At 36.7% G+C, this 82,146-nt stretch carries 80 protein-coding genes; 33 read left to right on the plus strand and 47 right to left on the minus strand.

Annotated elements, in window-relative coordinates; all coding sequences use genetic code 11:
• The 3 genes from KEM10_RS19115 to KEM10_RS19125 form a co-directional block, all read left to right on the plus strand.
• Positions 1-339: hypothetical protein (locus tag KEM10_RS19115; protein ID WP_212218177.1), on the plus strand; the 339-nt coding region annotated here is incomplete at its 5' end.
• 144 nt (positions 340-483) lie between these two features.
• The gene (locus tag KEM10_RS19120; RefSeq protein WP_212218180.1) at positions 484-672 is read left to right on the plus strand and encodes a hypothetical protein; all 189 of its coding nucleotides are present in this window, start codon (positions 484-486) and stop codon (positions 670-672) included.
• A gap of 101 nt (positions 673-773) precedes the next feature.
• Positions 774-953: a hypothetical protein gene (locus KEM10_RS19125; RefSeq protein ID WP_212218183.1), complete on the plus strand. Its 180-nt coding sequence runs from the start codon at positions 774-776 to the stop codon at positions 951-953.
• A gap of 13 nt (positions 954-966) precedes the next feature.
• Here the strand turns inward: KEM10_RS19125 and KEM10_RS19130 are convergent, their stop codons facing one another.
• The 16 genes from KEM10_RS19130 to KEM10_RS19205 form a co-directional block, all read right to left on the minus strand.
• Positions 967-1,320 (minus strand): hypothetical protein, encoded by a 354-nt coding sequence (locus KEM10_RS19130; protein ID WP_212218186.1) that lies wholly within the window; start codon positions 1,318-1,320, stop codon positions 967-969.
• Between the two features lie 38 nt (positions 1,321-1,358).
• A complete protein-coding gene (locus tag KEM10_RS19135) occupies positions 1,359-1,847 on the minus strand; it encodes a hypothetical protein (RefSeq protein WP_212218189.1) in 489 nt (162 codons plus the stop codon).
• Positions 1,848-1,929: 82 nt separating this feature from the next.
• Positions 1,930-2,520, minus strand: coding sequence for an AAA family ATPase (locus KEM10_RS19140; RefSeq protein ID WP_212218192.1), 591 nt, complete (start codon positions 2,518-2,520; stop codon positions 1,930-1,932).
• A gap of 35 nt (positions 2,521-2,555) precedes the next feature.
• On the minus strand, positions 2,556-2,765 hold the full coding sequence (locus KEM10_RS19145; RefSeq protein ID WP_212218195.1) for a hypothetical protein: 210 nt from the start codon (positions 2,763-2,765) through the stop codon (positions 2,556-2,558).
• 6 nt (positions 2,766-2,771) lie between these two features.
• Entirely contained in the window at positions 2,772-3,014 is a 243-nt protein-coding gene (locus KEM10_RS19150; protein WP_212218198.1) for a hypothetical protein, read from the minus strand.
• Positions 3,015-3,016: 2 nt separating this feature from the next.
• Positions 3,017-3,235 (minus strand): hypothetical protein, encoded by a 219-nt coding sequence (locus KEM10_RS19155; RefSeq protein WP_212218201.1) that lies wholly within the window; start codon positions 3,233-3,235, stop codon positions 3,017-3,019.
• Between the two features lie 4 nt (positions 3,236-3,239).
• Positions 3,240-3,740: a hypothetical protein gene (locus KEM10_RS19160; RefSeq protein WP_212218204.1), complete on the minus strand. Its 501-nt coding sequence runs from the start codon at positions 3,738-3,740 to the stop codon at positions 3,240-3,242.
• Positions 3,733-3,894 (minus strand): hypothetical protein, encoded by a 162-nt coding sequence (locus KEM10_RS19165; protein ID WP_212218207.1) that lies wholly within the window; start codon positions 3,892-3,894, stop codon positions 3,733-3,735. Before KEM10_RS19165 ends, KEM10_RS19160 begins: the two co-directional genes overlap by 8 nt.
• Before the next feature lie 15 nt (positions 3,895-3,909).
• Positions 3,910-4,383 (minus strand): hypothetical protein, encoded by a 474-nt coding sequence (locus KEM10_RS19170; RefSeq protein ID WP_212218210.1) that lies wholly within the window; start codon positions 4,381-4,383, stop codon positions 3,910-3,912.
• A gap of 74 nt (positions 4,384-4,457) precedes the next feature.
• Entirely contained in the window at positions 4,458-4,637 is a 180-nt protein-coding gene (locus KEM10_RS19175; RefSeq protein WP_212218213.1) for a hypothetical protein, read from the minus strand.
• A gap of 83 nt (positions 4,638-4,720) precedes the next feature.
• On the minus strand, positions 4,721-5,377 hold the full coding sequence (locus KEM10_RS19180; RefSeq protein ID WP_212218216.1) for a DUF3164 family protein: 657 nt from the start codon (positions 5,375-5,377) through the stop codon (positions 4,721-4,723).
• A 207-nt stretch (positions 5,378-5,584) separates the two neighbouring features.
• On the minus strand, positions 5,585-5,788 hold the full coding sequence (locus KEM10_RS19185; protein WP_212218219.1) for a hypothetical protein: 204 nt from the start codon (positions 5,786-5,788) through the stop codon (positions 5,585-5,587).
• The gene (locus KEM10_RS19190; protein WP_212218222.1) at positions 5,785-6,720 is read right to left on the minus strand and encodes an ATP-binding protein; all 936 of its coding nucleotides are present in this window, start codon (positions 6,718-6,720) and stop codon (positions 5,785-5,787) included. The genes KEM10_RS19185 and KEM10_RS19190 overlap by 4 nt, the downstream gene beginning before the upstream one ends.
• Positions 6,721-6,829: 109 nt before the next feature.
• On the minus strand, positions 6,830-7,093 hold the full coding sequence (locus KEM10_RS19195) for a hypothetical protein (RefSeq protein WP_212218225.1): 264 nt from the start codon (positions 7,091-7,093) through the stop codon (positions 6,830-6,832).
• A 33-nt stretch (positions 7,094-7,126) separates the two neighbouring features.
• Positions 7,127-9,181 carry an integrase catalytic domain-containing protein gene (locus tag KEM10_RS19200; protein WP_212218228.1) on the minus strand — a complete coding sequence of 685 codons (2,055 nt, stop codon included), beginning with the start codon at positions 9,179-9,181 and terminating at the stop codon, positions 7,127-7,129.
• A gap of 16 nt (positions 9,182-9,197) precedes the next feature.
• Positions 9,198-9,419 (minus strand): hypothetical protein, encoded by a 222-nt coding sequence (locus KEM10_RS19205; RefSeq protein ID WP_212218231.1) that lies wholly within the window; start codon positions 9,417-9,419, stop codon positions 9,198-9,200.
• A 55-nt stretch (positions 9,420-9,474) separates the two neighbouring features.
• Here KEM10_RS19205 and KEM10_RS19210 point away from each other — a divergent pair, with 55 nt between their 5' ends.
• On the plus strand, positions 9,475-10,200 hold the full coding sequence (locus KEM10_RS19210) for a S24 family peptidase (RefSeq protein ID WP_212218234.1): 726 nt from the start codon (positions 9,475-9,477) through the stop codon (positions 10,198-10,200).
• A 100-nt stretch (positions 10,201-10,300) separates the two neighbouring features.
• Here KEM10_RS19210 and KEM10_RS19215 read toward each other — a convergent pair whose 3' ends face one another.
• The 8 genes from KEM10_RS19215 to KEM10_RS19250 form a co-directional block, all read right to left on the minus strand.
• On the minus strand, positions 10,301-11,056 hold the full coding sequence (locus tag KEM10_RS19215) for an MFS transporter (protein ID WP_212218237.1): 756 nt from the start codon (positions 11,054-11,056) through the stop codon (positions 10,301-10,303).
• A 148-nt stretch (positions 11,057-11,204) separates the two neighbouring features.
• Positions 11,205-11,876 carry a hypothetical protein gene (locus KEM10_RS19220; protein ID WP_212218240.1) on the minus strand — a complete coding sequence of 224 codons (672 nt, stop codon included), beginning with the start codon at positions 11,874-11,876 and terminating at the stop codon, positions 11,205-11,207.
• Positions 11,877-12,052: 176 nt separating this feature from the next.
• Entirely contained in the window at positions 12,053-12,658 is a 606-nt protein-coding gene (locus KEM10_RS19225; RefSeq protein ID WP_212218243.1) for an FMN-dependent NADH-azoreductase, read from the minus strand.
• Between the two features lie 194 nt (positions 12,659-12,852).
• Positions 12,853-13,428, minus strand: a complete 576-nt coding sequence (locus KEM10_RS19230) for a Crp/Fnr family transcriptional regulator (protein ID WP_212218246.1) — start codon at positions 13,426-13,428, stop codon at positions 12,853-12,855.
• A 406-nt stretch (positions 13,429-13,834) separates the two neighbouring features.
• The gene (locus KEM10_RS19235) at positions 13,835-16,846 is read right to left on the minus strand and encodes a glycoside hydrolase family 2 protein (protein WP_212218250.1); all 3,012 of its coding nucleotides are present in this window, start codon (positions 16,844-16,846) and stop codon (positions 13,835-13,837) included.
• Between the two features lie 38 nt (positions 16,847-16,884).
• Positions 16,885-21,417 carry a rhamnogalacturonan lyase family protein gene (locus KEM10_RS19240; protein WP_212218253.1) on the minus strand — a complete coding sequence of 1,511 codons (4,533 nt, stop codon included), beginning with the start codon at positions 21,415-21,417 and terminating at the stop codon, positions 16,885-16,887.
• 166 nt (positions 21,418-21,583) lie between these two features.
• Positions 21,584-25,321 carry a hybrid sensor histidine kinase/response regulator transcription factor gene (locus KEM10_RS19245; protein ID WP_212218256.1) on the minus strand — a complete coding sequence of 1,246 codons (3,738 nt, stop codon included), beginning with the start codon at positions 25,319-25,321 and terminating at the stop codon, positions 21,584-21,586.
• A gap of 77 nt (positions 25,322-25,398) precedes the next feature.
• Complete coding sequence (locus KEM10_RS19250) at positions 25,399-26,148, minus strand: SDR family oxidoreductase (protein WP_212218259.1); 750 nt, start codon at positions 26,146-26,148, stop codon at positions 25,399-25,401.
• 118 nt (positions 26,149-26,266) lie between these two features.
• Between KEM10_RS19250 and KEM10_RS19255 the strand changes: the two genes are divergently transcribed.
• The 3 genes from KEM10_RS19255 to KEM10_RS19265 all read left to right on the plus strand — a co-directional run bounded on the left by KEM10_RS19255 (position 26,267) and on the right by KEM10_RS19265 (position 28,326).
• On the plus strand, positions 26,267-27,505 hold the full coding sequence (locus KEM10_RS19255; RefSeq protein ID WP_212218262.1) for a serine hydrolase domain-containing protein: 1,239 nt from the start codon (positions 26,267-26,269) through the stop codon (positions 27,503-27,505).
• Positions 27,506-27,543: 38 nt separating this feature from the next.
• Complete coding sequence (locus KEM10_RS19260) at positions 27,544-27,978, plus strand: hypothetical protein (protein ID WP_212218265.1); 435 nt, start codon at positions 27,544-27,546, stop codon at positions 27,976-27,978.
• Between the two features lie 159 nt (positions 27,979-28,137).
• Complete coding sequence (locus KEM10_RS19265) at positions 28,138-28,326, plus strand: cold-shock protein (RefSeq protein ID WP_212218268.1); 189 nt, start codon at positions 28,138-28,140, stop codon at positions 28,324-28,326.
• Between the two features lie 85 nt (positions 28,327-28,411).
• Here the strand turns inward: KEM10_RS19265 and tsaA are convergent, their stop codons facing one another.
• The 5 genes from tsaA to KEM10_RS19290 all read right to left on the minus strand — a co-directional run bounded on the left by tsaA (position 28,412) and on the right by KEM10_RS19290 (position 34,258).
• Entirely contained in the window at positions 28,412-28,903 is a 492-nt protein-coding gene (gene tsaA / locus KEM10_RS19270; protein ID WP_212218271.1) for a tRNA (N6-threonylcarbamoyladenosine(37)-N6)-methyltransferase TrmO, read from the minus strand.
• Positions 28,904-29,079: 176 nt separating this feature from the next.
• On the minus strand, positions 29,080-29,736 hold the full coding sequence (locus tag KEM10_RS19275; RefSeq protein WP_212218274.1) for an NAD(P)H-binding protein: 657 nt from the start codon (positions 29,734-29,736) through the stop codon (positions 29,080-29,082).
• Position 29,737: 1 nt separating this feature from the next.
• Entirely contained in the window at positions 29,738-31,162 is a 1,425-nt protein-coding gene (locus tag KEM10_RS19280; RefSeq protein ID WP_212218277.1) for a TolC family protein, read from the minus strand.
• 9 nt (positions 31,163-31,171) lie between these two features.
• Positions 31,172-32,533: an HlyD family secretion protein gene (locus KEM10_RS19285; RefSeq protein ID WP_212218280.1), complete on the minus strand. Its 1,362-nt coding sequence runs from the start codon at positions 32,531-32,533 to the stop codon at positions 31,172-31,174.
• Positions 32,534-32,536: 3 nt separating this feature from the next.
• Positions 32,537-34,258, minus strand: coding sequence for a peptidase domain-containing ABC transporter (locus tag KEM10_RS19290; RefSeq protein ID WP_212218283.1), 1,722 nt, complete (start codon positions 34,256-34,258; stop codon positions 32,537-32,539).
• Positions 34,259-34,712: 454 nt separating this feature from the next.
• Here KEM10_RS19290 and KEM10_RS19295 point away from each other — a divergent pair, with 454 nt between their 5' ends.
• The 4 genes from KEM10_RS19295 to KEM10_RS19310 all read left to right on the plus strand — a co-directional run bounded on the left by KEM10_RS19295 (position 34,713) and on the right by KEM10_RS19310 (position 42,318).
• Positions 34,713-35,087: an HYC_CC_PP family protein gene (locus tag KEM10_RS19295; protein ID WP_212218287.1), complete on the plus strand. Its 375-nt coding sequence runs from the start codon at positions 34,713-34,715 to the stop codon at positions 35,085-35,087.
• Positions 35,088-35,241: 154 nt separating this feature from the next.
• Entirely contained in the window at positions 35,242-39,129 is a 3,888-nt protein-coding gene (locus KEM10_RS19300; protein ID WP_212218290.1) for an efflux RND transporter permease subunit, read from the plus strand.
• Positions 39,116-40,375, plus strand: a complete 1,260-nt coding sequence (locus KEM10_RS19305) for a TolC family protein (protein ID WP_212218293.1) — start codon at positions 39,116-39,118, stop codon at positions 40,373-40,375. Before KEM10_RS19300 ends, KEM10_RS19305 begins: the two co-directional genes overlap by 14 nt.
• 89 nt (positions 40,376-40,464) lie before the next feature.
• Positions 40,465-42,318, plus strand: coding sequence for an efflux RND transporter periplasmic adaptor subunit (locus KEM10_RS19310; protein ID WP_212218295.1), 1,854 nt, complete (start codon positions 40,465-40,467; stop codon positions 42,316-42,318).
• 7 nt (positions 42,319-42,325) lie between these two features.
• On the opposite strand, the gene KEM10_RS19315 is transcribed toward KEM10_RS19310, so the two are convergent.
• From KEM10_RS19315 to KEM10_RS19335, 5 genes are all read right to left on the minus strand, one after another.
• Positions 42,326-42,667: a DUF2023 family protein gene (locus tag KEM10_RS19315; protein ID WP_212218298.1), complete on the minus strand. Its 342-nt coding sequence runs from the start codon at positions 42,665-42,667 to the stop codon at positions 42,326-42,328.
• 178 nt (positions 42,668-42,845) lie between these two features.
• Complete coding sequence (locus KEM10_RS19320; protein ID WP_212218301.1) at positions 42,846-43,349, minus strand: flavodoxin; 504 nt, start codon at positions 43,347-43,349, stop codon at positions 42,846-42,848.
• Positions 43,350-43,552: 203 nt separating this feature from the next.
• On the minus strand, positions 43,553-43,903 hold the full coding sequence (locus tag KEM10_RS19325; protein ID WP_212218304.1) for a DUF6686 family protein: 351 nt from the start codon (positions 43,901-43,903) through the stop codon (positions 43,553-43,555).
• A gap of 72 nt (positions 43,904-43,975) precedes the next feature.
• Positions 43,976-44,782 carry a hypothetical protein gene (locus KEM10_RS19330; protein ID WP_212218307.1) on the minus strand — a complete coding sequence of 269 codons (807 nt, stop codon included), beginning with the start codon at positions 44,780-44,782 and terminating at the stop codon, positions 43,976-43,978.
• Positions 44,783-44,819: 37 nt separating this feature from the next.
• Positions 44,820-45,239 carry a hypothetical protein gene (locus KEM10_RS19335; RefSeq protein WP_212218310.1) on the minus strand — a complete coding sequence of 140 codons (420 nt, stop codon included), beginning with the start codon at positions 45,237-45,239 and terminating at the stop codon, positions 44,820-44,822.
• A 339-nt stretch (positions 45,240-45,578) separates the two neighbouring features.
• Here KEM10_RS19335 and KEM10_RS19340 point away from each other — a divergent pair, with 339 nt between their 5' ends.
• Both KEM10_RS19340 and KEM10_RS19345 read left to right on the plus strand, forming a co-directional pair.
• Positions 45,579-45,959, plus strand: coding sequence for a DUF1987 domain-containing protein (locus KEM10_RS19340; RefSeq protein WP_212218313.1), 381 nt, complete (start codon positions 45,579-45,581; stop codon positions 45,957-45,959).
• Positions 45,960-46,120: 161 nt separating this feature from the next.
• Complete coding sequence (locus KEM10_RS19345) at positions 46,121-47,734, plus strand: dipeptidase (RefSeq protein ID WP_212218316.1); 1,614 nt, start codon at positions 46,121-46,123, stop codon at positions 47,732-47,734.
• Positions 47,735-47,802: 68 nt separating this feature from the next.
• On the opposite strand, the gene KEM10_RS19350 is transcribed toward KEM10_RS19345, so the two are convergent.
• Complete coding sequence (locus tag KEM10_RS19350) at positions 47,803-48,186, minus strand: HU family DNA-binding protein (RefSeq protein ID WP_212218320.1); 384 nt, start codon at positions 48,184-48,186, stop codon at positions 47,803-47,805.
• A gap of 386 nt (positions 48,187-48,572) precedes the next feature.
• Here KEM10_RS19350 and KEM10_RS19355 point away from each other — a divergent pair, with 386 nt between their 5' ends.
• On the plus strand, positions 48,573-49,136 hold the full coding sequence (locus KEM10_RS19355; RefSeq protein WP_212218323.1) for a hypothetical protein: 564 nt from the start codon (positions 48,573-48,575) through the stop codon (positions 49,134-49,136).
• Positions 49,137-49,379: 243 nt separating this feature from the next.
• On the opposite strand, the gene KEM10_RS19360 is transcribed toward KEM10_RS19355, so the two are convergent.
• A complete protein-coding gene (locus KEM10_RS19360) occupies positions 49,380-50,600 on the minus strand; it encodes a cation:proton antiporter domain-containing protein (protein ID WP_212218326.1) in 1,221 nt (406 codons plus the stop codon).
• 245 nt (positions 50,601-50,845) lie between these two features.
• Here KEM10_RS19360 and ligA point away from each other — a divergent pair, with 245 nt between their 5' ends.
• Genes ligA through KEM10_RS19385 form a run of 5 tightly spaced genes read left to right on the plus strand, consistent with a single transcriptional unit; the run spans position 50,846 to position 56,414 of the window.
• A complete protein-coding gene (ligA, locus tag KEM10_RS19365) occupies positions 50,846-52,861 on the plus strand; it encodes an NAD-dependent DNA ligase LigA (RefSeq protein WP_244826042.1) in 2,016 nt (671 codons plus the stop codon).
• 22 nt (positions 52,862-52,883) lie between these two features.
• Positions 52,884-53,444, plus strand: a complete 561-nt coding sequence (locus KEM10_RS19370) for a DUF6913 domain-containing protein (RefSeq protein ID WP_212218329.1) — start codon at positions 52,884-52,886, stop codon at positions 53,442-53,444.
• Positions 53,438-54,322 carry a 4-hydroxy-tetrahydrodipicolinate synthase gene (dapA, locus tag KEM10_RS19375; protein WP_212218332.1) on the plus strand — a complete coding sequence of 295 codons (885 nt, stop codon included), beginning with the start codon at positions 53,438-53,440 and terminating at the stop codon, positions 54,320-54,322. The genes KEM10_RS19370 and dapA overlap by 7 nt, the downstream gene beginning before the upstream one ends.
• Before the next feature lie 49 nt (positions 54,323-54,371).
• Positions 54,372-54,965 carry a penicillin-binding protein activator LpoB gene (locus KEM10_RS19380; protein ID WP_212218335.1) on the plus strand — a complete coding sequence of 198 codons (594 nt, stop codon included), beginning with the start codon at positions 54,372-54,374 and terminating at the stop codon, positions 54,963-54,965.
• A gap of 57 nt (positions 54,966-55,022) precedes the next feature.
• On the plus strand, positions 55,023-56,414 hold the full coding sequence (locus tag KEM10_RS19385; RefSeq protein WP_212218338.1) for a COG3014 family protein: 1,392 nt from the start codon (positions 55,023-55,025) through the stop codon (positions 56,412-56,414).
• A gap of 301 nt (positions 56,415-56,715) precedes the next feature.
• On the opposite strand, the gene KEM10_RS19390 is transcribed toward KEM10_RS19385, so the two are convergent.
• The 8 genes from KEM10_RS19390 to KEM10_RS19425 form a co-directional block, all read right to left on the minus strand.
• The gene (locus tag KEM10_RS19390) at positions 56,716-57,243 is read right to left on the minus strand and encodes a C40 family peptidase (RefSeq protein WP_212218341.1); all 528 of its coding nucleotides are present in this window, start codon (positions 57,241-57,243) and stop codon (positions 56,716-56,718) included.
• A gap of 3 nt (positions 57,244-57,246) precedes the next feature.
• Positions 57,247-58,356, minus strand: a complete 1,110-nt coding sequence (locus tag KEM10_RS19395; RefSeq protein ID WP_212218344.1) for an ABC transporter permease — start codon at positions 58,354-58,356, stop codon at positions 57,247-57,249.
• Positions 58,357-58,361: 5 nt separating this feature from the next.
• The gene (locus KEM10_RS19400) at positions 58,362-59,453 is read right to left on the minus strand and encodes an ABC transporter permease (RefSeq protein WP_212218347.1); all 1,092 of its coding nucleotides are present in this window, start codon (positions 59,451-59,453) and stop codon (positions 58,362-58,364) included.
• A gap of 133 nt (positions 59,454-59,586) precedes the next feature.
• The gene (locus tag KEM10_RS19405; protein WP_212218350.1) at positions 59,587-60,312 is read right to left on the minus strand and encodes an ABC transporter ATP-binding protein; all 726 of its coding nucleotides are present in this window, start codon (positions 60,310-60,312) and stop codon (positions 59,587-59,589) included.
• A gap of 1 nt (position 60,313) precedes the next feature.
• A complete protein-coding gene (locus tag KEM10_RS19410) occupies positions 60,314-61,222 on the minus strand; it encodes an ABC transporter ATP-binding protein (RefSeq protein ID WP_212218352.1) in 909 nt (302 codons plus the stop codon).
• Positions 61,223-61,224: 2 nt separating this feature from the next.
• Positions 61,225-62,106, minus strand: coding sequence for an HlyD family secretion protein (locus KEM10_RS19415; RefSeq protein WP_212218355.1), 882 nt, complete (start codon positions 62,104-62,106; stop codon positions 61,225-61,227).
• 1 nt (position 62,107) lies between these two features.
• Positions 62,108-63,373, minus strand: a complete 1,266-nt coding sequence (locus tag KEM10_RS19420; protein ID WP_212218359.1) for a TolC family protein — start codon at positions 63,371-63,373, stop codon at positions 62,108-62,110.
• Positions 63,374-63,377: 4 nt separating this feature from the next.
• Complete coding sequence (locus tag KEM10_RS19425; RefSeq protein ID WP_212218362.1) at positions 63,378-64,001, minus strand: TetR/AcrR family transcriptional regulator; 624 nt, start codon at positions 63,999-64,001, stop codon at positions 63,378-63,380.
• A 199-nt stretch (positions 64,002-64,200) separates the two neighbouring features.
• Here KEM10_RS19425 and KEM10_RS19430 point away from each other — a divergent pair, with 199 nt between their 5' ends.
• Genes KEM10_RS19430 through KEM10_RS19470 form a run of 9 tightly spaced genes read left to right on the plus strand, consistent with a single transcriptional unit; the run spans position 64,201 to position 74,971 of the window.
• Positions 64,201-65,796 (plus strand): carboxyl transferase domain-containing protein, encoded by a 1,596-nt coding sequence (locus KEM10_RS19430; RefSeq protein WP_212218365.1) that lies wholly within the window; start codon positions 64,201-64,203, stop codon positions 65,794-65,796.
• The gene (locus tag KEM10_RS19435) at positions 65,771-66,586 is read left to right on the plus strand and encodes an enoyl-CoA hydratase/isomerase family protein (RefSeq protein ID WP_244826046.1); all 816 of its coding nucleotides are present in this window, start codon (positions 65,771-65,773) and stop codon (positions 66,584-66,586) included. Before KEM10_RS19430 ends, KEM10_RS19435 begins: the two co-directional genes overlap by 26 nt.
• 2 nt (positions 66,587-66,588) lie before the next feature.
• Positions 66,589-68,535: an acetyl/propionyl/methylcrotonyl-CoA carboxylase subunit alpha gene (locus KEM10_RS19440; RefSeq protein ID WP_212218371.1), complete on the plus strand. Its 1,947-nt coding sequence runs from the start codon at positions 66,589-66,591 to the stop codon at positions 68,533-68,535.
• Between the two features lies 1 nt (position 68,536).
• The gene (locus tag KEM10_RS19445; protein WP_212218374.1) at positions 68,537-69,685 is read left to right on the plus strand and encodes an acyl-CoA dehydrogenase family protein; all 1,149 of its coding nucleotides are present in this window, start codon (positions 68,537-68,539) and stop codon (positions 69,683-69,685) included.
• Positions 69,686-69,722: 37 nt separating this feature from the next.
• Complete coding sequence (locus KEM10_RS19450) at positions 69,723-70,718, plus strand: beta/alpha barrel domain-containing protein (RefSeq protein WP_212218377.1); 996 nt, start codon at positions 69,723-69,725, stop codon at positions 70,716-70,718.
• Position 70,719: 1 nt separating this feature from the next.
• Positions 70,720-72,036: a hydroxymethylglutaryl-CoA reductase gene (locus KEM10_RS19455; RefSeq protein ID WP_212218380.1), complete on the plus strand. Its 1,317-nt coding sequence runs from the start codon at positions 70,720-70,722 to the stop codon at positions 72,034-72,036.
• The gene (locus KEM10_RS19460; protein WP_212218385.1) at positions 72,033-72,959 is read left to right on the plus strand and encodes a GYDIA family GHMP kinase; all 927 of its coding nucleotides are present in this window, start codon (positions 72,033-72,035) and stop codon (positions 72,957-72,959) included. Before KEM10_RS19455 ends, KEM10_RS19460 begins: the two co-directional genes overlap by 4 nt.
• 3 nt (positions 72,960-72,962) lie before the next feature.
• Positions 72,963-73,985, plus strand: coding sequence for a diphosphomevalonate decarboxylase (mvaD, locus tag KEM10_RS19465; RefSeq protein ID WP_212218388.1), 1,023 nt, complete (start codon positions 72,963-72,965; stop codon positions 73,983-73,985).
• A 5-nt stretch (positions 73,986-73,990) separates the two neighbouring features.
• Positions 73,991-74,971, plus strand: coding sequence for a mevalonate kinase family protein (locus KEM10_RS19470; protein ID WP_212218391.1), 981 nt, complete (start codon positions 73,991-73,993; stop codon positions 74,969-74,971).
• A gap of 180 nt (positions 74,972-75,151) precedes the next feature.
• On the opposite strand, the gene KEM10_RS19475 is transcribed toward KEM10_RS19470, so the two are convergent.
• Both KEM10_RS19475 and KEM10_RS19480 read right to left on the minus strand, forming a co-directional pair.
• On the minus strand, positions 75,152-75,502 hold the full coding sequence (locus KEM10_RS19475; protein WP_212218394.1) for a P-II family nitrogen regulator: 351 nt from the start codon (positions 75,500-75,502) through the stop codon (positions 75,152-75,154).
• Positions 75,503-75,524: 22 nt separating this feature from the next.
• Complete coding sequence (locus KEM10_RS19480) at positions 75,525-76,853, minus strand: ammonium transporter (protein ID WP_244826044.1); 1,329 nt, start codon at positions 76,851-76,853, stop codon at positions 75,525-75,527.
• Between the two features lie 386 nt (positions 76,854-77,239).
• Here KEM10_RS19480 and KEM10_RS19485 point away from each other — a divergent pair, with 386 nt between their 5' ends.
• The 5 genes from KEM10_RS19485 to KEM10_RS19505 are packed head-to-tail and all read left to right on the plus strand — an operon-like array spanning position 77,240 to position 80,633.
• Positions 77,240-77,767 carry an RNA polymerase sigma factor gene (locus KEM10_RS19485; RefSeq protein ID WP_212218397.1) on the plus strand — a complete coding sequence of 176 codons (528 nt, stop codon included), beginning with the start codon at positions 77,240-77,242 and terminating at the stop codon, positions 77,765-77,767.
• Positions 77,768-77,772: 5 nt separating this feature from the next.
• On the plus strand, positions 77,773-78,306 hold the full coding sequence (locus tag KEM10_RS19490; RefSeq protein WP_212218400.1) for a hypothetical protein: 534 nt from the start codon (positions 77,773-77,775) through the stop codon (positions 78,304-78,306).
• Positions 78,296-79,384, plus strand: a complete 1,089-nt coding sequence (locus KEM10_RS19495; protein WP_212218403.1) for a hypothetical protein — start codon at positions 78,296-78,298, stop codon at positions 79,382-79,384. The genes KEM10_RS19490 and KEM10_RS19495 overlap by 11 nt, the downstream gene beginning before the upstream one ends.
• 15 nt (positions 79,385-79,399) lie before the next feature.
• The gene (locus KEM10_RS19500) at positions 79,400-79,900 is read left to right on the plus strand and encodes a hypothetical protein (RefSeq protein ID WP_212218406.1); all 501 of its coding nucleotides are present in this window, start codon (positions 79,400-79,402) and stop codon (positions 79,898-79,900) included.
• A 40-nt stretch (positions 79,901-79,940) separates the two neighbouring features.
• Complete coding sequence (locus tag KEM10_RS19505) at positions 79,941-80,633, plus strand: hypothetical protein (protein ID WP_212218409.1); 693 nt, start codon at positions 79,941-79,943, stop codon at positions 80,631-80,633.
• Between the two features lie 58 nt (positions 80,634-80,691).
• Here KEM10_RS19505 and KEM10_RS19510 read toward each other — a convergent pair whose 3' ends face one another.
• Entirely contained in the window at positions 80,692-81,657 is a 966-nt protein-coding gene (locus tag KEM10_RS19510; RefSeq protein ID WP_212218412.1) for a methyl-accepting chemotaxis protein, read from the minus strand.
• Positions 81,658-82,146: the final 489 nt, after the last annotated feature.

An 82,146-nucleotide genomic window follows, 5' to 3' on the forward strand; every position in this document is an offset into this window, starting at 1 on the left:
GGTGTGGTATTCTTTGTGGATCCACCTTACTTAAGTACTGAGGTAGGTACCTATCAAAACTACTGGCGATTGTCTGATTATTTAGATGTATTGAACGTTTTAAAGGATAACTCATACATCTATTTTACGTCTGATAAATCATCCATCATTGAGCTATGCGATTGGCTTGAAAAGAACCTGGAAGCAAACAACCCATTTGCCGGATCCATTCAATACGATATGCCAGTAAAAGTAAACCACAATGCAGGATATACTGATATCATGCTTTATAAGCCGAAATATGTGAGTAGTGTGAGCAGAAATATTTATAGTTCAGAATATAATTCAATAACGGTTTGATATTTGAAATATTGTCAGTTTACTGACAAGTGTTTTTTAGCAATTGCTATTTTTCTTATATAAGCAAAATGACATTAAGACATAAATAGTTACATGGCTCATGTTTTGTGTAATCACTTTCAGACATTATTAAAATTGTATAAAATGAAAAAGATTCTTGTTTCTTATTTAGTAAATGGTATGCATAATAATTCTATGAAGTTTGATTTTTTAACATCAAAGCATACAAATAATGATGAAGTTAGATCTGAAGCAAAAAAGCGAGCGGCTTTAAGGGAAAACAAACCTCTTGAATGTATAACACTAAACCCTTTTCAAAGTATTAATCTGTAAGATATACTAACAGCTTGTTGATAACTATTTATAGCTTTATTGTGGACTTTAATTTTTGAGCTTAGTATTTTGATGATATTACAAATTTAAACTATTGATTTATGAATAAAAGAATGAAAAACCACACTGCAACCTTCAAGGAAGGTGGGAAAGTGAAAAAAATGGAATTTAGTACAGATAATCCTGATTCTAGTAAATCTGCACTAAAAAGAGATGCAAAGAGCGAGTATAGAAGAAGAGGTGGAGACTTAAGTGAAATTGAAGACTTGGATGTCGATTAATAAAAGAAGCAGCTTAATCAGCTGCTTCTTCTAGTATAAAATCAAGTTTATAATTCCTACCAACTTTAACATCAAGCTCAGGAGGTAGTTGAATTTTCATCTCAAAGTCTCCTAATTTGAAGCTATACAAATCATCTTTACATGATTCACAAATAAATGAAGAACGCTCAACATATTTAAGATTAATATTACGGTTCAACATACTCATTTCAATAGGTGTTAGTTCAAATACTAGAATATCATCTTCTTTAGTAATTCCTTTATGAGGTATGAATTCTGAATACTCATCAGACTCAGCGGGAATAGTTATGTCATTTAATTTAATCAGAAGCTGATCCCAATCATTTTTATTTTCTGAAGTAGTCATTTAAATACTGTTTAAATTATAATACTTTAAGTGTAAAATTAATTGTTTCTAGCTAATACCGTCTTTAACTTCCATATACCTTTATCCTCTGAAAGTTTAAATATAATGTCATCTATTTTATGTGAAGCTTTACCTCTTAAGGTTATTTCTTCTGCATTAGATTCAGGGTTAATATATTTCAACCAAAATGGATATAGATCTAAAAAGCGCCCAGCAACTCCATAAAAAGTATATTGAGGTTCACCTTTCTTTTCTAATGCTGTATTAGCCCCAATCATTTTTATATTGAAAAATACATTTATCTTATCAAGACTATCTTTAACGTTTTTATAACTAATGATGTAATAATTTATATTGTCATCAGATATACCCTCTTTATTATACTCATAAATACGCTTTGCATTTAAAGCAATACTATCAGAGATAGTTCTAATATCTGACTTTTCAGAAGTTATAAACTTGAAATTTGTTTGTGTATAAGCAAATGAACAAATGCTTAACAATGCAATTAAAATTACTGCTCTCATTATTTTAATATTATGGTTTATACAAATTTAAAAAGCCTATCGGATTATCCAATAGGCTTTATCTATGAGGATGTGCCAGTAGTCAAAAAAGACTCCCTTGTACTTTTGGTTGGTTCAGAACCTGCATACGATCGGCTTTACCATAGCGACCATGAGCATAGGCATAGCCTTCTTTTACTTCTACCAGTACGTCAACTTCATGCTCCCATTTAACAATGGATACACCCATTTGCATAACCAAATGCCAGGATAACTTACGACGTTTGTAACGTTGGCGCATGGCTTCAAACTTGTCGTAATCCATTTTAATGTGTTGTACGCTGTCGATGATTACAAAGCGATAGCCGCCATTCTTAACCAGCTTATCAATATCATCTAAATCTTTGGTATGTGCAAAGCGCACTTTTGGCGAGGTTACTCCGCACGTACTGATGCGCTGCTGTAGTGTTTTACTATTGATGCGTTCCTCTGCTGATATGTACAGAACGCGCCCCCATTGACTGCATTCCTGGGCAAACTTCATGCAGTAGGTACTTTTGCCACTCTTGGCTTTACCACGTATAAGCGTTGAGAAACGAATATCAGGTTCACCCAGTAACTTATTCCATTCGTCGGTAAACGGGTAAACATCAATGTTCCTTTCGGCAATATCGGTAGGACTCCATGTTCTCATAATTATTAATTGATTGTTTTATTAATGTGGTTGATCTAATCGTCTAAACAAATTGTGTTTAGTGATGCTGGGGATTGGTTAAGAGGTTCTGTAGTGATGGTTGTAACCTGAATTAACCTTCCTTGTCCGCTGCAATGTGGGCAGTCTATAATTTTAGCATCCTTTGAACTTTTATAATAGGTAGCCTTTAATAAGCCTCTTCCTTCGCATTTAGGGCATGTAATTATTAATTCTATTCTACTCATTTGCTATTAGTTTTTACAAAATTGTCTGATACCGGATCCAAAAGCCAGTGAAATAATGTGCATGGCTTCCACTTCATCTTTAGTGATTGGTAGAGGTGCAAACCGGTTGATTTTAAAAACCAGTTCAAAAGCATGAAAGCTATTATCGAGCATTACTGCCTTTTTTAAATCGGTAGCCATATCAATTGAAGGTATGGCACAATAGCCTTTATGTCCAATACGTTCGCTTATTTCGCTGTATTTACTCATGGCTAATTACTACCTATTGATGGCGTTTGAAAATCCTGATTCTTTTCGATTCTGTCGGCTGTCTCGCGCAAGGCTTTTATCATATCTGTACGCTGTGCGTTAGATATGTAATTGGATGTACCTGGACCACAGGAAGGAAATACAATCAAGGCAAACCCGAAACCTTTAGGTAGTTGGTTTCTTACCTGATTGCCCATTTTAATCATTAATTCTTTACTCATATTATTAATTTTTAAGTGCTAACTCTTTTAATTCTTTGGCTTTGATCTGTTCGTTATCGCGGATGGAACAAAGCTGTTTAAAGAGCTTTTTTAAATCATCTACTTTACGAAAAGCATACAGGCCTTTGTGGTTAGTGATACCGCTTGCCAGTTGTGCCGGACTTAATACCCATTGAAACTGTTTTTTTGAAAGTTCCTGGTTAACGGCAGACCAGTCTTTAGGTGAGGCTATGATGCCACGCTCGTTAAGTACCAACAGGCATTTGTTTCGCCACATGCGCAGCATCTTTGATGATTCAGGATCCTGCTTAGGTTGCTGGTTATTGCCCAGGCGTTTTTTAGCATCAGAAATAAGAATATCAAGCTGTTTTTCGCTTAACTCTTTGGTGCTGCATACTCCAAAATGAGCCTCTACAATTACTTCCTTGTAACGTTCTTCGCCCAATGCCAGTAACAACTGGTGGAAGTATTGCCGCTTTTGTTTTACAGTTTCCTGGTTAATCATTTTCTAAACGTTTATCAAAGTTTTGATAATGCCGTGGTCTGTACTCGTTGTAAATTCCTTTCTTTCGGCGTTTATAATCACGAATACCGCCCCAAATGCCAGTGGAAAACATACCGGCTAGGGCTACTAATGACAGATAATCGTATAAATCCATAGTAATTTGTATTGGTTAATATTTAAAATCTGTAAAGTGTATTACTGCTCCGCTAAATTCATCATGTTTCGATCTTGGAGGGAACATCCAATTATCAAAATCATCATAAGAAAGGCCGTCGTTTTTAGCCAAAGTTTCTATCTCAGGATGATAGATATATTGATTGTTTAGCGTGACTTCAAAAAGCCAATGCCGGGTCATAAAAACAGGTTGAACATGTATTTTATGTAGCCGTTTAAATTCAACTTGTTTCGAACCATCGCGTTTATTGTTATATGGTGACTTGCTCCAGTATCGAAGACTTATATAAGATTTTCCATCGTTTACTTCATCAGCTATATCAAGCCACTTTTCAAAATCGCCTCTTATGGTATGAATCTTTGAACCATTCTCTATGGCTTCTACAAAGCCTGTTTCTTGTTCTGCTTTTGGATGAACCATTGGAAATGTTCGGCTAACCATAAGCACATAGCACTTTGTTTTTTTCATTGTTTAAATAGTATTTAAATGCTTTATAGCGATGTTCCCCGGGCGGAATCGAACCACCCTGAAACCATTGGGGATTAAATAGAGTCTTCTTGTACTGTGAAGCTTGTGTTGTAGCGCTCAGCTTTGAAGCTTACAAAGTCGAAAGTGAGTTCGGGATGCTCCTTTTTAAGGTTGTTAAGCAAATATGCTTTGCATTGTTCCTCAATTTTAGATTGTATAGCCTTCATGCCTTTTGGAACGAATACCCCACTCATAACAAGTGGTTTGAATCTTATTTCGGCATCATCCGCTTTGGGCTGGATCTTTGTTTTAATTAGATAAACTGCCATGTCTGTTTCTATAATCGGTTAAAACTTGGTTCCAGCTTTTTCCATACTCCTTGCTTGGTTTTTTCGAAGAAATAGAAGTTAGTAGCGGTTGTTTCAACTACATTCGACTCTTTGAAAAGGCTCATAATGTCGGTGTATTCATCGTTATTGAACTTCGTCTCCAGGTCGTAAAGCTTTGAGATGGATTTATAGTCAAGGTCGCCGTATTTATTACGTTCCAATAATGTCATTGCCAATTGGTACATAGGGTCATCAGTTCCTTTATCGCGGTTACTTATCCAGTTTTGCAGAAACTCAATCAGTCGCGAAGCGGCAACATCGGCACGCTCATCGAAGCCTTTAACTTTGTTCGTTTTTACTTCAATTTTGAAGTTGTTTTCAGCCAAACGAAAGCTTAACTGATCCTCTCGAAGCAGCTGCCCGTATTCAGACATGATTTTTTTAAAGGCATCTGTTTCATCGTTAACGAAAGTGAATAGACCATAAACCTCCTCTGTTACTTTTCGTACTTTGTCCTCAATGCGTTTAACTACGTCGGCACGTATGCCCTCGTAAGCTTCACGTTTTTTAATGCGGCTCTCAGCTTCCTTTTGCTTTTTATCAGCTAGTATTTGCTCCAGTTCTTCAGCGGTTAGTTCGCTTACTTTTTTTTCTGCTATATCCATGATTACTATTTAAATGTTGGTAAACTATAAGTTGTTGCGTACTCTTTTGTGATAGGTTTATTGCGATCAGCTATCTGTATAAGCTTGTATCGGGCGTTGTTTAAGTCTCTTAATTTTTGTTCGAATTGTGGATGAGATGGCCTGTTATTATCGATCCATTAATCCAGTTCATTCACTCTTTGTTTCCAAAGTTCAAGTTCCCGAGTGTTAGTTTCTTCTGACTTCATTCATTGGGGCTTTAGGTGTGATAGTGATGCTGATCTCTTTTTTAACTGTTACCATGCCACTTCCTTTGCATACATCGCATATAACCGGCTTTAATGTGTTAGGATGAATTTCGGCTAAGTAACATTCGCCACGGCAATTGCGGCATACATCTGGATAGGTTAAAATGTGTCCTGCTTTCTTCATAGTTGTAGATTGTTGTAGTTAATAGATGGAATATTTGACATTTTAATCATGTCGATACAGTCTTTAATGCCTCTGAAAGTTCGCTTAGCTAACCATGAGTGACTTTTAAACTCAGGCAATCGGCCCATAACGATATCAAGCTCTTCGCTGGTTGTAATGCCATTGGCTTTGAAAATTGCCAGGGCTTCTTCGTCGGTTGGTTTGTTTAGTTGTTCGGGAAGCATAAACAGGCGGTCGCGTGTTTCGCTGAACAAATGGCGGTCGCGGATGGCTCCACGATTTAAGTTGTTGATAAAGTAAGGTGTGCCGGCAAATACAATACCCACCAAGTCTTTAAAAGCGGTCATTACATCTTTAATGATGGTGATGTTATGACTCTCCAGGCTGCTGACTTCATCAACCGTAATAAGGATGTCTTTTTTAGTCACAAACTCGCGCATTACTCTTAATTGGGCGGCCATGGTTCCGGGCTTGTGACAGTCTAAAGCTTGCATTAACCCGGCAATAAACTGTTTGTTTGTTTTTACCATGGATGCATCAAAATAAACCACTTTGAAACGTTTATTTCGTTCGTTGTATTCCTGGTACTTTTCAAGGGAGAAAGTTTTGCCAAAACCACCATCACCCACAACAGCCATAGGCTTTTTAAGTGAGTAAGCCCGTTCGCATGTTTCCCAAACCTTCTTTAAATTGGCGGTAGGAACCCCAACATAATCCTCTGTTTTGGAAACATACTTTTCTATTACTTCCCAGGTATCGGCTCCAACCATACCCTGTTTATCCCAGTTGTTGCGTATATGGCTGAATTTAGAGCCATTTGAGAAGCCTAAACGCTGAACAGCAAAGTTGTTACCGGATAAGCCTGAGGCTTCCTGCAATGCGATGATCTTATCGCGTAATTGCTGTTTTTGTTCTAATGTGTAATCTTTCATATTTTTGTAATAATTATTAATTGATTGTGGGATGTTTCGTTGTGGTTGACGGGCATCCCTTTTTTATTAGTTCCAGGATAGGGTTTCAATCCACACCTGGATAATTGATCTAGTCAATTAATGTGTACTGATTAACCCCAGTACCTTCCATAACAGATGTTTTCCACATTGGCAAAACACAACCATCTAAGGTCACTGAAATGTTGACACATCCATTAGGTTCTCCATTGCTCCAATCGGCAGTAATAACACCGGGGTACTGATCACCTTCTTTTGCTGGATTAACTCCACCATCAGTAGTTCTTAATGCTTCGATGAATTTCTCATCATCTTGACCAAATTTGTACAGGACTCTTTTTCCTACTTTACTCATAATTGTATGGGTTTTACAAAGCCGCCCAGGGCATTATTTTCCTATATTGAGTATCTTTCTTTGTCGTTCTGTAAGTCCATCGCTTATGCCGTTGGCATTATCCTCCAGTACCGATTCGCGAGCGTTGGTATTTAGTTTGGATGAATCCCACCAACCGAAACCTTCAGTACCGGTTGCTTTCATTTCGCCCAGGGTAATCATTTGTTTTTCGAGTTCACGAATTGAATACTCCTGACCCCATTGTTGTTGTTTTTGTTTGAATAGTACACGCTTAGCGTTTTGGCCTTCTTTCATATCGGCCACACAAGCCGCGTATCGTTCTTTGTTGTAGGCAAAATCGACGAATACACCTTTATCATTGTAAAGAGCAATCATGTCGGGGTTATTCTTATCGATTCGGATCTTGAATTTATTGCCCAGGTTCTCGTTGGCAAACATGAAGTCTCCCACATTGTCGGAGTCGGGTACTATAAAATGATGTTTATTACTATTGACTTCTATTTCAATGCCGTTAACGCCGTATTTGTATTCAAGACGTTGCTCAACCATAAACAGGCTGATACGGTCGAAATAGTTTAATTTACTACGTTTTTCGTGTTGAATAGAAGTGTATCGTTCAATTTTACTGGCACCCACAAAGCGACCGTATTTATCACGTTTTTCGCCACGTTGGTTATATTCGTTAACCATTTGAGAGAATAGCTCAATAACACCGTAGCGATCGGGTAATGCTTCCGGATTCTTTTTGAATTGTGCCAGTAACTCAGGATTAGCCTTTGAGTTAAGACTCTTAACGTTGATGTTACCCCCTTTAAAGTTTGGCTGTTTGCGTAACACTTGTTGTTGGAAGTGACCGATAATGCTCTCAACGTACTTTGAGCGACCTTTGTAAGGTTCGCAAGGAAAATGAACGCGGCTCATGTTACTCATGAGATTACGAACCGCCACCGCCACGTTAGCCGATGAATTATCGTACTGCATTTGATAGGGCTTGTATTCGTGTTTTATAACCGCATCGCGTATGGCATCTTCAACCATACCGGCTGTTTCGGCGAATGCAACTGAATAGCCAACTATAGCCGTACTATTGGCATCGGTAACAAAATACACGTAAAGGTCGCTCTTGATCTTACCGTTCTCATCGCGGTAATACAACTGCATGGTAGTTCCATCCAGTGACCAAAGAGCATCAGGGAAAGAAGGTGTGTCGCGGTTGATAAGCGGCTGTATATCGTTATCAGCGGCCAACTTACCATGACGTGCGTAATACCATACTTTCTTAACTTTTGGAGTGTTTAAATACTGTTTAACAGTTGAAGTTGTGATTTGCTCTTTGTCATTAGCCAAAGCCCAATCGTTATACATCATGGAAACATCTTCCCAGGAATACTTAACCGGTTCGGATGCAAGTTGAATCAACTTAGCGTGAACTTGAGTATCTGTTTTTTCACGGTTCACATTTCCAACTCCACCATGTATTAAGCTTTTAATTCCTTCTTTTTTATAGGATTTAGCAGCATTTTCAACCAACCAACGTTGACTAGTTATTATTCCTTTTTTAAACTTGATTAATGCAGGATCTGATGTCTGTTCGTTTAAACAGCGTTTAAATACTTCGGTACGAAAGTCAACAATACTATCGAAACCAAGCTTACGGGCTTTTTTAACATCGAAATCATTGATTAAACGTAACCAACCGGCAGCACGTGCCAACTGGTGAACTTCGAGCGGATTGTACTGGCCGGTAGCTGATAATTGTTCAATTTCGTCAGGATCTGAAGTTACTAATGCAGTAACCTGATCTGTTATATTTTCTACAATGGCTTTAGCTGTCTCATCTTCCTTTTTCTTCAGGAAGATTTCCGGCTCAAGATTTTCGCAAAGCACAGCCTTTATTAAGGCCTTGTACTTTGGCATTAACGAATGATAGTGGATGTAAACCTGTTTACCCTGTTTGTGATGTTCCCAACAAAATACTTCTCCCTTACGTTGTCCGGCTAAAGCACGGCTAACGTAACTGGATGAAACGCCACATTGAGCCAGCTCATTACGCGTTACGGATAGTATGTTGTTGTGATAAATAGGCATGTGTGAGGTTTGCCGGTTAGAGTAAATTTTCTTTTGCCAGATTGATCTCAGCAATTTTGCGAGCCAGTTCGATAATTTGTAATGACTTGCCTCGCATTGCTCTTCGCTTGCCAGTTAATACCACATTAACGGTGCTTTCGGTAACATTTAACTTGTTCTGAATAAGAACCCTGTCAGCGGCAGTAACCTGTTTACCCAATTTTCGGGCCTCTGGATTTACAATTTGCTTACTATTCATTTTTGTTTAAGTTTGTATTACAACTCACGACAAAGTAATCTAATATATTAGACTTATGCAAGCGAATGAAGATGAAAAATCTAATTTCTTAGATAATATTAGAAAACGCATAATATTCTTTGCTGATAATGCAGGTGGTGGACGCTCTGTTTTTATGGAGTCTACAGGCATAAAGAAAGGAATGTTTGATCCAAAAGACATCGACAGAGCTGTTGGATCAGATAAAATATCTAATATATTAGACTTTTATAAAAATCTTAGTGCAGAGTGGCTTCTTTCTGGAAATGGGAAAATGTTAAAAGAAAGTAATGACACGGTAGAAGAACCCATGTCCACTTATTATGAGGCAAAGAAGCTTGAAAATGGTGTTCCATTGATAGAAGGCGTTCCATGGATCGAAAAGTTAGCGTCTGCCGGCTTTGGAAATGGAGAGTTTTCGATTGCGAAGCAAGATGTGAAAGACTATTATGTCATTCCAAAATTCAAGAATAGAAAGGTTGATTTTATGATCGAGGTATGTGGATCCAGTATGTATCCAAAGTACAATAGTGGTGATGTAGTGGCTTGTCGTATTATTCGGGAAAGTAACTTTATTCAATGGAATAAGGTTCATGTAATAGCGACAAGAGAACAAGGCATATTGATAAAGCGGCTCAAGAAAAGTGAAATGAAGGACTGTTTGCTTGCTGTTTCAGACAACCAGGATTATGAGCCTTTTGATATACCAGAGAAAGAGATAACAGGAGTAGCCATTGTAGTAGGTGTGATCCGCCTGGAATAATACCAGATCCGTCTTTTGTATCTACATACCCCCATACTTTAAAGTCAAGATTTACCCAACATCCATCAAATGTATGCCAATTCCTAGGATTTTTGCAAGTTTAACATTTTTGCAAATTTACAGGATTCGTTTTCTTAAATTTACAGGATTCGTTTTGCCAAATATATTGTGTTGGAATAACATAAAAACTAACAGTAGTAATAAAAGCAGATAAATACACTAACCAAATAATAGCAGATACGGATGTATTAGCAGCTGCATTTACGTTTACATTTGCATCTTCAGTTTCCGGTTCATATAGAGTAAAAGGCACCAATACAATCACAACTATTGAAAAGGCATATACCAGGAATGTTAGTTTCCAGCTAATATCAGTCAGATAACCGGCAGCCGTTATAAAAATAAGTCCGCCCAGAGCCACAAAAGCACCCTGTAAGCCCATGAAACGTTCGCGTTTGGCACCGGTAAAATAATCACCAATAAGGGTTGTTGAAACGGTCATAATACCAGCCACTCCAATTCCAAAAACAAACCTCCCAATTAAAATACTATACAAGTTGTTTAACCAATATCCCGATGTTCCGGCAATTAAATAAATCAATAACGATCCGAATAGCATCTTAACCCTTCCAACTTTATTCAGAAATCGTCCGATAACAGGCGCTGATACAGCAATGGTTAAGGCTGGTAATGTAAGCATCATTTTAGTTAATAACTCAATGCGCTCAACCTGATTAAATTCGAAACTTATTAATGGTAAAGCCGGTGCAATAATAGCGTTGGCTAAAATGGTAAGCATACTGGCTAACAACAATGTTGTTTCCAGTACCTTTTTATTTCTGATTATATAACTCATTCGTAATAAATAATAAACCACTTTTCAACTATTATTTAATTTGTTCATTTTGATGGGAGTAGTTCGATATACATCGAAGTAATAGTCGATTTTGGGAATTAAAAAAGATGTTTATGAATAAACAACCCTATTTGAATAACACTGTCTACTACATTAAAACACCTATAAAAATACCAAACTCGTTATTGGTAATTTTCATTGGGCTATAGCAATCATAATTGTAGGCAGCTCCAAACGAATAGTTCTTAAAGCTAACTCCTAATCTTCCGTATACATGGCTACGGTCGTGATGATTACTGCTGGTTGTTGTAATATGACTATACATTCCCTGTACACGTGAATACAAAGACCAATCACCTTTAATTACCGGACGGTATTCAAGCATAGCAATGGTTTCGAAGTTTTTAGTTGCTGTTAGGTGGAAACCAGATGTTAACATTCCCATAAAAGTTCTGGTATGATAAGCATACTGAGCTCCTGCAAAAGGACGGAATCCCCAATGTGAATTGTACATTGAACCGGCCAGTACACTAACCCCTTTTAATACATCGTATTTTAACATTGATAAGTTAACCGATTCCTGAAACTCACCATCATTTTCGTAGTTTGCATTGATATAGGTTAATCCAAAGAAACCTAATTTACTATCGGGTCCGAACTTACGGTCAAGTACTAACTGAGAGGTAAATCCTTCACCACCTAAAAATACTTCCAAAGGAATGGGTGCAGTTGGTTTTACTTCCGGTTGTTGAGCTACTGCTTCATTTGAACCCAACACAACTATTGCTAATAATAGCATCCACATATAGTATCTTTTCATTTTCATACTTTTTATTCGTTAAACTGTTAATGTAAATTTTAAAATTAGGGTAATAGAAGGTCAGTTCATCATCTACCGGAGGATGTAACACCCTCCGATAGTGATAAATAATAATGATCCTGAAAGAATCAGGTAAGCCTACAATAAAAAATTATTATGTCAGAGTAATAATTCTCTTAGAAAGAAGGAGCCGCAGTTTTTGCTCTTTCAAATGAGTCATTCAACAAGGCAGTAGTATCTTCAGTTACAATATCTAAACGATCTGTTGCTATAGTAGTAAAATCGGTAATTCCCATAAAACCGAATATATTGCGCAAATATTTATCTGCCATTTCTAACGATTCCATTGGCTCAGCAGAATAATCACCTCCACGTGTTATGATATTAATCGCCTTTTTGTTGTGACACAACCCAACAGGACCATTCTCGGTGTATGTAAATGTGATTCCCGAGATAGCAACACAATCGATATAGGCTTTTAAGATAGCTGGCAATCCTAAATTCCAAATTGGCTCTGCAATAACATACTTATCTGCCTCAGCAAACTGATAAGCAAATTTAAGAACAGGATGATTCTTATCTTTTTGCATAACAGCCTCATGCATTTCGTTCAGTTTTCCTTTTGGTAAAAAAGGTATATTTAAATCATACAAATCCAACTCTATCACCTCATCCTGAGGATTTAGTTGTTTGTATTCTTTGATAAAACTATCTGCAATCTGAAATGTCCGAGATTCTCCCTCCCCTTTAGCATTTGCTTTAATGTACAATACTTTGCTCATTCTTTTCCTTTTTATATAATTCGTTTCAAGTTCATCTGCTATCAATGTCCGGTATCAATAAAGGTACTGACCACCAAACAATCCATCGGTAATAAATTGACTAACAACAGACTTACAATATAAATTCACTAATAAAAGCTTCAATACAAATATATTGTTGGCCCAAAGGAAATCCTTTTACAAATGTTAAAAAGTTATTTTTTGGATCTGATCCGACTTAATGATACTTGAGAAATACCTAAAAAAGCAGCTGTATCCCCCAGGCTGATTCGTTGCTGAAGATGTCCGTACTCTTTCAAAAACTTATTGTACCTTCCTGTGGCATCCAGATATAGCAAGCCTTTTAGGTTAGAGATAGCAGTAGAAGCAACGACCGAAACAAATTTACGAGCAAAACTTTCGAATGAATGATACTTATTACATAAACGCTCAAAATCATCGTATAACAAATAATTGATGGTGCAATCTTCAAGAGCCAACGTAGAGTAATCAGCAGGTAAGTTTTTGAAAAAGCTGTCTGTGGCAATAAAAAAATGATCTTCTTCGAAGAAACGAAATATGAATTGACTGCCTTTATGATAATAGAAGTGTTTAGCCAGTCCCGTTTTTATAAAGAACAGATTGCGACATAGCTTCCCCTCTTCATGTATAACATCTCCTTTCATATATTTTTTTGTGCGAACACATTCCAACAACTCACTAGTAGCTTGTTCCGACAATACTGAAAGGTTATTCACAGCTTTTAAAAAATCACCTACTTCTTCATTCATGTTTCTAAAATAATACAATTTGTAAAATTTCACTTCCTTCAAACTCTACAGTTACTTTTAAAAGACTTTCCGGTACATATTGAGATGCTAAATAGTCTCAGCAAGAAAACTACATTTTTTTCGTTACGCTTGCTTCAAAATAGGTCATTTACGAAAGTTAACTTCCAATTTATCACCTGCGCAAGCCTTAAAAATAAAGCTTTCTAATCAGAGACTTTGTTTTCTTGCAAGCACTAAATAATTAGCGAAATACAATCTAAATTGTTTGAAGTTATCACAACAAAAAAATCCCATCTTCAATATTAAAGATGAGATTTTTTTTAACTACTTGCTATGGCACCAATTAACAGGTGCTAATAAAGGATCTATTCATTACACTGTAATAACAGACAATCAATTAGTACGATTAATCATTTACATATTGCGAGAACTCTACTTCAATAATTCGTAATTCTCCTTTTACTTTTGCTCCATTAGGATCACGATACATATCTAACTCGCCTTTGTTATTGGCCGGATCCAACTCTGTAATATGGCTGAAGGCATCATTCTCGGTATTGGCTCCAATCAGTTTGATAATTACTTCATCGCCTTTTAAACCTTTTAGAGGTAATCTTACATATCCCAAACTCAGAGGTGTTTTACCAGTATAAGCCAGCTCACCATTCACCAATATTTCAATCGGATATTGACGTCTTCTCCATCCGGTTAGTTTAATACAACACTCATCTAATTCGGTATCTTGTTCCAACTTATATTTCACCCAACCCGTTTCGATGGTACCGTCATTTCTCCATTCCGACAATTCATTATCATCGTAACTTTGGCCCGCCTTTTCATTATTGTATCCCGCTACAGCGCTTTCGATAGGCACTGTAATTCGTGAAGTTGTAAAAGATACTCCTTTAGGTGTGGGGCCTCTTTCAAGGTACACATCCAAACCATCAGAAGGTAATTCAGCTGACAGCCCTTCGTTATCATCAAACTGTTGGGTAGAAAATGTTATTTCATCAGAAACTAAACCTTTAGCTGCAGCCTTTACATTTACCTTTCCGGCTTTTGTTGTAGACCTGATTAAAGCGCGATTGATACCACATTCAACTGGCAGCTCATGCGATAAAATGTAGTTATCTTTTCCTTTGGCAATGCCTCCCAGCCACTGACCTTCTCCTGATAATTCAAATGCAACTAAGTCATTGGCTAACGGGCACCTTCTGCCTTTTTCATCTACTACTTCAACCTGAATCATAGCCATATCAGCTCCATCAGCTTTTGTGCCGGCCGGATTTTCGATCAGACTCAACTTTAGTTTTGCCGGTTCACCAACAGTCTCAATAAAATCTTCACTTAAAATCTTACCTTCTTTATCGTACGAAATAGCTTTAATAACACCTTCTTCCCACTGAATATCTTTAAACGTATTCAAAAAACGATATTCTTGCTCTCCTGTACCTTTTGATTTTCCATTGATAAATAACTCCACCTCATCGCCGGATGAGATCACGTAAATATCTTTCTTTACGGTATCAGTGTAGTTCCAGTGCCCAACAATATGCGTACGATGGTTCTCCGTTTCAACCCAACCATCCCACATGACCTGATGAGCATAGAAATTGTCTTTTGTAATACGCATTGCATCTACCTCTCCACTACGACGGTAGTTTTCAGCTCCCCTAAAATGTGTATTGGTATCTGAAAAGATAATATTTACGCCACCTGAACTTACACGCGTTCCTGTTCCCGGACGCATTTCCCAAAACTCATACCAACGAATGATGTTTTCAATAGCATGTGTATCCTGATTGTGATTATAGGCTGATGCATCTTTTATTTTACTGCCACTTACATTCTGACCATGAGTACCTCCCTCTCCGTCTTTATGGTATGGATACGAATAATTATCCCAGTATTTTCTTAAACCTTCATCGCGCGAATATTCCATTGCCCACATGGGTATATGAGCACTTTTATTGATGTATAACATTTCGCCACCATACTCCGCTACCTTGCTATCTAACATCTCTCTTGAACCAATAGCTCTGCCTCCATGCGGATCGTACTGATCTCTTACCTCTTTCAAGTCAGCCATATGCTCTTCACTGATTGACTCGTTACCTCCTTCGTAAAAGATTATACTTGGGTTATTACGGTTGTAAATAATGGCATCTCTCATTAATTCAACCCGTTGCTCCCAACGTCTACCATTCACATCTTTTTCGGCATCACCTGCAGGCATCGCCTGAATCAATCCCACTCTGTCGCAGCTCTCAATATCCTGCTTCCAAGGAGTAACATGCATCCAACGTACCGTATTACCATTACTTTCCACCATCATACGGTTGGTGTAATCACTCATCCATGGAGGACATGACATACCAATGGCAGGCCACTCATTACTGGTTCGTTGCGCATATCCTTTCACCATCAAAACACGATCATTCAGGTAAAACAATCCGTTCTTAAAAGCTGTTTTTCTGAATCCGGTACGCGTAAATAACTCATCAACACTCTTACCATCTATAAGCACCGTAGTTTTCACATCGTACAAATAACCATATCCCCAGCTCCAAAAATGGATATTATTAACATCATTGGATGCCTTTAAAACGGTTTGTTGGCCTTTTACCAAGGGGGCACTTTCACCTAAAAAACTACTCAATAAAGTACCATCCAGTTCATACAAATCCACTTTTAACTGAACCATTTGATCTTTACCAGAAGCATTTTTAACCTCAGCCTCAGCATTCAGGTTAATTGACTGAGCATCAATATCGATATTGGAAGCATAAATATAGGTTCCGGTTGTTTCTAAGTTGGAATACAATGGCAATGTTTGATATACATCAGACACTAAATGCAGATATACATTTTTAGGTATTCCCCCGTAATTAGCATTGAAATTATCGTTATTCCATTGAAAATGGCTACCCGATTCTCTTTCTTTATATTTCCAATCGTTATCGGTTTTAACTGCAAAAACATTTTCTTTCTTACCATAATTCAGGTAATCGGTAATGTCAAAACCAACAGCCATTACACCATTCTCATGATATCCAAGATAATGACCGTTTATATAGAAATCGGCCCCTTGCCTTACCCCTTCAAATTCGATAAAAACCTTTTTACCTTTGGCTGATTTTGGCATTTGAAAGTGTTTGCGATACCATGCAATTCCTGTTGTTAAATCATGAATAGAATTTTTATAAGCCTCTTCCTGATTCCATGCATATGGCAACGTTACCTGCTTCCAATTTTCATCTGTTAAATCTGCTAATTGGCCATCTTCAACATCTCCAACATTAATAAGCCATTGCGAGTTAAAATTGTACTTTATCCTGTTCCTTTTTTGATGGTTTGATTTGCCTGAAGTGGTTACACATCCCACAGCAATTAAAGCCAGTAGAATAAGATATTTCATTGTTTAATCTTCTTTTTTGAATGTATTATAATGTTGAATTATTTCTTGATAATTTTTTGTACTTCAATAGTATCTCCTACCCATATTTTAAGTAATAATACACCTGAGTTCAGATCAGCTGTTTCAATTTGTCCCATTGTTGAATTGATTTCAACTTCTTTAAGTTTAACTCCATTAACATCCTGGATAACTACCTTATTAATTTCAGATCCACTTAAAGATTGAACATACATGATATTCTCAATAGGATTAGGATAAACCTTAAATGATTCGGATGAAAACACTACATTTCCAATATTGGTTGCCGTAGTAACTTTTATTTTACCTGCGCTTACCAATTCAGAAGTGTCCCAAACCAATCCTTCACCGGGTGTTTCAGGAATAATAGCTTCGAATTCACCACTAATATTTGAACCGTTAACAATAACAAATTCATCTCCGGCCTGATAAGGAGTGTCCGTTTTTTCAATCAACTCCAGAGTACCATTTAACTCGATAAGATTATTGCTCGCTCTGATTAAATGACAACTGCTATTACTGTTATATACTTCTATTTGAAGTTTACTACCTGAACGGAATATAACATTACCCCTTAAACTAAGTCCAGTAAGGGTTTGCGAATCCATTAAACCAGGTACAATACATCCACCGGAATTAACAGTCACGGATCCGTTAACACCTCCCATACCCGTTAAATATCCATCAGAATTAATGGTCACTCTGCCTGTACCTGTGGCACTTCCTCCAATGTTACGGGCAATTAAATAACCTTCATCAATTACAGTACCCCCTGAATAGGTACTTTGACCGCTTAAGGATAGAGAACCCGTACCCACTTTTCGCACAGAATAACCTTCAATCACTCCACTGTACCTACAGTCAATATTTTTACTACCAATTACCCATCGCTCGTCGAACAATCTTGAACTTGACGGCCCGGTTAATGCTCCAATTTCAACAGTTGTTGCTACATTATCACCTCCTGTAGTACCTGTTCCTCCGTGATACATTCCCATGCTATTACCAAGGTTAACGGTTGCATTACCATAACCATACGAATTAGCAATACGGAAACGAGTGTCTGCAGGGCCGGTAATGTTGATGGTTCCAGTAAAATTAGACCAATTACCAAAAAACACATTCCGATCGATAGTACCGTTCAGGCGTACATTAAATGTACCTGAGCCTGTTAGTGATCCCCGGTAGTTACATCTGTCATCAGTGTTAAAGGTACCTACTCCTTCGGCGGGAACAATTAGGTTATTGGTAAACTCGGTATAACCTCCCATGGCCATTGATAAGGTTCCGTCTTCGAAATAAATATCACCATTAATCCCTTCAACATTTGCTAACTCACTACCTAGCAACAGTTCACCTTTTTTAATAAATACATCACCAACAAATGAATTGTTGTTTTTAAACGTTAATGTTCCAACTCCTGTTTTTACTAAATCAGCAGATCCGGCTACTACTCCTTCTACAATAAAAGCTCCACTTGTATAGGTAATATCGATTGTATCTGAAGCACCGCCAAGTGTTAGACCTTTATCAGTCAATGACAATGCTGATCCGATATATTTCAATTTCGAATCATTAATTTCAAATTGCGAAGGATGGATTGATGTATTGGCTCCAATAGAACTGTTCACTCCAGCTTCTTTAATACTATTCACTTCAAATGTACCCCCATTAACTACTGTTTTTCCGGTAAAACTATTATTGGTTGTGATAGTAAGTTTTCCATTTCCATTTTTCTCAAGAGAACCTGTACCGCCAATATTACCTGATCCGGTAAATGAATAATCCCCGTCGTTGACGTTAACAGTAATACCTCCAACAGGCAAATCTCCTTCAATTGTAACCGTTGAATTAGCTAACCCGGTATTATCAAATAAAACAGTATCGTTTGCTACGAATGTTACAGATTCATCATTCAATAACCAGCCTTGAGTTGTTTGTAAATCCCAAACACCATAGTCTCCACTCCATTTAATATTTTCTACACTTCGGGCTCCTTCAATAAGAAGAAAGATAGTGTTAATAGAATCCTTTAAAGTAGTTTTCTTACCTGCCAAGCCTTGAATATCAATATTACTTAATTCTCCGGTTAATTGTCCGGTATAAGCAATAAGCGGATATTCTCCTGGCTTAATTATTTCGTCAGCTTCAATAATATTTAAAGCAATATCTTCCTCGATTGATAAGTTACCATCAATTATTATTTTATCCGAAGGTTTTGTTACTCCTGTAGAATCGTCTGTTAATTCGAAGTTTAGCTGAACTGAATTAGAAATCACTACATCACTGCCAACCTGCAATGTTCCAACTTCTCCCAATGCTCCGGGTGAAACCTGAGCACCTTGCATTAATGTTAATGATTTAGAGATTTTACCTTTTCCACCAATCTCTGCACCTGGATAAACCACTACATCAGTTTGGGTAATGGTGTCATTAACAAATACAGCACCTTCTTCAACATTCGTAATTCCTGAATAGGTATTAAATGTATTTATTGAAAGGGCTCCATATCCGGCTTTTACAATTCCGGTAGTTCCGGATAAACCTCCATCTCCGTTAAAGTAATAATTTACAGGACTTATCACTTTAACCACTGAGGGTTGTAAATCGCCAATCAGTGTTATTGTTGTATCAGGATTACCTGAAATATCAAATAATACATCACTTCCTTGCGTAAATACCCCATCAGTGTTACTTACGTTCCAATTGGTTGATTGATTTATATCCCAAACGTTATCTTGCCCGTCGCCTTTCCATATACAGTCAGCTGTTTGAATTGGCGGTGTTGGAGGGGTAGTCATATCCGCTCCCAAATAATAATCAACCATATGTGATTGCATATACCCTTTAATGGTCATACAATTACGATATGCCGGATTATGAGGAAGTGTGTAGATTCTATGCTGAGTTTCATTAGGAGTGGTGAAAATGATCAGCTTTGAAAAATCGCTGCTGGTAAAAATCACCTCCTCTCTCCAGTCACCAAAAATATCACCGTAAAACATAGGAACGGCTCTGGCACTTCCGGTTGCACTATGATAATGCCAGGCAGTTAGCAATCGGCTTACACTTTTAGTTTGGTAATGATATTTTTCAAACTTACTATCGTTAAGGTTCTCACTTAATAAATCACCGTCCCACCAAATACGAAGGTTAGGATAAGGATAGGTTGATCCAACATACTCATTACTTGGACCATTATACAATCCACCAAATTGCCATACTTCATATCCGGGTTTAGTTGGATCCAGATCACCCACAGAGCCACGGCCCACATCTCCTGCGCTACCATCAGGTGTTGTATGCTTCCATATTAATTCTCCCTTGGTTGCATCGTAATAGTAATCTAAAATTGAATTGTATTGCTGAATACCATACCCTTGTAATCCGGGACGTGTAGGATCTAATTTACCCACAAACCAACGATCTCCATGCTCAATACCCTGATCACCTAAATTGTATAAGAGCGAACCATCTTCACCTTTTAGCACAAAACCACACTGACCAACATCATCAATTCCGTCTCCGTTAACATCTATTATGCGCATTTGATGTCCGTCACTACCGCTTCCGTAACTATTACCAAATGGCATATTGGTTTTCCATTTTAGGGTAATATTAGTACCATCAAAATCCCAGGCGCATGCCAAACGATTAAACGAACCATCAGAATTTCGGTTCTTCATAAAAGTAACCAAACTTGGTGTAACACCATTTAAATAGCCAATACCCATGCTGCAAGCCAATGGGCCCACATTAATATAATTGTTTGGTATTTCAGCACGAGCTCGTTCTGCCCCGGACATACCATCCACTACTGATACAAACTGCACATTATTATTGCTATGCTCAAGTACTCCATCATCGCCAAAGACAACTCCATTAGCTGTTCTTAATAACACTTCAGCCTTACCATCGCCGTCCATATCATAAACTGTTACACCATCCCAGTGGCCCACATCAATGGTTGAAGATCCGGGTGATATATTATCCATATTGGTACTATTTGGCCCCATATCGATAGACCACAAACGTGTTCCATCAATCTTATAAGCTTCAACCTGACAGCCTCCACCACCAAAATCTAACCTATCAAGAACATATTCATACTCTCCGTCTCCATCTAAATCGCCTACCCATACAAAATGAATTTGTTTATTTCCTTGCAAAGGAACCACAATACAAGGCTCAGCTACTGTATTAGCCTTTAAAGTAAACGAAGCGCTGGCCTCCTGCTCAACTCCATTTAAAACAGGTACAACATAATAGGAGTTGTTTACCGATGAATTCAGTGCATTATCAGTAAAATTAGTTCCTTGCTCCAATACAGAACTATTAAGCTTTTGAGCTTCACCCGATCCGGCAATTTTGTAAACATCAAAACCAATATTCCATGGTTCGGTTCCGAGTAAACGCCAACTAACTAAAGCACTATTGGTACCTGTACGGGTAACAACAACACCTCTACCTAATTGTTCCATTTGCCGTTGAGCTTTGATTACTCCCAAGCTGGCTATTAATAGAGTAAAAACAATAAGAATTCTTGACTTCATTATTCATTGAAATTAGTGAATCGTTTATAATAACGACCTGATTTAAGAAGTCACAATATTAGGAAGTATAGCACCAAAAGCGTTATCAAATAACGACATCAACCTATCAAATGATGACACAAGGCTACATAAAACACAACATTACCCTTTCATTACCAAATCCTTACTAACCTATTCTTTTTTGATAAGCACTTGGTGATTCTCCAAACAGTTTTGTGAAGGTTCTGGAGAAATTTGAAGCTTCAGAATAGCCAATCAAAAATGCTATTTCGGCGATGGTATGCTTTTTTGTTTGTAATAATTCTTTTGCCTTTTTCATCCTTTGACCTGTTATTACCTCGTGTACTGTTTGATCAGTTAAGGCTTTTACTTTACGATAAAGTTGTCGTTTACTAATTGCCATCATATCAGCTAGCATATCCGGTCCAAATTGAGCGTTTTGCATATTCTCATCAATCAGCCCAATTAAAGTCTTTACAAATTCATACTCAGCAGAATTAACTGAATCTTTTTGAATCTCTTCAGGGTTATTTTTTGATAAATATTCCTTAAAAACACTTCTGCTTTTCAGGAGACTCTGAATTTGATTCATTAATAATTTACTATTGAAAGGCTTTTCATGATAGATATCTGCGCCTTTCCCATATGCCTCAATCTGAACTTCTTCACCACCTTTAGCTGTTAAAAGGATGATGGGCACATGACTTGTTCTTTTATCGCTTTTTATTTTCTGACAGAATTCCATTCCACTCATACCGGGCATCATCACATCAGAAATTATCAAATCCGGAACTTCATTTATAGCAATATTCAATGCCGATTCTCCATCAGAGGCTGTACTAACATTGAAATAAGGACTTAGTATATCCTTCAGATAATTCACTATTTCCTGATTATCATCCACCAACAACACCCAATTCTTTTCATCATCGGCTGTACTTTTATTAACATGCAATTCTAACTCAGAATTGTTTTCAGGTTCTACATTCGTTAATCTATTGGTTATCAGTTGTAATTTTAGATTTACTATAAAACGGCTTCCTTTAGGATGATTGTCTTCAATACGAATAGAACCTTGCAGTTTTTCAACCAGTTTTTTTACTATTGACAGCCCAAGTCCAACGCTGTCTCCTTTAAAAGGCTTAATACCCTTTCGTTGATAAAACTGATTAAACACCTGTTCTTTCTCTTCATCGGGTATACCAATTCCTGAATCGCTAACTTCTATAAGTACATTATACGATTCTTTTACCGTATTGAGCTTAACAACCAGATTCACAATTCCATTATCGGGAGTGTATTTAATGGCATTTGACAGCAGATTTGTCACAATCTTTTGAATTTTGTCTTCATCAAAAACACAAAATATATGAGACTGACCAGTTGAATACAAAAGTTGTATACCTCTTTTCTGAGCCTGATCGACAAACGAATTATACACCTGACGAATAGAAACCAGAAGATCGCCTTCTTTAGTATCTCCCTTTAAATCTGAATCGATTTTACTGAATTCAAGAAGTTGGTTCAACAATTGCTTCATGCGCTTCGAATTCTGTAACATCATCTTTAAAATACTTCTCTCCGATTCCTTTGTTACATTACCCGAATAAATCTGCTCCAGAGGATCAATAATAAGAGATAAAGGTGTTCTCAACTCATGAGAAATAAGTTTATAAAATTCTGTTTTTTCTTTATTTATGGCCTGTACTTGCTCTTTTTTTAATTTCTCTACTAGCAGTTGATGTTTTAACCTTTCTCTCCACCTTACAAAATGCAAGATGAAACCAATTGAAAGCAGCATTAGTGCAATGTAGCCTGTGTAAGCCCAGTTGGTTTTCCACCATGGGGGAAGGACTACTATTTCCAACGTATCCGGAACCGGATTCCAAATACCATCGCAGTTAGATGATTTTACTTTAAAAATATAATTACCCGGTGCCAGATTTGAATAACTTGCCACACGATGAGATGCATCCACCAAAACCCAATCATCATCAAATCCTTCTAACATATATTCATATTGATTACTCTCAGGATTTGAATAATGCAATCCAACAAATCCAACTCCCAAGGTCTTAACTGAATGATCAATACGTATTGACTTTGTATTTAAAACGGACTCAGTAAGTAATACTTTTCCATTAACCAACTCGTTTACTGAAACTTTCTCGTTGTTAATTCTTATTTCATTGATAAGCGTATTAGACAGAAACAAATTATCCTGAATACTATCTGGATTGAAAACCGTTAAGCCTTTACTTCCTCCAAAAAACATTCTTTTATTTTTTGCACTATATTCGCTAGCATTATGGCTAAATTCATTCCCTTGCAATCCATCTGAAACAGTGTAAGTTCGTAAAAGCATTCCTCCCTTCTCATCAAAAGAAATTTTGGTTAAACCTTTTTTATGACTTACCCATATATTGTTTTCATCATCAAATTCAATTCCCATAATTAAATCATCCGGAAAACCTGTTTCTCTATTAATAGAAAATAATTCATTTGAATCAGGGTTAAGTCGGCATAGTCCTTTATTAGTGCCAATCCACATTAAACCATTCCTATCTTCTTTAATCTGATGAATAACATTACTGGGAATAGATGATAACGTATTGTTGACGTAACGGTATTCTCTAATTTTATTTAGTTGCCCATTCTGTTTGAAGTCTTTCTTTCTCTCCAATACACTAATGCCTCCCCCCTCGGTTCCAACCCATAGCCAATTACGACTATCTTCAAAAACGCACCTGACCTTGTTACTATTTAATAAGCTATCTGACTGATATGCTACAAACTCATCTTTATGCCTATCGTATCTTGCCAGGCCATTAAAAGTTGCAATCCATAACACATTATCATGATCTTCCATCATCCAATAAATAGAATTATGAGGCAAATAAGGAGGCACAAACTTCGAATAAGATCGAAAAGTACCACTAACAGGAGAAAACTTACTCAAGCCTCCTCGCGTACCTATCCAAACATCACCTTCAAAATCAGCAAATAAACATCTAATTCTATTATCAATCAACGATCTATCATCATCTAATTGAGAAGTATAATGGCTATAGGTACCCGATTTATCAATTTTAGTCACGCCTTTATTCGTTGTTCCTACCCACAAATTTCCATCCTTATCTTCCAGAACAGCCCTTACCACATTATCAACCAACGAATTTGAATTAAATGGTATTGATTTATAATGATAAAAGGGCTTGGCTCCAATATCGGCTTTGTTCACGCCACTGCTTTCTGTCCCCACCCATATTATTCCACTTTCATCAATAAATAAATCAGTTAAATTTTCATCATTAAGGCCATCATCATCAAAAAGAGTTTTGTAATATCGCTTGGTTGAACCATCGTGAAATGTTGCCAGTAAAATACTGTCTTTTTCATTAATAAACCACTCCGTATCACCATACAACTCTGTTCTGTAAATACTTCTAGCTAATCCATCAGTTACTTCCTGCGACACAGAATCAATTACAACTGTTATGAATTTATCTTGATTATAGTTATAAACAGAATATGATCCATTACCATCAGTCACCCAGATTTTATCATTTGAATCAAGATAAATATTACTTATGCGATTACTGATTAAACCGTTTTCATCACTGGCACTGGCATAAAAAGATTGAAATGAATAACCATCGTACTTTGAGACGCCTTCCCAGGTGGCAAACCACATAAAACCATACTTATCTTTTACAATTCCATTAATGGTATTTTGAGATAAACCATCTTCAACAGTAATATGAGTAAACCTTAAATTTTTCTCCATAGAGAAAACAGGACTCAAATGATTGAGAAAAGAAACTAGAATTATCCAGCAACTTGCCATTAATTGCACCTTCCTTTTATCTTTTCCAATATGTGCTAATTCTGTTTTTACAAACATTTAATCGTTAGGTTTATAAAGTATTTATTGGCGACACAAATTATAACAACTAGTTTATTAGATCTTTAGTAAAGATATTAAAGCTCCTCATAAATCATTTTACTGGTCATCCCGCCATCAATAATCAGGTTAGTTCCATTGATAAAGTTATTACCTGCTTGTGTTAAATACAAACATGCCTTAGCAATATCTTCAGGTTTACCAACTCTATTGGACAAATGCTGAACATGATCTGCTTCATCCAATTGAGAATAGTCTCCTGTTTCGATCCAACCTGGACTTATACAATTAACCTGAATATTATCCTTGCTAAAAGAGGCAGCCATTGCATGAGTTAAAGCCACTATCCCACCTTTAGAAGCTGCATATGCTTCCGAATTAGGCTCCGACATTAATGCTCTTGTAGAAGCAATATTAACGATACTTCCAACCTTATTCTTTCGCATTAACTTAACCGCTTCCCTTGAACACAAAAATACGCTTCGCAGGTTGGTATTTATCACCTCATCCCATTGGTCAACCAATAATTCAAAAGGAGAAGTAAATTTCGATATGCCGGCGTTATTTATTAATATGTCTAAACGATCAAAATCCTTTCTGATTTTTTCAAATAAATCTTCAATATCAAATGGTTTACTAACATCAACATGAAAAGCAAAAGCCTGACCACCGAATGATTTAATTTCTTCTACCACTATTTGTGCAGCAACTAAATCTTTATCAACAATTAAAACAATAGCTCCTTGTTGACCATATTCTTTAGCAACACTTTTGCCTATTCCATTTCCACCTCCGGTTATCAGAGATACTTTATTTACTAAATCCATAGCCTGTCTCATGTTATAACTCGAAAGATAATACATTAAACCTTAAGAGTCGCAATAAAGAATCTATTGCTTATTTAGTAACTTTTTATATCTTCATTAAGCAATTAAATACCAGACTATGAAAAAATTAGCTTTATTTCTATTAATCCCCCTTCTGTATCAATGTCATCATCCGCAAACTTTCCCTCAAGTATTACCTGAGGAAGTTGGTTTAAATCCTACTATTAGCAATAGCATAGATACAGCTATGCAAAAATATATCGACAACAAACAGCTTGCCGGTATCACAACAATGCTGGTGAAAGATGGCAAGTTAATCCAACAAAACGCTTATGGCTGGGCTGATATTGATAACCAAATACCAATGACAGAGAAGAGTATTTTTCGTATCTATTCAATGACTAAAAGTATTACCTCAATGGCATTGATGAAGCTTTATGAAAAAGGTCTTTTCCAATTAGATGATCCGGTTGCAAAATACATACACGAATTTGGTAACACTAAGGTGTTTAAAGACATGGAAAACGGTATGCCTGTATTGGTTGAGCAAAATCCTTCTATGACCATCCGTCATTTAATAACACACACTTCAGGACTTACTTATGGCTGGGCCCCTGATTCGTACGTTGATTCAGTTTACAGAGCTGATTCTCTTCTCTTATGGGACGAACTATTAGAGCCTAAAATAAAACGTCTTGCTAAGGCTCCTTTAAAATTCCAACCTGGCGAAAAATGGGAATACAGTGTTTCAATTGATGTATTAGGCTACCTGATAGAAGTCTTATCCAAACAGAAATTGGATGTCTTTCTTTCCGAAAATATTTTTGTTCCTCTTAAAATGGAGGATACAGGTTTTGCTGTTCCAAAAGAAAAGATAGATCGGTACACTGCAGTCTACGCACCTGATAGTGTTAAGGGTATTAAAAGCCTGGAAAGCATCGAAGATAGCAGATTTACTAAACCGGCCGTATTTTTAATGGGAGGCGGAGGATTACAATCAACAATGATGGATTATGCTCGCTTTTGTCAAATGATATTAAATAAAGGAGAACTTGATGGTGTAAGAATTTTTAAACCTGAAACCATTGCCTTTTTATACGATAATCAAATGCCTGATAGCAAAGAAGCATGGAATAACACAGGTTGGACAATCGGGTATAAGCTTCAATTAGTAGACAATCCAGAAGGAAGTTATCCATACAAAGGCGAAATTTCATGGGAAGGAGCTGCAGATACCCATTTTTGGATCGATGTTAAAAACAATGTCATTGGATTAGCCTTTACCCAAATGATGCCAGGGAACACAACATCTTTTCATAAAGACTTTAAAGAAATAGTTTACAATGCCATGCAATAAATAAAGCAACCTTTTAGTTTCATCAGCATCTATTAAATATGAGATGCTTCATTCATACCATATTACTATTAATAGTTGTATTGCTATTTTCAGGATGCAAGAAAGATGATGATAAAGAAACACCATCAGAATGCGATCAAACTGTAATTATCAGTAACGAAGAATATCAGAATGCTCCTGATGATTTTTTAACCATTGTAAGTGCTAAGATTCAAAATAATTGTTTGATAATAAATTTTGGTTCAAGTGGTTGCGATGGCTCCACCTGGGTTGTTAAATTAATTGACTCAGAAGCGGTAGCTGAATCCTATCCGCCACAGCGCACATTGCGACTATCGTTACAAAATGAAGAACTTTGCGATGCCTATTTCACCAAGGAAATAAGTTTTAATATACAAGATTTACAAGTAGAAGGTAGTAGTGTAATTTTAAATATTGAAGAATTTATCCAACCTATACTCTATGAATATTAAAAAAATTTCAACTCTTCGACACTCGTATAACCCGCTGTTATCAAGGATTATCTATATAATAATAGGATTATTAAAAGATTAATTTTCAATAATTTATAAAATATAGTGGATAATCGAAATATTAGATTACCTTAGCACCATATTTTTAATAAGCAAAAGATGAATAAAGGAAAAGTAAAATTCTTCAACGACGCTAAAGGTTTTGGTTTTATCGCTGAAGATAATGGTAAAGAGCATTTCGTACATGTTACTGGTTTAATCGATGAAATTCGTGAAGGTGACGAAGTTGAATTTGAATTAACCGAAGGTAAAAAAGGTATGAATGCCGTAAATGTGAAAGTAGTATAATCTATATAACGTATTTACTTACAATACCTGGAAAGGCGTATCTGACAATCAGATACGCTTTTTTTGTGATTATTTTTTACTTGATTTACTTAAATCTGTCATCCGACCGGAGCTTATCAACCTGAAGGTTAGACTGCCTGTCGAGCCAGCCTGCTTTGGTATTTTCTCTGTTATCGAATTTGGCAAAAAACGGTTTGATATCCAACAACGGAGTTCCATCCAGCACATCTATCATTTTTATATGAATGATATTTTTTTCAATCGAGAGCAGCTCAACCGTTGATAAACCAATGGCATTAGGACGTTTGGGTGATTTGGTAGCAAATATTCCATGTTCAACAGTATCCATAAATGGCTTCACCTTAAGTTGGAACCCGCTAATTTTATGAAAATGATAAAATAAAGTGATGTGAGAAAACTCTTCTAAATCGAGAAGGCCTTCCTCAAATTCAGGATAAATCTCTATGGTTCCCTCCACGTTTTCAGCAGCTTTGGGTTGTATAGGCATATTTTCTATCGATTGAAACGGAGTATGTATAATACCGATTGGTTGTAATTCAATGATTGATCTACTCATAGATTTAAATTTGAAAATTAGAAGGATCAGATGCTGAACAGGGATTGCAAGGTACATATATCTGACCTTTAATCCTTAAAAAGGATGGAGAATTCATTTTACACTATTCCTGAAAATTGAATTTTCTTTCGAATAGATTGCCGAACCGATTATTAATCAGATGGCTCGATTAATAATTATGCATATTGAAAAATATCATCCAAGCTGATGGTCATTACTTTATCTGCTGCAGATAGCTTTGATAAGTTAATCATTGCTTTCGCTACTATTATCCCTTCTATTCCACGATATTTTCTCAATCCGGGAATAAACTTAACAATTGAATTTATCACCGCAATCCCCAATTCCTCACGTTTTCTTTTAGCAGGTCTTTCCCCCATTAAGCCACTAGGCCGTAGAATACATATCTTTTCGAAAGACAGTTGCTGAATTACCTCCTCCAGCTCTCCTTTTATTCTTAGATAAAAAGCCTTAGATTGGGCATTGGCTGACATTGATGAAACCAAAACATATTGTTTTACTCCGTTTTGCGCAGCTATTTTAGCAAACTCATGTTGGTAGGTATAATCAACTTTGTATTGCTGCTTTTTACTTCCGGCTTGCTTTAATGTTGTGCCCATAGCAGAAAAAAGCACATCACCCGTTATCTCATTTCTTATCTGATCAAGTTGATCGAAATCACAAATATATTCTTTCAATTTAAGGTTTGAATCCTCCAATGATCTTCGCGTAAATACCTTGACCACACTGTAAAAATCATCATTCAGCAATTGCTTAACCACATGTGATCCTACTAAACCGGTAGCTCCTATAACAATTGCCGTTTTTCCCATCTTAATCTTCGCTTTTAAATATAGGAATGCCAGCTGCATACCCAACTCCTACAATCGACACATTATATTTTGCCAGTAAGGAAATCATCTTTAAGCGGGCGTCAATCATGTAATTCTCGCGCGTATTTACTAAGAACAACGAACTCTCACCTGATTCAAAACGCTGCCTCTCAGCATCCAGCATTCGATTGTAATTTTTAACCACATCGGCATATAATTCAACTTGCTCCGATAAAGCCGTTTGAGTATTGTAATATTTAAGAAGCTTATTTTGAAGCTCTAAAAGTTTCTGACTCTGCTTTATTTCAGCATCCTGTATTTTAAATTTAGCTTGTTGATACGCTCCTCGTTCTTCTCGCAGAAAAACAGGCATACTAAAATTAAATCCCCACTTATAATTATTGATGGAATAACTCTGAAAAACGTTGCCTCCGTGCGCCTCGTTCAAAAAGTTATAATTCAGGTTTAACTTCGGTTTGAAGCTTTCTCGTTTTAATTTTCGATCTATTTCTAGAGAAGCCAGTTTGTAATCCATCAACTGCATGTCGGGATGAGAAAAACCCAGGTTATTCAACAAAATATTCAATGAATCGGATGAAATTCCATCAGCCTTATTTGCAGCAGCATAAACAGGCGGATGCATCTCTTCACTAATATTTAATGGTACTCCGTTCTCGAACCATAGGTAATTCGATAACTCAAGGGTAACATTATCATATTTCAACTTCGCTCCTTTTTTGCTTAGCTGCCGGTTTTGTACAACAATATGGGCCTCCAAAGTATCAATGGCTGATCGGTCGCCAAATTCATGACTTCCTTTAATGGCTCTTAACCTAATCTGTGCCAATTCAACAGCTTCTTTGTATACTTGATACTCATTGTATGCAGCCACCCAATCCCAGTACTTTTTAACCGCATCAAAGTACAAACTAAGCATCATTTTTTCCTGCTCGGCCTTTGTCGACTGAGCATATAATTTTGCCTGCTTTAGTTCCGCTCTTCGCTTATCAATGACTAATCCCTTACCTACCGGCACCGAAATTCCAGCATACCATAATCCATCATCCGGAACAATATTCTGAGGATTGAGATTATATCCTCGGTTTTGATCAAACCCTGTTTTTAATTCAATACCGTACCAGGTAGGCACTTTTAATCCTGTACCTAATAAGCTGTAATATTCCTTATCATCGTAATATTTCTGATCGAGACCTGCAAATAGATATGGATCGAAATTACCACGAGCCTTTCTAACACCACTCTCTCCCTGACTTACAACTATTTGACTTTGTATAGACACAGGGTGATATTGCTCTACATACCAAAGTAATTGTTGTAAAGTAAAAACAGATGAGTCAGTTTGGGCTTTCAGCCACAATCCATTAAAAACTACTAATAGTGCTAATACGAAACGCTTACCGGTCATACTAAAAACTTATTTCTTCTTTTTTGCTGATGCATCTTTTTTATCCTGAGCGGTATAGTAATCAGGTGGAAATCCATTCATCTGACGCCATATCTCATACCAAACAGGTACATCTTTCAATAAAGCAATACCATCAGCTCCAGCACCTATTCTCAACTGCTCCGGCCATGCCACCTCTTCCTTGTCCTGTTCAACTAATATACGATATTTACCATTGTCACTTATAAAATTATCAATAGCAAATACTTTACCTCCAAAGGTACCGAAAGAAATATTAGGCCATCCACTGAAGACAATTGAAGGCCACCCATCAAACATAAATCGTACCTTGTCACCTACATGTAATAATGGCAAGTCAATAGGATCGACATACATTTCAACCGCCAACTCAAAATCAGCTGGCATAATACTAACTAAAGGATCGCCTTCTTTTACCGTTTCTCCAATACCACTGCGTATGGTTTTAGTAATATAACCATCCTGAGGTGCCGATACATAATACATACCGGTGCGAACCGAATAGTTCATGTACTGATTCTGCATCTTACTCAGTGTTGCCTCTGCATCGTACAGCGCCGACATTGCCGAATATTTATCTGATTCAGACTTACTCAGTTTCTCGCGATACTGGTTACGAATAGATGATAATTCTACCTTATAGTTAATCAGATTATTTCTGCTGGTAAGTAGTTTATTCTCGGCACTCACCATTTTGGCCTGTGTTTCCTGCATCTTCAGTTTGCGCGATTCTAACTCTGTCAGTGAGTTTAAACCATCAGCATATAACTTTTGCGTTCTTTCATACTGACGTTGAGCAATTTCATAATTGGTTTTACTGGCTTCGTAATCGATACTATCCGACTCAATTTTCAACACAGCCTGTTTTACATAGTTTTGAGTTTGCTCCAGCTTTAATCGTTGAGTCTGTGATAAGGCTCTGATCTGCTCGTCCAAGGCCTTAATCTTTTCCATGTAACTCTGAACAGCCATCTCTTTAGCCTCAATCTGATGCTGAGTTCGGCTTAACAGCTCCGGATCCATATATTCTGCTTTGGTCTCAGACAAAAACAAAATAGTATCTCCTCGTTTCACAAAATCACCCTCCTGAATATACCAACTCTCAATACGTCCTCCAATAACAGAGTGAATGGTCTGTGGACGTTGATCGGGTTTTAAAGCCGTTACATAACCTGTGGATCGTATATTTTGAGTCCATGGTAAAAACATAGACAGCAATAAAGCAAAGAAAAACAAATACAACAGCCTGGTAAATAGTTTACCTGCCATGTAATTTTTTACTAAGGCAAATGACTTCAGTTTGCTTTTATCAATCTTTGAAGCCACTTCTATATCTTGAGAAATATTTAGCATAGTTTATTTTGTTTGAAAAACGTTTTTATACCAACCCAAATGTTTCATTTTCTCATGTACTCCATCTGCTATTAATTCGCCTCTGTTCAGTACTAACACTCGTTCAAACAATTCAGCAACTGCCGGGTTGTTAGATGTAACAATAACTGTTGACTTCAGACTTAACACGTAAGTGATAAACTGATTTCGATCCGTTTCATTTAATTGATTTATTAAATCACCCAACAATATCAATCTGCTTTCTACCACAATACTACGAGCCATTATAATCTTTAGGCGTACACTTTTGGGAATATTCTTACCTTCAGCAATTAGCAGGGTATCATAACCTTCTTCCAATGAGTCGACATAAGAATTGAAACCCATGATAGCAGCTACTTTCTCCACATCAATCTTTGATATATTGGACTTTCCTAATGTGATATTTTCGAAAATTGTTCCGGCAAAAATCTCTGCTTTTGAGTAACAAGATCCTATTTCAGAACGCAGTTCATTATTTTTCCAGTTTTTCATCGAAACCTGGTTGAATAAAATATTACCACTATAACTGTCGTACATTCCACCCAAATGTTTCAATAGCATTGATTTTCCTGAACCGTTGAAACCAGATAAACAAATTTTCTCCCCTGGCTTAATAGTCAAATTCAAATCTTTCAACACTTCATTGGTTGAATCTTTGGTAAATGAATAACTTAAATTTTCAATATCAATATGAAATCCTTCTGATTTCGATAAATCAATATCTTCACCCAAATCACAATCCAATGGCATATCCGTTATTGATCCCATCTTTTCTACCGATGTTAATACATCATAAACAGTTTCAATTAGTGTCATCAGCTTTTCAACCGAAGTAACAATCATTAAAATTATAATCTCAGCTGCCACAAACTGACCAATGTTCATCTGTTGGTTAATCACCAGCAATCCGCCAACTATCAACAGACCAGCAATCATTATCACTTTAAAACTGATCAAGTTAACAAACTGAATAACCAATATTCGGAAATGATTTTTACGATACTTCAGATAACCGTAAACAGATTCATCCGTCTTTTCAAGAGGAAGATTTGAACTCGCGGCCATTTTAAAGGTATCCTGCGCACGTGCTAGTTCTTGAAGCCAATGAGCTACCTTATATTTGTAAGTCGATTCTTTTAAACTTGTTATCAAACCATTTTTGACTGTATATCTGAATATTACAAATACAATCAACAATAATATTGCACTATATAAAATAAAATATGAATGATAAATGGACAATAATATCATCCCAAACAAAACCTGTAGAATAGCAGATGAAAAATCCAATAGAATTTTAGAGATTCCCTTTTGAATGGTGAGGGTATCAAAAAAACGATTCATCAATTCAGGAGCATAATGTCCGTCTAAAGCACTCAGCTTGATACGCGGAATACGAAAGGCAAAATCAAAGGCTGAACGGGCAAACAGTTTCTGTTGTATATTTTCCGAAATGCTCATTTGCATCACCTGCATCACTCCATTCAATATCACCCCTAAAACCACAATAGTCACCAGTACAATCCATGAAGTTGAAACCTGTCCACCTGTTATCAGGTTGATAATTGCCTGTACACCTAAGGGAAGCGACAAAGAAACTAACCCATTAAAAATAGCATATATATAAATACTAAAAATATCTTGTTTATCAACTTTTAGCATCTTTATAAAACGCCTGAAAGGCAGTTTAACGTTGTACTCCATGTTTTATATTATTTAACTTATTACGCTTAAAGCCTTCATTATTTCAAAGCCCAATTTAAGCAAAATTTATACCAAATATGAACATATCATTAGCCAAACAAACCAATATTAATCATTGAATTTTATAATCATTTAAGGATCTAAGGCCCCTAACAATCAACATTAAGTATTTTTTATTAAATGATTTATAACTGACTCTGATTACATCCGGATCAATGATCTCGATCTAAGTTTAATAAACAATTAAACAAACATCTTGATTTTATAATTTATGTTAATTGTTGTAATATTAAGCTATCTAACTATACTACAACTCTTTTAAACCCGTATTATTTCTTTAATAGCACTATGAATTTACATCACAAAAATCTTATTATTACTTTAACATGTGTTTAACAGCCATCATTCAACTTATTTCCTCTTAATGTGTTTATTTTGTAGGTAATTGATAATTATGATCCAAAAAATCGCACATATACTAATGGCATTGTTACTGATGACTTCCACTATGGGATTTACAGTTTCGAAGCATTATTGTGGTACAAGATTAGTGGATGTAAGTATTAATAAAAAAGCCCAAAGTTGCTGTGGCAACGAAGGAACTTCCAAATGTTGTCATAACGAAACACATCATTTTCAGGTGGAAGATGACTTCAATTTGGTAATGGATGCTCAAATAAACGTTCCTTTTGTTTATATGGCTCCGGTACTCTTTCTTTTTACTGATATAATTGAAGAAGAAACTGAAGATTTCGTTGAAATTGTAGCTTCTCCACCACCGCCTGATCTAGGCATTCGCCTTTCTTTTCTTCAAAGTTATTTGAATTGATTCTCACAAGTTTATTAGTTTTTAGGCAGTAGGCAATAGATTGTTATTGCACATTGTTTATACACTTAAAATTGAGGCTTTATAATGGATTTACATGTTCTATTATTTGGTCCGTAGGTTAATATCAATTCAATAACCATATTATCATTTTGAAATGCTAAATAAAATTATCCGCTTTTTTCTGGAAAATAAGCTGGTAACATTACTGGTATTAGTGGTATTTATCAGCTGGGGAATCATTACATCTCCCTTTGGTTGGAATACCGGCTTCTTACCAAGCGATCCGGTACCCGTTGATGCCATTCCAGATATTGGCGAAAACCAGCAAATAGTTTATACCGAATGGCCCGGGAGGTCTCCACAAGATATTGACGATCAAATATCATATCCGCTAACATCGGCTCTGTTGGGTATGCCGGGTGTTAAAACCATTCGAAGCAACTCCATTTTCGGATTATCCAGTATCTACATCATTTTTGATGATGATGTAGAGTTCTACTGGAGCCGAACACGAATATTGGAAAAGTTGAACTCCTTACCATCCGGCACATTACCTGATGGAGTAGCACCGGCTTTGGGGCCTGATGCCACTGCTTTAGGTCAGATTTACTGGTACACACTGGAAGGACGTGATGAGCAAGGTAATCCTGCTGGAGGTTGGAATCCGCAGGAATTAAGAACTGTGCAGGACTACTACGTTAGATATTCCTTATCATCTGCCGAAGGTGTTGCAGAAGTAGCTTCCATTGGTGGATTTATTAAAGAATATCAGGTGGATGTCGATCCGTTTGCCATGAAAGGCTACGGCGTTAATCTGTCGCAAATAATAGCAGCGGTTAAAAACAGTAACCTTGATATTGGTGCTCGTACTCTGGAGGTGAACCGGGCCGAGTATCTGGTAAGAGCCATTGGTTATATTAAAAACATTGAAGATCTTGAAAAGAGTGTTGTAACCGTTAGAAATCATGTTCCGATTAGATTAAAAGACGTTGCTAAAATCAACCTTGGCCCTGCAACCCGACGTGGCGGATTAGATAAAGACGGTACTGAAGCAGTTGGCGGTGTTGTGGTTGCCCGATATGGTGCCAACCCCATGAAAACCATCGACAACCTGAAAGAAAAGATAGCTGAGATAGCTCCCGGCCTTCCTTCTAAAACATTGGACGATGGAACAATTTCGAAGGTAACTCTGGTTCCATTTTACGATCGTACGGGGTTAATCAAAGAAACACTGGGCACATTGGAAGAAGCTATCAGCCTGGAATTACTCATCAGCATACTGGTTGTAATTGTATTGGTCTTCAACCTGAGAGCTTCCCTACTAATATCCAGCTTACTGCCGTTAGGTGTGCTCATCACATTTATAACCATGCGACACTTTGGTGTTGATGCTAATATTGTAGCACTATCGGGTATTGCCATTGCCATTGGTGTTATGGTTGATGTGGGCGTGGTCTTTGTCGAAAACATTATAAGGCATCTTGATTTACCTGAAAATAAAGGGGCAAAGGGAAAACAACTCCGTCAGGTAATATACGTTGCCACAACAGAGGTAGCCGGAGCGGTTATCACTGCGCTGGCCACTACAATTATTAGTTTTTTACCGGTGTTTGCCATGGAGGCAGCCGAAGGTAAATTATTCAAGCCATTGGCTTACACCAAGTCGTTTACCATGCTTTCGGCTTTATTGATTGGATTGATTATCATTCCAAGTCTGGCAAATCTGATTTTTTCTTTAAGAACAGGTAAGAAGAAACATAAAACATTTACCAACATTGCTTTAATAGCAGCCGGAGTTGTATTGGCTATTATTTCAGGTAATTTAATTGCCTTGGCTATTTCTGCCTATGGTATTAATGGCTTACTATCACAAGTAAAACCTGCCATTTATGAGTGGTGGGGCAATTTTGCAAACATTGCCATCAGTTTGGTAGTAGTTGTCTTCTTCCTTACAAAAATTTGGATGCCATTAGGTGCCCAGAATTCTACATTTGCCAACTTCCTGTTTGTAATATTAATTGTTTCTGTGGTTCTGGGAGCTTTATCGCTGGTTATCTATTATTACGAGCGTATTCTAAGCTGGTGTTTGAATCATATTGCCACCTTCATTTCCGTACCTATAGTTATTATATTATTTGGTCTGATGGTATGGCAAGGCTTTGGTAAAGTTTTTGGTTTTATGCCAAAATTCATTCAAAACACAGGTGTTTACATTTCGTTGAGTGAAGAATTTCCGGGTATAGGTAAAGAATTTATGCCTACGCTGGATGAAGGTTCTTTTCTACTAATGCCAACAACCATGCCTCATTCAGGCATTGCTGAGAATCTGGATGTAATTCGCTTGCTCGATCAAGTAGTTAGTTCCATTCCTGAAGTTGAGTCGGTAGTTGGTAAATGGGGACGTGTAAATTCAGCCCTCGACCCTGCTCCAACTTCCATGTACGAAAATGTAATCAATTATAAATCGGAGTATATTCTTAACGATAAAGGACATCGTGAACGCTACAAGGTTGATAAGGATGAGAAATATTTTTTAGATCTGCAGCTATCAGAAAATGTATCTAAATACAGATACGATAAGGATACACATCAAATACAATTGTACGTTAATGATAAGTGGAAAAATGCTTCCTTATCAGAAAAAGAAGTAAAACGAATTGAAGCAAATATTGCTGATTATCTGATTACTGATAAAAATGGAGAGTATTTCAGACAATGGCGAGATGAAATTAAATCGCCCGATGATATCTGGAATGAAATCATATCAAAAAGTCAGATTCCGGGATTAACATCAGCTCCTAAGTTACAGCCTATTTCAACGCGTTTGGTGATGTTACAAACCGGAATGAGGGCCCCCATGGGAATTAAAGTCTTTGGGCCTAGTCTGGAAAGCATTGAACAAACGGGTTTGAAACTGGAAAATCTTCTAAAGAATGTTGAAGGTGTTAATCCTTCATCTGTATTTGCCGATCGTGTAGTTGGTAAGCCATACCTTGAAATGAAGATAGATCGTGATGCCATTGCCCGATATGGAATGAGCATAAGTCAGCTTCAAATGGTGATAGGAAGTGCTATTGGCGGAATGCCGTTAACTAACACAGTAGAAGGTCGCGAACGTTATCCTGTTCGATTGCGTTACGCACGTGAGTTTCGTGATAACCCCGAAGATCTGAAAAACATCCTGATACCGGTAAATAATGGAGCTCAGGTGCCACTGGGTGAGTTGGTCGAAATTCAGTATACCCGGGGACCACAGATGATTAAAAGTGAAGACACCTTCCTAGTCGGTTATGTCATTTTTGATAAAAAAGATGGTTTTGCCGAAGTGGATGTGGTAGAACAAGCTCAGGCTTATCTCAAAAATCAAATTGCAGAGGGTAATTTTGAATTACCAGCAGGTGTCAATTATAAGTTCACAGGTAATTATGAGAACCAAATAAGAGCAACCAAACGATTAAGTCTGGTGATCCCCATTTCGCTTATCATCATCTTCCTGATTTTGTATTTTCAATTCCGATCCGTTGTGTCGACAGCGCTTATTTTTTCAGGAATTATAGTGGCATTCTCAGGTGGTTTTATCATGCTTTGGTTGTACGCTCAGCCCTGGTTTATGGACGCTACTCTCGCCGGTATTAGCCTGAGGGATTTATTCCAGATAACACCCATCAACCTTAGTGTGGCTGTTTGGGTAGGATTTATTGCCTTGTTTGGTGTAGCCACCGACGATGGTGTGTTGATTAGTACCTATATTCAGCAATTACTGGAAAAACACAATCCTCAAAACAAAGCGGATTTGAAGAAGGTGATTCTCGAAGCCGGTTCCAAACGAGTTCGTCCGGCTATTATGACCACTGCCACTACCATTATTGCGCTACTTCCGGTTCTTACCTCAACCGGTAAGGGATCAGATATTATGGTGCCTATGGCCATTCCGCTATTCGGAGGAATGACCATCGAAGTCATCACCATGTTTGTGGTTCCGGTTCTGTATTACTTATGGAAATCAAAAACGATGAAAGGAGAAAACCATGAAACCAAATAAATTACGATATCAAACATTATTAAAAAGTGCATTGAGTATTCTTTTGATTCTATTGGGATGGGCTGGCAATAATGTATTGGCTCAGGACAATCTGGATCATTACCTGACGCTGGCGGCCGAAAACAATCCATCGTTAAAAGCTGCATTTAATAAATACATGGCAGCCTTGGAAAAAGCACCGCAGGTATCTGCCCTGCCCGATCCACAAATCGCTTTTGCTTATTTTATTCAGCCAGTTGAAACTCGCGTGGGGCCCCAGGAATTCAAAATATCGGCTTCGCAAATGTTTCCATGGTTTGGAACTTTGCAGGCTCGCGAAAATGCTGCTATAAGCAATGCTAAGGCTGAATATGAAATGTTTGAACAACAAAAATCAAAGTTGTTTCAGGAAGTAAAGGCCAACTGGTACAATATCTACTTCAACCAAAAAGCCATTGATATTACCCTGGAGAATATGACCATTTTGCAATCCTTTCGAGGTGTGGCAACAGCCAAAGTGGAAGCAGGCAAAGTATCGGCAGCTGATCAATATCGGATTGAGATGGAAATAAATGATCTTGAAAATGAATTGGCTCAGCTTAGAGATGCACAATCATTATTGACAACCAGCTTCAAGAACTTAATTGGCACCACATCTGAAATAGCTGTTGGCGATACTATTATTTCAACAGATTTACTTTTGAGAAAAGAGGCCATTATGGATTCCATCAAAGCTAAAAACCATGTTTTGCTTTCAATGGATTTAAACACATCTGCCCTTGAATATCAAAAAGAAGCAGCCCAAAAAGCCGGTGGTCCGAATTTTAGTATTGGTATCGACTACACTTTTATAGGTAAAGGAGAGAATAATCTTTCAGGAAAGGATGCCATATTGTTTCCAAAGATTGGTTTTAGCATTCCGCTGTATCGAAAAAAATACAAGAGTATAGTGCAGGAAGTGGTTTACCAGCAAGAAGCTGTAACCAACGACAAAAGCAATCAGACCAATATTCTGGAAAATATTCTGGAAAAAAGCTACAACGAAATGACGGATGCAGAACGTCGATTAAGGCTTTTCGAAAAGCAGCTATTACTATCATCCAAGTCATTGCGAATTATTGAGACCGAATATGCCAATCAAAACAGCAATTTTGAAGAGATGCTTCGAATGCAAAAACGTATGCTAAAATATCAATTGGAACTGGAAAAAGCCAGAACAGACAAACTGGCTTCTATTGCTTTTATTTACTACTTAATGGGCAAATAAGATTAGTCTGTTAGTAATTAGTCAGTAGATTTTTTTAATAAAATGTCATTGACTTTCAACAACAACAATCAATTGAAAAAAATGATTTCATGAAAAAGATATTTCAATATATAAAATCGAATTACAAAGCGGTATTCATCACTTTGTTGGCCGGCCTGCTAATTGGCTGGATCATTAAGCCATCTCATTCAGAAGAAACGCAGCAACATCAACACAATCATGCTGAAGAATCAACTACATGGACCTGTTCGATGCACCCACAAATTAAACAGGAGGAACCGGGATCCTGCCCCATTTGCGGAATGGATCTGATTCCTTTAAAATCGATGCAAGGCAATGATGATGCAAATCCTAATGAAATTGCCATGAGTGAAGCCGCCATAAAACTGGCCGATATTCAAACTGTGAGAGTGGTGAAAAAACAAGCCATCAGGAAAGAATATTTACAAGGTAAGATCGAACCTGACGAAAGAAAAATAGCTCAGCTTACCGCCAGGTTTAGTGGAAGAATTGAAAAGCTGAACATCAATTTTACCGGACAAAATGTACGTAAAGGGCAGGCTTTGGCAACCATTTATTCACCGGAATTAGTGAGTGCACAGCGCGAATTGATAGAAGCTGCTGCTTTAAAGGAAACCAATCCGGCGCTTTACAAAGCTGCCAAAGCCAAATTGTTGGCATGGGATTTAACACCTCAACAAATCAGTGAGATTGAAAATGCTAGTGATCCGATCATTCATTTTAATATTCTTTCGCCTGTAAGCGGCACTGTAACATCACGAAAAGTAGCCAAAGGCGACTATGTGAAAGAAGGGACAGATATGTTTCAGATTACAGATCTTAGTAAGGTCTGGATTCAGCTGGACGCCTATGAAACTGACCTTCCTTGGATTGTACAAGGTGATAAAATCAGCTTCAACACCCAATCGCAACCGGGTAAAACCTTCGAAGCTAAGGTAAGTTTTATCGATCCTATTTTGAATCCACAAACAAGAGTTGCCAATGTAAGAGCTGAGGTGAATAATCCGGATGGAAACCTAAAACCCGGAATGTTTGTCACCGCTTATGTTGAATCAGAATTATCGAAGGATGACGCATTAATTATTCCAAAATCGGCTGTGCTTTGGACTGGCAAAAGAGCCGTTGTCTATGTAAAAGTAGAAGGCCGTGAACAACCCACTTTCCTGTATCGTGAAATTGTGCTGGGGCCAGAGGCTGGTGATTCATATATAGTGGCTGATGGACTTAAAGTAGGTGAAGTAATTGCTGCCAACGGAGTATTTAAAATTGATGCAGCCGCTCAATTAGAAGGAAAACAAAGTATGATGAATTCATCAAAAAGCGATATGCATCATATGAATATGAGCATGAACATGAAAGAAGATTCGTTTCAGGTAGCTGGTAACTGCGGCATGTGTAAAGAAACCATTGAAACGGCTGCTAAGGGAGTTAAAGGGGTTCATGCTGCTCAGTGGAATAAGGAAACCAAGATTGTTAATGTCAGCTACATGGCTAATAAAACAGATTTACCGACCATCCACAAGGCAATAGCTGCTGCCGGATATGATACCGAACTAGAGAAGGCTTCAGCAGATGTATATAACAAGCTACCTGAATGCTGTCTTTACGATCGCAACTATTTCGATAAAGCAAATACGCAGAGTCAGACCTATACTTTTAAAGTATTTGGCAATTGTGGAATGTGTAAAGACCGAATTGAAGAAGCAGCTGCAAAAGTGGAAAGCGTTAATAATGCTGAGTGGAATGAAGAAAGCAAGATGATTACCATTGAGGGCAGTCCATCACTGAACATTCATACGGTGCATAAAGCGATTGCTGCTGTTGGTCACGATACCGAAATGGCAAAAGCACCTGATTCGGTCTATAATAAACTTCCAGGCTGCTGTAAATACGACAGAAAACCTAAAACAGAAAACGAATAATTTTCAACTAAGAAGCATTTCTGATTGCCGGAGATGCTTCTTTCTTTTTCAAATAACGGGCACATTGCACTACCTGATTATAGCCTAACAAAGTACCCAAAATATAATCTTCTTCAGGCGATAATTCATTCAGACTTTTATGACAAAAGCAGTTGATAACATCTACACATTCTTTGGCACCAAAATAAATATTTACCTTATTAACACTAACGGGTTGAATCAGATAATCAATTCCATTCGATTCTAATTTTTTAATGGCTAAATCTACATCTTTAGATGCCATAGTATGTAAAATAAGGTTTCTCAAACCCTTTTTATATTCATATATATGATGACAAAATACTCTCATAATTTAATAGCTAATTAAATAAAACAGATCAGGTCACAAGTGCTAATATCTACCAGACAGGTATTGAAAACACTAACACTTAGCATAATTGCCTTAGCAAATAATGACCTGATCTTTAACTTAAAGGATAGTAAGTACGATCAAAACAATTGTTTGATTATTCACAATTATGATGCGTTTAATTAAGATAATCCTTGATAGAATTAATCCAACTCTCGATTCGCTCATTTGTTTTATCGCTTTCGTTATCCTCATCAATAGCCAATCCCACAAGGCTATTATCTTTTAATGCCGTTGAAGCTTCAAAACGGTAATCTACAGCGGGTACCTGCCCAACAATCTTGCATCCTTTTTCAACTATGCAATCATAAATAGTACCCATCCCATCTACAAATGTATCCGGATACGACTCAGCATCGCCCAAGCCAAAAAGGGCAACAGTTTTCCCACTCATATCAACTTTCTCAAGCTCGGGGATAAAATCTTCCCAATCATCTTGCAAATCTCCTAGGCCCCAGGTACTGGTTCCAAGTATCAGAGCTTCGAACCCCTTCAATTCAGCTATATTTACTGCTGCTACATCTATTAATTTGGCTTCGTTTCCGAGTTTAGTATTGATAAGTCTTGCTACGGCTTCTGTATTACCCGAGCTCGATCCGTAAAGTATTGCAATTTGCTTCATCTGGTTAATTTTTTATTTAAAAACTCACCAACAAAACTAACCAGCCTTAAAGATTCAATCAATCGCTATAAATTGGGCTTTTACAGCCTTCTATCAAACTCAAAGAAACCAACACCCAGCACAACAAACTATCAACAAACCACTTAACATCAATACATCCCCAAAAATAGTTACTAATAAATAGGGAGATACAGCAGTTTAAGCTAATTAGCAGCAATAGGCATACCTATTTCCTTCACCGATAAAAAGCAATTTATTGCACTTAAATAGCAACGGGTTGATAAAAGTAATTTAAGTTCGTTGAGTTCTTTTTGATTTAAAAGCATTGAAACATTTCTATGTCCCAGAGGAACTACAATCTTTCTTCGGTAATTAAGCCCTGCATTGACATTCTCGTAGTATGCGCCATCTACCTGAGCGATATTGTCCTTAAAAAATGCATAAGCTTCTTCATCAAATGAAAACAAGAAGTGATAAAATTCGATATGTATCTTATCACATTTATTACAAATAAAAACCTTACCATTGGAGGTTTGACTAATAATATTTTCCATAAGCAAAATGTTTACAACGAAATTGCTAAAAAGGAAATCACCAGTCAATCGCTATTTTTGGGGATTATGCAATTAAAAACACCAACCAATTCGCACACCACTGGTTAAAGCAATAGGAAACTCATCTATTCCACCAATAAAGGCTTTATGCATACCATACGATTCATCATCATCACCAAAACCATAACCAACACCCAAAAAAGTATCCACAACAAAGCCATCATCAATCACCCATTGTTTTCCAAAATTGAGCAAAACAGCAAACATAGTATTGCGTTCGCGGGTAGTTCCTTCATAATCCCAATCCCATACCTCATAATCGTATGAGTAAGTAGAAAAAGCTAACTCAGGTCGGATATAAGCTCCTTTTAGTATATGAGCATATCGCTGTCCCCGAAGATAATAGTCAGGACTTTTTATTAATTTATAACCCACTTTTAGGCAAACGCCCTTTTCATCTGTTAGATAAATATCATTTCCAACACCAATAATACCTAATTCAAATTCGATACTTCTTCCGGGTTGCAAACTGCGCTCGTAACTAAGCTTTAGGCTATTAAACAAAGGAGATAAAAAATTAACTTTAAGTGCGTTCTTATTATTATTGGCATATTTCTCCGGATCGAACATTACGGAACTAAACTCCATTTCTTTTCCGTTTGCCAATATTATTTTAGAAACGTCTTCTTTATCGATACCAAATAAAATGGTTTCACTCACTTCAGGGTTGGTATATTTTATTTCTAAATCACCAATCTCTTTTATAATACAAGTAATTGTATCGTTATTGTTTTTGATTAGTTTGTCTTGCGCAACAGCAGAATCAACAAAAAGAAAGATGGTCAACAGACCCAACAAGGTTTTTACTATAGTTTTCATAAATATTGGTTAAGTTTAAAGTCACATAATTGACAAATTAAACTAAACCTACACGTATATATAATTGATTTAATTTTTCTAAGTCCACTTGCCTGTTAAAAGAAAAACTCTGAAAGCGCTGTTCAGCTTCCATAAAACAAAAGCGAGCTAATTCCAGATGATGAATAGCCTCTTCATCTTTTTTCATTTGAAGACAAACATCTGCCGAGGTCATAAAATAGCGCCCCAGTGTATCCAAATAGTTATCGGTAATATCCTTTTCGTTAGTACTCTGTTTAAAATCTTCTAAACTCATTTTCAAAAATTCATCATAGCTAAGCCCCACTACCTTTGATGACTGGTTAATTAGAAAATCATATGCTTTGTCAGCATTATCCTCTTCCTGTAGTTTTAATAATTTGGCTATAAACTGCGCTATTTGTTCAATTATTCGAAGAATAAAATCGCGTTGGTACATTTTAATTTTTGTTGAGTTTGCATGAGCAAACAATTAAACAATAATAATAAAGATAACAAGCAAAATAAGTACCTTTATTACTTAAATAAACAATAATAAAATACATTTTCTAACACAATAGCTAAAGATACTCTGAAAGTGATATTTACAAAAATAAACAATTACTATTTTTTTGTAATCAGAACAAGACAATTACTAAATACAAAGTCAAAAACAATGATTTTTCACAACACTTTTGTATTTTTTCCATTATACTTTTGCATTTATAAGTTAAATAGACGATATTTAATGTTAATTGCTTGAATTGAGATATTATTTTCAATTAAAAGTTCAAAACAAATGAAAAATACGGTATTAAAAGAGCCTACCCGAACAACTCCATTTATCAAGCTGGATTATAACCATGGTTTGATAGAATTCAAAGGCAAAATGACGCCTGAAAATTGTTCTGACTTATTTGATCCTATTATTCAGTGGATTGATGAATACATCAATGAACCACTAGAAAGAACTGAACTAAATATTCAATTAGAATATTTTAATACACGGTCATCGGTTTATCTTTTAGACATTTTTAGAAAATTTGAATCGCTGCTAAATAATAATCGCAAGATAATTATTAATTGGATTTGCGAAAGTGATGATTTTGATATGATAGAAGCCGGCGAAGATTATCAGGCTATTATTAATGTCCCGATTAATATTGTTGAGCACAATTAGAAAAACTCTTTTTAGAATATATAAAGACTAAATCCACACTTCGGGTTTAGTCTTTTTTTTACCCTTAATTTTTCTATGTTCATTTTAAAAAGCACAATAAAAATTAAACTAATCCCCCTCAAAATAGCTATTTTGCGCTTTTAAACCTGAAAATTATTAAAATGAAGATACACCTAACCGGTATTTTTACTGGACTTTTGTTTTTCAGTTCTATTATCAACGCTCAAAATATTTTTGAACAAACCAAAGATCCTTATTTTGGAGAAAGCTGCACCTCCATCATGGTTAGTAAAGGTGCCAGTGCCGACGGATCGGTAATAACCAGTCACACATGCGATGGAAGATATCGAACCTGGATGACCATGGAAGCAGGAGAAACCTTTGAAAACGATACTACAACACCCATTTTTAAAGGAAAATTAAGAACTGAAACTCCTTGGGACATGCGAGAGGTTAAAGAGGTTGGACAAATACCTCAGACCAAACAAACATTTACTTTTTTAAATACTGCCTACCCTTGTTTAAATGAAAAACAACTGGCTATAGGCGAAACAACAACCGTTGGCCCCAAAGAATTGGTGAATGAAAACGGAATGTTTCTGATTGAAGAATTGGAACGCATTGCTCTTCAACGCTGTTCTACAGCCCGTGATGCAATCAACCTTATTGGTGAATTAATAAAAGAGTATGGCTACGGCGATTGGGGCGAATGTATAACCATTGCTGATAAAAAAGAGGTGTGGCAATTAGAGATATTTGGCGAAGGACCCGACAATATTGGAGGTGTTTGGGCTGCACAACGCATTCCGGAAGGTCATGTAGGAGTATCGGCTAATATCTCGCGAATTGGAGAACTGAACCTGAAAGATAAAGATCATTTCATGGCTTCAGAGAATGTATATAAGGTAGCTAAGAAATTAGGAAGATGGGACGGTAAAAAACCATTTAAATTCTGGAAAGCCTATGGCGATAATGAGAAACCATTTAACATTCGCGAATTCTTTATCCTTAGCTCCTTAGCTCCTTCACTAAACCTTAGTTACGATGCTGATGAACTTCCTTTCTCGGTTAAACCCGATGAACCTGTAAGTGTGCAGGACATAATGGCTTTGTATCGCCAAACCTACGAAGGCACCGAATACGATATGACTCAAAATATTAATGTCATCAAAAAGAAAAAAGATGATGATGGAAAGGTTATTAGTCAGGATACAATTAAATCATCCATTGCTAATCCATGGCCAACGGGAGCTGCCCGAAATACTTTAAACTATTTAGATAGTACGGCTGTAACCTATCAGCGTACCGTTGCGGTGTCGTGGTGTTCCTATTCCGAGATTATACAATTGCGTGACTGGCTACCAGATGAGATTGGTGGTGTTGCCTGGCTATCGTTTGATAATCCGGGCCAAAGTCCACGTATTCCTATTTATGCCGGAACAACCCAATTACCCGAAAGCTTTAACTATTGCGGTCAAAAACGTTACCGCGAAGATGCTACCATTTGGAAATACCGTAAAGCCAATAAACTGGCTACACTGGCCTGGCAAGAAACCAAAGAAGCCATGCTAAAAGAGGTAGCCCATTTCGAAAATAAAGGACTTGAAGAGGGCAGTATACTGGAACAAAAAGTTATTAAGCTCTTAAAAGAAGGTAAAAAAGAAGAAGCTCAGGAACTACTAAACCGTTATACCTTTGATTTTACCGGAGCTACCATTCACCGATGGAAAGATCTGGAAGATTACTACTGGGGACGATTTGGTATGGGATTTTAAGTAAAAACAAAAAGCTCCCCCGGGAAACTATTAATGGGGAGCTTTTAGGTATTAATAGTAATCAATCTTTATATCGAAGCCTTTTCAAAACTAGCATCAGCTAATTTCTTTTTAAGATCTTTACCTAGCGTAAAAATGATTTTTATATTCTTAATCATTGAGGCATTAAAATCCGTGGCCGAATCAACCCTCTCGCTGCTAAATGACATTCGAAGTGTTCCTAAATCGCCTAAGCTAACAGAATTACCATCCAACAAATATTTAGGAATCTGATCCACAAGATTGTCTAATGTATTATTTACATCACCCCTGGTTAACGACGATTTTTCAACAATATCTACACTAATTGCTTTCAATCCTTTTTTACCGGATAACACAGGTGATGCATAAACTTTTTTAGCCGCAGCAGGATCTCTGGGATTACCTCTTTCTATCAATTTATACTTTAACATACGCTAGATTTTATAGGGTTACAAATATTATAACTATTTATAATTAGAATTATTGATCGTTTTCGAAAATAATTATTTATAAACCATAATCCAAATACTGTTATCAATAACTAAAGACCATCCCTTACAAAATTGTACTCAAAAATAAAATCAGAACATTTTCATCTTGATGCAGCAAATTTTTCATCTTGATTAAAATTTATTTTCTCCTTGATGAAAATTTTCGTCTATATGGAATGAATAAAAAAACTCATACCGGAAATACAATTAACATTTACTTAAAGCGTGAGTAAAAGCTTAACTTTTCGTTTAGTTTCAACTTAAATTAACTTCATGTTGGCTTCATACATTTGTGTATATGAGGAAAAACAAATAATCTAACACAAATGAAAAAAACAATTAATAGTAAACTTAGTCTATTGGCAATAATTGCCTTAGCTTTTTTAACTCCTTTGAAAGCACAGGATGCATTAATCTATTCGAAAGAAATTAAATTAAATAATCAGAACGAAATAAAAGAAACGGTTAACAACCTTACTTTGTCGCTGCTTACAAAAACCAATGCATCGGTTTGTGCACAGTGTAACGAAGAGAATATTGTAATTATCGAAGGTCGAATTCCAATAACATTAAGCAATAATCCTTTTGAAGTAGCGTACAATTTTAACGGTTATATTAATTATCAGTTAGAGGTAAACTACAACAATGGCATTGAACTAACTTTTAAAAACCTACAACACGAATCGAAAAATTCGATCAATGGTTTTGACCTTAACTACGGTCAGTTATTGTCAAACGGATCAACAGCCAAAAATGCGGTGTACCGTAATTACGATTTCCTTTCGGAGGATTACAGACGTGTTACTCTTTTCGAAACAGATGAAGAAATAGAAAAAATGATACAAGAAAAAGCAATAAATAATATTGATAATTTGATTGCTGAAAAATAATCTGTTGCTCAAACAAAAGAATCTCCCGTACTAAGATATTATTGCTTATTACGGGATTTTTTTTGACCGTAATCAGAGTAATCACTATTCTCAGTGAAATTTGTTTTAAAATAAAAATCCAAGGATTACACCAATTATCACAAATTGTTCCGCATCGGGAACTCAAAATCTTTTTAATCTTAGTAATCTGAGGATAAAATAGAATGTTGTATCAATTATTTTTTTTAGGCGATAACCTTGTCTCTACTCTGACTTCTCTAATAAATGGGGACCAAATAACTTAATTCCAATAGCTCCGATGGGTGCCGTAACCACAATACTTAAAACAGCCAATGCCAAAATAGTTTGCCCGGTTCCGGTTGTTACATCTCCCAGTTTACCTTCACCGATTAAAGTTAAAGGAACTGCACCAATGGCTGCCTGCACCGTTGCTTTAGGCAAATAGGCGATTACACTAAATATACGTTCTTTGGTATTTAAGTCAGACCCTATTAAGGATAGCCAAACCCCAATGCTTCGAGCGGTTAAGCCCAGCAGTAATATCAATAATCCGATACCTATCAACGAAGCGTTTAACTGCGATATTTGTACTTCTGTACCTATATAAACAAACAATAATATTTCGGCCAAAACCCATACCTTATTAAACTTAACAGATAAACGATTGGCCAGCTTATTGTATTTCTCTAAAATCATAAACCCAATGGCCATAATACCAAGCAAACCGGCTAAAGGAACAAATTCTTTTAAGGTTTCCCATTCTGTAAATTCGTAAAATACCACGGCTACAATCATAAAGATAATTACCTTTTTAGTGTCCCTGATATGATATTTTTTAAAGAATACCACCAGTGCCAAACCGATTAAAGCTCCTAACAAGGCTCCTAAAGCTATACCTACCGGCACACTCCAAAAAATGTGTCCGTAATCAATAGCATTACCCGCTGCCAATCCGGTAAATACACCAAAGATGGTTATCGCAAAAACATCATCAACCGATGCTCCGGCCAGCACCAAAGTAGGAACTTCCTTTTTTTGACCGTAACCTTTATCTTTTAAATCGAGCATTGCCGGAACAACTACCGCCGGTGAAACAGCAGCAATGATAAAGCCTAATATTCCTCCCTCAATAAATGAGAATCCCAAAACATAATGGGCAATCAGCATCACTGTTGTACCTTCCAGCACGCCCGGTATAAAACTCATATTAATAGCCGGTCGCCCAACTTTATGCAATGTTTGTTTATTAATACCCAGCCCGGCACGAATCAAAATTACAATTAAAGCTACCGTTTTAAATTCTTGCAAAAAAGTGGCCACTTCAGGATTAACCAAATCAAAAACACTTGGTCCCAATAAAATACCTGTAAAAATCATACCTAGTATTCCGGGAAGTTTCACCAGGGTAAATACGTAATTCAATAAAAGAGCAACCAGAATAATTAGAGCGAAGTCGATTAACATGATGGATGTGTTTAGTGGTGCAAAGATAATTCAATAAATCAACGAGTCAATTATCAATTTCCCATTAACCATTAATACCCTAACCTTTTTTGACTTTTACCTTTAGAATTTTGACTTTTACTTTTTGACTTTTACTTTTTGACTTTTACTTTTTGACTTTAGATTTTAACCTTTATCCTTGTTACTTTCCACTTGTTTCGGACTTTATTATCGCAAAAATTGTATTTTTGTTTTGAACGCAAGAGATGACAGTAAAGAAGATGACAGATATAGAAAAGGAAATTAATCAGCTCCGCGAAGAGCTTGATAAACACAATTATAAATATTACGTTTTAAACGAACCCAGCATTTCTGATTTTGAGTTCGATCAGAAAATGCACCGATTGACAGATCTGGAAAAACAGCACCCTGAATTTGCCGATCCCAACAGCCCTACTCAACGTGTTGGAAGTGACTTAAACAAAGATTTTGAGCAGGTAAAACACGTTTACCCAATGCTTTCACTCGGCAACACCTATTCCGAAGAAGAAATTCAGGACTTTTATAAAAGAGTAGCCAAGCAATTGCCCGATGAGGAATTTGAAATTGTATGTGAATTAAAATACGATGGTACTGCCATTGGCCTGACTTATGAAAATGGTTTATTGGTTCGGGGTGTTACGCGGGGTGATGGAGTTCAGGGGGATGATGTTACCGCCAATGTAAAAACAATTAGAAGTATTCCATTAAAACTTAAAGGTGATTATCCTGCCAGTTTTGAGATACGTGGTGAAATTTTCTTGCCTCATAAAGGATTTGCACATTTAAATGAGCAACGAGAAAAAGCAGGAGAAACACCTTTTGCCAATCCACGAAATGCAGCCTCTGGATCGCTGAAAATGCAAAACAGTGCATTGGTAGCCAAACGCCCCTTGGATTGCTTTTTATATTATATGCTGGGCGAAGAACTCCCAAGCCAGTTTCACAAAGAAAACCTGGAAAAAGCCAGTAGTTGGGGTTTTAAAATACCTCCTTACATCCAGTTGTGCACAAGCATTAAAGATGTAATGGACTTTATTCATCATTGGGACGAAGAACGTCATAACCTTCCATTTGACATTGATGGCATTGTATTAAAAGTAAATAGTCTCGACCAACAGCGAAGGTTGGGCTTTACTGCTAAATCTCCACGCTGGGCCATCTCCTATAAGTTTAAAGCCGAACAGGGATATACTAAACTCAACGAGGTAACTTTTCAGGTTGGACGAACAGGTGCCGTTACTCCGGTAGCCAATCTCGATCCGGTTTTTCTGGCCGGCACAACCGTTAAAAGAGCCTCGTTACATAACTCCGATATCATAGCATCGTTGGATTTGCATTTGGGTGATATGGTATACGTTGAAAAAGGCGGCGAGATCATTCCTAAAATTGTTGGGGTTGATGAGGAGGCACGATCTGCAGAAGCGGCTAAAGTTGAGTTTATCAAAAACTGTCCCGAGTGTGGAAGTGAACTAATCAGAATTAAAGGAGAAGCTGCTCATTATTGCCCCAATGCGGCCACTTGTCCACCACAGGTAAAAGGGCGTGTTGAGCATTTTATCGCTCGTAAAGCTATGAATATCGACGGCATTGGAACCGAAACCATTGATTTGCTTTATAAAAACCATATGATTAACGATGTGGCTGATTTGTATACACTTCACCCTATGCAATTAATGACATTAGATCGAATGGGTGAAAAATCAGCTCAGAATATTCTGGACGGCTTAGAAGCATCGAAACAAGTAAATTTTGCTCGCGTTTTGTTTGCTTTAGGAATTCGCTATGTTGGTGAAACAGTGGCCAAAAAACTAGCTTCTGCTTTTAAAAACATTGATGCTCTGATGAAAGCAACACAAGAGGAATTGACTGAAGTGGATGAAATTGGAGATAGAATTGCAAGCAGCGTTATTGGCTATTTTGGAGAAGAACACAACCAAACTTTAATTGATAAGCTTCAAAAAGCAGGCTTACAGTTTCAATTATCAGAAGAGGAAACCGCCACCCACTCTGATAAACTTGAAGGGATGTCGTTTGTGGTAAGTGGAAGCTTTACCAGTTTTTCTCGCGATGAATTAAAGTCATTGATCGAAAAAAATGGTGGTAAAAACCTCAGTGGAGTTTCATCAAAAACAAGCTATCTTGTAGCCGGAGATAAAATAGGACCTAGTAAATTAGCTAAAGCCGAAAAACTGGGAGTTAAAATTATATCGGAAGATGATTTTAAATCAATGATTGAGTAAACCTAATTTTTAGCACACAATAATGAGCAACTTCATAGATGATTTCAGAGAAAAGATAGCTGGTTATTTTCTTAAAAGAGAGATTAAGAAACAACCTCACAAAGCATCTATTCATAATCTTCAAACTGCTGAATCGGCAGGTATTTTGTTTGATGCCACTCAACCTGAGAATCTTAAAATTGTAAAAGAACTAATTGGCGAACTTAAAGAATTTAATATTCAGAGCAAAGCACTAGGCTATATTAACCAAAGCAAACGCGATGATGATTATATCGGTGATAATATCTATAGCTTTGTCTGTAAAAAAGATTTTAGTCTGTTTTATAAACCCAAGTCAGAGAATATTACTCAATTCATGGAAACTCCTTTTCATTTGTTGATTGTTTTAGCCAATGAGTTTTTATTCCCGATTGATTATATTGGCTCTTTATCTAAAGCACAATTTAAAGCTGGCAGAACCAACATCGACAACGAAATGTTCGATTTTATGATTGAATTAAAGGAAGGAGACTCTATTAAAGATTTAAAAAAGCATATTATACATTACCTCTCAATCATCAACAATAAAAACACGCAATGCTAACACCCTATCAGCTAGGCGGCACTGGAGTAGCCCTTGTTACTCCTTTCCAATCGAATAACGATGTTGATTTTGAATCACTCGATCGTTTGGTTCATTTTGTTATTCAAAATCAGGTTGATTTTTTGGTTGCCCTCGGTACAACTTCCGAAGCAGCTACTCTTAGCGAAAAAGAAAAACGTGAGGTAGTTCGCCATATTATCACGGCTAATGGAGGCAGAAAGCCTATTATTGTTGGTATGGGTGGAAATAACACAGCTCAGGTGGTTGACACCATCAATAAAACCGATTTTGACGGCATCGACGGCATATTATCTGTTGTTCCATTTTACAACAAACCTAGTCAGGAGGGTATTTATCAACACTTTGCCGAAATAGCAAATGCCTCACCTGTACCTATTATTCTGTATAATGTTCCGGGCAGAACATCCTGTAATATGGAAGCTGAAACAACCATTAGACTGGCAAACGATTTTGAAAACATTATTGCAGTTAAAGAAGCTTCAGGCGATTTTATTCAAATAATGAATATCATCCATAAAAAGCCAGATGACTTTATGGTACTAAGTGGTGATGATGCCTCTACCCTTCCCTTAATTTCTTTGGGTGCTGATGGTGTTATTTCTGTTACTGCTAATGGATTCCCGTTTGAATTTAGCCAGATGGTTCGAGAAGTTTTAGATCAATCAATGGACGAAGCTTGCTCAATACACTATAGTTTGTTGGAAATGATTCAACTTTTATTTTGCGAAGGCAACCCGGCAGGTATAAAAGCACTATTACACTTACGTGGTTTGATTGACAATAATTTAAGACTTCCGCTTGTACCTGTAACAGAAGAAACTTATATTGCTATTGAAAATATTTTAAACAAATTTTAAGGATTTGGTCTGCTTTTTGTTAAGCTATCATTAAAATAAACTACTTACTATGAAGATTAAAATTTATCTGAGCCTAACATTAGTTTTAGCATTAAGCATCCTTAGCGGATGTATGACTCACAAGGTGGAACGCGTTGACACCAAAGAAGCAATTGATTTAAGTGGAAGATGGAATGATACCGACTCTCGTTTGGTGGCCGAAGAAATGGTTGACCAGGTGTTGGGCGGTGCATGGATTAATAATCATCTTCAAAGTTCCGACGGTGAAAAGCCTGTTGTAGTGGTTGGTTTGGTTTACAATAAATCGCATGAGCATATTAGTGCCGAAACATTTATTAAAGATGTAGAAAAAGCATTTATCAATAGCGGACGAGTGCGTTTAGTACAAGCCGGTGATAAAAGAGAAGAGTTAAGAAAAGAAAGAGCTGCTCAGCAAGAATTTGCCAGCATGGAAACAGCCAAGCAGTGGGGTCAGGAATTAGGTGCTGACTTTATGATGAATGGTGATATTAACTCAATTGTGGATACTTACAAAAAGGAACGCGTTAACTTTTATAAAGTTAATCTTGAATTATCGAACCTCGAAACCAACGAAGTGGTTTGGATTGGAGATAAAGAAATTAAGAAATACATAACAAAGTAACAATCACAAAAAGAAGAAGCTTCATGCTTCTTCTTTCATTTAAGTTAAGCCCTACCTATGATCCGAAGAATATTGCTACTTCTTACAATAAGCACTTTTCTTACCTCGTGTCTTACCTACTACGAAAAAAATATTCAGTTACAGAATATGATTGCGGCCGGCAACTTCGATTCGGCTGACAAACTATTACAAAACGATAAGAAAGGGAGCGAAGGCAAGAATCGCATGCTCTATTTTTGTAACAGAGGTGTGGTATCTTTTATGAATGGTGAGTATGAGCAAAGTATTGACTACTTTAATCAGGCAGATTACTACGTTGAAGACTATAAAAGTAACCTGGGTAACGAAGCCTTGGCTTTAATCACCAATCCTGGAATTAAACCCTATCGCCCTGAGGATTTTGAATCTGTTATGGTTCATTATTACAAAGCTCTTAATTTTATTTACCTCAACAATTACGAAGGAGCTTTGGTAGAATGCCGAAGAGTAGATATTTTACTTCAGCAATTCAACGAAAAATATAAAAAAGGGAAAAATAAATACACCCGCGATGCTTTTGCCCATACTTTAATGGGATTGGTATACGAAGCTTCAGGTAATACAAACGATGCTTTTATTGCCTACCGTAATGCACTGGAAATATACGAAGAAGATTATCTTCCTATGTTTGGTGTACAACCACCTCAACAGTTAAAAGAAGATTTATTGCGAACTGCTTACGAACTGGGTTTTGGAACTGAACTTCATTTTTACGAAGATAAATTCGGAATGAAATATGAACCCAACGAGGATGAAAATGGTTACCTCATATTCTTCTGGATGAATGGCTTTGGTCCTGTAAAAGCCGAGTGGAGTATTAATTTTGTAAATACAGGCTATAACGACGGCTGGATAACACTTACCAACGATGAATATGGTTTATCTTTCCCTATTTATATTGGAAAATATTCCGACGAACAGAAAAATTCTTTTAAAAACCTTTCTGTACTTCGGGTAGCATTTCCAAAATATGTAGAGCGTAAACCACTATTTCACAACGCTCATATATCAGCTAACGGCGAAACTTATCCGCTTGAATTATCTGAAAACATTAATGCTATAGCCTTTCAATGTTTGCAAGATAGAATGTTAAGAGAAATTGGTGCAGGTATAGCACGGTTAGCAGCAAAAAAAGCAATGGAAGCAGCTGTTAGAAGCGAAAATGAAAACCTGGGTGCTGTTTTAAGCATAATTAATGCTGCCACCGAACAGGCCGATACTCGTAATTGGCAAGCACTTCCATATAGTATATCGTATTGCAGAGTTCCCTTAAGTGAAGGAACTCATCAGGTGAGTCTTAAAACATCAGGCCAAATGCAAAACGAAGTACCCTTTACATTTAATATTCAAAAGGGTAAAACCACTTTCTTTGCTTTCCATAATTTAGAGAGTGAACGAATTGGCTATTAGCCAATAAGAAAAACCATGGAAGAGCCTACCCTGCGAAAAAGAATAAATCTTGATGGAAATAGCCCTTCCATGATATCTTTACAATTGTTTGAATTGTTTTATCTGAAGCAAATAAAACCATTGTGAGTTAACACAATATAAACTCAATGTTAATTCAATCTGAATAAATAATAGATTTGCTAAATTTTGACAGTAGTCTTACCCATCTACCTCAAACATTGGTTGTATCAAACGGTGATTATTTTTTCGACTCGCTCTGAATCAATAGATGAATTTTAGAGAACCAATTTTACTGATGCTTCTAACGTGTGCCCCACAGAAACCGTTCGCCCCAGTATTCATCATCCAGCGAAGTAATAACACAACCTTTAGAAGAAGAAACATGAATAAATTCTGAGGTGTTAATCATTATGCCCACATGATTTACCAAACGAATACTGTTTCCTTTAAAAAATATCAGATCACCTTTTCGCAAACGACCTTTAGTAGATACTACATTCCCGTAACGTGCCATATCAGATGATTTATGAGGTAGATTTAATCCAATATTCTTTCCGGCCAAATATACCAATCCAGAGCAATCCAAACCCTTGGAAGTCATCCCTCCAGCCTTGCATGTCGTACCTTTATACTTCAAAGCTGATTGTACCAGGTCTTCTTTAGTAAATTCAGCTGGCCATTCCTGTTCTATGCCTCTACTGGCAAAATCTTCAATTCGTTGCCTTAAAGTTGGATCGATGGTTTTGTCCAACAAAAGCTCATACCCCGACACCTGACACGAGACCGTAAACAGACCAATCAATACTATTATTCCCCATCTACCAACCATTAACTATGTAGTTTTTCGATAACTAAACACAGCTAAAGATACAGAAATGATGGCTATTACCAAGGTTGATCGGATTTCAAGAAATACATCGCTAAAACCGGCTCCTTTAATCAATACCATCCTGATTACATTCATAAAATAATAAAGTGGATTTAGTCTATTCAGCTTTTGAGCTATGTATGGCATATTATCAACCGAAGTAAATGCACCACTCAACAACACAAACACCAACAAAAAGAAGAAGCTCAACATCATAACCTGTTGCTGCGTTTGACTTTTGGTTGAAATCAATAAACCAATTCCTAAAACAGCTACCAGATAAATAAAAGCAAATGTGTACAAAACCAATAAACTGCCATTAACAGGCAAATCATATAAAATTTTGGCTACCAGCAAAGCCAAAGTCAATTCCAGCAGACCAATAATTAAAAATGGAACAAGTTTACCTATGATAAAGTGCGATTTACGAATTGGTGTCACATTAATTTGTTCAGCAGTTCCAACTTCTTTTTCTCTTACCAGATTCAACGCAGAAAGAAACATTCCGATTATAGTTACCAATATTGCCATGATAGCCGGTAACATATAATACTTGTAATTTAGTTCGGGATTAAACCAGTACAATGCCTCTGATTTAATTTGATTTAAATTAGGTAATGATTGTTGATTAATAGCTATACTCAAATTTAACTCTCTAATCATGTTGCTCAAGTATCCAAACGATAATTGGGCTTTTGATGCATCAATAGCGTCTGTAATTATTTGCATTTTTCCGATTCCTTCCCTGTTTACATCTGCCTCCAACTTATTTGGGATAAATATGACTACATCCGTTTTATTGTCTTGAAGCCTGTCAATAGCATCTTCTTTATTAATGGATAACTCTTCCAGTTTGAAAAAGGGCGATGCTTCCAGCTTATTTATCAAAAGGCGCGAAGTACTTGACAGATCCATATCAGCTACCGTGATACTAATATTCTTCATATCCATGGTGGCTGCATTCACCAGAATAATCAACTGAACCAAAGGCATAACAAATATTAGTGGTAACATGGTACGGTTACGAAATATTTGCAAAAACTCTTTTTGTAGAAGGGCAAGTAATATTCTCATAACTTTTATTGCAATCTGATTTTAAATTTCTTCACACTCAAGGTCACGAACAGTACTACAAACCCAATTAGTATGAGTGTTTCTTTCCAAACATATAGCAATCCCCCGCCCTTAAGCATAATGGTTTTAACGATGATGATAAACCATTTAGGTGGAATTATATTGCTTATTATGCGTAAAGGCAAAGGCATGTTCTCAACCGGAAAAATAAATCCTGACAAAAGTATAACAGGAAGCATTAGAGCAAACATGCTCATAAACATCGCTACCATCTGGTTTTTGGCAACTGTTGAAATAAGTATACCAAGCGACAAAGCCAAAATAGTAAATAACAAACATTCCATCAGTAATAGAATGATACTTCCTTTTACCGGAACACCAAAAACAAAGTAGCCCAATGCCAGAATTGAAACGGCATTAATCAGCGCCATCATCACATAGGGTGTTACCTTTCCCATAATAATTTGCAAAGGTTTTAAGGGTGATATCAACAGTACTTCCATTGAGCCATATTCCTTTTCTCGGGTAATGGAAATACTAGTCATCATGGCTGAAACCAACATCAGAATCATAGCCATAATACCTGGAATTGACATATAAACGCCCTCGAGACTTTCGTTGTAAAACATGCGCACTTCAGGTTGAATTCCCTTCACAACTCCCTGACTTGCATAAGAGGCAAAAATACCTTCGGCAAATTGTGAGAGCATTCGGGCCTGATTGGGATCTGATGCATCGCAGACCAGCTGAACATTCGCGGTGCCTTCCTTCTGAAGATTTCTACCAAACTCAGGCTCAAATACTACAACCATCTTCACACGCTGATCATTAAAAGCAGGTTCAATCTGGGACTCACTAGTCAGATAGGCATCATTGTTAAAATAACCCGATGACAATAGCTTTTGGGTTAACTCGCGCGTAACCTCATCTTTCGATTTATCCAATATAGCAATAGATGCATCTTTAATTTCGGTAGTGATGGCAAAACCAAAAATAAGAATCTGCGCTATCGGCATGATGAATAAAATCAACATGGTGCGATAATCGCGAAATATATGGAGAAATTCTTTTTTTACAAATGCTATAAACCGATTCATAGGTTTTGTTTTAGGCTTAATAATATCCTTATAGTTCTTAAGTTTGAAGGCAGAAGGCAGTAGTTTATTTCATAAAAACTACATAACAACGTCTTCCAAATCATTCTATCAATCTAATGGTCTAACCATCAATCTATCGCGCCAGAGCCAGAAAAACATCATTCATACTGGCAGCATTATACTGCTTCTTTAATTCAGCGGGAGTATCCAATGCATCTATGCGTCCATCAACCATAATGGTTACGCGATCGCAATATTCGGCTTCATCCATATAATGAGTGGTCACAAAAACGGTAATACCATTTTCGGCTGCTTCGTAAATCATCTCCCAAAACTGACGGCGCGTTATCGGATCGACTCCACCAGTTGGTTCATCTAGAAAAACAATGGAAGGCTGATGAAGAATAGCCACACTAAACGCCAGCTTTTGCTTCCACCCCAACGATAGTGTTGAAACCAGTCGCTTTCTTTCTTTATAAAGATTCAGCTTACGCAACAGATCTTCACCCCGCGCCTTAAATTCGCTGGATGATAACCCGTATACAGTTGCAAAAAAACGCATGTTCTCCCAGATGCTTAAATCCTCAAACAACGAGAATTTCTGACTCATATAACCTATTCGCTTTTTTACTTCTTCGGCCTGGTGCGAAACATCAAAGCCAGCCACTTCTACTTTACCCGAAGTCGGTGATGATAGTCCACATAGAATGCGCATTGCTGTTGTTTTACCAGCTCCGTTGGCTCCCAGGAATCCAAATATCTCACCCTGATCGACGTGAAAATTAAGATTATTATTGGCTGTAAAATGTCCAAATTTCTTCACCAGGTTTTCAACAGTTATAACCTTTTTCTTATCCATATCAACCAACATTATGAGTTAATGCAATAAAACAATCCTCAATATCAGGCTGTATCATTTCCACTTTATCAAATGTCAATTGCTGAGATGATAAATATGCTTCGATTACATCTGCGCTCACATTATTTCTTTTATCGAGATAATGAAGCGTCTCACCGAAGGGATAAACATTTTCACAAAACTCCCATTGCCGAAGAGCCTGAAGTGACTTATAGTTATTCTTTACTTTAATGGTATACAAGGGATCGGAAAACTGTGAAACAATTTCTGAAGGCGGAGCAACCGCATGAATCTTACCATTTTGCATCAATGCCACCCGATCACATAAACCGGCTTCATCCATATAAGGTGTTGAGACTACAATGGTGATTCCTTTCTCTTTCAGTTTTTGCAACATCTCCCAAAACTCCCTTCGTGAAACAGCATCAACTCCTGTGGTTGGTTCATCGAGCAATAACAATCTGGGTTTATGAATGAGTGCACATGACAACGCCAACTTCTGTTTCATTCCTCCTGATAATTTTCCTGCCGGACGTTTTTTGAATGGCTCAATCTGTTTGTATATATCTTCAATCAGATGATAATTCTCTTCAATAGTAGTTCCAAAAACAGTGGCAAAAAACTGCAAGTTCTCTTCAATGGACAAATCGTAGTATAATGAAAACTTACCGGGCATATAACCAATAATTTGCCGAACCTTCTTGTACTCCTTAACAGGATCCAGACCAAACAAATTGATTTGGCCTTCATCGGGAATCAGAAGTGAATTAAGCATACGAAACAAGGTGGTTTTTCCAGCACCATCGGGTCCGATAAAACCAAACAGCTCACCTTCTTCGATACGTAATGAGACATCATCTACCGCATGAACATCCTCAAATGACTTATGTATATTTTTGAACTCAATCATAATCAGAACTTCACTTCACCCGGCATACCTATCTTTACACGACCATCGTTTTGAACAGCTATTTTTATAGCATAAACCAAATCAACACGCTCCTCTTTTGTCTGAACAATCTTTGGAGTAAACTCCGCTGATGATGAAATCCAGGAGATAGTACCTTCCATTACTTGATTACTATCTTCTGTTTTATCAAAACGAACTTCAACCTTTTGGCCAATCTTTATATTAGGTAACTGACTTCCGGTTACGAAGGCACGCAAATACATCTCATTCAAATCAGCTACTTTGACAACAGGCTTACCAATCATTACCATTTCACCCTGCTCAACAAACTTTTGCAAAACTGTTCCTTCGGAAGGCATAGTAATTGTGCATCTGCTTAATAGATCTTCAACCTCTGCAATTTGTGCATCAATCACCTCCAACTCAGCCTTAACACTGGCAATTTGTGTTTGATAGCCTATTAACTGTTTGTCCATTACCTGCACCTGACCTTGCAGATCATCCACTTGTTTTGAAGTTGCTGCTTTTTCGCGATACATATTATAAACACGAGTTACATCCTTCATCAACACCCCTTTTTGCGCATTTAATACATCAATAGAAGCTTTAACCTGTTCAATTTTACTCTGTGAAGCTATGCGCGAGGCATTTAATTGTTTTCGTTTAATAATAAGCTGAGTTGTATCGACCAATGCAATAACATCTCCAACATTTAATTCTTGACCTTCATCAACCTTTAACTGCATAACTCGTCCACTAACTTCAGAACTAATCAGCTTATCAGTGGCCTCAAAATTTCCGTATGCATCAGAATCCGATTCTCCATTATTACAGGCTGCTAAAAGAATTAAGAAAGTAATCCCTATTAAATTTATCATTCTCATATTATTGGGCTTTAGTCTCTAAATTTTGTTTTATTCCTAATTCACTCAATTCAACTTGTGCTTTAGTTTTTTCTATCAGATGAATCTCTTTGGCCAATCGGGCCATACTCTCGGCATTAAATTCTTTGATATAATCAGCTGCTGTAACTGTTCCGTTATTCATTTGCGACTGGCGAGCCTTAGTAATCTTCTCACGCAGCAGGATGATGTCATCATCTTTTTCTAGTACCTTATCCAATTTTCGAATACTTGATTTGATTTCCTTTTCAGCCAGACTAAGATTTTTAGTAAAAGTGGCTTCCTGAATCTTAACACTTTCGGTCTGCAGCTGAATAATCTGTTTTTCGTTGGATGTTGCTTTCCAGTCCCAAATATTCCATTTTAAACTGACTCCTACCATGTAAAAAGTAGCCAACTCATCCTTCAACATATTATAACCGGGATTACCATAGCCCAGTTGTCCAAACCCAGCTACCACAGGAATGCGCTGACGCCCTTTCAAATGCTGATAATCTCCTAATTGATTTTGCTGAGCCTCAAACAAAGTATATTCAGGTCGTTCCTTATTCGCCAAAGTAACCGGAACCAAAAACTCCTCATTCAAGGAAAAATCTGAACCCGTTAACTCATGTAAAATTTCCAATGCTGCCTTCTGTCCTTCTTGTATTGCATATTTGTTCTGCTCAACATTAAGCAATTCAACCTCAAACAAATCAGCCTCACTTTGTAAAAGCATACCGTTCTTAACAGCCACTGTCATCTCATCTAATCTCTGCTGCAGAATTTCCTGATTATATTCTAATTGTGCTAACTGCTGGTTTAACGTAAGCAGTAAAAAGTAACTTTCAATCACCTTTGTTCTGATAGCATACAACTGAACTTCAACACTTTGCCTCTCGGTTAATTTCTGACTCTCTTCAAGTAATTTAGCTGCTTTGGTCATTCCACCATCATAAATGGTTTGCCGAACATCAACATACGCCTTGTATTGCTCCTTAGGTGCTTTGGGAACCTCAAATCCTGGAGCAGGAGAATCAAATCCAGGCACATCGTTTTGCCAGGTATACTGAAGAGTTGCATCTAATTTTGGATAGTAATTAGTATTTAACGCCTTCAGCCTAAACTCTAACTGTTTATCCAAATTTTCAAAGTCTGATATAAGTGGATAATTCTCTCTACTCAATCGCAAACACTCTTCTAAAGTGATTGTTTGAGCCTTCATCGTCAGGCCCGATAAAATAAGTACAATAACAAATAGTAATCTCATAGTTTTAGGCTTTCATAAAATAACACTCTTTTATTACGCTCATTACCGTTTCTTTGCGCTGCTGAATAAAATCGTCCCATATTTGTTCATTATTATCCATTAATAAACGCATCATTAACGGCCGAGCTGCAAACGGAAAAACACAGAGTGAAATCACATTCACAATCATATTTAGTGAGTTTGTTTTTTTCAAATGCCCCTCCTCCATTAACTTCTCAAGAAAAGTCATTATTATTTTAGGATTGATACCTATTTCTTTCATTAGCAGCTCAAACCTATCAGGTGTACGGTGTAACTCTGCCAAAATAAAATTGGGTAAAAAGGGTTTATCAATGAATGTATCAATGTAAGCTTCAACAATTGATTCAATTGCCTTGTAAGGAGTTTCAATTGTCATAGCTCCTTCCACTTGCGGCCAAAATTCTTTAAAAGCCTCAATAAAAACTTTGTTAAACAATTTTTCTTTAGAGCGAAAGTAGTAATGCAACATCGCCTTATTGATGCCTGCCTTATCTGCTATTTCCTGCATTCGGGCTCCATCCATCCCCTTCTCCATAAAAACTTCACGGGCAGCATTTAAAATAACCTGTTCCGTTACATTCTCATTCTGTTTATTTAATCCATCCATATAGTTTAACCATTTGGTTAATTGCACATCAAATCTAAACTAACCAAATGAATTAACCAAATGGTTAATGCTATTTTATTAATTCAAATACTTATCATACTTTTGCATCTGGTTTTCTTTTATTTGTATAATTTAAACACAAAAAAGCTGAACAATTAGTCAGCTCGGAGGTTATAATTCATAACTCAACAAAACCAATATGTTTCAGTTAAAAAGCGACATAAAACAAGATAGTGAGTTCAAAAACAACCAGATAAAGAACCAATTACTCATTGATGAGTATTGGACAAAATATGAAACGGTTCTTAAAGGCGGTGGACATAAAGCGATGAAAAAACACGTCGAAAGAGGAAAACTCCCACCACGTAAAAGAATAGATTTATTAATTGATAAAAATTCACCGTTTCTTGAATTATCTTCTTTAGCTGCTAATGGTCAATATGATGATAGCTTCCCTTCAGCCGGAATCATTACCGGAATAGGTAAAGTACACGGGCAGGATGTAATGATTATTGCAAACGATGCTACGGTTAAAGGTGGAACTTATATTGCCGAAACCATCAAAAAACATTTACGTGCTCAGGAAATTGCCGGGCAAAATTCTCTTCCTTGCATTTATATGGTTGATAGCGGTGGTATTTTTTTGCCTGAACAAGCTAAAGTATTTGCTGATAAGAATGATTTTGGTCGCATATTTTATAATCAGTCACGATTATCAGCAAAAGGAATTGCTCAGATTTCCATTGTTATGGGATCGTGCACTGCAGGAGGTGCTTACGTTCCTGCTATGAGTGATGAAACCATAATTGTAAAAGAACAAGGCACCATATTTTTGGCAGGTCCTCCACTTGTGAAGGCTGCCACCGGTGAGGAAGTAACAGCCGAAGAACTAGGTGGTGGATATGTTCACACTCATATTTCGGGAGTCGCGGATCACTTGGCTGATGATGATGTGCATGCCATTCATATATGCCGAAATATTATAGAATCATTGCCTGCAAGTAGTGTTTCAAAGGTTGAATATAAAAACCCTGCACATAATACAGAGGATCTTTATGGATTAATCCCATCTGATGGAAAACCATTTCCTGACATTCGGGAATTAATATCGCATTTGACAGACAATAGTAATTTTCATGAGTTTAAAAAGAATTACGGCACCACATTAGTAACTGGCTTTGCTCACATTCACGGTCAAAAAGTAGGAATTTTAGCTAATAATGGTATACTCTTTTCGGAGTCGGCTTTGAAAGGAGCGCATTTTATACAATTGTGCAACGAGCGAAATATTCCTATGATGTTTCTTCAGAATATTACCGGGTTTATGGTGGGAAAAGAATATGAGCATAAAGGAATTGCAAAAGATGGTGCTAAAATGGTGAATGCTCTAGCCAACTCAAATGTTCCGTATTTCACCATTATCATAGGTGGATCTTACGGAGCCGGAAATTACGCAATGGCTGGCCGCGCTTACGAACCTCGCTTTTTATTTATGTGGCCCAATGCTCGTATTTCGGTGATGGGTGCCAAACAAGCGGCTGAGGTTTTAATAACCATCAAAAAAGATCAGGCTAAAGCTTTCAACAAAGAAGTTAATGAGGAAGAGTTGGATGCTATTCGTAGTCAGATCATAAAAAAATATGAAGAGGAAGGATCTCCTTACTATAGCACTAGTCGCCTGTGGGATGATGGCATCATCGATCCTGCATCAACCAGAGAGGTAGCAGCACGTGTTCTTCAGATTATTTCAAATAAAAACAACCAAAGTGATGGATATGGAGTCTTCAGAATGTAAAACATATACTTTAACCGAATTAGAGCAGAAAGATGCAATTAGCTGGATTACCTTAAATAATCCGCAAAAGAAAAATGCTCTTTCTGCAACAATGATATCAGAGCTAATTGAACTATTGAAAGAAATTGCAGATGACGAAAACCAACGTGTCGTAGTTATTCAGGGTGCCGATGGGGTATTTTGCTCGGGTGCCGATCTTGACTGGATGCGGCAAGGTGTTGATCAAAACCTTCAACAAAACATGGAAGATGCACAACTTTTCTATCGTTTGTATTCAACCTTGTTTTATTTTCCTAAACCTGTAATGGTGTGGGTTGAAAAGTTTGCTTTTGGTGGAGCTACAGGTATTATTGCATGCGCTGATTATGTACTCAGCGATAAAAATAGTGTATTCGGTTTTCCTGAAGTTAAACTAGGATTGGTACCGGGAACTATTGCCCCTTTTATTGTTAAAAAAATAAGTTTCAACCACGCTAAATCTTACATGTTGAGCGGAGAAACTTTTTCAGCAAAAAAAGCAAAAAAAATAGGTTTCGTAAACGAGATCGTTAAAGCTGAAAATAAGGAAGAAAGAATTAAGGTTTTAGCAGAACAATTTAAAAAGAATAGTCCTGAAGCAATAACCTCGACAAAACACTTATTAAATAGAATTGTTGATAACGGGGAGCTCAATGAAGACATGGCCAATTTATGCTGTCATACCATTTCATCAGCCCGCATATCAAATGAAGGACAAGAAGGTGTAAATGCCTTTTTTGAAAAAAGAAAACCCTACTGGATTAAAGACTGACGATGGGAAGAGGGAGTAAAATAACTAAGGTATTAATTCCAAATCGTGGTGAGATAGCTGTTCGAATCATTAGAGCTGCACACGACTTGGGGATTAAAACGGTTGTGACTTTAACTGAATTGGAGCAGGATACTATTCCGGCAGAAATCAGTGACGAGGTGCACTTTTTTGATGGAACATCTTTAGCCGAAACGTACCTTAATATACCGTTGATTATTGATTTGGCTAAAAAATACAACGCCGATAGTATTCATCCCGGATATGGCTTTTTAGCTGAAAACGAAAATTTAGCCATTGCCTGCTCTAACGCAGAAATTACTTTTATTGGTCCTTCGGCTGAAAATCTACAGCAAATGGGTGATAAACAAACTGCCCGTACAATTGCAAGAAAAAGTAATGTACCCATCACTCAATCGTGGGAAGGATCTGTTGAAAGCATATTAAAACAGGTCGATCAGATGCAATTCCCTGTTTTGATAAAGGCAGCTATGGGTGGCGGTGGAAAAGGAATGGCCATTTGTCACAACGCTGAAACGTTGAAAAATCAACTACCTTCAGTTGCTCGTCAGGCCAAAAGTTTTTTTGGTGATGATCGCGTTTATGTTGAAAGTTATATTGAATCACCTCGTCATATTGAAGTTCAGGTATTAGCCGATGATTTTGGAAATACCGTTCATTTGTTCGAACGGGAGTGTTCTATACAAAGGCGCTTCCAGAAAATTATTGAAGAAGCTCCGGCACCCAATCTATCTGATGAAAAAAGAAATGAAATAACATCTGATGCCATCAGGCTATGTAAGAGTATTGGTTACAAAAGTGCAGGTACATTAGAATTTCTATTAGATAACAAGGGAAAGCACTATTTCCTTGAGATGAATACCCGAATACAGGTTGAACATTGTGTTACCGAAGAAATTACCAATATAGATCTGGTTAAATGGCAATTTAAAATTGCAGCAGGTGAATCATTAAGCTTATCGCAAGATCTGGTTTCGATAAATGGACATGCCATTCAAGCACGTATCTATGCAGAAGATCCCGAGAAAGATTTTGCCCCTTCGCCTGGTATTATAACCAATCTAATATTACCACAGAATGATGAATTAAGAATGGAAATGGCTTTCGATCAACCAACAACCATTCACCCTCAGTTTGATCCAATGATAGCCAAGTTTATTGTTCATCAAGCCAACAGAAATATGGCGATCGAAAAGCTTTCGGAGAAATTGGGAGAAACGGCCATTGATGGAATAAAAACCAACCTTTCTTTTCTTCAGAATACATTGAATCATAAAACTTTTATAGCAGGAAAAGTACATACTCATTTCTGCCAAACTGAAAACGATTTGCTTCTGGCAAAAGATCAAACCACAATAGAATTATCAAAAGTTGCATATAGCCTAATTAGATTCTATTCTAGTAACGATATAGATGGTTATTGGAGACTTTTTCCACATATCAATTTCAGCTATAACAACCAAAATTATCTGGCCAGGTATCGCAAACAAAACAATGAGATTCACCTGACAATAAATCATCAGGAATATATTATTTCAGAAGTAAAGTTAACGAAACAATCCATCTCATTCTTTCATAACGAGCAAGCATTAAAAGCTTTCTATTTCGAAAACAATGAGATTTATAAGATTATCATCAATAATCAAGAACACATAATAACAGCATCTGATATTCTACCAGAATATCAACCTAATGAAGAAAAAAATAATCAGATAAATGGTTCAACTTTATATGCTCCGCTCCCCGGACAAGTAGCCAAAATATTAGTAAAGGAAGGTCAGCGAGTAAAAGAAGGAGATGTATTGGTAATACTGGAAGCCATGAAAATGGAAAACCGACTAAGTGCATGGAAAGACACACTTATTGAACAAATACATGTACAAAGCGGAGATCAGGTAAAGTCGAACCAACTACTTATAACTACAAACTAACATGTCGGTATTAACAAACGAACAACACGAAGCATTCAGACAAGAAGTAAGACAATTTGCCGAAAAGGAAATTAAACCATTGGCCGCTCAACTTGATGAAAAGGAAGAATTTTCAGTTGAATTAACCCAAAAAATGGGTCAGGCAGGTTTATTTGGAATTGACATTCCCAAACAATATGGAGGGCGCGAACTGGATACTCTTTCATACATTATTGGAGTAGAAGAAATCTCACGTATTGATGGTTCTCAGGGTGCTACTATGGCAGCGCATAACAGTTTGGGCATTGCTCCTATCTATCAATTCGGAACAGAAGAGCAACGAAGCAAATATCTCCCGATCTTAACTAATGGGGAGGGATTATGGGCATTTGGACTCACTGAAGTAATGGCCGGATCAGATGCCAAAGGTGTTCAAACAGTTGCTGAAGAAAAAAGCGACCATTGGCTCATTAATGGTTCAAAACGATATATTACTAATGGAAGTAATGAGTTGATGAAAGGAATGACGGTATTAGCCATAACAGATGAAGAAGGTGATAAAAAACGATTTTCAGTTATTCTTGTTGATCGTAATTCAGAAGGTTTTACAACAGAACCCATGAAAGGTAAAATGATGTGGCGTGCTTCTGACACTGCTAAGATCAAACTAAACAATATTATAGCTCCTAAAGAAAATCTGCTTGGCAAAAAAGACAAAGGCCTTGGCCAAATGCTTAAAACTCTCGACTCGGGTCGATTATCTATCGCAGCTATGGGGTTAGGTCTAGCACAAGGAGCTTTTGAGATGGCAATGGAATATGCACAAAAACGCAAACAATTCGGTCAAAAAATTTCATCCTTTCAAAATACTCAATTCCAATTAGCCGACATGGCTCTTAAAATTGAGTTGGCGCGCAATACCTTATATAATGCTTGTGTATTGAAAGACCGAAGTCTACCCTTTGGTAAAGAAGCAGCCATGTCTAAACTATATTGTAGTAATATTGCCAAAGAAGTATCAGATGCTGCTGTTCAGATTTTCTCAGGTCAGGGTTTATTTAAATCCTCTGCCATTGAGCGGTTTTATCGCGATCAGCGCATCTTGCAAATTGGAGAAGGCACATCAGAAATACTGCATATTGTAATTAGTAAGCATTTGGGATTGGAATAATAAGCCGTAAATTTGCCTTAATCATAAAACTCACACAATGGAAGACCGCAAAAAAGATCATATTGATTTAGCTTTTAGTTCTCGCTTGAATGGCGACATGGTGGATAATCGTTTTGATTACGAACCCATGCTTGGCATCCATGGAAAAAAAGATCTGAGCTTTGAATTTGCGGATAAAATAATGCAATTACCCATTTGGGTTTCAAGTATGACTGGTGGCACTAAGCGAGCAGGCACAATTAACAAAAATCTGGCTCAGGCATGTGGAGAGTTTGGCTTGGGTATGGGCCTTGGATCTTGCCGAATTTTACTTGATTCACCTGAGTATTTCGATGATTTTAATGTGCGACCAATCATGGGTGACGACGTGCCTCTGTTTGCTAACATTGGTATTTGCCAACTGGAACAGATGTTACAGAATAGATCTGAAGGGGAATTAGATGAGTTGGTAGATAAACTTCAGGCTGATGGTTTGGCCATACATATTAATCCAATGCAAGAGGCCTTCCAGCCAGAAGGGGATGTTTTAAAAACTCCACCTATTGAACTTCTTAAAAAGTATCTTGAGAAAACTGACCTTAAGATTATTGTGAAGGAAGTGGGCCAAGGCTTTGGAAAAGAAAGCTTACGCCAACTATTAGCACTTCCTTTGGAAGCCATTGAGTTTGGCGCCTTGGGCGGAACCAATTTTTCATTGGTTGAGTTAAATCGTTCCGAGGCAGTTGCTGCTGAAGTTTATAATCCTTTTATTCATATTGGTCACACTGCCGATAATATGACCCACACTATCAATCAATTGGTTGATAAAATGGGATATAAGATTAAGGTTAATAACGTAATTATCTCAGGAGGTATTAGTTCTTTGTTAGATGGTTATTATCTGACGGAAATCTCAAAAATGCCAGCCATCTTTGGCATGGGATCAGCTTTTTTACGTCATTCTATGGGCAGCTACGACAAGCTACAAAGCTATGTTGAGAAATTAGCCAATGGTTTACAATTGGCCAATAACTTTTTAAGAGTAAAGCTATAAAATGCAGAATAATAATATAATAAGGGGCTTTTCTAAATTAAGTCGCCAAGAAAAGATAAAGCTAATAACTAATCAACTCAATCTTAGTGAGGAAGTTGAGGGTGATCTGGATCGATATTTACATCCTACAGATCAGTCTTTATTTAGTGATATTTCAGAGAATACGGTCTCTAATTATTATTTACCTTTTAGTCTTGCTCCCAACTTTCTGATAAACGACCAGGTCTATATAGTTCCCATGGTTATTGAGGAAAGTTCGGTGGTTGCCGCTGCCTCCAAAGCCGCTTCATTTTGGGCGAAAAACGGAGGATTTAAAACCAAAGTAATTAATACGCAGAAGAACGGTCAGATATTTTTTAGCTGGAACGGTCCCATAGAAAAGCTGAAGGAATATGGATTAGAGATCGAAGAATTAATAAAAAAAGCTACTGATCCTGTTACTTCTAATATGAAAGCTCGTGGTGGTGGAATTACAGGTTTTAAGTTGAAAACGATTGAAAACATGGATCATACCCATGAACTGCTAATTCATTTCAACACAGTTAACTCGATGGGTGCTAATTTCATTAATACTTGTCTTGAAAAGATAGCAGATCCTTTGATTGATTTTATTAACGAGAAAGCCGAATTGCAATCACTGGGAATGGCAGAACACATCATGTCAATATTAAGTAATTACACGCCAGAATGTATTGTTGAGTGTTCGGTGCAATGCCCCATTGAACAATTAGCTCCTTATTCAGGTGATTACACACCAAAGCAATTTGCAACGCGATTTAAAACAGCAGTTGATATTGCCATAAATGATCCATACAGGGCAGTAACTCATAACAAAGGCATTTTTAACGGCATTGATGCTGTGGTATTAGCAACCGGAAACGACTTTCGGGCAGTTGAGGCCGGAGCCCAGGCTTATGCTTCCAAAAGTGGACAGTATCGTTCGCTAACCCAATGCGAATTGACTGAAACGGATTTTAAATACACTTTAAAGGTTCCACTGGCACTCGGAACAGTCGGAGGGTTAACAAACATCCACCCAATGGTTAAAACAGCTTTTAAAATTTTAGGATCTTCTAATGCCGAACAGTTGATGGAAATTGTTGCTGCCGCCGGGATGGCCAATAATTTTAGTGCTGTTACTGCTTTGACAACAACAGGCATACAAAAAGGTCATATGAAATTACACTTGGGTAATATTTTAACATCATTACAAGCCACCAATGAGGAAAAAACACTTGCTCAAGAATATTTTACCAATAAAACAGTGAGTCATACAGCTGTTCAAGATTTTTTAATCCATTGCCGAAAACAAGTATGATAAACAATATAGACACGTATCATGCAAATGGTAAACTTCTTCTTACTGGAGAATATGCTGTACTAGAAGGGGCTAAGGCATTGGCTGTACCCCTTAACAAAGGGCAACAATTAAGAATATCACATCATTCATCGGGTTTACTTTGGAAAGCATCGAATCCCGAAGGACTATGGTTTGAAGCTTTCTTTGATAATGATCTTCAACTTCTAAAAAATAGTCATTCACCCTTTGCAATTCGCTTGCAAAAAATTTTGCAACAAATCATCAAAATTAAACCTGAAGCAACCCTATTATTAAAAAATAAGACAGTTGAAACTCAACTTGAATTTAACCCACAATGGGGCTGGGGAAGCAGTTCAACCCTAATTGCTCTTTTATCTCAATGGCTGGAGATTGATCCATACATTCTGTTAGAAAATACTTTTGGCGGATCGGGATATGATATAGCTTGTGCATTAAACGACAATCCAATTCTTTACCAGATAAATGGTAAAAAGCCAGTTATTCAACCCGTTAGTTTTAATCCAACTTTTAAAGATCATATCTATTTTATTTATTCTGGAAAAAAGCAAAATAGCAGCAATGAGGTCGGTCGTTTTTTAAAAGATAGTACAATAAGTAATCACACCATTGAAGAGATAAATGAAATAACTCAGATGATGTCAGTGACTCAAAACCTAAACGAGTTTGGTAATTTGATGCATAGACATGCTGAATTACTGAGTAATATTGTTCATCTAAAACCTATAAACACTGAACAATTTAATCATTTTGAAGGTTATACTAAAGCATTGGGTGCCTGGGGAGGTGACTTTTTCATGGCTGTCTCTGAGCACGATAAAAAATATGTACAACAATATTTTAAAGCAAAAGGACTGGACATCCTTTTTAAATACGATGATATCGTTTTAAACAGTAACTAGTAAATGCAACAGATAATTTCATCATATCAGGAAGCTCCATCCAATATTGCAATTGTAAAATACTGGGGTAAAAAGGGGATTCAGGAACCTATGAATCCCAGCTTAAGTTTCACTTTAAAAAAGGCTTTTACCAAAGTAAATATCAGTTATGAGGTATCGGATGAGGAATTAACCCTGGACTTTTTATTTGAAGGAAAACAAAAAGATAGTTTCATCCCAAAACTTGAGTCTTTCATACAGAACATACAACGGCTCCTTCCCTATTTAAAAAGTGGAAAGTTATTGATTGAAAGTGAAAATACATTTCCTCACTCAAGTGGAATTGCATCTTCTGCCAGCTCAATGGCTGCTATAGCAAAAGCCTTGGCTGATATTAACCTAAAATTGGGTAATACTTTTATTAATCAAGAAGCCACTGTCTCTGAAATTGCCAGACTGGGTTCAGGAAGTGCATGCCGATCAACACAATATGGCTGGGTTTTATGGGGGCAAACTTATATACTGGAGCAATCAAGTAATTTATATGGTATTGAAACCAATAAAATGGTTCATCCCAACTTCGATCAGCTTCAGGACAGTATACTCGTAATAAGAAAAGGTGCTAAGTCGGTAAGTAGTAGTGTTGGTCACTCTTTAATGAATAATCACTATTATCAAGAGGGCCGAATTAAACAGGCTAATGATAATATAGCTAAGGTAATAACAGCACTTAAAGATGGTGATTTTAATACTTTTTCTGAAGTATGTGAAGAGGAAGCACTGAGTTTACATGGTCTGATGATGAGTTCATCACCCGGATATACTCTGATGGCTCCTGAAACACTTGCAGCCATTAATAAACTGAAGCAATTTAGAGAAGAAAATGATATACCGCTAACCTACACTTTAGATGCAGGTCCTAATATTCATATTCTTTATCAGAAGCAATATTCTGAGATTATAAAATCGTTTATCGAAAATCAACTCGCTCCCCTTTGTGAGGACCAAATGGTGATTTTTGATGAATTATCAATGCAATCAAACTGAAAATAATGGGCATAAAAAAGGCAAAAAAAGAAATCTATTACTCAAAGGTGATGTTGTTTGGCGAATACAGCATCATACTAGGTTCGATGGGATTAACCATACCTTATGCACATTTTAACGGTGAACTTAAGTTTATTAATAAAACCAGTTATACCGATTTGGATTTTGCTCAAAACTCAAATCAGCAAATCAGAGAATTAAACAACTACATCTCTGATTTAAAAAAGAATAAACAACTCCTGCATGATTTTAATTCAGAGAAGCTAGCTAAAGATCTTGATGATGGTTTATATTTTGAATCCAGTATTCCGGAAGGATACGGACTGGGAAGCAGCGGTGCTCTGGTTGCGGCATTATATAATGAATACACGTTAGACAGAATAGAATCCAGAGCCGGCATTAAAATGAGCGAAATGCTGGAACTAAAAAAGAATTTCGCACAGATAGAATCGTTTTATCACGGAACCAGTTCAGGCATTGATCCCCTAATTTGCTATTTAAAACATCCGTTGGTTCTTGAGAACAAAAATCAAATATCATCAGTAGGTATCCCTCGAAAAGATATACTTGATGAAGATGCTATCTTTTTAATTAATAGTGGAAAACCGGGTAAAACAGCACCATTGGTTAAGCTCTTCATGGAAAAAATTAAGGATTCATCCTTTTTAAAAGCCATTGAAGATGAATTAATTCCTATGACCAATACATGTATTGAAAATATGCTAAAAGGTAATCTAAATACCGTATTTACTATCTTAAAACAATTATCTGCTTTTCAATTAGATAAACTACCTGAGATGATTCCGGCTTCGTTTAAAGAAATTTGGAAATATGGATTAAAATCGGATGATTTCACACTAAAACTTTGTGGATCAGGAGGTGGTGGCTTTATCCTTGGCTTCACTCGTAAGTATTCAACCACCAAAGCCTATTTTAACGAATTAGGATTAGAAATGATTCCTGTTTATCGCGAGGTGATAAAATAGTATTTACAAAAGGTGTAAAAAAAACAATTCCCTCGTAAAAATACGAGGGAATCTTTTTTCATAGATAATAGGAGGTTATAATGGTATTAGATTAATCTCAAAAGCTTGGCAAGTATACTAATTATTGTCTCAGATACACCAAGAACAATGGATTGTTTGACTAATACACTAAAATCTTACTTAAATAGCGCTTCCCCCTCGTTCACCTGTCCTAATGCGAATGCATTCTTCCAGGTTGGTGATAAAAATCTTTCCATCACCAATCTCACCTTTAATTTCATTTTCAGATCGAGCTGCATCAATTATGGCATTTACTGCTGTATCAACAAACTCTTCATTAACTGCTATCTCAACTCTCATTTTTGGTATAAGTCCGGGAATAATCTTTTTCCCTCTATAGACTTCTTCTGTTAACTGTGCACCATGACCTGATACGCGACTTACCGTGATACGTGAAATTCCGGCTGCGATTAATCCTTCGCGCACCTGATCTAATTGATAAGCTCTTATAATTGCTGTTATTAATTTCATCTTTTTACGCTTTAAATTTAGATTAATTAGGATTTAACATTCCATATCCTCTTTCGCCATGATAAGCATGATCTAAACCTTGCATCTCTTCTTCGCTGGTAGATTTAAGTCCAACCGTTTTCTCAACTACCCAAATAATAATAAGTGTACAAACAATAGAATAAGCTACTGCAATAACAACAGTAATAGCCTGTACGCCTAATTGGTTCCACATGGTCCAAACACCATCTCCTGATGCCGCAGCTGCATTAGCCATCCACGAATCGCGAATAAAGAATGACAATAAAACAGCACCTACCATTCCACCAACACCATGAACACCAAAGGCATCCAACGAGTCATCATATCCTAATTTATCTTTTAAAAGTAAAGCTCCGTAACAAATTACTGAAGAAATGGCTCCTAATGCCATAGCTCCCATTGGTTGTACCACTCCGGCAGCAGGAGTTACTGCAACCAAACCTGCTAATATACCTGACGCAAATCCTAATGCGGTAGCTTTTCCGTGATGGAACATTTCAATCAATGCCCACATTAAAGCTCCTGCAGCAGCTGCAACCTGTGTGGCAGTCAAGGCCTGAGCAGTTTCAACTCCACTGGAAACACTACTTCCTGCATTGAAGCCAAACCAGCCTACCCATAGCAATCCAACTCCCATCATAGTCATTACAAGGTTATTTGGACGCAATTGACGATGTGGATAACCACGTCGTGCTCCTAAATAGATAGCAGCAACCAAACCACTTACTCCAGCTGAAATATGAACAACTGTTCCACCAGCAAAATCAATAGCACCAGCTGCACCCCAATGATGTAAGAAACCATCTTCGGCCCACACCCAGTGACACAATGGATTATATACGAAGATACCCCAAATAGCAATAAACAATAGGTAACCTTTAAATTTAACCCTTTCAGCAAAGGCTCCGGCTATAAGAGCAGGTGTTATAATGGCAAATTTACCTTGAAACATCGAAAATACTAAGTCAGGTACTCCATCTGTAACGCTTGTGTCTATACCATTTAAGAATACAAAGTCACTGTTCCAGCCAAACCAGCCTCCTAAAACTTTGTCTCCAAAACACATTGAGTATCCGAAAATAACCCATAGAACACTCATTACTCCCATAGCTGCAAAACTATGCATCATTGTTCCCAAAACATTCTTAGACCGAACCAAGCCACCATAAAACATAGCTAATCCGGGTACCATCAACAATACCAATGCTGTTGATGTTAACATCCAGGCTGTGGCTCCAGTATCCACATCTGGTTGTGCGTTGGCACTCATCAGGCCACCAACACCCAATAACATACTTAAAATCAGTAGGATTTTTCTCTTACTCTTCATTTGATTATGACATTTATCAGTTTTTCTCAGGTGCAAATATATAAAACAGGGGTTTAGTTTCAAATTTTGTCTTTTTCATATTTATTGGTATCAATTTTAAACACACTAGTAGCAATTCAGTAGTCATTTATAAGTATAACCCCCACACACAGGGGAACCTTCCTGTTGATTATATTTTTTTCTGATCTGAAAATTGTCTTAATTTAGAATTGGTCTTTTTAAATAAAAATCATTTTTCCATATTTAAAACACTCTATTTCAATATATTTATAGAATTACGATATTTTTTTTCAATTTTCATGCATCCATTCCAATACAATACTGTCATTAAAACGATAACAAATTAAAATTTGACAGCACAGATCGACATACATAAACCCATAATCTTGAAAGCAGCCAAAGGCAATGCAAAAGCTCAGAAACAGCTTTATGAGTTATATGCCAAGGCTATGTTTAACATCTGCTATCGTATGATGAATAATATTCATGATGCTGAAGATATGCTTCAGGAGATATTCTGTGATGCTTTTAACCGATTGGATAGTTTTAGGTTTGATTCAACCTTTGGGGCATGGATTAAACGGATTACTATTAATAAGTGTATTAACGAACTGAAAAGAAAAAAAGTAACTCTTGAACTGAAAGAAGAAATTACACCCGACTCGATAAGTGATGATTTTGAAGATACTGAATATACACAGTTAAGTGTAAGTCATATAAAACATGCCATGGGACTGTTACCCGATGGCTATAGAATTATCTTTTCGCTATACATGCTGGAAGGATACGACCATCAGGAGATTTCTGAGATTATGAACATTACTGTTTCCACCTCTAAATCGCAATTGGCCAGAGCAAAGAAAAAGCTTATTGAGGTACTAAAAGCAGGTTCAATGCAATACAATTTAAATTAAACGCCATGACTGATCGCTTGAAAGATTTCATAGAAAATAATGCGGATGGATTCAATGATTTGGAACCTTCACAAGACAGCTGGAATAAGATAGCGGCCCGAATCGGTCATTCCGAAAAAGTCCGCAACAAAAAACTCAGGTACATTAGCATTGTCTCTGCTGCATGTATCGCTGGAATAGCTGCTTTTATTATATTTTTTGGGAAACCACAAAACCAAACAGACAATTTTGCAGAAATACCTGAAGTGCTGGAAGCTGAGGCTTATTACACTTCACAGATTAACATGAAGAAAGAACAGGTATATCAAATGGCCGGAAACTTTCCTGAATTAAAAAACGAAATGGAAGTTGACTTGGCGGAACTAGATACCATTATGGTTGAATTAAAGAAGGATTTAAATGATAACGTTTCCAATTCAGAGGTAGTTGAAGCCATGATTCAGAATTACCGCATGAAACTGATGATACTGGAGGAAATTAAATCCTTTTTGGAGACTAAAACAGATGATCAAAAAAATACCACATCATATGAGCTATAAATCAATTTACATATTACTGCTGTTTTGTGCACTTCAGGGCCGTTGGCTGATGGCTCAGAGCTACACCGAAACCATTAAACACCATCGCACAGAGTATGTAACTCCTACTGCTACTTTGGAGGTGATAAACAAGTATGGTAACATCCATGTTTCAACATGGGATGAAGACTCTGTAAGTATTGCTATTGAATTTTTTATTTCTGAAAAAAATGAAAGCAGGTTCAATAAAATAAAAGAAAATGTAAATTTTAAAATTAGCGGTAACTCTTCTTTTTTATCAGCCGAAACAGTATTTGGCAGTAAATACTCATCCTTCTTTTCAAACCTAAAAGAGGCGACTAATCTTATGTCGTCGAATAAAAGTTCTCACATCGATTACTTTATAAAGGTACCCGAGTATATTAATCTTAAAATAAACAATCGGTATGGCAATATTTTTATCCCTGATTTACAAGGTAATATATCAATAGAACTTTCGAACGGTGATTTTCAGGCGAAAAAAATATCCGGCTCAAACATACTTAATCTGGCTTTTGGTAATATTATTATCGAACAACTAGAACAAGCAACATTGAATTTAAATTTCACTGAAGTTCAAATTGATAAAGCTTTGCAGTTAGACATCTCTTCGAAATCATCAAAGATTACAATTAAAGATTGCAATTTAATTAAACTACAATCTAAAAGAGATGAATACCAGATAGATCATATTGGATTTCTTTTTGGTGACACTTATTTCAGTAAAATGAATATAATGGCTTTGGATACTGAGTTTAATATGATAATGAAATATGGTGACTTATCTCACCTGGGTATTAATCCGGCATTTAAACTTGTAAGAATCAACTCTGAATATGCTAACTGTAATCTGCTTTTAAATAATCCAGTAGCATACCGAAGTACAATAAAAGGACCTAAGAGCAATATCGAATTATCAAGCTCAATGATAGAACCATCGAAAGATTGGAAAGAAAAAGTGCAGTACGAACCGGTTTCCTTTTATTATAAAGAACCGAATGCAAAAGAAAAAGTGCAGATCAACATAAGTGATGCCACCTTAAAAATCAACCACAAATAATTTCTACCCTACAGCATGAGATCGATTATAATTACAATACTATTATTCTCCAGTTTTATAGCCAGCAGTCAGGACTATAAAAATGCAGCCCGATTATCGGTAGGCGATTACTGGGGTGTTCAGTACAAAAGAATGTTTACGCAAGAAAGAGGTATGACAGCTGCTTTCCAGGTAAATTCAAAAGGAGCTCAATTAACTGGTTTAAGAGTATTTCACACACCCGCTTTCCCAGCCAAATCGAGCCAATGGTTTTTCGGATATGGCTATGGTGCGCACTTTGCTTACAGAACAAAAGTAGAATCAAGAAATGTATTTCGTCCCTTTGCCCCTCCTATTGTAAATAAAGGTAACTTTTTTTCACCCGGTTTGGATGGATATGTAACCCTGGAACACAGATTTTTGAAATACCCTTTTACACTTTCAGCAGACTTTATACCCGGATTCGAGTTTTTCGGTCCCAATTTCTTCCGTTTAAACATGGATAATTTTTCGTTTAGTGCAGCCTTTATATTCTAATGTTGACTTTAAAAATAGAAACAATAAAAAATCAAATCATATGAAACGTTTAATATCAGCCTTCCTTTTCTTAGCAACCATAGTTGGTGTATCAGCACAAGAAAATAATGATGTAAAAACACTATTTGGAGGTAATAAAGACCAATCAAACGGAGGTTATGGTGCCATAATGGTTGGCTATAGCCAAATTTGGGATAAAGATGCCATATTGATAGGCGCCAGAGGTGGTTGGATAATCAATCATAACTTTGCCTTGGGTATGGGAGGATACGGCTTTATGACTGATCCTCAAACCGATCCCTATATTCAGGATGCCATTACAGGACAAAACACAAAATATCAAATTACCGGAGGATATGGTGGTTTGTTATTCGAACCTATTGTTGGTGCAAAAATGCCTGTCCATCTATCCTTTCCAATATTGATAGGTGCCGGAGGAATTGCTTACACCAAGCACTGGGAAAATACCGATTGGGATAATCCTGATTACGATTATCAAAACACCTACGAAGATAGTGACGCCTTTTTTGTGCTAGAACCTGGCGTGGAATTGGAGTTTAATATGTTAAAATTCTTCCGAATTGCTTTAAGTGCCAGTTACAGATATACCAGTAATATCAATTTAAGTTACAAAGACATGCGTGATCCAAAACCAGATCCGAATATCATTGGAACTCAGGATATGTTACGTGGAATGAATTATGGCATAGCACTTAAATTCGGTAAGTTTTAATAACCTTATTGTACTGATGTAAAAAACAATATAGCCCTGTATGATCAGGGCTATTCTTTTAATTTAGGTGATCTGCTACCTGTTCAATCAACCTTACTTCTCCCCTAAGATTTTCAACTAGTTTAGCATAGCCATCTGTAATAGTCTCTATCTCTAACCTTTCTTTTTGTAAGTTGTCGGAATTACTTTTAATACCATCTACAATATCTGAGATTTGCTTTACATGTCCCCTGGTTTCATCCGACATTCTAACAATTTCACCCGAAATGACTCTAAAACCAGCACCTTGCCTACCAGCAGTTTGAGCTTCAATAGATGCATTAATGCCCATAATCTTGACTTTATCAGACACCTCCTTAATTAAATTTACAATAACATCAGCTTTATGTGCACTTTGGGTTGAGTGATCTATAGTTTCTTTCAACAATAATGATATGCGGGTTAATTCTTCCTGTTGCTGCGATAACTTATTAATCTTTGAGGTTAGTAATTCTATCCTTTCTAAAAGATTATCTCCAGCCCCTTTGCGCCTTGATATATCAGAATCAACTGTTGCCATGTAAATTAAATTACCTTCTTTATCTAAAATGGGATTTAAAGATGTATGCGTCCAAATATCTTTTCCAGAGACAGTTACATTTAATGCCTCGTAATTTACGGGTTGCAAAGTTGTTCTACATCGTTCTAAACGTTTTCTTATTTCAGGATTAAAACTAGTTTGGAGTATATTACTACCCCTTTGCCGAATGAAATCATCAAACGTATATTCATACATTTTTGTAAATCCTTCATTCAGCCATTCAATATTACCTTCCGGATCCATTACCATAATAGCATTATCTGTTTGGGTTGCCACAATAGATAATAGTTCCATCTCTTTATTGATTATAGGAACATCCTCTTGAATTAAATTTACTTCTTTAGACTTTTGTAAATGGATTTCTCTTGATAATTTTCTTTTTTGCAGGTACTGATACAACAATAGTAACAGCGAAGCTACAATTACAAATACTTGAATTAACATTCTACCGATTTTTTGACACGGGAGCCAAAAATATATCTTTTATTTATTATTCATAATGTTTCAAACTATTTTTCTGTCAATTAAAAATATTTAAACACACATCGCTATCAATTTATCACTAGACAACAATTCCTATTAATTATTAATCATCATCTATTTGCAACTTATACACTTCTACTCTGTGCAATTTTTCAAACTCAAACTATTTCTTTTATTCAACTGAATGTGAATGATATAATTTTATAATTCTTCGAATGCTCATATTTTTAGTTTGAAATTATTTTGCAATTAAAAAATTTACTCTACTTTTGCATCCGTTATCGAAAGCGATGACTTAACAAAACACCCTTTAACAAAGGGTTTCAGCATAATTTTGAAACAAAAGGTGCTTAAAGCACTTCACGTATATCGACTTGGAGAGATGGCAGAGTGGTCGAATGCGGCGGTCTTGAAAACCGTTGTACCGCGAGGTACCGGGGGTTCGAATCC

The sequence above is a fragment of the Carboxylicivirga linearis genome (genome assembly GCF_018271995.1).
In the GTDB taxonomy this organism is placed as follows: domain Bacteria; phylum Bacteroidota; class Bacteroidia; order Bacteroidales; family Marinilabiliaceae; genus Carboxylicivirga; species Carboxylicivirga linearis.

Bases quoted from the DNA above. Each gene is read 5' to 3' on its own strand.
- KEM10_RS19480 (WP_244826044.1), bottom strand. From the start codon at position 76,853: ATGAAGAGTAAGAGAAAAATCCTACTGATTTTAAGTATGTTATTGGGT.
- KEM10_RS19320 (WP_212218301.1), bottom strand. From the start codon at position 43,349: ATGAAGCAAATTGCAATACTTTACGGATCGAGCTCGGGTAATACAGAA.
- KEM10_RS19280 (WP_212218277.1), bottom strand. From the start codon at position 31,162: ATGACCGGTAAGCGTTTCGTATTAGCACTATTAGTAGTTTTTAATGGA.
- KEM10_RS19500 (WP_212218406.1), top strand. From the start codon at position 79,400: ATGAGATCGATTATAATTACAATACTATTATTCTCCAGTTTTATAGCC.
- KEM10_RS19170 (WP_212218210.1), bottom strand. From the start codon at position 4,383: ATGAAAAAAACAAAGTGCTATGTGCTTATGGTTAGCCGAACATTTCCA.
- KEM10_RS19305 (WP_212218293.1), top strand. From the start codon at position 39,116: ATGAAACCAAATAAATTACGATATCAAACATTATTAAAAAGTGCATTG.
- KEM10_RS19255 (WP_212218262.1), top strand. From the start codon at position 26,267: ATGAAAAAATTAGCTTTATTTCTATTAATCCCCCTTCTGTATCAATGT.
- KEM10_RS19235 (WP_212218250.1), bottom strand. From the start codon at position 16,846: ATGAAATATCTTATTCTACTGGCTTTAATTGCTGTGGGATGTGTAACC.
- KEM10_RS19180 (WP_212218216.1), bottom strand. From the start codon at position 5,377: ATGGATATAGCAGAAAAAAAAGTAAGCGAACTAACCGCTGAAGAACTG.
- KEM10_RS19445 (WP_212218374.1), top strand. From the start codon at position 68,537: ATGTCGGTATTAACAAACGAACAACACGAAGCATTCAGACAAGAAGTA.
- KEM10_RS19250 (WP_212218259.1), bottom strand. From the start codon at position 26,148: ATGGATTTAGTAAATAAAGTATCTCTGATAACCGGAGGTGGAAATGGA.
- KEM10_RS19120 (WP_212218180.1), top strand. From the start codon at position 484: ATGAAAAAGATTCTTGTTTCTTATTTAGTAAATGGTATGCATAATAAT.
- KEM10_RS19340 (WP_212218313.1), top strand. From the start codon at position 45,579: ATGAAAAATACGGTATTAAAAGAGCCTACCCGAACAACTCCATTTATC.
- KEM10_RS19380 (WP_212218335.1), top strand. From the start codon at position 54,372: ATGAAGATTAAAATTTATCTGAGCCTAACATTAGTTTTAGCATTAAGC.
- tsaA (WP_212218271.1), bottom strand. From the start codon at position 28,903: ATGAGTAGATCAATCATTGAATTACAACCAATCGGTATTATACATACT.
- KEM10_RS19295 (WP_212218287.1), top strand. From the start codon at position 34,713: ATGATCCAAAAAATCGCACATATACTAATGGCATTGTTACTGATGACT.
- KEM10_RS19350 (WP_212218320.1), bottom strand. From the start codon at position 48,186: ATGTTAAAGTATAAATTGATAGAAAGAGGTAATCCCAGAGATCCTGCT.
- KEM10_RS19285 (WP_212218280.1), bottom strand. From the start codon at position 32,533: ATGCTAAATATTTCTCAAGATATAGAAGTGGCTTCAAAGATTGATAAA.
- KEM10_RS19195 (WP_212218225.1), bottom strand. From the start codon at position 7,093: ATGAGTAAAGTAGGAAAAAGAGTCCTGTACAAATTTGGTCAAGATGAT.
- KEM10_RS19390 (WP_212218341.1), bottom strand. From the start codon at position 57,243: ATGGTTGGTAGATGGGGAATAATAGTATTGATTGGTCTGTTTACGGTC.
- KEM10_RS19460 (WP_212218385.1), top strand. From the start codon at position 72,033: ATGATAAACAATATAGACACGTATCATGCAAATGGTAAACTTCTTCTT.
- KEM10_RS19315 (WP_212218298.1), bottom strand. From the start codon at position 42,667: ATGAGAGTATTTTGTCATCATATATATGAATATAAAAAGGGTTTGAGA.
- KEM10_RS19205 (WP_212218231.1), bottom strand. From the start codon at position 9,419: ATGAATAGTAAGCAAATTGTAAATCCAGAGGCCCGAAAATTGGGTAAA.
- KEM10_RS19300 (WP_212218290.1), top strand. From the start codon at position 35,242: ATGCTAAATAAAATTATCCGCTTTTTTCTGGAAAATAAGCTGGTAACA.
- KEM10_RS19165 (WP_212218207.1), bottom strand. From the start codon at position 3,894: ATGGATTTATACGATTATCTGTCATTAGTAGCCCTAGCCGGTATGTTT.
- KEM10_RS19430 (WP_212218365.1), top strand. From the start codon at position 64,201: ATGTTTCAGTTAAAAAGCGACATAAAACAAGATAGTGAGTTCAAAAAC.
- KEM10_RS19145 (WP_212218195.1), bottom strand. From the start codon at position 2,765: ATGAGTAGAATAGAATTAATAATTACATGCCCTAAATGCGAAGGAAGA.
- KEM10_RS19490 (WP_212218400.1), top strand. From the start codon at position 77,773: ATGACTGATCGCTTGAAAGATTTCATAGAAAATAATGCGGATGGATTC.
- KEM10_RS19140 (WP_212218192.1), bottom strand. From the start codon at position 2,520: ATGAGAACATGGAGTCCTACCGATATTGCCGAAAGGAACATTGATGTT.
- KEM10_RS19210 (WP_212218234.1), top strand. From the start codon at position 9,475: ATGCAAGCGAATGAAGATGAAAAATCTAATTTCTTAGATAATATTAGA.
- KEM10_RS19415 (WP_212218355.1), bottom strand. From the start codon at position 62,106: ATGAGAATGATAAATTTAATAGGGATTACTTTCTTAATTCTTTTAGCA.
- KEM10_RS19420 (WP_212218359.1), bottom strand. From the start codon at position 63,373: ATGAGATTACTATTTGTTATTGTACTTATTTTATCGGGCCTGACGATG.
- KEM10_RS19510 (WP_212218412.1), bottom strand. From the start codon at position 81,657: ATGTTAATTCAAGTATTTGTAATTGTAGCTTCGCTGTTACTATTGTTG.
- KEM10_RS19225 (WP_212218243.1), bottom strand. From the start codon at position 12,658: ATGAGCAAAGTATTGTACATTAAAGCAAATGCTAAAGGGGAGGGAGAA.
- KEM10_RS19245 (WP_212218256.1), bottom strand. From the start codon at position 25,321: ATGTTTGTAAAAACAGAATTAGCACATATTGGAAAAGATAAAAGGAAG.
- KEM10_RS19440 (WP_212218371.1), top strand. From the start codon at position 66,589: ATGGGAAGAGGGAGTAAAATAACTAAGGTATTAATTCCAAATCGTGGT.
- KEM10_RS19125 (WP_212218183.1), top strand. From the start codon at position 774: ATGAATAAAAGAATGAAAAACCACACTGCAACCTTCAAGGAAGGTGGG.
- KEM10_RS19275 (WP_212218274.1), bottom strand. From the start codon at position 29,736: ATGGGAAAAACGGCAATTGTTATAGGAGCTACCGGTTTAGTAGGATCA.
- KEM10_RS19455 (WP_212218380.1), top strand. From the start codon at position 70,720: ATGCAGAATAATAATATAATAAGGGGCTTTTCTAAATTAAGTCGCCAA.
- KEM10_RS19310 (WP_212218295.1), top strand. From the start codon at position 40,465: ATGAAAAAGATATTTCAATATATAAAATCGAATTACAAAGCGGTATTC.
- KEM10_RS19360 (WP_212218326.1), bottom strand. From the start codon at position 50,600: ATGTTAATCGACTTCGCTCTAATTATTCTGGTTGCTCTTTTATTGAAT.
- KEM10_RS19160 (WP_212218204.1), bottom strand. From the start codon at position 3,740: ATGATTAACCAGGAAACTGTAAAACAAAAGCGGCAATACTTCCACCAG.
- KEM10_RS19425 (WP_212218362.1), bottom strand. From the start codon at position 64,001: ATGGATGGATTAAATAAACAGAATGAGAATGTAACGGAACAGGTTATT.
- KEM10_RS19230 (WP_212218246.1), bottom strand. From the start codon at position 13,428: ATGAATGAAGAAGTAGGTGATTTTTTAAAAGCTGTGAATAACCTTTCA.
- KEM10_RS19190 (WP_212218222.1), bottom strand. From the start codon at position 6,720: ATGAAAGATTACACATTAGAACAAAAACAGCAATTACGCGATAAGATC.
- dapA (WP_212218332.1), top strand. From the start codon at position 53,438: ATGCTAACACCCTATCAGCTAGGCGGCACTGGAGTAGCCCTTGTTACT.
- mvaD (WP_212218388.1), top strand. From the start codon at position 72,963: ATGCAACAGATAATTTCATCATATCAGGAAGCTCCATCCAATATTGCA.
- KEM10_RS19260 (WP_212218265.1), top strand. From the start codon at position 27,544: ATGAGATGCTTCATTCATACCATATTACTATTAATAGTTGTATTGCTA.
- ligA (WP_244826042.1), top strand. From the start codon at position 50,846: ATGACAGTAAAGAAGATGACAGATATAGAAAAGGAAATTAATCAGCTC.
- KEM10_RS19475 (WP_212218394.1), bottom strand. From the start codon at position 75,502: ATGAAATTAATAACAGCAATTATAAGAGCTTATCAATTAGATCAGGTG.
- KEM10_RS19345 (WP_212218316.1), top strand. From the start codon at position 46,121: ATGAAGATACACCTAACCGGTATTTTTACTGGACTTTTGTTTTTCAGT.
- KEM10_RS19325 (WP_212218304.1), bottom strand. From the start codon at position 43,903: ATGGAAAATATTATTAGTCAAACCTCCAATGGTAAGGTTTTTATTTGT.
- KEM10_RS19290 (WP_212218283.1), bottom strand. From the start codon at position 34,258: ATGGAGTACAACGTTAAACTGCCTTTCAGGCGTTTTATAAAGATGCTA.
- KEM10_RS19240 (WP_212218253.1), bottom strand. From the start codon at position 21,417: ATGAAGTCAAGAATTCTTATTGTTTTTACTCTATTAATAGCCAGCTTG.
- KEM10_RS19335 (WP_212218310.1), bottom strand. From the start codon at position 45,239: ATGTACCAACGCGATTTTATTCTTCGAATAATTGAACAAATAGCGCAG.
- KEM10_RS19175 (WP_212218213.1), bottom strand. From the start codon at position 4,637: ATGAGTGGGGTATTCGTTCCAAAAGGCATGAAGGCTATACAATCTAAA.
- KEM10_RS19495 (WP_212218403.1), top strand. From the start codon at position 78,296: ATGAGCTATAAATCAATTTACATATTACTGCTGTTTTGTGCACTTCAG.
- KEM10_RS19200 (WP_212218228.1), bottom strand. From the start codon at position 9,181: ATGCCTATTTATCACAACAACATACTATCCGTAACGCGTAATGAGCTG.
- KEM10_RS19185 (WP_212218219.1), bottom strand. From the start codon at position 5,788: ATGAAGAAAGCAGGACACATTTTAACCTATCCAGATGTATGCCGCAAT.
- KEM10_RS19450 (WP_212218377.1), top strand. From the start codon at position 69,723: ATGGAAGACCGCAAAAAAGATCATATTGATTTAGCTTTTAGTTCTCGC.
- KEM10_RS19505 (WP_212218409.1), top strand. From the start codon at position 79,941: ATGAAACGTTTAATATCAGCCTTCCTTTTCTTAGCAACCATAGTTGGT.
- KEM10_RS19330 (WP_212218307.1), bottom strand. From the start codon at position 44,782: ATGAAAACTATAGTAAAAACCTTGTTGGGTCTGTTGACCATCTTTCTT.
- KEM10_RS19400 (WP_212218347.1), bottom strand. From the start codon at position 59,453: ATGAATCGGTTTATAGCATTTGTAAAAAAAGAATTTCTCCATATATTT.
- KEM10_RS19385 (WP_212218338.1), top strand. From the start codon at position 55,023: ATGATCCGAAGAATATTGCTACTTCTTACAATAAGCACTTTTCTTACC.
- KEM10_RS19215 (WP_212218237.1), bottom strand. From the start codon at position 11,056: ATGAGTTATATAATCAGAAATAAAAAGGTACTGGAAACAACATTGTTG.
- KEM10_RS19220 (WP_212218240.1), bottom strand. From the start codon at position 11,876: ATGAAAAGATACTATATGTGGATGCTATTATTAGCAATAGTTGTGTTG.
- KEM10_RS19395 (WP_212218344.1), bottom strand. From the start codon at position 58,356: ATGAGAATATTACTTGCCCTTCTACAAAAAGAGTTTTTGCAAATATTT.
- KEM10_RS19130 (WP_212218186.1), bottom strand. From the start codon at position 1,320: ATGACTACTTCAGAAAATAAAAATGATTGGGATCAGCTTCTGATTAAA.
- KEM10_RS19470 (WP_212218391.1), top strand. From the start codon at position 73,991: ATGGGCATAAAAAAGGCAAAAAAAGAAATCTATTACTCAAAGGTGATG.
- KEM10_RS19355 (WP_212218323.1), top strand. From the start codon at position 48,573: ATGAAAAAAACAATTAATAGTAAACTTAGTCTATTGGCAATAATTGCC.
- KEM10_RS19405 (WP_212218350.1), bottom strand. From the start codon at position 60,312: ATGGATAAGAAAAAGGTTATAACTGTTGAAAACCTGGTGAAGAAATTT.
- KEM10_RS19150 (WP_212218198.1), bottom strand. From the start codon at position 3,014: ATGAGTAAATACAGCGAAATAAGCGAACGTATTGGACATAAAGGCTAT.
- KEM10_RS19135 (WP_212218189.1), bottom strand. From the start codon at position 1,847: ATGAGAGCAGTAATTTTAATTGCATTGTTAAGCATTTGTTCATTTGCT.
- KEM10_RS19265 (WP_212218268.1), top strand. From the start codon at position 28,138: ATGAATAAAGGAAAAGTAAAATTCTTCAACGACGCTAAAGGTTTTGGT.
- KEM10_RS19410 (WP_212218352.1), bottom strand. From the start codon at position 61,222: ATGATTGAGTTCAAAAATATACATAAGTCATTTGAGGATGTTCATGCG.
- KEM10_RS19435 (WP_244826046.1), top strand. From the start codon at position 65,771: ATGGATATGGAGTCTTCAGAATGTAAAACATATACTTTAACCGAATTA.
- KEM10_RS19370 (WP_212218329.1), top strand. From the start codon at position 52,884: ATGAGCAACTTCATAGATGATTTCAGAGAAAAGATAGCTGGTTATTTT.
- KEM10_RS19155 (WP_212218201.1), bottom strand. From the start codon at position 3,235: ATGAGTAAAGAATTAATGATTAAAATGGGCAATCAGGTAAGAAACCAA.